This is a genomic window from Nonomuraea polychroma (assembly GCF_004011505.1).
GTDB classification, from domain to species: Bacteria; Actinomycetota; Actinomycetes; order Streptosporangiales; family Streptosporangiaceae; genus Nonomuraea; species Nonomuraea polychroma.
The window spans coordinates 286,228-400,232 of sequence record NZ_SAUN01000001.1 but is presented as its reverse complement, the minus strand read 5'-3'; the positions used below and the strand labels follow the sequence as shown (position 1 = coordinate 400,232).

The following is a 114,005-nucleotide window of genomic DNA, read 5'->3' as shown; positions in this document are numbered from 1 at the left end:
CCCTTCGGGGCCGATGGGGAGCTGGCCGAACCGGTGCTCGCCCGGCACGTCGCCGACGGGGTCGCGGCCGGAGCCGGAGGAGTGTTCACCGCGTGCGGCACCGGTGAGTTCAACGCCCTCGATCTCGGTGAATACAGCCGGGCGGTGGCGACGGCCGTCGCCGCCACCGAGGGCCGCGTCCCCGTCTTCGCCGGGGCCGGCGGCGCGTTGCCCACCGCCAAGGCGATCGCCCGCGCCGCTGCCGCTCAGGGCGCCGACGGGCTCTTGCTGATGCCTCCCTACCTGGTCACCGGTCCTGCCTCCGGGCTGGTGCGGTACGTGCGGGAGGTGGCCGAGTCCGTCGGGCTGCCGATCATCATCTATCAGCGGGGCACCGCGCGCTTCACGCCCGAGGCGGTGGTGTCGCTGGCCCAGCTGCCCAACGTCGTGGGCTTCAAGGACGGGCTCGGGGACTTCGACCTGCTGCAGCGCATCATCCTGACCGTACGGCAGTCCACCGGCAAGGAGTTCACCTTCTTCAACGGGCTGCCGACCGCCGAGTTCACCGTGCCCGCGTACCGGGGGATCGGCGTGAGCCTGTATTCGAGCGCGGTGTTCGCGTTCGCGCCCGAGATCGCGCTCACCTTCCACAAGGCCGTGACCGGCGGGGACGAGGTGCTGGTGCAGCGGCTGCTGACCGGGTTCTACCTGCCGCTGGTGGAGCTGCGGGACCTCGTGCCCGGTTATGCGGTCTCGCTGGTGAAGGCGGGGGTGCGGCTGCGCGGGCTGGACGTCGGGGGTGTGCGGGCGCCGCTGGTCGATCCGGCGCCCGAGCACCTCGCGGCACTGGAGCAGATCATCGCCACGGGAATGGAGATCGCCGGGGCGTGACACATGCCCACGGGGGCGGCCCTGCGGCCGCCTCCGGCTCAGCTCCCCTGGACGAGTCGCCCGTCGACGCGTCGCGGAATGGAGAGCGGATTGTCGTCCTTCAGCTCGTCCGGCAGCAGTCCCTCCGGCCAGTCCTGGTACGCGGTCGGCGCCAGCCACCGGTCGATGGCCGTGGTGCCGACGGACGTGGCCGTCGTGGTGGCGGCAGGCCAGGGGCCGCCGTGCTGCATCGCCCAGCACACGGCCACACCGGTCGGCCAGCCGTTCCAGATGAGCCGGCCGGCCTTCCTCCTGAGCACGTCCACGAGGTCGCCGGCCTCGTCGAGCTCGGTGCCGTGGATGGTGGCCGTCAGGGAGCCGTCGAGCCGCTCGATCACGGGACCCAGATCGGAAATTTCCCGGTATGTCACCACGATCGAGGCGGGCCCGAAGCACTCCTCGCCGATCTCCGGCAACTTCCCGGCGAACGTGTCCAGATCCGTGGCGAACACCTTCGGCGTGACCGCCCAGCTGCCCTCACCCGGCTTGCCCTCGGCCAGCAGCTGCAGCTCACCGAGCCGCTCCACCCCGCCCAGGTATCCGTCCCTGATCCGCTCGGCCAGCATGGGGCCGCCGCTGGTCCCCTCGACGGCCTGCACCAAGGCCTTGCGCAGCTCGTCGCTCTCGGGCACGAACATGAGCCCGGGGTTCGTGCAGAACTGCCCGACCCCCAACGTCAGCGACCCCGCGAAGCCGGTGGCCACCCCCTCCACCGGCGCCGACGGCAACACGACCACAGGGTTGACGCTGCCCAGCTCGCCGAAGAACGGGATCGGCACCTCGCGCTCGTCGATCAGCTTCTGGATCGCCTTCCCGCCGGCCACGGAACCGGTGAACCCGGCAGCGACCACCGAAGGGTGCTTCACCAGGTCGATGCCCGCCTGCATGCCCTGCACGAGCCCCAGCAGGTCCGGGTACGGCAGCGCGTTCCGCACGATCTTCGCCACCCGCTCGGAGGTGTTCGGATGCCCGGGATGCGCCTTGACGACCACCGGGCAGCCCGCGGCCAGCGCGGAGGCGGTGTCGCCGCCGGCCACGGAGAACGCGAACGGGAAGTTGCTGGCAGAGAACACGGCGACGACGCCGGGCAGCGGGTGCTTCATGCGCCGCACGTCGGGACGGGGCGGGGTGAGCGACGGGTCGGCGTGGTCGATGATGGCCTCGACGTACGCACCGTCCCTGAGGACCTGGGCGAAGAGCCTGAACTGCCCGGCCGTGCGGGCCACCTCGCCGCGCAGGCGTACCTCGCCGAGCGCGGTCTCCTCGTCGGCGAGCTGCCACAGCTCGTCCACGTGCGCGGCCAGGGCGTCGGCGACCGCCTCGAGCGCGAGCGCGCGCTCGGCCGCGGGCGTCGACCGCCAGGCCTGGCCCGCCGCGGCCGCGGCGGAAACGATCATGTCGACCCCGGCGCTGTCGGTCTCTTGCAGGGCGGCGCCCACGGTCTCGCCGGTCCTGGGGTCGTGTCCGTAGATCATCGAATGGCCCTTCGGAGTCTTGACACTTCTTCAGCCTGATTCTTACAGTTTTGGCAACTTGTCCACAAATCTGGCTCTTGTTCACATATATGGACGGCGGTCGTATGATCATCAGGGAGATCCGCGTCACACCCGTTGCCTTCCGGGATCCACCCCTTCTGAACGCCGCCGGGGTCCACGAGCCGTGGGCCCTCCGTACCATTGTCGAGGTCGTCACGGACGAGGGCCTGACCGGCCTCGGTGAGACGTACGGCGATCTCGAGCACCTCGGCAAGGTACGCGAGTGCGCGCAGGCCTTGGTCGGGCTCGACGTGCACGCCGTGAACACGATGTACGCCAGGATCGGGGCGATCGTCGGCGACGTGGTGACCGACCTGCACGGCCTGACCGGCGCCGCCACCAAGGAGAAGAGCGTGGACCGGGTCTTCGCCGCCTTCGAGGTGGCCTGCCTGGACATTCGCGGCAAGGCGGCCGGCGTGCCGGTCGTCGACCTGCTCGGCGGCCGGGTCAGGGACGCGGTGCCGTACAGCGCGTACCTCTTCTACAAGTGGGCCGGCCACCCGGGCGAGGAGCCGGACAGGTTCGGCGCGGCGCTGGACGAGGCGGGCGTTGTCGAGCAGGCCGCGCTCCTGGTCAAGGAGTACGGCTTCAAGTCGATCAAGCTCAAGGGCGGTGTCTTCCCGCCCGATCAGGAGATCGCCGCGATCAAGGCCCTGCACGAGGCGTTCCCCGGCGTGCCGCTCCGCCTGGACCCCAACGCCGCCTGGTCCGTCGAGACCTCGATCCGCGTCGGCCGCGAACTCGAAGGAACCCTCCAGTACCTGGAGGACCCCACCCCCGGCATTCCCGGCATGTCCGAGGTCGCCGCCGCCGTCCCCATGCCCCTCGCCACGAACATGTGCGTGGTCACGCCCGAGCACCTGCCGCCGGCCATCGCCTCCCGCGCGATCGGCGTCCTCCTCCTGGACCACCACTACTGGGGCGGCCTCGTACGTTCCTCCCACGTCGCCGCTCTCTGCGACACGTTCGGGCTGTCGCTGTCCATGCACTCCAACTCCCACCTCGGGATCAGCCTGGCCGCCATGACCCACCTGGCCGCCGCCACCCCGAACCTCACCTTCGCCTGCGACACCCACACCCCGTGGCAGGACGGGCAAGACGTGGTCGTGCCGGGCAGCCTCCGCTTCACCGACGGCGCCGTCCCCGTCCCCGCCGGTCCCGGCCTGGGCGTCGAGCTCGACCGGGACGCGCTGGCCCGCATGCACGAGCAGTACCAGACGTGCGGGGTCGTGGCGCGCGACGACACGACGTACATGCAGCGCTTCGAACCCGGCTTCACGGCGAAGAGGGCGCGCTGGTGACCATGCGTGACCGCGTCCCACATCCCCATTCGAGGACGTCCACGCGCTGGGCCGCCCGGCCACGTCCACCCACCAAGCCGGCCCGCCAACGTCCACGGACCTGGCCGCCGCTCATCCCCACATTCGCCAACGTCCACGGACCCGGCCGCCGCTCATCCCCACATTCGCCAACGTCCACGGACCCGGCCGCCGCTCATCCCCACATTCGCCAACGTCCACGGACCCGGCCGCCGCTCATCCCCAATGGCGGACGTCCACACGCCCGGCCGGCCTTCGGCGTCATCCCTCCGCTGAACACCGCCGAACCCTGATCCTTCCCCCTGAGCCCTTTCCGACGACCGCCACGCCTCGCCCATCCACCAGCAGGAGACCGCTCCAATGAACATCGCCTACGTCTACCCCTGGGACGTCGTCGGCGACCCTTCCGCCCCCGAGCGGCTGGCCGCGCTGGGTGTGGACGCGGTCGCCCTGGCCGCTAGTTACCACTCCACCCGTGCCGCCACCCCGTACCATCCGGCCCATCGCGTCCTGGACGTGCCCTATCCGGCCTTCTACCTCCCGGTACGCCCGTCCGCCTGGGGCCGCCTCGTCCCGGCCACCCCCGCGTGGACCCCCGCCGACGCCTACCTCCAGGCCAGGGACGCTCTGAAGGCCGTTGGCCTCCAAGTCCACGCCTGGACCGTCCTCACCCACAACTCCCACCTGGGCACCGCCAACCCGGACCTGGTCGTACGCAACGCCTTCGGCGACCCGTACCCGTACGCACTGTGCCCGGCCCACGAGGACGTCATCGAGTACTGCGACCGTCTCGTCCAGGAGATCCTGACCGTCGGCGAGCCGGACGGCCTGATCCTGGAAGCCTGTGGACCGCTGGGGTTCGGCCACCAAAGCGTCCATGAGAAGACCTCCGGAGCCGACTGGACCTCCGTGGACGCGGACCTCCTGTCTCTGTGCTTCTGCGCAGCCTGCGCCCCCCGCTACCCCGAACCCACGATGGCCCGCGTCCGCGCGGCGATAGACCACACCCCAGCGCCCCACACGGGGACCGGGACCCGGACCGGGACCGGGACCACCACCGACACAGGCACGGGCACCGGCTCGGGCACCGGCCCGGGAAGCGCATCAGCCCTCCACCCCACCACCGTCGAGGAGGCCCTCGGCCCGTTGGCGGACGAGGTCCGCACCATCCGCGTCGGCCTGTCCACCTCCCTCCGGGAACGTCTGATCGCCGTATCCAGGAGGACCGCCCCGAACGTCCCGATCACTCTGCACGCCAACCCGGACCCGTGGGCAGCCGGCGCCTTCGCCGCACTCCCCGCAGGCGAGCAGGGAGCAGACGTGCTGGTGGCCAATTGCTGGGGCGACCCGGCCACGGATGCCGCCCGTCTCACCCGTCTGACTGAGCTGTCCCAGGCGGGCCAGCGAGTAGGCGCCTACGTCCTGGCCCTCCCTCCCCGCCCCGCCGACCCCGCGGTCCTGGCCGACCACCTCAGGACGTACGCGAAGGCGGGCGCGACGGAATTCCACCTGTACCACGCGGGTCTCGCCTCCCGAGAACGCCTGACCGCCCTCAAGGAGGCCCTCCGCCAGGCCACGTAGCGCGGGCGTACTGGGAACCGCCCCGCCTTGAGCCCCGCCACGAACGCGGGGCTCAACAACTCCTACACGCGCTCTGCCCCCAGCAAGCGATCGAGAGCGATCGCCGTGGAGCCGCCGGTCGTGCAGTTAGCGCAGCATGGGCCCGACCCGCCGATCCTGAAGATCGCGCGCCGCATGGCCTCGACCCGCCGATCCTGAAGATCGCGCGCCGCATGGCCTCGACCCGCCGGTCCTGCAGATCGCGCGCCGCATGGCCTCGATTGCGTCACGCGGAGCCGCCGAGTTGACGCGCTCGTTCGTCCAGCGCCGCACGCCCGCAATGCCGTCGCCGAGCACCAGCGGCACCACCAACGGGGCCGGGTGTGATTTTCTCCTCCGCCCCACGCATATCACCGACTAGGACAAGACCACATGCCCCGGTCCGGACCATCTTGTCCGGGAGAGGAAAACCACCCCCAGTGGGGATATGGTTCCACTCACTCATCGAGCCCGCGCGGCCTAGGTCACCATCGCGAGCCACTCCAGATGCACTCCCCCGAACGGCTCCTTCCGCTCCCCCACCGCATCAAGCAACCACCGCGCACTCCCCTCCGCCTGCGTGATCAACTCAGGCGGATACCCGAGCAACATCTGATGCTCGGCGAACTCGTCCTCGTCATCGACAAATAGCCGCCCATCCGGCGTCCGAATGACATCGAGGTCGAGATCGAGCATGGTCACTTCGCCGTCGCTCCACTCGGGAACGGTAGTGACATCGACGTAAATGTCCATCCAATGCGGCTGCAAGTAGAACGCCGCCGTCCACCAGGCATCTCGGGGAAACAACATGACCGCAGTCGCCTCCCAAGTGATAGGCGGGGCCTCCCCCTTCCGAGCCAAGGTCCCCCTGGGCACAACCGCCCAAACCCCATGCTCGTCCTCACCAAGAAGCCGAGCTGGATGATTCCAATGCAACGCCCCGCCGTACTTGCGATACACGATCCGTACGTCACTCACAGAAGGAATTTATCCACCGCGACACCCGGCAAGCCCTCGAGTGATCAACGGCGGCAGCACTGGGAAGCCCGCTCCCACCGCCTTACCTGGCAGCGGAAACCAACCCGCTCTCATATGCGGCAATGACGAGTTGCGCCCGATCCCGCGCCTCCAGCTTGGCCAGCAACCGGGTGATATGCGTCTTCACTGTGGCCATGCCGACCTGAAGATGATCGGCGATCTCATGATTGGACAACCCCCGCGCGATCAACGTCAACACCTCCCGCTCCCGCTCGGTCACCCCATCCAGCCCTTTGACCCGCGGCACAGCAGGAGTACGCGCGAACTGCTCGATCAGCCTGCGCGTCACCGTAGGCGCCAGCAACGCCTCCCCGCCCGCGACCACCCGAATGGCCGCCAGCAGATCAGCCGGCGGCGTGTCCTTCAGCAAGAAGCCACTGGCCCCGGCCCGCAACGCATCGTAGACATACGCGTCCAGGTCGAACATGGTCACTACGAGAACCCGGGAGACGTCCTTGATGCGCCGAGTCGCCTCGATCCCATCCATCTCCGGCATGCGCACGTCCATGAGCACCACATCAGGACGCTGCTCCATCGCAACGGACACCGCCTCCACGCCAGTGGCGGCCTCGCCCACCACGGTCAGACCGGGCTCGGAGTCCACCAGCACCCTGAAACTCCCTCGGAGCAACGCCTGATCGTCGGCGATGACCACCCGGATCACGCACCCTCCCCGTAGGGCAACGTGGCCAAGACCCGGAACCCACGTCCAGGGAGCCGTCCGGCCTCGAACGTCCCGCCGTACACCGTGACCCGCTCCCGCATCCCGATCAGCCCATGCCCATCCCCTTCCTCCGCCGGCAACGTACGCCGCCCCGGCCCGTCATCGATCACTTCGATCCGCACGTCCCTCCCATCAGCGACAACGGACACCCGGCAGCGAGCAGGCGAGGCGTGCTTGACGACATTGGTCAGCGCCTCCTGGACAATCCGATAAACCGCCAGCTCCACCCCCTCAGGCAACCGGACCCGTCTTACCTCGGACCCCGGCGCCCCGCCTCCGTCGTAGACATGACCCGCGCGGGCGTGGGCATCTCCCGCGCCTTGTCCATCTCCAGCCCGACCGCCGCCACGCCCCTCCACTCCCACGCCATCCGCGATCCGGCCACCGTCACGCACTCCCACCCCCACGCCATCCCCAGCCCGACCGCCGCCACGCCCCTCCACTCCCCTTCCACCCGCGACCCGGCCACCGTCGCGCTCTTCCATCCGGAGCTCGAACTGCACCTCCACCCCTGCCAAGCGGGTCCGCTGCACCAAGCCCTCCAACCCCCCAAGTCCCGGCGCCGGCCCCAGATCAGGCACCTCAGCAGACCTCAGCACGCCCAGCAGATGCCGCATTTCGACCAACGCGCTCCTGCTGGCGGTCTCGATCACCCGCAGTGCATCGTGCGCCTCCTCCGGCCTGGTCGCCATCACGTGGTTGGCCACGCCCGCCTTGACCGCGATCAAACCGACGCTGTGGGTGACGACGTCGTGAAGCTCCCGTGCGATGCGTAACCGCTCATCCGTCACCGCCTGGGCCGCCAGCCGCTCGGCGTCACGCGCAGCAAACCCCCTCCGTTCGTGCACAGCCCGCCCGATTGTCCAAGCGCTGCCCATCGCCGCGATGCCCATGAGCGGCTGATCGAGGTTCAGGAGCCACTCCGGTGCGTGCTGCCGCGGCGCGCCTGCCACGGCGAGCCCCACGATGGTGAGCAGGCTCAACGTCCCTATGGCGGATACAGGAAGCAAGGTGCCGGCACGGTTGGTCAGAGCAACCACGTAGAGGGCATACGCAGGTGCGAAGTACGGGAACCCGACGGCACCGATCAGCCCGGCGAAGATCGCGAGCACCAACGTGAGGAAGAAGACCGACAGCGGCCACAGCCTCCGCGCAGCCAGCGGTAACCCCAGGGCGAAGGGAAGGGCAATCCTCATCCAGGGCGGCAGCGCCGTCGCGTTGGCCGTCGATGTGAAGAACACGAAGGCGGTCACCAGTCCCGCCACCAGATCGAGCAGGATCAGCTGGCCGCGGCTCAGGCGCCTGGCGAAGAAGGGGTGGGTCTCGTCCACGCGTTGAACCGTAGCCGCTGGCATGGCCTCCGCTCGTCAACCCACGGTCTGACCTTGAAGTTCGAACCCTGGTCCGACGCGCCCTCGGCCCGCCGCACCGCATGCTTGACGCCGTGATCGAACTCCATCACCTCACCAAGCGCTACCGCGACACGCTCGCCGTGGACGACCTGTCCTTCACGGTCGAGCCCGGCCACGTCACCGGCTTCCTCGGCCCCAACGGCGCAGGCAAGTCCACCACGATGCGCCTGATCCTGGGCCTCGACGCCCCGACCTCCGGCCAGGCACTGGTCAACGGCCGCCGCTACACATCGCTCAGCAGACCGATGCACGAGGTCGGCGCGCTGCTGGACGCCGGCGCCGTCCACGGTGGCCGCAGCGCCTACAACCACCTGCTCTGCCTGGCCCGCACCAACGACATCAGCGCCACGCGCGTGGCCGCGGTGCTGGAGCAAGTCGGCCTCTCAGGCGTGGCACGCAAACGCGTTGGCGGCTTTTCGCTTGGCATGAAGCAACGGCTCGGCATCGCCGCCACGTTACTCGGCGACCCTGGCGTGCTCATGTTCGACGAGCCCGTCAACGGGCTGGACCCCGACGGCGTGCGGTGGATCCGCGACCTCATGCGTTCCCTCGCCGCCGAGGGCCGCACGATCCTCCTCTCCAGCCACTTGATGAGCGAGATGGCACTCACCGCCGAGCGCATCGTCATCATCGGCCGCGGCAAGCTCATCGCCGAGGCCACCGTCGCCGAGTTGACCGCGCGCTTTTCATCACTCGAAGACGCCTACATCGCACTGACCGCCCAGAGCGTCGAATACGGAGCGGCGTCACGATGAAAGCAGTCTTTTCTTCGGAGTGGCTGAAACTCCGCTCGGTGACCTCGACCTACCACGCAATCGGCGCGGCGACCCTCATGGCGGTCCTTGGCGTCGCGTGGACCCTATACGTGAGCGGCCTCGCCGATGAGCGGGGATCGATTCGGGCAGCGGCGCCGGAGGAGGGTTTTCTCCCGCTGGTCCAGATCAGCCTGGCGGTTCTCGGAGTGCTCGCGATCACGAACGAATACGCCACCGGCATGATCCGCACCAGCCTCATCAGCGTCCCGAAGCGCGGCACATTACTCCTGGCCAAGGCCGGCGTCATAGGCCTGACCACGTTCGCGGCCGCGAACGCCATCCTTCTGGTCACCTACTCGGCGAGCCGCCTGATCGCGAATGGCCGCCACCTGGGCTTCAACGACACCTCGTTTGCCGACGACCTGCCCAAGCTGCTCGCGTCGGGCTTGTCGGTGACCGCTCTGGCGCTGGTGGGCCTCGGCCTCGGCGCCGCCATCCGGTCAACGGCGGCGGCGATCGTGTCGGTCGTGGCGCTGCTGTTCGTCCTGCCCGGCGTCGTCAACTACCTCCCGCCGCCGTGGAACACCCGCGTGGCGACGCTGCTCCTGCCCAACCTCGTGCCGCAGATGGCGGACGAACGCCTGTCCACCCGCCTCGGCGACGGATTCCTGCCTCCAGGGGCCGCATTCACCGTCCTGATCGCTTACCCGATCGTCACCCTCGCCACCGGCTACTACCTGCTCAATCGGAGAGACGCTTGACCATGCCCGTCAACGACAGCCCCCGCTCCCTTCGCCGTCGCAAGCCCCACAACGCAGCCCGCGCCCATGCGATCGACCGGGCCGCCGCCGGCCCACCTGCTGCAGGACACACGACCTTTCCTACCGCGGAACGGACACCCGCATGAGCGTCCTCACTGCGGAATGGCTGAAGGTCCGCTCAGTCCGCTCAACCTACTTGATCATCGGCCTCAGCCTCGGCGCCATTCTCCTGGGCCTTGCACTCGCGGTAATGGCCGCCGGCATGTATGACAGCGCTCCCCCGGACAAGCGGCCCAGCGCCCGGATCGCCGACCTGGAAGAGGTCGTGGTGATCGTGCCCCAGTTGTGCATGGGCATCCTCGGCACGCTTGCCATAACGTCCGAATACGTCACCGGATTGATCAGAACGAGCCTGACCGTCGTCCCCCGACGCCGGCCCCTGCTCACCGCGAAAGCTACCGTTATCGGCGCCTTGGGGCTGATCGTCGGTCCGGCGACAGTCTTCGGGACGTACGCCGTCTCGCGATGGATCCTGGGCGACCGTTTTTCGGGCGCGTACGCCACAGCGTTCCTGGACCGACTCCCAGCGCTGACCGCCATCAGCCTCACAGTCCCGGTGTTCGCGCTGCTCGGCCTCGGTCTGGGCGCCCTGCTCCGCTCCACGGCCGCCGCCATCGCGATCATGACGGGGCTCGTCTATGTGATCCCCATCATCATCGGCAACATCCCGGAGCCCTGGAGCGAGCGTCTCGGCTCGATCATGATCGGAGCGCTCCCCCGCCAGATCACCGGCGACGGCAACGCCTCCTCGGTGTACGGCTCGCTCCTGTCGCCGGCCGCCGCCGCCGCGGTCCTGATCGCCTACGCGGCGCTTCCCCTGTTGACCGCGACCTGGCTACTACGCCGGAGAGATGCCTGAAATGCGGCCACTAGACCCGGTAACCGAAAATTCCCCCCGCTGCCCGCCAAAGAGCCAGTCCCCACCGCAGCTAGAAAAGCCGGACATCCATCACCAGAACATCCATTCCGTTGGTGGAGGGCTTCCCACTGGCGCGGCAGACGGAAACGCCTGCCGCACCATCAGGAAGTCAGGGTCCTCAGACCTCGAGCACCACAGGGATGATCATCGGCCGGCGGCGATACGTGTCGCTCACCCAGCGCCCGACCGTGCGCCGCACCACCCGGCGGATCTCCTGCATGTCGATCACACCGTCCGCGGCCTTCTCCTCGAGGGCCCGCTGGATCTGCGGAATGAACTGCTCGAACTGCAGAGGGTCGATGCCGGACCCACGCGCGTGTATCTCGGGCCCCGCGGTCAGCTTGCCCGTGTTGGAGTCGACCACGACCACGACGGAGATGAACCCCTCGTCGCCGAGGATCCTGCGATCCTTCAGCGAGGTGTCGGTGATCTCTCCCACGGAGGTGCCGTCCACGTAGACGTACCCCGCGTGCACCGCACCGACGATCTTCGCCCGGCCGTCGACCAGATCCACCACGACCCCGTCCTCGGCGATCACGATGTGATCGTCCGGGACGCCGGTGAGGGCGGCCAGCTTGGCGTGGGCGCGCAGGTGCCGCCACTCGCCGTGCACGGGCATGAAGTTGGACGGGCGGGTCAGGTTGAGGACGTAAAGGAGCTCGCCCGCAGCCGCGTGACCGGAAACGTGCACCTTTGCGTTGCCCTTGTGGACCACGCGGGCGCCCCACCTGGTCAGCCCGTTGATCACCTTGTTGACTGCGGTCTCGTTGCCGGGCACCAGCGACGAGGCCATCAGCACGGTGTCACCCTGGGCGATGCGGATCGGGTGATCGCGGTTGGCCATCCTCGACAGCGCCGCCATCGGCTCGCCCTGAGAGCCGGTGCAGATCAGCACCACGTCCTGCGGCGGCCACTCCTCGATGTCGCGCGAGTCGACGATCAGACCCGGCGGCACCTTGAGGTAGCCGAGGTCGCGGGCCACGCCCATGTTGCGCACCATGGACCGGCCGACGAGCGCGACCTTGCGGCTGTGCTTGGCGGCGGCGTCCATGACCTGCTGGATGCGGTGTACGTGCGAGGCGAAGCTGGCCACGATGACCCGCTGCTCGGAGGTGCGGATCACCTCGTCGATGACCGGCGCGATCTCCCGCTCGCTGGTGACGAACCCCGGCACCTCGGCGTTGGTGGAGTCGGACATCAGCAGGTCGACGCCCTCGGTGCCGAGCCTGGCGAAGCCGCCGAGGTCGGTGAGGCGCCCGTCGCTCGGCAACTGGTCCATGCGGAAGTCGCCGGTGTGCAGGACGATGCCCGCCGGCGTTCTGATCGCCACGGCCAGCGCGTCGGGGATGGAGTGGTTGACCGCGAGGAACTCGCAGTCGAAAGGTCCGAAGGCGTGCCGTTCGCCCTCGACGACCTCGCGTTTGGTCGGCTGGATCCGGTGCTCGGTCAGCTTGGCCTCGATCAGGGCCAGCGTGAGCCTGGATCCCACGAGCGGGATGTCGCGCCGCAAGCGCAGCAGATACGGCACCGCCCCGATGTGGTCCTCGTGGGCGTGCGTCAGCACCACGGCCTCGACGTCGTCGAGCCGGTCCCTGATGTACTCGAAGTCGGGCAGGATGAGATCGACGCCCGGCTGTTCGGGGTCGGGGAACAACACCCCGCAGTCGACGATCAGCAAGCGGCCGTCGTATTCGAAGACGGCCATGTTTCTGCCGATCTCCCCCAATCCGCCGAGCGCGACGATGCGCAGGCCGCCATCAGGCAGCGGCGGCGGAGGGCCAAGCTCAGGATGCGGGTGGCTCATGCTTGGCCCCCATGGTCAAATCGTGTGCTCAAAACTCCCGGTTCCTCCCCGTTCCTATGCGTCTGTCAACTTCACCCCGCCGGCTACCAGGCAAGCACGCAGCTCGGCGATTTGCTTCTCTGTGGCGTCCACGAGCGGCAGCCGTACCGGACCGACCGGCACGCCGACCATGCTCAGCGCCGCCTTCGCCATGATCGCGCCTCCGGCGCGCAGCATGATCCCGTCTACCACCGGGGACACCTGGCTGTGGATCGCGAGGGCCTGAGCGACGTCGCCGTTCTTGTGCAGGCGAATCATGCGTGCCAGCTCAGCCCCCACCACGTGCCCGACGACGCTGACGAACCCGGCCGCGCCGAGCGAGAGCCAGGCGAGATTGAGCAGGTCGTCGCCGGAGTAGAAGGCGAGATCCGTGGCCGACATCACCTGGCCGCCGGCGAACAGATCGCCCTTGGCGTCCTTCACTGCCACAATACGCTCGTGTTGCGCGAGCCTGATCAGGGTCTCCGTCTTGATCGGTACGCCACTGCGCCCCGGAATGTCATACAGCATCACGGGAAGATCGGTCGCGTCAGCAACGGCGGAGAAGTGCCGGTACAACCCCTCCTGCGGAGGCTTGTTGTAGTACGGCGTCACCACGAGCAATCCGTGAGCCCCGGCACGCGCCGCCTGCTTCGCGAGCTCGACGCTGTGGCGAGTGTCATTTGTGCCAGCGCCGGCCACCACGGTCGCGCGATCGCCGACCACCTCGAGGACGGCGCTGACGATGCGCTGCTTCTCCTCGTCGGAGGTGGTGGGCGACTCACCGGTCGTCCCGTTCACGATCAAGCCGTCGTTGTGCTGCTCATCCACCAGGTAGGTGGCCAGCCGGCGCACAGCGACGTAATCGACCTCACCATCAGCGGTGAACGGCGTGACCATGGCGGTCAGCATGCGGCCGAAGGGTGCGTCCGTGGTTCCAGTTGGCGATGCCATAGTGCGAACGCTACCTGGATTCGGAAATCCATTGGACGCCGCCACCCCGCTTTGCCTGCCTGGAGCCGCCTTTTGCCGCCCTTAGCCGGCTGTTCGAAGGGCGCTCCGCCGACGACTACCCCTCAAACCGCCCGCATGCGACGGCCATCGGCACACCACGCCGCCACGCACCCTTCCGTGCGCGAACGACCCTACAGAGGCAGTTCGATCTGATATCTGATGAAGCCCCGGTTCTCGGCCACCTTGTCGTACAGGCGGCGGGCCGTGCTGTTCGACTCATGCGTGTTCCAGTACACGCGCGAGCAGCCGCCCTCCCGCGCCCACCCGGTCACGGCTTCGATCAACGCACGTGCCACGCCCCTCCCGCGCACGTCCGGCACGGTGAACAGATCCTGCAGGTAGCAGACGTCAATGTCGGGCGCCGACGTGTTGCCATGGGTCAGGAAATGCGTGATCCCGACGAGCCTGCCGTCCATCCTCGCCCCGAAGGCATGCAGTCGCGTGTCCGCCTGGAACTCCGCCCATGCCCGCTCATACATCTCATCGGGCTCGCTCCGCTCATAGAAGTCGATGTACGCGCGGAACAGGCTTTCCCACGCGTTCCGATCGGACGGAAGGAGCTTGCCGATGCTGATCACTAGGTCTCCTCAGAAGGGCCTCAAACTGGGATAAGACGCCACAATCTAGGAGAAACCGCCGCCCGGCACCACGACCACTCCGCGGCGATCCGAGCTGACCACTTGCCCACACACCTCAAGAACTGCCCGCCATCGTGGACAGACCACCGCAAGCCTTGAGCCGATCAACGAGAGCCGCGGACCGCCAGCTCAGGAGGCGGGCATTGGAAGAGGTCGCCGATATGTGCTCGGGGGTACACACATCGACGACCTCTACCGGAGAATCGGCACCCCTTACATCCGCGTTACAGGGTTTCTCCGATAATTTTCGTCATCGCAAAGTTGGGACTCCAACTGTCATCGATGACGGTCGGTTACCTGCCGAATACGGCAACATGGGGCAACGCCTCACACGAACCCCCAGGGATGCACTAGTGGCCACCTCAGATCCGGTCTACCTGCGTGTCGTCGAAGACATCCGGCGACAGATAACCGACGGCAGCCTTCCCCCCGGCGCGCCCATTCCCTCACGCGCGCAGCTGACCCGCAAGTATCAGGTCGGCGAGACTGCCGCCCGTCACGCACTACGCGTGCTGGCGGGTGAAGGCCTCATCATCGGTCGCGTCGGCTCAGGCCATTACGTCAGAGAACGCCCCGACCTGACCACGCTGCACCGATGGCGTTACCTCGACCACCCCGCCCCGTTCGCGGCCGACCTGCAGTCACAGGGCAGGCGCGTGACCTGGGACTGGCACAGTGAGCCGGCCGAAGCAGGACCCGACATCGCCAGACGGCTCCGTCTCAAAGAGACGACCCCGCTCACGAAAACGCGTTACGTCTACCGCGCCGACGGCAGACCCCTCCAACTCGCCACCTCCTACGAGCCGCTCGAATTCGCCGCCCACTCGGACGAGGAACGGCGGAGCCTGGTCGCCAGGATGTACGCGCACGGCATAAAGATCACCGAGGTCGTCGAGAGCGTGCACACCCGCGTTCCCCGCCCCACCGAGAGCGACGCGCTGGACTTGGCGGCAGGCGTTCATGTGCTGCATGTCGAACGCACACACTGGGCGGGCGACCGTCCCGTGGAGACGAGCGACATCGTCATCCCGGGCGACCGTTTCCGGGTGACGTACAGCATGCCCATCTAAAACGGAAGGCTCCGGGCAGGCCCGCCTCCCGCCCGGAGCCTCCGCCCCGCCCCTGCCGGAAACCACCTCCCGCGCTGGTCAACTCCAGGAAGAGACGCCCGGCGGCATCTCCGCACGTTGCGCCGACGACAGCACAACGATCACACTCTTCCCGCAGGCATGCCCGGTCTCGACCCCATGCCGGAGCCTCACCAACCTCCTGATCCGCTGACGCTGGAGCCGTGCACCGCACGAGCTGTGCGCTCCCCCGCCATCGAAACGACGGCCTTGCCGCGGCTGTGCCCATTCGCGAAATCCCGGTACGCCTCCTCCGCGTCCGAGAGCCGATACCGGCCACTGACCAGCCGGGCTCGTACGGTCGATCGCCCGGGCAGCAAAGCGCCGGCAAAGCAGCGCCTGTGAGGTTCCCCATCACCACGCTCACCGTGAGAGCGTCCCAGCCGAGCGAGGCCGACAAGTCGCCCCCTGACCGCAGCCGCCCCTATCCAGGGACGCCCCGGGGGAGGTCGCCGCCCAACCGCAACGCCCCGCCCGGGGACGAGGACGGCCACTCCTGACCGGAACGCGACCCGACAAGGACGACCACCCTCGACCAGGAACGCGATCCGACGAGAACGACCACCCTCGACGCCACTGCCCGCAGGCGCGGCCCGCAGGCGCGGCGCCGCCTGACCGCCCACCATTCCAGCAGGCAACCACCCAGAAACTGACGACGAACGCGCAGGTCAGAGATTGTCGGTCCGCGTTGATACAACGGTCGCGGAGGTTGCCGATGCGACTCAAAGACCTGTCAAAACACGACCGGCCACGCGAACGGCTCATGTCCAGGGGCGCGAATGCCCTGGCCGACCGTGAGCTGCTGGCCGTGCTGCTCGGCTCGGGATTCCGCGGCTCGAGCGCCCTCGACCTGGCCACCCACGTGATCGACCACTGCGGAGACCTGGCCGGGCTCGGCCGCTCCGACCCGCATCGGCTGCTCACCGTGCCGGGCGTCGGCCCGGCCAAGGCCGCGAGGGTCGCCGCGGCCTTCCATCTCGCGCAGCGCGCGAGGGCCTGGCCCGAGCGGGAGCGCATCACCAGCACGTCGGACCTGGCCAACCAATGCGCTCCACTCCTGCATGGCCATACCCAGGAGCGCCTCGTCATGGTGGTGTGCGACACCGGCGGCCGCGTGCTGAAACGCTCGATCGTGACCGAGGGCGGCGCCGACCACACGGCGATGCCGATTCGCGAGATGATCACAGAGGTGCTCACCACAGGCGGCGCGATCTTCGGCCTCGCCCACAACCACCCGAGCGGCTCCCTCGACCCGAGCGCCGCCGATGTGGAGGCGACGTCACGTCTCATCGAGGCAGCGGAAACAGTCGGCCTGCGACTCCTCGACCACCTGATCATCACAGACGCCGCCTGGAGACGTATCCCCATCGAAACCCATTCCACCCACCCACCGAACGTCAAAGGGAATGATCCCGTGTATAGCGCCGAACAGCAGTTTTCCAAGCGCAGGCCATGAGAGCCTAATGGCGCGGGTAGGCCGATTCGGACGTCAGCCGGCCATTACTCGTCGTGGCCTGGTCCTGCGCCCCTGGCGGGCACGGGACCATGTCCACGGTTCCGCGCCAACCCCAGGCGGGGCGTATTTCGGTCGCGTCGGCGGTTCCCATTGGCCGGGGCGCGTCGCCTGGGGTTGCGCGAAGGCACACAGCGCGTGAAGAACAGCGGCTTCACGCGCTTTGGCAGGGGTGCCCGCATACGGCAAATCTGTGCAGTTGCCCCAATGCGGGCACCCCTGCCACACCCTCATTCCGTTATCGATCATACTGCATCTGTCTATGCCCATAATTCGGACGCAACTCTACGGATTAGCAGCAAATAGCTCAGGCCATCAGTCAGGTTTTTCCGCGCTGAACGCTCGGAGAGCCCAAGCGGGGCGGACACATTCGGTCATAGCAATAACGCGAGAGGCGCGGCACTCTTGGACGACACCTGCCAGGAACATGATCATTGTAGCCTGTCTGATCAGACTTTCAGGTGTCTCGCCAGGTTGGGGCGGATTCGCTGGCGAGGCGTCGGGTCATGAGATCCATCATCGCAATGTGGATCACGCGTCCGAGCGGGCGGGCAGGGCGTCGTAGTCGCGAACCAGGCGGAGGTCGAGCATCAGGCAGCCCGTAGTTCGCTCGACCGCCCAACGCCGCAGAAGGCGGTGAATCCGCAGGTAGCGGGATCGCGGCGGACGACCTCAGCGTCGACGTCGAGGGCGACGCGGTCTTGGATGGCCTTGGTGCGGCAGGCACTGCCGGCCCGGTCTTGGCGATGGTTGGGTTCTCTGCGGCGACCGGACCGACAGAGGAGTCCGGCGGCACCGTCCGGCAGGGTGGTGGCGGTGAGTAGCACGGCGATCAACAGGCTGAGGGGGTCGGTGACGATGCTGCGGTTGCGGCCGGCGATCTTCTTGCCCTCGTCGTAGCTCTGATTGCAGGCCGATACGTTGGCGGAGGTCTTGACACGCCGGGCGACGATGACGCGGCCGTCGAGTTCGGGATCGCGGCCCTCGGCGGTGCGGACTAAGCACCGGAGCAGGCCGCTGAGCCGGGCGAAGGATTCCGTCGCGTTGCCAGGCGACGGAATAGCCGTAGACCGTCTGCCAGGGTGGGTACTCGTGCGGCTGCTAGCGCCTAGGGACGCCTGCGCGGTCGACATAAACGATGGCGCTCAGAATCGCACAGCTCGCCTTGATCACCAAGCCATACGTCCCGGCTCGGCGGCGGCAGGAGAGCCGGGACGTACGTCACCAGGCCAAGCCCTCCATCAGCTTCGTCCACATGATCAACGCTTTGGCGTACCGGAACGGCTCGCTTTCGTCCACAAGCACCCTTGCGCCCAGCCGTTGCGTCCTACGGATGAAGAGCTGACCCCCGGCCTGGCACAGTTCGTAGAACGTGGGCTGACAGTCGCACGTGTACGCCCGAACACGCACGCGGCCGGCAGTCGGTTGAACGGGGGCCCACCTCAGCACCGTGCGGTTGGGGCGCGGCTCCGGCACGTGAATGCCGAGACAGGAGTCGTTACTTGGAGGCGGAAGAAGTTCGGCCATGCAAAGAGAATACGTCTGGTTGTCTCCTCCTGTCTACAAGTAAGGAGCGCTCTGCCTATATAGGCCGAACGATATGAGGCGTGTTGTACCTCTTGGCCTATGTTGCCTATGTGCTCGACTACGACGGTGACACTCACATCTACCTTCAGATCGCCGAAATCCTTCGGCGCCGAGTCTCCGGGCTGTCGTCCGGGCACCCCGTGCCTAGCGAGGCGGACATCCAGCAGGAGTTCGGGGTCGCCAGGACCACCGCCAGACGCGCGATTCACGTGCTGCGCGAGGAAGGGCTCGTCTACACCGTTCAGGGAGAAGGCGCCTTCGTCGGCACACCCGACGAAGCCCCTCGCAAGCAGCGAAAAGTACCGCTCTACCAGCAAATCGCGACAGACCTCGCCGAGCAGATCAAGGCAGGAGAGTACCTACCGAGACGGCCTATACCAGGAGAGTCCGCACTAGTGCAGCAGTACGGCGTTGCCCGGGAGACGGTGCGGCGCGCCATGGCGCTCTTGCGCGAGCAAGGGTGGATCTACACCGTTGCTCAGCGCGGCAGCTACGTCTCTCCCAAGGAGTCGTGGCCCCAGGCGTGATGTCTCCTCGCCTGCTTGTATCGAGACGTCTATGGTATGAGCATGCTCGACCGTTACGGGCCTGTCCCGCTCTACATGCAGGTCGCCGAGATCATCGAGGAACAGATCGCCAGTGGGATGCTGCCCGCAGGAGAGGCCGTCCCGAGCGAGGCGGCTTTGGAGGCCGAGTACGGCATAGCAAGGACCACCGCGCGAAGAGTGGCACGCGAGCTCCGCCAGCGTCAGCTCGTCCATACCGTTCAAGGCGAGGGCACGTTCGTCGGTCTTCTCGGCGTGCCCCGCGTAAAGGAGACGCGAGCCGTATACGTGGTCATCGCAAACGACATCGTTGCTCGGATCAAACGCGGTGAGCTCCGACCGAATCGGGCAATACCCAGCGAGAAGACGCTGATGCGGCGGCACGGGGTGGCCAAGGTCACGGCACGGAAGGCCGTCGCGCACCTGCGGGAGCAGGGATGGGTCTTCACAGTGCCTTACCGTGGCACCTACGTGTCGGATCCAGGGGCCTGGCCCAAGGAATAGCCGATCCCTCCCACGTGAGCGCTGCGTACGCCGTCAACTCGACTCGCGTGATCTCTACTTCCGCCGCCCGTCACCAGTGTCGTCTCCGTCCCTACGCCTCGAGCTCGAGGGCGAGGAGCCCGGCGGTGGCGGTCTTCTCCCCCCGCCAGGACCAGGTCGGTCAGGCGGGTACGAAGCGCGCCGGGCGTGCCGAATTCGAGGACCTCTATGTCCGTCCCATGCGGGGCCGATGGCGGCCGGTATCAGAAGACCGGGATGATCTCCTCGGGGTCGATGAACTCAACGGGTACGCCTTCCAGGTCCAGTTCGGGAATGGCGGGGAAGGCTATGCCCCAGCGTTCGACGATGGCGCGGATCCTGGCCATGGCGACGCGCCAGTTCTCCGCCTGTTCCTCATACGACAACACACCCAGTCCGGCGTCCCTGGCGTGGTTCATGAGGACGCGGTGGTTGGAGAGGAAGTAGGGCGGGAGCTCCCAGAAGCCTTCCGGAGGCTCCCAGAGGATCATGCTGAGGAAGACGAAGCCGGCTCTGAGCTGGCGGGTGATGAGGCTGCGGGTGTCGTCCGTGAGGCCCGGCCATTCGTTTTCCAGGATGGTCATGCAGATCTGGAGGTGGCGGGACTCGTCGCGGCCGATGCGCTGGAACATCTCGCTGAAGACTGGGTGCTGAGTCCCCGACGCCATGCCTCTGAACAGCGTGGAAGCCGCCATCTCGCCCATCATGAAACTGGTGAAGAGGACGGGGAGCGAGTATTTGCCCACGGCGGCGGTGTAGCCGTTCCAGTAGCGGCCGCCGTTGTGATAGAGCCAGCCGATGTTGTTGTGGGCGGCCGATTCGAGGTCGTCCGACGGGGTCCAGTTGAGCGGGCCACCCGGCCAGAGTTTGGCTATGGTGCGCTGGCAGCACTCCTCGTGGTTCATCTCGTCGCGGGTGATGGAGAAGAAGCACTTCCTGACCGGGTCCTCTTCGTGTTTCTCGAAGGCCTGGATGGTGGCGCGGGCGAAGACGGCCGGTCCGGAGGCGTCGAAGTTGGCGAGGACCGCGAACCAGTACATGATCCCGAGGCGCTGCTCCCGGGTGAAGTCCTCCGCCTTCAGGCCGTCCCACGGAAGATCGGCCGGATTCCACACCATGCGCTTGGACTTCTCGTAGATGGCGGCGAGTTTCTCCGTCTCGACACGCCATTCCATGGGATAGATGTTGGGTTGCGGGATCTCCGGCGCAGGCCAGAAGCCACCCTCTGGGATTGTGAGGTCCGCCATTGTTGTGACACCTCCTCCCCCAATCCTGCGGTGAGGCGTCACGGCTTTCAAGTACGGGCGCGCTGAGTGATGGCCACACAGACGAGTACGGCCAGTGCTGCGGCCACGGTGACCAGGCCGAATCTCTCCCCCATGAGGAACCACGCCCAGAGCAGAGTCAGGAGGGGTTGGGTGAGCTGGGTTTGGCCGGCTCTGGCTATGCCGCCCTTGGCCAGGCCCGCGTACCAGGGGAAGAAGCCCAGGAACATGGAGATGGCGGATACGTAGACGAAGCCGGCGATGGCCTGGGGCGTGAAGGTGATGGGGGTGGTCAGGGCCAGGAGGGCCGTTATCGGGGCCGTCAGAGGAAGGGAGAGGACAAGGGCGTAGGAGATCACCTGCCAGCCCGCGTGGTCGCGGGACAGCCGGCCGCCTTCCGTGTAGCCGATCGCGGCTGAGATCAGGGCGGCGAGGAGCAGCAGGTCGGGCCAGGATGCGCTGCCCTGGTGCTGGGTGAAGGTGAACGTGGTGATGGCGATGGCGCCGGCTCCGCAGGCCGCCCAGAACAGGGGCCGAGGGCGTTCGCCCGCTCTCACCACGGCGCAGACGGCCGTGACTGCGGGGAGGAGTGCTATGACCACGGCGGCGTGGGATGTGCTCGCTCCCAGAGCCAGGGCCAGGCCGCTGAAGACCGGGAAGCCGAACACCACGCCGACGGAGATCAGGCCGTAGGGGCGCCAGAGGGGTCTCGGGGGGAGGAGGGGGTTGCCGGTGGCTTTCAGGCAGACCAGGGCCAGCACGCCGGCGATGGCGGCCCGGCCGATCGCGACCAGCCAGGGATCGAATCCCTCCATGGCGTAGACGGTCGCCGGGAAGGAGCCGGAGAAAGCCAAGACGCCCAGGAAGGCCAGGGCCGTGCCCTGGCGACGGGGGTGGTGGTGGGGACGCTCGTGCTGGTGCGGTCCGCTGGCGGAGTGCGGTCCGCCGCGCTGGTGCACGATGTCGTGGCGCTGCGTGTCGTCGCGGGGGTTGCGGGGCTGCGCGTCCTGGAGTGGCCGGGTCGTGCGATGGCGTGCATGGACGTCCGGTCGTTGGCGTCCGTCGCGCGGCGAAGCGGCTTGAACGAGGGCCGCGGTCGGAGCGGAGGCCAAATCCGAGGCAGCGGCCGAACCCGGAGCAGGGGGCGGAGTGGGTGGCGGGGCCGGATCAGGGACCGGAGCGGGGGTGGTGACCGGACTATGGGGCGGGACCGCTACTCCGTCGGATGCAGTAGCGCTATTCTTATCTTTCATGAACAACGATAGCAGTATCGCCCAGATCGCCGCGATACTGCGCGAAGAGGCCGCTCGCCTCGGCCCCGGCTCGCGGCTGCCGTCCAGCCGGGAGATCATGCGCAGGCACAACGTCAGCCCCGTCACCGTGTCGCGCGCCATCGGCCAGTTGGCGGCCGAGGGCAGGGTCGTCACGAAACCGGGCAGCGGCGCCTTCGTAGCGCAGCAGCACCAGGTCACGACAGGGCAGGACAGTGCCGACCTGTCCTGGCAGACGGTCGCGCTCGGGGACCGGGTGGTCGACGACGGTCCCGTGGCGGCGTTGCTGGCGTCGGCCCCCGAGGGGGTGGTGCCGCTGACCGGCGGCTACTTGCCTCCGGGGCTACGGCCGGACAAGCAACTGGGTGCCGCGGCGGCGCGGGCCGTACGACGGCCGGACGCCTGGGACAAGCCGCCTCTGACGGGGCTCCCCGAGCTGAGGCGGTGGTTCGCGGCCCAGGCGGGCGGCGACGTGACCGCGGCCGACGCCTTGATCGTCAGCGGCGGCCAGGCGGCGCTCACGCACGCGTTCAGGGCGCTGGCGGCCCCCGGCACGCCGGTGCTGGTCGAGACCCCCACGTACCCCGGCGCTCTGGCGGCGGCCAAGGCAGCCGGGCTGCGCGCGACGGCCGTACCCATGGACAGAGACGGTGTACGTCCGGAGCTGCTTGCCGAGGCGTTCGCCGTCACCGGGGCCCGCGTGTTCTTCTGCCAGCCCACGTTGCACAACCCGACCGGGGCCACCCTGCCCGTCGAGCGCAGGGAGCAGGTGCTGCAGGTGGCCCGGGCGGCGGGGGCGTTCGTGATCGAGGATGACTTCGCCCGTTATCTGACCGAGCACGCGCCGCCATCGCTCGCCTCCATGGATCAGCACGGGACGGTCGTCAATGTGGGCTCGCTGACGAAGATCCTTTCGCCGAGCATGCGGGTGGCCGCGGTGATCGCCCGTGGCCCGGCCGCGCACCGGCTGCGGGCCAGCCAGCTCGTGGAGTCGTTCTTCGTGGCACGGCCGCTGCAGGAGACGGCGCTGGAGTTCGTCGGGTCGCCGGCCTGGCGGCGGCACCTGGCGGCCGTGCACGCCGAGCTCAGAACGCGGCGCGACGCGCTCGCAACCGCACTCGCCGCACGCATGCCCGAGGCGGAGCTCCATCTGCTGCCGATCGGCGGGATGCATCTGTGGGTACGCCTGCCGGCGGACGCCGACGAGCACGCCCTGGCCGAGGCCGCCCGGCGGAACGGCGTGCTGGTGAGCCCGGGCCGGATGTATTACCCGTCGGAACCGCCCGGACCCCGGATCAGGGTGACGCACATCGCGGCCACCCATCTGGCGGAGTTGCACGAGGGGGTACGCCGCCTCGCGGAGGCCCTGGCGCAGGTCCGGCACCCGCCCACGCCGATGACGCCGCTGACTGACGACGACACAGCTCGATCCGTCCGAGCCTGACCACCGACCCGACGACCGCCCGGCGACGAGCCACTGGCGTGACAGCGGCCGCTGGTGGCCCGCAACGAGCAAGGGCGGCCAGACGGCGGGGGCCTACGAAGCGCGAACGGCGGTCGGTGGTTACGGACGGCGATCGCGCGCGCCACAGGCGGCGGGCGGGGCAGGCGGGTGCGGCGACACAGTGGCTGCGGCAGGCCAGCGAGCGGGCGGCGGCCCGCGAACAGCCAGCGCGCGATGGTGGTAGACGGTGGGCGCGCGATGGGCGGTCGCGTGCGGCGCGGTGGCGATCGGCGCGGTGGCGATCGGCGCGGTGGCGGTCGCGGTCGGGGCCGTCACGGGCAGCGCGGTGGCGATCGGCGGTGAGAGTGGGCGGTTGGTGGCAAGCCGGGAGGCGGTCAGTGGCAAGCCGGCAGGCGGCGCACGGTGGCGGTGGGTGGTGGATGGCAGACGGGGGCGGGCGGTGGGATGTCGGCGGACGTGGGCCGCGGACGGGGGGCCGACGGTCGGCGGACGCGAGCGACGGACGGGCGCCGGACGCGAGCGACGGACGGGCGCCGGGCGCGAGCGACGGTAGCCGGGCTGTCAGGGGTTAGCGGCCGGGTTGTGATCACAATGCCAGTAGAGTGGCGGGCATGTCGTTCTTCGCGGAGCTCATCCGAGACTTCGTGAACACCTACGACGTCGAATCCGACACCGACGAGCTCTCCTCCCCCGCCGACCTGGCCCTCTGGTTGCGCGAGCGCGACCTCATAGCCCCCCGCGACCGCGCCACCGACGACGACCTCCACAGCGCCCACGCCCTCCGCGAAGGCCTCAGGGCGGCTCTCAGACGCGAGCAGGCCGACCTCCCCGCCCTCCCGCTGCAGGTGCGCATCCGGACCGATGGCGTCCCGGAGCTGGTGCCTGCGCGCGGCGGTGTGCCTGGCGGCCTGGCCAGGATCGCGGCCGCGATGGTCGGGCCGGGGTGGGACCGGCTCAAGGTGTGCGCCGAAGGAACCTGTCAGTGGGCGTTCATCGACTCTTCGAAGAACCGTTCCCGCTCGTGGTGTTCTATGCGCGTATGCGGCAACCGCACCAAGACACGGGCTTACCGGGCGAGGAAGCGGGGTTCGCGTCGTCTCTCAGTGTCAAACACCGATACGGTGTAACTCGTGCCTTGTGGCACGAACGGCAGGCGAAGGAGCGGGCCGAGATGGCAGACGTAGGCGTCCGGGCGGCCCGGCGCGAGGATGTGCTCCAGGTTGCGAATTGTCAGATCCGCGCCTGGCGCTACGGCTATCGGGACTTCCTCCCTGAAGGGCCGCTGGAGCAGATGACCGGCCCGGCAGCGGAGAAGATGTGGCTGCGGCAGTGGGACGAGGCGATCGTCGCCCCGCCCACCCCCATGCATCGGGTGCTGGTGGCGGTGGAGACCATCCTCGACACCGAGGGCTTTCCGGCGCTCGGCGCGGGCGGCAGCGCCGCCCTGGTCACCCCTCGCGGCGGCGAGCGCGTGGTGGGCCTGGCCTCGCACGCTCCGGCCGAGGATCCGGACCTCGACCCCAGCGTGGTGGCCGAGATGCTGACGCTGCTGGTCGACCCCGACTTCGTCCGCAGGGGCCACGGGAGCCGCCTGCTCAACGCCACGGTCGACTACCTGCGTGACGACGGCTTCCGGCAGATCGTCACCTGGGTGTTCGCCGACAACCACGCGGTGCTCGGCTTCCTGGAGTCGGCCGGTTGGGGCGAGGACATGGCCGAACGCGTCCTGGACATGGGCCGCCCGATCAGGATGGTCCGGCTCACGACGGATATCAGCTGATGGCCACTCCCGCACAGTGGATCGCGGGCGCACGCCCGCGCACCCTCCCCAACGCCATCGTGCCCGTCATGGTCGGCACCGGCGTGGCGATCGGCGAGGGCGGCTTCGTGTGGTGGCGGGCGATCCTGGCGCTGTTAGTGGCGCTTTCGCTGCAGATCGGCGTCAACTACGCCAATGACTACAGCGACGGCATCCGCGGCACCGACGACCAGCGAGTCGGCCCGATGCGGCTGGTGGGCTCGCGGGCGGCCACGCCGCGGGAAGTGCTGATCGCCGCACTGGGCAGTTTCGCGCTCGCGGCGGTGCTGGGCCTGGTCCTGGTGCTGGTCACGCAGGCATGGTGGGTGCTGCTGGTGGGCGCGGCGGCGATCGCGGCCGCCTGGTTCTACACCGGCGGCAAGCGCCCGTACGGCTACCGCGGGCTCGGCGAGCTGGCCGTGTTCGTGTTCTTCGGTATCGTCCCCGTAGTCGGGACGGCGTACGTGCAGACGGAGGCGCTGAGCTGGGCCGCGTTCCTGGCCTCGATCCCGGTGGGGCTGCTGTCGTGCTCCATGCTCGTGGTGAACAACCTGCGTGACGTGGGGACCGACAAGCAGGCCGGAAAGCGTACGCTGGCGGTCGTGCTGGGGGCGGAGCGCACCCGGACGCTGTATGTGGTGTGCCAGGTGGTGCCGTTCGTGGTGGCACTGGCGATGGTGCCGATCACGCCGTGGGCGGCGCTCGTGCTGCTGGCCGCGCCACTAGCGATCAGCCCGATCAGGACCGTGCTGAGCAAGGCCGTGGGTCCTGCGCTGATCGCGGTGCTGCAGCAGACGGGCAAGCTGCAGATGGCGTACGGCTTGCTGTTGTCCGTGGGTCTCGCGATCGCCTTCTGACGAGCGTCCGTCTTTCTGACGAGCGTCCATCTTCTGACGAACGCCAATATGCTGCCGAGCATCGCGGGACGGCGGCATGACACGCTAGCCTAAGAATCCCTTACTGGGGCAGTGTTTTTAGTCAAGTGGTCCGGAGAAGTGGCCCGCCGCAGCACCTAGCGCGAGGGATCTAGTTGAACCGGCCTAGTGCGCCCACCGACATCGAGGAGTTCGAAAGGGCACTCGCTGAGTGCGTCACCATCGCCTCTCACGCGATGCCCGACTCCCCAATGGTCAGCATCGCACTGCCCGCCGAGCAGGGCCTGCGTACCGTCGCCTGCTCACACGCCCGGGCCGAGCTGCTCGACGAGCTGCAGTCGGCCACCGGGCAGGGGCCTGGACTCGACGCGCTGGACACCGGAGAGCCGGTGACGGCCACCAACCTCGGGGCGGACTCCCGTTGGCGCCGGTTCGCGGCCGAGTCGGGCCTGCTCAGCCTGCACTCGGAGCCCCTGAAGTCCGAAGGCAGGATGCTGGGCGTGCTCACGCTCTACTCGGGCCGGAGCGGCGGCTTCAGCGAGGAGACGCGGGTCGCCGTCCGCGTGACCGCCGGCCACATCGGCGTGCTGTTCCGTACGGCCGCCGACGCCGCGCGCATGCGGGAGGTCGCCGCGCAGCTCAAGGACGCGCTGACCACGCGCGCGATCATCGACCAGGCGCTCGGCATCCTCATGGCACAGCGCCGGTGCACGTCCCACCAGGCGTTCGAGGTGCTCCGGCACGTCTCCCAGGACAGGAACGTCAAGCTGCACCAGGTCGCGGCCACGATCGTGGAGAAGGTGACCGGCGAGCCCCCGCAGCGCTCCCGTTTCGAGGACCCGCCCCCGCGCAAGGTGGGCCGGACCTAGCCGGTCCGGCACGTGTTATCACAGTTCGATAACCACAGGCATTCAGGGGCCTTGACGATGCATCCTCTTCCCAAGGGGGGACGATGCCCGATATCGCAATGCTCTCTGACGCGCCGGTCAATTGGCACGGTGACCTTCTCCAGTTTCGCCGGTACGTCGATCCGCTCGTTTCGGTCATTACCAATCCCCGTACGCAGACGCCGTTTACCATCGGCGTTTACGGCGCCTGGGGATCCGGAAAGTCCACCCTGCTGAAAATGGTGGACGATCGGCTTTTGGACCGGCACGGCGACGAGTTCGTCCGCGTGCATTTCAACCCCTGGGTGCACCGCCGCGAGCCGCAGATGCTGCTCCCCCTCCTGAACGCCCTGCACACCGAGCTCAACGAGGACCCCAAGCAACGCTTCGCCGACACCGCCAAGCGGCTTGGCGCGATCATGCTCAATCTGGCCGCCGACGAGATGCTCAAGAAGATCAACCTGGGCTCGGCGAGCGTGGAGAAGATCGGCAAGCTCGCCCAGCAGTACGCCGAGATGCGCGGCCAGGTCGACAGCCAGACCGGCCGCCTGCGCACGCTGCTGCAGAAGGAAGCCGACCGCTTGGCCGAAAAAGGCCGAAAAATCATCTTCTTCATCGATGACCTCGACCGGTGCGAGCCCGACCAGATCATCGACGTATTGGAGTCGATCAAGCTGTTCCTGGACATCGAACACGTCTTCGTGCTGATCGCGCTGGCCAAGGACGTGGTGGACCGGGGCGTGTCGATCAAATACCAGCCGTTCGGCTTCACCGCCACGGACCGCCTGGGCGATGAGTACCTGGACAAGATGATCCAGCTCCCGCTGCACCTCTATCCGCTCGGCCCCGCCGAGGTGGGCCGCTTCATCCTGGAATCCGGCCCCGGAGAGCTGGCCGGTGCGCACGTGAAAACGCTGGAGAAGATCGTCTCCGCCAATCCACGCAAGATCAAACGCGTGCTCAACCTGTTGCGCGTGACCGAGGCGATCATCGCGGGCACCCCCGGCCTGGCCGGCCTGGACAAGGGGCTGGTCATCCGCCTGGTGGTGCTCCGCGTGCAGAGCCCGGAGCTGTTCACGGACGTGGTCCGCACCCCTTCCCTCCTCGTGGCGCTCGAGCTGGTCTACCAGGGCAAACTCAATGGCACGTCACCGGAAGTGGACAAGCGCTTCAAATCGCATGCCTCGCTCATACGAAGAGCGTTGGACAGGCACCACTACTCCCACGACTTCCTGGCGCCGCTCTTCGCCGATTCCCGCTTCGAGGCGTTCGAGGACGAGCTGCCCGTCTACCTGACCATGATCGGGGGGTGAGCGATGCACGTCACCGACGCCCGCTACGAGCTGTACGGGCTACGCTCGGGCAACCCCTACGCCGGCCGCCCCCTGGACCCCCTCACCTCCGAGGACGACCGCCTGCTGGAGCTCGAGGGCTTCATCCGGCTCGCCACGATCGAGGCGACCGTGAAAGGCGCGGCGGACGCGAACAAGCCGGCCTTCTTCCTCATCACCGGCATGGGCAACAGCGGCCGGACCTCCCTGGCGAACCACATCATGTACCGCTACCAGCACGCCAGGGCCGCCCGCCTGCCCTGTTTCAGCCTGGTCACGCACTGCGCGGAGCGCGGCGAGATGACGCACGACGCCTATCGCACGCTGCGCTCCACGCTGCTCTCGTTACGCGCCAAGATGCGTGCCAACCAGATCGACGTGCCGCTCCCGCTGGCCGAGATGTTCACGGACCTGAGCAAGAGGCCGCGTTCGCAGGCCATGGACGACTACGAGCTGCAGGAGATCGCCGACTACGCCGCGTCCATCTTCGCGGCGCACGACATGGGCTTCGGCATCCGGTACGAGGGCGTGGCGACCAAGGAGCTGATCATCCAGGCCACCAGGGTGTTCGAGAACGCGAGCACGGTCGTGGTGTTCACCGTCGACAACTACCGGCACGCGACCGCCGTACAGCTCACGAGGGCGGACCGGCAGGAGTTCGCCAGGCGCGGGCACATCACCGACCTGAGTCCGCTGTCCGCCGCTCAGATCGCGGCGCTGGCCGACCACCGGTGGACCGGTCGCCGGCCCTCCCCCTTCGACTCCGAGGGCGTCTGCAAGGCCTTCCACGAGCATCCCTGCACCATCGGCCTGGCCCTGCGCCACCTGCACAGGCTGCTCGACACCCGGCTGCGCCAGTACGACGGCGACGAGCCGTGGCCGACCGACGGCCTGCGGATGGATGAGGACTGGCTGCTGCTCAACATGCGCAGGGACGAGACATGGTACGGACCGGGACCGGGAGGCTTCCGTGGCTGAACATCTCACCCGCAACCCGTTCCCGGCCCGTGGCACGGCCAGCGCCGAGGAGACGATCCTGCCGGAGACGTTGCGCGCGTGGGCGGAGCGTACGCCGACCGCGCCGCTGCCCGGCGTGCGTGACGCCGAGCGCCTGGCCGAGGCGTACGCCCAGGATTTCCCGGACGAGGCGACCCGACACGGCGGTCTCGGCTGCCTGTACGGCGCCCACGGCGCGGGCAAGACGCACGCGGCCCGCCACCTGATGGCCACGGTCCACGTACGGGAGCCCGAGGCGGTCCAGCTGTACGTACGCTTCCAGGACGACGATCTGGTCGCCGCCTACCGCCGTCTGGTGCCCCAGCTGTCCCAGGGCCTGCTCACCGATCTGATCGTGCGCTACCTCGGCACACTCGCCGGCGACCAGGCAGCGAACGCGGGCATGGCCGGCGATCGGCGCTCGCTCATGTCCGCACTCGACACCGAGCCGACACGGGTGTTCGACCTGTTCGACGCCCACCTGATCGAGGCGGGCCGGGTGCTGGAGGCGCAGGCCAGGGAGATCGCCGCGGTGACGGGCGACGGGGAGCGCTTCCAGCGGGCACTGTCGTTCCTGATCCGGCCCGAGTTCTCCGACGCCGCCTATGACTGGTTGTGCGGGCGGCCGATCGGCCTGGACGCCGCCCGGGCGCTCGGCGTGAGCCGGCAGATCGACGATCCCCAGACCTGCCGCTACGGCCTGCAATTGCTGGCCACGCTGGTGACCCGCAGCGGCCGGCCCTTCGTGATGGTCTTCGACCAGTGCGAGAAGTTCCTGCTGGAGGACGGGGTCCCGGTGCCGCCGAACCTGGGGCTGCTGCAGAGCCTGGTCGAGGTGGTCCCGCGGGCCGGCGGGCTGCTGCTCCTCGTGGCGAGCGCGGCCGGCTGGCAGGCCATGCCGCCGGACCTGCACCAGCGCATCGGCCCTGGCGCCATCCACATGATGCCGCTCGTGCCCGACGACGCCCGGCTCGTGCTGCGGGTCTACCTCGACGCCGTGCGCCCGACAGCCCGTGAGGACATCAGGCCGATCACCGAGGCGGGCCTGCGGGAGCTGCTGCGCCACAGCGGCGGCAATGTCCGGCTGCTGCTCCAGCTGGCCTGGGCGAGCTACGAGGCCGCTCGGGGCGCGGACATCGACCCGGAGGTCGTCGGGACCGCCGCGCTCCGCTACCGTCGCGCCCCCGCGCTGGCCGAGCTGTCCATGCTGGTCGAGTCGAAGCTGCTGGCAGCGGGGCTCGACGCCGAGCGCATCCCCGGCGAGGACAGGTCGGCGACGTTCCGGTTGCCCGGTTCGCTCAGGCCGCTGGTCGTCATCAAGTTGACCGAGGCGGTCTTCTTCGACGACGAGGTGTCCAACGCCGCCGACATGGTGGCGCCGGGCGGGGACATCACGGCCGTCTACACGGCCCTCCTGGTCACCGGGTACGTCAGCCCTCCGGTCCTGACCGCCCTGCGCCGCGTGGTGCACACGGTGCTGGTCGCCGACGGCTCCCCGGCGTTCTCCCGCGAGCTGGACGAGCTCGTGGCCCGGGCCGCGTCCGTGCTGGCGGTCAAGGACCGGCCCGCGTCGGATCCGGCGCTGCTGAGCGAGACATTGCGGGAGCTCAGGGCGTACCTGGAGGAGCTGGGGTCGCAGCGGCGAGGCGAGTCCGTGGCGCTCGGCCGCAAACTCGCAGAGGTCGGCCGGCCGCCGCAACCTGCGGCCTCGGGGTGGCCGGCCAGGCGACGGGACCTGGCCGACCGCATCGCCGAAGCGCGGGCGGCGCGGGCCGCCGCGGACTGGGACGGCTTCCGCAAGGCCCGCCAGCACGTCATCCACGAGTGGCGGACACAGCTCACGCTGGCGATCGTCGCCCTCGTCGCGGCCGTGCTGCTGCTGGCGACGGGCCTCGCGCTCGGCGGGACCACCCAACCTGCCCTGGCCCTGGTCGCGGTGGCCGTCGCCGTGGGGGGCGCCGGGACCGTCCCCGCCGCGAGACTGGCCAAATCGTGGATATTCCGGCGGGGCGCGCCGCTGGACTCCCGGGCCGACCTCGACCAGCTGAGCCGTGAGCTGCGCCGGCACGCCCGCCCCGGCGCCGCCGACCCGGTGATCCGCTACGCCTACGCCTGTAAGGAGGACCCGGACAGGGGATACCCGGCGCTGGTGGACGCCATCCTGGTGGAGCCGCTGGCGCTGGTGCGGCAGGCGATCGGCCGCCGTCTGGCGATGACCGAGCGCTCCCCCGCCGCCTGCGTGGAGGAGGTGCGGCGGGGCCTGCGCGAGCGGACCCCTGAGGTGCTCTCGCTCCTGGCGCGCAAGCAGCACCACACGCATCTGGAGCAGCCGCCGCGCGCGCTCAGGGACCTGCCGCCCGAGCTGCGCGTCCTCGTGGCGCTGGCCAACCCCGACTGGCCGGACCTGGCCGCCGGCGCGACGTCCCAGCATCCCGCCGAGCTGGTGCTGGCCGCGCTCGGCGTGCGCGGGCAGAGCCATCCGCTCGCCCGGGCGTATCGGGGCGGAGTGGGGCAGCTCGCGCCCGGAGAGATCCCGCCGAACGAGCTCAGAGCGGCCGCCCGCCTGCTGTCCCCCCTGGAACAGGACGGGCTGGGCGGCTATCACTGGCTGCCCCTCGTTCCCGAAATCGATGAACTTTACCTATATTTCGAGGAATTGCTATATTACCAAGAGGAAATTCGCTCTTATCGTCACAAATCTTGACTCGTTGGCGAATTCATGAGAAATAGGGACGGGGTGTAGCGCTCCTCCCACGCGATCAACTCAGGTACCGCGATGGGGCGCACGACGCTTAAGGGGTAGCCGTTGTTAGGAAGCCCTGATTCGGGACCGCTGCGCACCACGGAGTTCCCGGATCGCCTCGACGTCGACACGTTACTGGCGGAGGGCTGGAAGCCACTCGCCTTCCAGCAGTTCATCCTGAAGATCCACAGCCGCTGCGACCTCGCCTGCCGGTACTGCTATGTGTACGAGATGGCGGACCAGAGCTGGCGCGCGCGGCCGCGCAGGATGTCCGAGGCCATCGCCGACCGCGCCGTCGAGCGCATCGCCGAGCACGCCTCCCGCCACGACCTGGCGGAGATCGACGTCATCTTGCACGGCGGCGAGCCGCTGCTGGCCGGCCCCGAGCTCATCTCCCGCGTGGTGTGCGGCGTGCGCGGCGCGGTGGACACGGGCACGAGGGTCAACGTCAACGTCCAGACCAACGGCGTCCGGCTGGACGAGGCGTACCTGCGGTTGTTCGAATCCTTGGAGATCCGCGTCGGCGTGAGCATGGACGGCGACGCCGAAGGGCAGGACCGGCACCGCCGCCTCCCCAACGGGCGCGGCAGCCACGCCGTGGTCAGCGAGTCGCTGCGGAGGCTGTCCGCGGGCCCGTACCATCACCTCTTCAGCGGCCTCCTGTGCACGATCGACGTACGCAACGATCCGGTGCGGACCTACCAGGCGCTGCTGGAGTACGACCCGCCGGCGATCGACTTCCTGCTGCCGCACGGCAACTGGGCCACTCCACCGCCGTTCCGCGAACCCGGCTCGCCCGAGACGCCGTACGCCGACTGGCTGATCCCGATCTTCGACTTCTGGTACGACAGCCCCGTCCTGCAGACCGAGATCCGGCTGTTCAGGGAGATCATGCGGCTGCTGATGGGCAGCCCTTCACGTGCGGAGAGTGTGGGGCTGTCACCCGTCCGCATGGTGGTGATCGAGACCGACGGGAGCATCGAGCAGTCCGACATACTCAAGAGCACCTACCACGGCGCTCCCGAGACCCGGCTGCACGTGCTCCGCGACCCCCTGGACAACGCGCTGCTGCACCCGTCGATCGTCGCCCGCCAGATCGGCGAGCTGGCCCTCTCCCCGGTCTGCCGCCGCTGCGACATCGTGTCCACCTGCGGAGGCGGCCTGTACGCTCACCGCTACAGCGCGGCCACCGGGTTCGCCGAGCCGTCCGTCTACTGCGCCGACATGTACCGGCTGATCACGTACATCGCGACGCGATGCGCACGGGACATGGCGCGGCTGCGGGGAGCCGGATGAGCCTCACCCCGCACCAGGTCTCCGGCGCCGCCTTCTCCGGGCTGGCCGCGGGCGCCGGGGGCGCTCAGGCCGTGGCTGAGCTGTGCGCGGCTCAGGCGAGCAAGCACCGTCTGCTGGTGCGCCTGCTCGTGGACCAGGCCCGCGACGACCTGGTGTCCCGCGCTTACGAAGCGCTGTCGAAGATGGAAGCCGACGCCCCGGAGGAGCTCGGCCGTTGCCTGCGCTACCCGGCGGTGGGGGCATGGGCGCTGCGAGCCTGCCGCGGCCAGGCCGACCCCGGGCGGCTGGCGGCGGTCGCGCTGGCCGCCGCGGTGCGCACCCGCACCGCCTGCCGCCTGGCCGTGCCGGTGCGCGGCGGCACGCTGATGCTGCCCTCGCTGGGCCTGCTGGCTCTGCCCGGCGACGTGCCGGACGTGGCCGTGGCCTCCGTCGAGCCGTCGGAGGACGGGGCCGAGCTGCGGGTCGGCGGCCACGTACGCCGTTTGGACCTGACCCGTGACCGGCCCGGCTGGCAGGTCCTCCGTCGTGTGCCGTTCGGGCCCGACGTGCTCATGACCATCGACGACCTCGACCCGTACCGCTGGCCCGGGGACGACGTCGACGAGCGTCTGACGGAGGAGCGGCGGCGGCGCTGGGTCTCCTGCCTGCGCGAGGCCTGGGAGGTCCTGCGGGCCCGTCACTGGACGGTGGGCGGGGAGATCGCCATGGCGGTCTCGGTGCTCACGCCCGTCGTCACGCGCTCGCTCGAACAGCACAGCGCGTCCGCGCGGGACACGTTCGGCACGATCGCGTTGTCCGACCCGATCGACGGGATCGGCATGGCGGCGACCCTGGCGCACGAGTTGCAGCACGCCAAGCTGTACGCGCTGAGCGACGTGGTGGAGCTGACCGGGCCGGACGACGGCCGCCGCTTCTACGCGCCGTGGCGTCCGGACCCGCGGCCGGTGTCCGGCCTGCTGCACGGCGCGTACGCGCACGCGGGCGTCGCCGGCTTCTGGCGGCGGCACACGGACGACGCCGACCACGGGATGCGTGCGCAGGTGGAGTTCGCCCGCTGGCGCGAGGCCGCGTACCAGGTCGCCGGGACGCTCCTGGACAGCGGCGCGCTGACGGAAGCCGGGACACACTTCGTCAGCACGCTGCGTGACACACTCGGCCGGTGGCGGTCCGAGCCGGTCACGGCGGCCGCCGCCGCCCAGGCCCGCCTGCAGTCGGAACGCCACAGGGAAGCCTGGGCCGTCAGGAACGGCTAAATGACCGGCGGATCGAAGTCGGCGCTGAGCCGCTCGCCGGCCAGCAGCGCCAGCGCGTCAGGGTGCTCGCGCCCCATGACCGTCTCAAAGCGCTGCGCCGTCTCCGCCAGCAGCCGCTTGGCCTCGTTCTCAGCTCCTGTCGCCAGCAGGTCCAGGCACAGGTTGGCCGCGCAGACGAGGCTGAGGTAGTGGTCGGGGGTGAAGAACGTCTGGATCCGCCGGTAGTTCTCCTCGCCCAGCACGCGGGCCTCGTCGTGCCTGCCGAGCGCCGCCAGGTCGTTCTGCAGGTTGATCGCACACGTGACGGTGTAATCGTGGTCGGGGCCGAGCCGATCGCTGAGAGCGGCCAAGGTCTTCTCGTTGAGCTCCCGCGCCGCCGCGACCTCACCCGTGAGCCGCAGGAGCAGCGCCACGTCGATCCCGGCCGCATGCGTGAACGGGTGGTCGGCTCCGAACACCTTGGGGTACCGGCCGGCCGTCTGCCGCGCCAGCTCGAGCGCCTCTTCGTACTCGGCGTTCGCACGCAGCACGTTGGACAGGCCGAGCGCGGCCGCCATGGTGTCGGCGTGCTCGTCTCCGAACAACCGCTGAAGGCGGGCGTGAGTGTCCCTCATGCGCTGCAGCGCATCGGCGATCCGGCCGCTTCTGCGTAACGCGATCGCGTAGTCCTTGGCCGCCTGAAGGGTGATGGGGTGATCGTCGCCGAGCTGCGCGACGCCATAGCCGTAGGCCTCCTCGGCCATGTCCGCCGCCACTTGGGACTGGCCGCCCAAGCGCACGACGCTGTTGAGGTTGTTCCACGTCGAGAGCAGGACGCGGCGGCCGACGCCTTCCACGCCGCTCCGGTAGAGGTAGATCTGCCGGAGGAGCTTCTGGGCCTCGTCGTATCTGCTGGTCAGCGCATAGTCCACGGCCAGGTTGTTACGGGCCTGCAGGGTCAGGTTGTGGTCGTCGCCGTGCTGGTGCTGGTAGACGTCGGCCCTCTCGGCGTCGATCTCCTGTGCCCTGGCGAACTCACCGCGCCCACGCAGGGCCGCACCGTAGGCGCCCTTCGCCCACAACGTTTCCGAGTGCTCGGCACCGAGAGTGGCGACCATCATGTCGAGGGCTTCGGACACGATCTTCTCGGCCTCGGCGTACCTGGCCAGCGCCTGGTGGATCAGGCCCAGGTGGATGCGGGCGACGAGCACGTCTTTGTGACGGGCGCCGCTCACCTCCGTCCATTTCTCGATGTACTCGTTGAGCAGCGTCTCGGCCTGGTTGTAGCTGCCGCGTACGTACAGGTAACGCACGAGGTCGAGGGCGAACTTGCGCACGGCCGGCACGGTGCAGTCGATGACTCCCGACGGCTCCAGGTGGGCGGCGAGCTCCTCGAACCGAGCCCAGTTCGCCGTATCGTCGGGATCGCTCGGGGCCGTACCCGACATGAGCAGGTGGACTTCGTGGCGGAGCTCCGAGCGGTCCTTCTCGGGGGTCTCATCCCGCAGCAGCGCCTGGTTCAGCCGGTGGACCTGGAGGGTGCGGGTGGACGGCTCGACCTTGACCAGGGCCAGGCGTTCCAGATGGCTCAGCGCGTTGGTCAGCTCGATCGGGTCCGACAGGATGGGCGACAGCCGCTCTCCCACCGCGCGGTTGCCGCGGCGGAAGACGTCGCGGGGGATCGGCTCCGGGCCGAAGAACGCACAGCAGCGCAGCACCTCGACCGCCGCGGGGATGCGGTCCTGGAGCTGGGAGACCGACAGCTGCCAGGCGGCGGTCATCGACAGCGGATAGGTCGGCGCCTTCTCCAGGCTGAGCAGCCGGCTCGTCTGCTCCTCCAGCAACCCGAGATATTCCTCCACTGACATCAGGGTCCTGCCCAGCAGGGCGGCGGCCTGTTCCAGCGCGAGAGGCAGGTCCCCCAGCTTCTCGGCCAAGCGGTCGGCCTCGCTCTCGCTGATCGCATTCCTCAGCCGCCTGCTGAGGAACGCCCTGCTCTCCTCACGCCTGAACACGTCCACTTCGATGGTGGGCTCATGGTCGCTCCAGCGGGAGTTGCGCGACGTGATGAGGACGTGGCCGGGACCCCGGGGAAGGAAGTCCATGATGTATTCCGGTTCCTCGGCGTTGTCGAAGATCACCAGCCAGCTGCGGAAGGGCGATCCGCTCTCGAGCGCACGCAGGACCGACTGGGTGGCCTGCTCCACGCCGGTGCTGGTCGCCGGCGGCAGGCCGAGAGCCGGCGCCATTGACGCCAGGACCGAGGGAACGAGGAGCGGCTGGTCGGCAGAGACCCACCACACCAGCTCGTAGTGGGAACGATATTGCCAGGCGTACTCGATCGCCAACTGCGTCTTGCCGACGCCTCCGAGGCCCTGCAGCGCCTGAGGCTGAGCCACAACGGCGGTCACCGTGTGCATGCTCTTCCTGAGCGCCGTTAGAAGATCTTTGCGGCCGGTGAAGTCCGGATTGCGCTTCGGAACGCGTTCCCAGACCTTCGGTCCTGGTGAGGGCACGGAATTGTCAGCCACGTCGGTCCTCCGCTTCACGCCCGAAGAGCTATGGGCCCCTATCTTAGAGCTTGATTAGTCGTCCCGTTTATCACAGAATCATAATCAGCGACGTTCACGAGAAAGCGCCTGCATATCGTCCGAGATTTTGGGTGACCGAAAAGGATGGAGCGCACATGCGTGACGGGCACTACGGCTCGAGCATGATCGATGTGAGTTCTGTTTCGCTGCGCGAGATGGCCATGCTGGACAGCGCCGCACTCCGGGAAGCGGTGGCTTCCTGCTTGACCGACGTCAACGACCAGATGGCGGCCTTCCAAAACTCCATCTGATCACCGCGCCCGCCGGCGGACATGTCTTTAATATCCGCGGGCGGGTGTGCTGACCATCTCGCGCATGCGAAGATGTCGCGCATCCTGACTGTCGTGGAGTAAATGTGCGATGGAATGCGGCTGCGAATGAGATCAGCATGGTGACTCCCAGCACGAAGAGACAGCAAACGACACCGACGCCGTACCAGGGCCTGCGGGCATTTCAGCTCGACGACCGTCACAGATTTTTCGGACGTGACGAGGAATCTCGAGAACTACGCAGGTTATGGCAGTCACAGCGGTTGACCGTTCTCTACGGCGCCTCCGGTGTCGGGAAGACCTCGCTGCTCCAGGCCGGCGTCATGCCGCTGCTCGGCACGCACGCGGCGGACGTGCTTCCGATCGGCCGGGTCTCCTACGGAACGGCCTTCCCACGAGCCGCGCTCCCGCCACACAATCCTTTCGTTCTCGCCCTGCTGATGTCATGGGCGCCGTCGGCGCCGCCCAACCGGCTCGCGGGCATGACGATTCCCGCGTTCCTCGAGGCCCGGCCGGTCAAGCGCGACGCCTTCGGCGACCGCCTTCCCATGCTGGTGGCCATTGACCAGGCCGAGGAGCTCTTCGCCGGCGGCCGGCGGAACCGGCTGTACCGGGACTGGTTCTTCGCCCAGCTCGCTGAGGCGCTGCGGGCGCACCGGGGTCTCCGCCTGCTGGTGTCGATCCGCATCGACCGGCTGATGGAGCTCCTCCCCTACGAATGTGAACTGGCCGAGCCCGAGCGGAAGAGCTCTCCGGATGGTCCGGAGCTCGATTGGGAACGCTTCCCGCTGGAGGTGCTGAGCTTCGGCGGCGCTCTGGAGGCTGTGCGGGAGCCCATCCGCGGCACCGGGCGCACGTTCGCCACGGGCGCCGCCGAACAGGTCGTGCGCGACCTCATCACGGTCAGAACGCGTACGAACGGCACGTACGAACCAGAGGGGGTTGAGCCTGTCCAGCTCCAGGTCGTCTGCGAGGCCCTGTGGAAATCCCTGCCGCCGGAGACAGCCGAGATCACCACGAGGGACGTGCACCACTACACCGAGAGAGCTCTGTCCGAATACTACGAAGGGGAGATGAGGCGGATCGCCGCCGAGCGCCTTGACGGCGACGACCGCAGGTTGAGGGCATGGTTGCGGCTGACCTTCGGCGATCAGCCCGGCGGCCGGCAACCGGTCCGGCGTAGTGCGGTGAGGAACGCGGGGCTCGGCGCGGCCGTGATCGCCCAGTTGGTGAAACGCCATCTTCTGAGGGCCGACCAGCGCCGGGGCGAGGGGTCGTTGGAGCTGGCGTACGACCGGCTGGTCCAGCCCGCCGAGCAGGGCGACCGTCCGGCCGACCTGTCCCTGCCCCGGTTGGGGCCCGAGGACTTCCTGCGTGGGGCGGAGGACGCCTTGCGGGAAGACGATCTCCGCCGGGCGGCCAAGCTCGGCGAAGAGGCGCTGGCCCGGTCGAAGGAGGACGACCTGCGGCTGCGCGCGCGGATCGAATCGATGCTCGGCAATGTGGCCCATGAGCGCGGCGATCTGGAGGCCACGATCGCGCACTACAGCGAGGCGGCCAAAGCCTTCGAGACCGCCGGGGCGGTGGGCGCCGTGGGGCCTCTGCTGACGGCCATCGGACGGCTACGGCTGGCCCAGGGCTTCCCCGCCGAGGCCGTACGCGAGCTGCACGCCGCGATGGTGCGCGTGCCCGCGGATCTGTCCATCCAGACGGAGCTGGCATGGGCCCTGTGGCACGGTGGCCACCTGGAAGCGGCCGTGGGGGTGCTCGACAGCGTGCTGGACAGGGAGGGCAACAACACCGACGCCCTGCTCAGCCGTGGGCAGATGCTGGCCGGCATGGGCAAAGCGAAGGCCGCGCTACGCGATCTCGACAGGGCGAAACCCCTGCGGTGGCCGTTCGCCAAGGTCGCGCACGCCCTCGCGCTCGCCCAAACCGACAGCATCCCGCAGGCCCAGGAGGAGATGATCGAGGCGCTGAAGGAGGCCTCAGATCGCGATCCGGAGGTGGCGCACGGCCCGTTGCTGCTGTACGCGGCCAAAGTCGAGCACCTGGCGGGCCAGACCACGTCGGCGGTCGGCCTGGCCAAGCGGGCGATCTCGGCGCGCGCACCGGCCCTGCCCGACCACCTGGCGAACGACGCGAGACAACTGGTCGTCGGCGGCTGATTCGCGGCGCCTACACGTTCGCCGGGCATGGCCGCGACGAGCTGAGGGACGACTCGCGCGATGACTCTCTGACTGATGGCTCATGCTGGAACTCCTGAGTGCGGGACACCTCAGGCGGAGGCTCCACACACAGAGCCGGCACGGGGGCATGCGTCGGCACGGGCACCCGGCGGTTCTGGCTTAACGGGCCGGGCAGGCGCGGGACCAGCGCTTCGCGTGCCTTCGGAGAGCACGAGATCAACACAATGGCCGACATCATCACGACGAACAACGCGGACGCGCCGCCTGTCACGCCGTACCAGGTGACGAGGAGACCGCCCAGGGGGGCGGCGAGGCAGATCGCCGCGTGGGCGGACAACCGCGAGACGCCGACGACGCGAGCCAGCGTGCGAGGATCGATGCGATTGACCTCCACCTCACGGATCGCCACGTTGCTCCACGCGCCCCCCATGCCGGTGATGAAGAACGCCGCGGCGAAGAACGGCAGCCACGCGCCCACCCAGGTGCCCAGTGCCGCCAGGAAGAGCGCGACGCCCCAGATGCACATGTGCACCAGCAGCACGGAACGCGGTGGACTCCTGAAGAAGGCCAGACCGGCTCCCACCGCCCCCCCGACGCCACCCGCGGCGAGCACCACGCCGATCGACAGCGAGGACAGCCCGTGGGACCCCGCGACGAAGACCATCATGAGAGTGTTGATCATCAGATTGGTGATCGTGATCAACAGGATGGAGCTGCGGAGAAACGGCTGCCGCATGAGCTCGCGGAAGCCTCCGGACAGATCCCGCAGCTGCGAGGGACCCGCGGGCGTGCGCTCGGACGGGCGTCGCACGCTGAGGAACAACCCCCAGGAGACGACGAAGAGCGCGGTGTTGAGCGCAAAAGGGAAGGCACTGCCGAGGCCGAACAGATATCCGCCCACCGGCCGGCCGAGAAGCGAGCCGACATGGGTCGCACCTTCGCTCTTGGCCAGCACGCGCCGCATCGTGCCCGGATGCGCCAGCGAGGGCAGCAGCGACGACTCGGCCAGTGTGTAGAGGGCCCACATCGCGCCCTCGACGGCGGCGGCGATCATGATGTGGATCAGCGACAGATGCCCGAAGATCATCGTCAGGAGGACGGTGCCCACCGTTAGTCCCCGCACGAACTCGGCGACGAGCATGACGCGCCGGGGGGATATTCGGTCAACCAGAAGCCCGCCCGGTATGTAGAGGATCAGGATCGGGACGGTAAAGGCGAATCCCGCCCAGCCCGCGGCGATCGGCGAGTTGCCCTCGGCCAGGGCCAGGAGCGGATAGGCCACGCTGAGGGTGCGGGTGCCGAACGTGGAAACAGCCGATCCCGTCCAGAGCAGATTCAGCTCGACGTTCCTTCGCAGGCGCCGGATCCGCCGCCAGCCTCCGCCTGATCCCTCCGGACTCCCCTCCCCAGTGGTTTCCTCTGGGGTCATGACCATACGGTCATCGAAAGGGGTGGCCACAGTGACAGCCCGATCCTGGAGTATTTCGGACGGCAGTATTTCCGGCTGGAGCTGCTGCCGAGGACCCGTCAGAGTATAACCAGGAATTCTGTGCGCTGACATAGCGAGCAGCTCTGTGGCCCGCCATCCGAAAGGAAACACCTGTTAAAAGAGCTCGTTACGATGGCCGTTTCAACGGCATTGTAGACCGTTGCGCAAAATGCTCCACCAATAGCCCTTGTCGCCACGATATACTAAAATCGCCCCAAAGCGGGATAGGTGTCGATATGTTGGACGTTGACCGGTTAGCACGGGACTTCGCCGCATTGGGTGTGGGATTCGGGCAGGTCGTGTTGCTGCATTCCTCGCTCAAGAGCCTCGGCCGCTCTGAGTGCGGGGCGGGCACGGTCGTCGCGGCGCTACGGAAAGTGCTCGGTGGCGACGGCACACTCGTGGTTCCCGCCGGCACGTCGGGCAATTCCGACACCTCTCCCCTCTACCGTGCCGCCGTGGCCGGGATGACCCCGGACGAGGCCGCCGCCTACCGCTCCCGCATGCCGGCCTTCGATCCGGCCACGACCCCCTCCCATCAGATGGGACAGATCGCCGAGCACGTGCGTACGCTGCCCGGGGCTCTGCGCAGCGCGCATCCGCACACGTCCTTCGCCGCCATGGGCTCGCGGGCGGCCGAGATCATCGAGGGGCACGACCGCGACTGCCTGCTCGGCGAGCGGTCCCCGCTCGCCCGCCTGTACGACGCGGGCGCCCTGGTCCTGCTGCTGGGCGTGGGCTACGACAAGTGCACGGCCTTTCACCTGGCCGAATATCGCTACACCGCCAGCCCGCCGCGGCGCCGCTACCGTGCGGTGGTGGACGACGGGAACGGGCGGACGTGGTGCGAATTCGAGGACGTGGCCGTGGACGCGAGCGACTTCGCCGCCCTGGGCGCGGACTTCGACGAGACCGGTGTCGTGCGGCGGGGCCGGGTCGGTGCGGCCGAGGCCCGGCTGTTCTCCCTGCCCGCGGCCGTTGCCTACGCCGTCGACTGGCTAGCCTCCCACCGCGACGCCCCCGCCGGGGGCTAGCTCTACGCGGCGAGGCACCGCTCCGGCCGGCACCACGCGGCAGGGCGCGGCTCGGAGCCGGGTCCAAGTGGCAGGGCGCTACCGAGCCCGGTCCAAGTGACAGGGCGCTACCGAGCCCGGCTAGCAGGCGCGGCTCATCACCACGCGCGGGGCGACCTCGATGCCCAGCTCCCGCTCATGCACCACCAGCGCCCGCAGCTGCGGCCCCCACTCCTCCTCGGGCAGCACGGTGAAGCCGTGGCGCGCGTACCAGGGCGCGTTCCACGGCACGTCCCGGTACGTCGTCAACGTCACGTGCGGTGCGCCGGCCGCCCCCGCATGGTCGATCACCGCGGCCATCAGCCGCCCGCCGATGCCCTGGCGCATGTTGTCCGGATGGACGGCCAGCTGCTCGAGATGCAGGTTGCCGTCCACCCATCCGATCAGCGCGAACCCGACCGGCGGCTCGCCCTCGACCAGCACGGTGCCCGGATCGTCCACTTCCTCGATCATGGTGGTGCCGGGCGGGAAGGTGATGCCCACCTGCTCGAACAGCCGATCCGCGGCCAACTCGATCGCCACCAGCCCGGCCAGCTCACCGGCCTCCGCCCATCGCACCATGCCGACACGATCTCATGTTTCGGGCGGATCGCGCCGCTCGTATTAATGTTGATGATCGTAGGCCCGGCTGTGCGGAGCCGGGACCCTCTCCTCACGACGTGCCCACCCATGGGTGGGCACGTCGTGCGGCCACGCCGAGACCGCACCGCGGCCGGCGCTCAGAGGTCGAGCAGCGGCTCCAGGCCCACGGTGAGTCCGGGCAGCTCACGCACCCGGCGCACGCCCAGCAGCACACCCGGCGCGAACGCCGACCTGCTCATCGTGTCGTGCCTGATCGTGAGGATCTCCCCGTCGCCACCCAGCAGCACCTCCTGGTGGGCGATGAGCCCGGACAGGCGTACCGAGTGCACGCGCACCCCGCTGACGTCGGCGCCGCGGGCGCCTTCCAGCGCGGTGCTCGTCGCGTCGGGCATCGGGGCGGAGCCGCTCTTGGCCCGTGCCTCGGCCACCAGCTGCGCGGTGCGGGCCGCGGTGCCGGACGGGGCGTCGGCCTTGTTGGGGTGGTGCAGCTCGACGATCTCGACGGACTCGAAGTGACGCGCCGCCTGCTGGGCGAAGTGCATCATGAGCACGGCCGCGATGCCGAAGTTGGGGGCGATCAGGCAGTTGGTGCCCGGGGAGTCCGCCAGCCACCCGCGTACGGTCGTCAGCCGGCCCTCGTCGAACCCGGTCGTGCCCACCACCGGATGCACGCCGTGCGCGATGGCCCATTCGAGGTTGCCCATGACCACGTCGGGGTGGGTGAAGTCGACCACCACCTCCGCGCCCTCGAGCCCTTCGATGGAGTCGTCCTTGTCGAGCGCGGCCACCAGCTCCATGTCGCCGGCCGCCTCGACCGCCTTGCACACCTCGGAGCCCACGCGGCCGCGGGCGCCGAGCACACCTACCTTGATCACACGCCCAACCCTATCCCAACGCCGAACCCGCCCATTGGAGTGCCGCCCTGTAGTGAGCCGCCCACTCACGCCAGCCACCGGGCACTGCCCGTTCGGCCGACCCCTCCGCCCGGCCGTCGCTCCCGCACCCGGCCGGACGCGTGACTCGCCGGCCACGCCGCGTCAGGCGCAAACGCAACATGGGCACACCCCCGTCGGGGAGGGATTGGACGGACGCGCATGCGCGCCGCTCAGGGGCGACGGATCGGGACCGTTGGACAGCCCCCGTCCGAGACGTAACAGGGCGGGCCGCTGGACACGGCCCGCCCGAGGCGTAACGATGCGGGTCGCTGCCCGCGAGCCACTGCGATGACAGTCGTCAGCGGATGGCGTCGGTGAAGTCCTTGTCGCCGTACGGCCCGATCACGGCGAGCGTGAGCGGCCGGTTGAGCACGTCCCTGGCGATCTCGGAGATCTCGTCGGGGGTGACGCCCTCGATCCGGGACAACACCTCGTCCACCGACATGAGCTCCTCGTAGACCAGCTCGTTCTTCCCGATGCGGGACATGCGCGAGCCGGTGTCCTCCAGCCCGAGCACGAGCCCGCCGCGCATCTGACCCTTGCCACGCATGATCTCGTCGGCGGTCAGCCCCTGGTCCACCACCCGCGTCAGCTCGTCCCGGCAGATCTTCAGCACGTCGTCGATCTTCGACGGCAGGCAGCCGACGTAGATGCCGAACTGGCCGGTGTCCGCGTAGGCCGAGGTGTAGCTGTAGGCGGAGTACGCCAGGCCGCGCTTCTCCCTGATCTCTTGGAAGAGCCTGGACGACATGCCGCCGCCCAGCGCGGAGTTGAGCACGCCCAGCGCGAACCTGCGGTCGTCGGTGCGGGCCAGGCCGGTCGTGCCGAGCACCAGGTTGGCCTGCTCGGTCGGCCGGTCGAGCACCCTGACTCCCGAGCGCGCGTCGGCGCCGGGGCCGCTGGTGCGCGGCGTGGCGAACTCGGCGGGGCCGCTCAGCGCGCCCGCCCGCTCGTACGCCCTGGTGACCAGCTCGACGACCTCTTCGTGCCGGATGTTGCCCGCGACGGACACCACCGTGCGACGAGGCCGGTAGTAGCGGTGGTAGTACTCCGCGATCCGGTCGCGCCCGAGCGCGTTGATCGAGTCCACCGTGCCCAGGATGGGCCGGCCGATCGGCGAATCGCCGTAGAGCTCGGCGGCGAACTGCTCGTGCACCACGTCCGAGGGGTCGTCGTCGTGCATGGCGATCTCCTCGAGGATCACGCCACGCTCCGACTCGACGTCCTCGTCGGTCACCAGCGAGCTGGTCACCACGTCGGCGAGCACGTCGACCGCTATCCGCAGGTCCTCGTCCAGCACCCGGGCGTAGTAGCAGGTGTATTCCTTGGCGGTGAAGGCGTTGATCTCACCGCCGATGCCCTCGATGGAGGCGGAGATCTCCATGGCGTCGCGTGTCGGAGTGCCCTTGAACAGCAGGTGTTCAAGGAAATGGGTGGCCCCCATGTGCTCGGGGGCCTCGTCACGCGAGCCGATGCCGACCCACATGCCGACCGCGACGCTGCGCACGGTCGGCATGGTCTCGGTCACCACGCGCAGGCCACCCGGAAGGACGGTGCGCCTTACCACCCCGGCTCCGTCCTTGCCGGGGTGCAGCGTGGTCGTTGTCACGAGTTCCGGTCGTCCCCCTCGCCGCCGCCGCTGCTAGTGCGGGTGCGGACGCGCGTACGGGTGCGGCGGGGCCGGTCGGACTTCTCCTCGCCCGGTGCGGCGGCCTCCTCCGTCTCCGGAGCCTCGCTGTCGCCTTCGGGAGCCTTCGCCTCCTTCTCGGCGGCCTCCTTCTCGATGACCTCGACCGGCACCAGCGAGAGCTTGCCGCGGCCGTCGATCTCGGCGATCTCCACCTGGATCTTCTCGCCGACGCTCATGACGTCCTCGACGTTCTCGATGCGCTTGCCGCCGTGCAGCTTGCGGATCTGGGAGACGTGCAGGAGGCCGTCCTTGCCGGGCATGAGCGAGATGAACGCGCCGAAGGCGGCGATCTTGACGACCGTGCCCAGGTAGCGCTCGCCGACCTCCGGCATGTGCGGGTTGGCGATGGCGTTGATCGCCGACCGCGCGGCCTCGGCGGCCGGGCCGTCGGTGGCGCCGATGTAGATCGTGCCGTCGTCCTCGATGGTGATCTCGGCGCCCGTGTCGTCCTGGATCTGGTTGATCATCTTGCCCTTCGGGCCGATGACCTCGCCGATCTTGTCGACCGGGACCTTGATGGTGATGATGCGCGGCGCGGTCGGGTTCATCTCCGCCGGGGAGTCGATCGCTTCCTGCATCACGTCGAGGATCGCCAGCCGGGCGCCCTTGGCCTGCTTCAGAGCGCCCGCGAGCACGTGGGCCGGGATGCCGTCGAGCTTGGTGTCGAGCTGCAGGGCGGTGATGACGTCCTTGGTGCCGGCGACCTTGAAGTCCATGTCGCCCATGGCGTCCTCGGCGCCGAGGATGTCGGTCAGCGTGACGTACGTGTCACCCTCGCCGATCAGGCCCATCGCGATGCCCGCGACCATCTCCTTGAGCGGCACACCGGCGTCGAGCAGCGCCATCGTGGACGCGCACACCGAGCCCATCGAGGTCGAGCCGTTCGAGCCGAGCGCCTCGGAGACCTGGCGGATCGCGTACGGGAACTCCTCGCGCGAGGGCAGCACCGGGATCAGCGCCCGCTCGGCCAGCGCGCCGTGACCGATCTCGCGCCGCTTGGGCGAGCCCACCCGGCCGGTCTCACCGGTGGAGTAAGGCGGGAAGTTGTAGTTGTGCATGTAGCGCTTGGTGCGGTCCGGGTTGAGCGTGTCGATGACCTGCTCCATGCGCAGCATGTTGAGCGTCGTGATGCCCATGATCTGGGTCTCGCCGCGCTCGAACAACGCCGAGCCGTGCACCCGCGGCACCACGTGGACCTCGGCCGACAAGGCGCGGATGTCCTTGGTGCCACGGCCGTCGATGCGGATGCCCTCCTTGATGACCCGCTCACGCATGAGCTTCTTCATCACCGAGCGGAACGCGGCGGAGATCTCCTTCTCGCGCCCCTCGAAGTCGGGCAGGACCTTCTCGGCGGCCAGCGCCTTGACCTTCTCCAGCTCGTTCTCGCGCTCCTGCTTGCCGGCGATGGTCAGCGCGGCGGCAAGCTCGTTCTTGATCGCCGCTTCGACCGCGGCGTAGGCGTCCTCCTGGTAGTCCAGGAAGACCGGGTATTCGGCCGTCTCCTTGGCCGCGACCTGCGCGATGCGCGACTGCGCCTCGCACAGCACCTTGATGAAGGGCTTGGCGGCATCCAGGCCCTGTGCGACGGTCTCCTCGGTGGGCGCGACGGCGCCCTCGGCGACCAGCTTCAGCGTGTCCTTGGTGGACTCGGCCTCGACCATCATGATCGCGACATCGCCGTCGTCGAGCACCCGGCCCGCCACGACCATGTCGAACGTGGCCGACTCGAGCTCATGGTGCGTCGGGAACGCCACCCACTGGCCCTCGATCAGCGCCACCCGCACGCCACCGATCGGGCCCGAGAACGGCAGGCCCGCCAGCTGCGTCGACAGGGACGCGGCGTTGATGGCGACCACGTCGTAGAGGTGGTCGGGGTTGAGCGCCATGATGGTGGCCACGACCTGCACCTCGTTGCGCAGGCCCTTGACGAACGACGGGCGCAGCGGCCGGTCGATCAGGCGACAGGTGAGGATGGCGTCCTCGGAGGGACGGCCCTCACGACGGAAGAACGAGCCGGGGATGCGCCCCGCGGCGTACATTCGCTCCTCGACGTCCACCGTCAGCGGGAAGAAGTCGAACTGTTCCTTCGGAGTCTTCGACGCGGTGGTCGCTGAGAGCACCATCGTGTCGTTGTCGAGATATGCGACGGCGGACCCCGCCGCCTGACGCGCGAGCCGTCCGGTCTCGAACCGGATCGTGCGCGTGCCGAATGAGCCGTTGTCTATGACGGCTTCAGCAGTGTGGACACCCTCCACGGGGGACCTCCTTGTGGTCGGTCTCCCGCGCCCTTTTCTCACCGGCACCCTCGTTAGGTGCAGCGCCGGTCTTCGATCGAAGCGCCCGGTCAGACGTCACGTCTACCGGAAGCCACTACCGAGGACCGGCCCGCAGGCGTCGCGGGTCGCATGGTGCTGAGCGGACGCGGGGGCTGTGTGTCTCGGATCTTCAGTTGTACGTCAGGCGGGGTGACGGTTTCACGCCGCCACGCGCCTTTCGTCCCTATGGGTGCTACTACCCATATGGGAAAGGGAGCGGCGCGACGCCGCTCCCTTTCATGTTATCGGCGCAGGCCGAGCCGCTCGATGAGCGAACGGTAGCGCTGGATGTCGACCTTCTGCAGGTACTTCAGCAGGCGGCGCCGGCGACCGACGAGCAGAAGCAGGCCACGACGGCTGTGGTGGTCGTGCTTGTGCGTCTTCAGGTGCTCGGTGAGCTCGCTGATGCGCTTGCTCAGCAGTGCGATCTGCACCTCGGGCGACCCGGTGTCACCCTCGGTCGTCGCGTATTCGCCGATGATGGACTTCTTGGCAGCGGTGTCGAGGGACACGGCTCTCCTTCAATCTACGGGCACGCGCTAATGTAACCAATGAGCGAACAACCGTGCGTGCCTACAGTCGCCGCGTGAAGGCCGTCATGGGCAGCGCGCAGCGCCGCCGTCACAGAGCCGACATGCAAGACTACCACCTAGGGCCGGATGCTCGGGTGTTCCTGCCCGCCGGACACGTACTGCCCGGCGAACTCGGCCGACGGCGCGATCGGCGTGATGACGTCGACGAGCACGCCGCTGGGATCCGACACGATGAAGTGGCGCTGGCCGAACTCCTCGTCGCGCAACGCCAGCTCGGGCTCCAGCCCTTCACGGACGACGAGCCGTTCCCACTCGGCGTCGACGTCGGCCACCTCGAAATTGAGCAAGAGCCCCGCGACCGGCCTCCGGTAGGCCAGAGGGATCGTCGGATGCCGGTGATCGAGCAGGGCCAGCTCGTACGGCCCACGGCGCAGGCTCACGTACCACTCGGCCTCGAACGTCACCTCGAACCCGAACAGCCGCACGTAGAAGTCCTTCGACGCGGCGACGTCGGCCGTGCACACCACCGGATAGAAGCTGCTCAGCTCCACGCCCATCTCCTTCGTTCACATACCATCGGTATGCCGGGGTACGCTACTTCACGTACCATCGGTATGTCAAAGGAGTGTTGGATTGACCAGGGCCGAGCAGAAGGAACACACCAGGCGAACGCTGCTCGCCGCGAGCAGACGGCTGTTCGCGGCCAAGGGCTACGGCGCCGTCGGGCTGGCGGAGATCGTGCGCGAGTCCGGGGTGACCAAGGGAGCCCTCTACCACCATTTCGCGGGCAAGGCCGAGCTCTTCCGCGCCGTGCTGGAAGAGGTGCAGCAGGAGGTGGCGGCCCGGGTGGTCGCGGCGGCGGAGGCCGCGGCCGATCCGTGGGATCAGCTCAAGAACGGCTGCGCGGCCTTCGTGGCGGCCGGCGCCGACCCGGAGGTCCAGCGCATCATGCTGGTCGACGGCCCCGCGGTGCTGGGCTGGACCGAATGGCGCGCCATTGACGAGGCGACCTCCGCCAAACACCTGACCGAGGCGCTGACCACCCTCATCGAGAACGGAACGCTCCCGGCGCAGCCGGTCGCACCGCTGACCCGCCTGCTTTCGGGCGCGATGAACGAGGCCGCCTTGTGGCTGGCCCAGTCCACCGGCCCCGACGACCTCGCGGACACACAGACGGCGCTGTCCCGCCTACTGGACTCCCTCCGGGCCCACCACTGAAACCACGGAAGCCGGGCACACCACTGAAACCACGGAAGCCGGGCACACGATTGAAACCACGGAAGCCGGTGCCCGTGCGCGCCGTAACGGCGGCGCGCCACTGACCGGTCAGAGGCCGTTCCCCTGGACAGACGCAAGCCAGCGACGGCGTTTGGCAAACCACGGCAACGCGTAAAAAAAGAAAAAAGGTTTAGGTTTAGGTTTAGGTTTAGGTTGTGAGGCGCCGGGTGGCGGCGACGTCGGCGTGAATCTGCTCGATCAAAGCGTCGATCGACTCGAACCGGGTGTTGCCGCGCAGGCGCGCCGCGAAGTCCACTCCCACGTGCACCCCGTAGAGCTCCAGGTCGTCCCGGTCCAGCGCGTACGCCTCCACCGTCCGCGGCACCCCTTCGAACGTCGGATTCGTGCCGACCGAAATCGCCGCCGGCCACCGCTCCCCCGCGTACAGGGCGGGCAGGTTGGCCACGGGCACGCACTCCAGCCAGCCCGCGTAGACCCCGTCTGCGGGGATCGCCGTGTGCTGCGGCGTCTCGACGTTCGCGGTCGGGAAGCCGAGCTGGCGCCCCCGCTGGTAACCGCGGACGACCACCCCCTCCACCCGGTGCGGCCGCCCGAGCGCCGCCGCCGCGCCCTCCACGTCGCCGGCCACGATGCGCTCGCGGATGGCGGTGGACGAGACGCCGTTGAGCATGGGCACGACGTCCACCTCGAAATCGTATTTGTCGCCCAGCGTCTGCAAAGTCTCGACGTCCCCGCTCGCACCCTGCCCGAACACGAAATCCTCGCCCACCACCACGACTGCGGCCCGCGCTCTTTCGCCCAGCACCGATTGGGCGAAGTCGGCCGGACTGGTCCGCGACAGCTCGAGCGTGAACTCCACCACGTCGATCTCGTCCACCCCCAGCCCGGTCAGCAACTCGGCTCTGCGCCTGGGGCTCGTGAGCCGTTGCGGATGAGACCCGGGCCGGACGACCTCGTCGGGATGCGGCTCAAAGGTGACGGCGACCGAGCGCAGCCCGCGCTCTCCGGCGACGGCGACGGCCCGCTCGACCACCCGTTGGTGCCCGCGGTGCACCCCGTCGTACACGCCGATGGTGACGACAGACCTTCCCGAACCCTGCACGCTAGGCCCCGTTCGCTCGTGGCGGCTCAATACCCCACAAGCCTGCCACGCGCGTCTCGGTTTCCCCCAATCGAGGGCGATAGGATCGGGCATCATGCCTCGATACGCGCTTCTGATCCTGCCTGCGTTCAACCGGGTCTATGGCGAGAGCTCCGTCCGGCTGACGAGGAGCGAGCTGGCGGTCTTCGGCGCGCAGGCCCTCCGAGGTGAGGTGCTGGGCAGCGAGGAGACCACGATCGGCGGCGTGCCGTACGTGACGTTCGAGACGGCTGAGCCGCTCACCCAGCCAGACATCGCGCTTTTGTCAAACCTTTCCTCGGTTTACGCAATTTTTGGGATCGAGGGCGAGCTCCTCAGGCCGCTGCACATGCAGTCGCTCGACCGGCTGAGCAGTGACCTGATCACCATTCAGAAGTACGCGGGCAAGACCAACGAGCACTTCACCAAGCTGCTGCTCAACGTCACCATCCTGGCCGGGGACAAGGGGCTGGACGAGCGGCTGTCGGTGTTCGACCCGCTGTGCGGGCGGGGCACGACGCTCAACCAGGCCCTCATGTACGGCTACGACGCTTACGGGATCGACGTCGACGGCAAGGACTTCGAGGCGTACACGGGCTTCATCAAGGCCTGGCTACGCAACAAGCGGCTCAAGCACACCGCCGAGACCGTGCCGGTGCGCCGCGAGCGGGCCCTGGTCGGGCGGCGGCTCAACATCACGTTCGGGCTGTCGAAGGAGGCGATCAAGGCAGGGGACGTGCAGCACCTGACCATGGTCAACGCCGACACGCTGAAGAGCCGCGAGTTCTTCAAGCCGCGCTCGTTCGACGTGCTGGTGGCCGATGCCCCCTACGGCGTCCAGCACGGCAGCAAGGGCGGCTCGGGCCTGTCCCGCAGCCCTCTGGAGCTGCTGCGCCAGGCCGTGCCCGTCTGGGCCGGACTGCTGCGTCCTGGCGGCGCGATGGGCATCGCCTGGAACACCTATGGCGGCAAGAGCTCCGACCTGGCGGAGATCCTCACCGCGGCCGGCCTCCAGGTGATGGACTACCCCGACTTCGAGCACTGGGTGGACCAGGCGATCGTCCGCGACATCATCGTCGCCCACAAGCCCGCCTGAACCAGGGACCGCCGCCGAAGTGCGGGGCGACGGAGAGGAGCGCGGGCCGGTCACGGTGATGTGCGGGAAACCGGGGCCGACCGGCCGAAGGCGATCAGCCGGCGAAGACGGCGATGGGCTTGGCGGTTCTGCCCTGCTCCTCGACCAGCGCGAGCAACTCACCCTCCGGCCCGAACACGCCGATCGGCCCTTTCCCGAAGCCGATCGCAGGCAGCCGCCCACCGTGCGCGACGACGCGCGCTTCCTCAGCCGTCACGTCCCTGCGCGCGAACGCCGCCGCCACGGCCTCCCCGATCGGCAGGATCACGCACTCCTCGGCGAGCTGCTCGATGGTCCTGGCCAGTGCCAGGTCATAGGGCCCCACCCGGGTACGCCGCAGCCGCGTCAGATGCCCTCCGACCCCGAGCGCCGCGCCCAGGTCGCGGGCCAGCGCGCGGATGTAGGTCCCGCTGGAGCAGGTCACGACCGCGTCCACGTCCACCACGTCCTCATGGACCCTGATGTCCAGCACGTCGAACGCCCGAACCGTGACGGGCCTGGCCGCCAGCTCGACCTCGCCGCCTGCCCGCGCGGTCTTGTAAGCCCGCTGCCCGTTCACCTTGATGGCGCTGACCTGCGGCGGGACCTGCATGATCTCCCCGGTCAGCGCGGCGACGCCCTTGTGGATCTCGGCCGTGGTCACACCGGCCGCCGAGGCCGTGGCGGTCACCTCGCCCTCGGCGTCGTCGGTGTTCGTGCTGGCGCCGAGCCTGATCGTGGCCTCGTAGACCTTCTCGGTCAGCGCCAGGTGGCCGAGCAGCCTGGTCGCCTTCTCCACGCCGATCACCAGCACGCCCGTCGCCATCGGGTCCAGCGTGCCGGCGTGCCCCACGCGGCGGGTGCCCGCGATGCGCCGCATCTTGGCCACCACGTCGTGGGATGTCCAATCGGCCGGCTTGTCGACGATGATCAGACCGCTCTCGGCCATCAAGCCATCCCCTGCCCTCGTCCGAACGCCATTCCGCCTGGCTCGGTGGCCGTCACGCCATCCCCAGCTCGCGCTTGAAGGCGGCCATGGTCTCCTCCACGGTGGCGTGCGAGGTGTAACCGGCCGCGTTGTGGTGCCCGCCGCCGCCCAGCGCCGCACACGCGGCGGCCACGTCGACGGTGCCCTTGGACCTGGTGGACACCTGCCAGGCGCCCTGGTCGTCCTCCTTGAGCACGACCGCCACCTCGGCCTCGTCGGTGCGCCGCACGATGTCGATGATGCCTTCGAGCTCGGCGTACGGCAGCCCGTACGCGGCACGGTCGACCCGCGTCACGTACGTCCACACCAGCCCGCCCTCCAGCTTCACCCGGTCCAGGGCGGCGGCCAGCACCTTGAGGTAGCTGAACGGCGAACGGTCCCACAGCTCGCGGGCGATCTCGTCGGTACGCAGCCCCGTCGCCACGAGCCTGGCCGCCATCTGGTGCACGGCAGGCGTGGTCGAGGAGTGGCGGAACGAGCCGGTGTCGGTCACGAGGCCCGCGTACAGGCACGTGGCGATGTCCCGGTCGAGCCGCCCGCCCAGCCGGTAGATGAGCTGCTCGGCCAGCATCGCCGTGGCCGCGGCCTTGGCGTCGATGATCCCGAGCGTGCCGAACCCGGCGTTGGACGGATGGTGGTCGACCACGATGACCTCGCGCGCCCTGGCGGTGTTGTCGCCGAGCATCCCCAGCCGCTCGAACGTCGAGGAGTCGAACGAGATCACCAGCTCCGGCGCGACGGGGAACTCCGCCGGCGGCACCAACATCTCCTGCCCCGGCAGGAACCGCAGCAGTCGCGGCACCGCGAACGGCTGGTCGCCGAACGACGCCACGACCCGCTTGCCCATCGACCGCAGCACGAAGGCCACGGCCAGCATCGAGCCGAGCGCGTCGCCGTCGGGCGTCACGTGGCAGACCAGGGCCACCTCGTCAGCCTGTTTGATCAGGTGCAGCGCCCGGTTCCAGTCGCTCTCCGGTATCGCGCCGCCGCCGACGCCGTTGTGAGACTCGACACGCGCCGGCCGGTCGGCCCGGTCCCTCACGTCGGGCGTCACGCCGGCTCTTCCTCGTCCTCGCCCTCATCGGGCTTCTTGTAGGGATCCGCGTCGCCCGCGTACGCCGCGCTCTGGGCCTGGCGCGCCACCTCGGCGTCCCGCGCCCGGGCGGCGTTGATGAGGTCGTCGAGGTGGCGTGCGCTGTCGGGCAGCGGGTCGTGCTTGAACGTCAGCGTCGGAGCGAAGCGTACGCCGGTCTGCCGGCCGACTTCGGAGCGGAGGATGCCCTTGGCGCTTTCCAGGGCGGCCGCGCTGTCGGCCCGCTCGGCCTCGGAGCCGAACACCGTGTAGAAGACCGTCGCCTCACGCAGGTCAGCGGTGACGCGCGTGTCAGTCACGGTGATGAAGCCCAGGCGCGGATCCTTGATCCGGCGCTCCAGCATCTCGGCGACGATCTGCTGGATGCGGTCGGCGAGCTTGCGCGCTCGTGCGGCATCCACCATGTTCGCTCCCCCTCACGCACGACCTGGCCGTGCTGTCGTTCAATCTTCGTCGGTGTAGAGCCGCTGCCTGGCCGACAGCAGCTCGATCTCGGGGCGGAAGGCCACCATCCGCTCGCAGGCGTCCATCACCTCTTTGCAGTTACCCGCGGAGGCGGAGATCACCGCGACGCCGATCTCAGCCCTGCGATGCAGGTCGAGATGACCGGTCTCGGCCACCGCGATGCTGGGATAACGTCGCTGCAGCTCGGCGATCAGAGGCCGGACGGCAGAGCGCTTCTGCTTCAGCGACCGTACGTCGCCGAGCAGGATGTCCAGGGTCAGAGCACCCACATACATCGTTGGCTACCACCGCTTGGCCTGGTGTGGTGGACGCACGGCCGGCCTGCTGCGGTGGAGACCAGGCCAGGACGTGCGAGAGGCGCCCGGCGGATGTCCCGCCGGGCGCCATGCCGCGTGTCAGTCTCGCGGCTTCTCCCGCATCTCGAAGGTTTCGATGGTGTCGCCTTCCTTGATGTCGTTGTAGCCGACGCCGATGCCGCACTCGAAGCCCTCGCGGACCTCGGTGACATCGTCCTTCTCCCGCCGCAGCGAGGAGACGGTGAGGTTGTCGGCCACGACGACACCGTCGCGGATGAGGCGCGCCTTGCTGTTGCGCACGATCCTGCCCGAGCGGACCACCGAACCGGCGATGTTGCCGATCTTCGGCACCTTGAAGATCGCGCGGATCTCGGCGGTGCCCAGCTGGACCTCTTCGTATTCGGGCTTGAGCATGCCCTTGAGCGCCGCTTCGATTTCCTCGATCGCCTGGTAGATGACCGAGTAGTAGCGGATGTCGACGCCCTCGCGCTCGGCCAGGTCGCGCGCCCGAGGCTCGGGGCGGACGTTGAAGCCGATGATGACCGCGTTGTCGTCGGCGACGGCCAGGTTGACGTCGTACTCGGTGATCGCGCCGACCGCGCGGTGCAGGACACGGAGCCTGACCTCGTCGCCGACGTCGATCTTGAGCAGGGCGTCTTCCAGGGCCTCCACCGAACCGGACACGTCACCCTTGATGATGAGCTTGAGCTCGTCGACGCGGCCCTTCTCGAGGTCGCTGAACAGCTCCTCGAGGGTGCGGCGGCGGCTCGACTTCGCCATGTCCGCGCTGCGCTTGCGCGCCGCGCGCTGCTGGGCGATCTGCCGGGCCATCCGGTCGTCGGTGACCACGATGAAGTTGTCACCGGCGCTCGGCACGGCCGTCAGACCCATCACCAGGACCGGACGCGACGGCGTGGCCTCTTCGACCGCGTCGCCGTTGTCGTCGAGCATCGCCCGGACGCGGCCGAAGGCCTCGCCACACACGATCGAGTCGCCGACCCGCAGCGTGCCGCGCTGGACCAGGACGGTCGCCACAGGGCCACGGCCCTTGTCGAGGTGCGCCTCGATGGCGATGCCCTGGGCGTCCATCGTCGGGTTGGCCCGCAGGTCGAGCTCGGCGTCGGCGGTCAGCAGGATGGCCTCGAGCAGGTCCTCGATGCCGGTCGCGTTCTTCGCCGAGATGTCGACGAACAACGTGGAACCGCCGTATTCCTCGGCCACCAGACCGTATTCGGTGAGCTGGGCCCGCACCTTGTTCGGGTCCGCGCCCTCCTTGTCGATCTTGTTGACCGCGACCACGACCGGCACCTCTGCCGCCTGGGCGTGGTTGAGCGCCTCGATCGTCTGCGGCTTCACACCGTCGTCGGCCGCGACCACCAGCACCGCGATGTCGGTGGACTTGGCGCCTCGGGCACGCATGGCGGTGAACGCCTCGTGACCCGGGGTGTCGATGAAGGTGATCTTCCGGTCTTCGCCCTCGTGCTCTGCGGAGACCTGGTAAGCGCCGATGTGCTGGGTGATGCCACCCGCCTCGCGCGCCACCACATTGGTCTTGCGGATGGCGTCGAGCAGCTTGGTCTTACCGTGGTCGACGTGACCCATGACGGTCACGACCGGCGGACGCGCGGCCAGGTCGGCCTCGTCGCCCTCGTCCTCGCCGAACTCGATGTCGAAGGCCTCGAGAAGCTCGCGGTCCTCCTCCTCCGGGCTGACGACCTGGATGTTGTAGTCCAGCTCGGCGCCGAGCAGCTGCAGCGTCTCCTCGTTGACCGACTGAGTCGCGGTCACCATCTCGCCGAGGTGCAGCATGATCTGCACGAGCGCGGCGGGGTTAGCGCCGATGCGGTCGGCGAAGTCGGACAGCGACGCGCCGCGCGGCAGGCGAATCGTCGCGCCGTTGCCGCGAGCGACCTGCACGCCGCCGATCGCCGGCGCCGACATGTTGTCGAACTCCTGGCGCCTCTGGCGCTTGGACTTGCGACCACGCGCGGGCCGGCCGCCGGGACGCCCGAAGGCTCCCGCGGTGCCGCCGCCACGGCCACGGCCACCGGCGCCCGGACGACCGCCGAAGCCGCCGCCACCACCGGGACCACCAGGACCACCGGTGCCGGTGCGCTGACCGGTGCCGCCGCCACCCGGACGGCCGGCGAAGCCGCCGCCGCCACCGGGACGGCCGCCACCCGGACGGCCACCGCCGCCGCCACCACCACCGGGACGGCCACCGCCGCCACCGCCGGCACCGCCGCCACCGCCCGGACGGCCACCGCCGCCCGGACCGCTGGGACGGCCTTGGGGCATCATCATCGGGTTGGGACGCGGGCCACCAGGACGGGGACCACCCGCACCGGGACCAGGACGCGGACCGCCAGCGGGCGGACCAGGACGCGGACCGGCAGCCGGCCTGCCCTCGCCGCCGCCACGGCCCTGCGGCGGACGCGGCATCGCGCCGTCACGCGGCGGTCCGTCGCGGCGTTCACGCTGGCCGGGGCCACCGCCGTCGCGCTGACCACCGGGCCGCGGCGGCCGGGCCTGACCCATGCCGCTGGCCGTCGACGAGAACGGGTTGTTGCCGGGACGCGGGCCACGCGGACCGGGCTTCGGTCCTTGACCAGGACGCGGACCGCCGCCGCCACCGGCGGGCGCGCCGGGACGCGGAGCACCGCCGGAAGGCGCGCCAGGACGCGGAGCCTGCGCCGAGCCGCCGCCACCGGGACCCGGACGAGGACTGGGGCCGGGCTTGGGACCCGGACGAGCCGCCGGGCCCGGACGCGGACCAGGGGTCGGCCGAGCGGGCGCACCGGAGCTCCCGCTCTCGAAGCGCGCCTGCGGAGCCTGCGGAGTCTCACCACGCGCGGCCTCGGGCTGCTGCTGCGGCTGGTGCGGCATGGGAACCGGCGGACGCGGCTGAGTGCCGCCCGCGGGACCCGGACGCGGACCAGGACCTGGCTTAGCGGGGCCCGGACGCGGAGGAGATGGAACCGGCGCCTGCGCGGCGCCGTTGCCGGCCTGGCTGTCTGCCGGCCGGGGAACAGCCTTCGGCGGCTGCTGTCTGTTGGACGGCTGCCCGCCGCCCTTGGAGGGCCCACCCTTCGATGCGCCCAGAGCTTCGGTGAGCCTGCGGACCACCGGCGCTTCGATGGTCGAGGACGCCGATCGGACGAACTCTCCCATCTCTTGGAGCTTGGCCATGACGACCTTGCTCTCTACGCCGAACTCCTTAGCGAGCTCGTATACCCGGACCTTCGCCACTGCACTCCCTTACTCGGCCCGGGAGGCTGGCTGTGCCGTCCGGACCGTCGCTACCTTGACGTCTTCATCGCCGCGTGCTCATCAGGCGCTCATAGCAATCTGACTCCGCCCATCAACTCGGCGTCCTACATGACATTTCGTGGTTCTCCTTCTAGGTGTGCCCGTACGCGCGAAACGTCGAGCGGCCCCCGCACGCGAAATGCGCGCGGAAACGCCCGGCGCCGCTCGGCGAGCTCCAGACAGCCCAAGGACGGATGCAGCGATGCACCGCGGCCAGGAAGCCGTCCTCGCAGGTCAGGGACCACATGATCCTCGACCCTCACCAGGCGGAGCAGCTCGGACTTAGCCGTGCGAACCCTGCAGCCCACACAGGTGCGCTGTGGGGCCGCTTGGCCACCATATTCCAGCTTACCGTGTTGACGCATCTACGGAACCGGCGGCATCTTCCGCTTGTGTATCGGGCCGGATGTCGATCCGCCATCCCGTGAGCCGTGCGGCCAGCCGGGCGTTCTGCCCCTCTTTCCCGATGGCCAGCGAGAGCTGGTAGTCGGGCACGGTCACCCGCGCGACGCGCCCCTCCAAGTCGAGAACCTCGACATGTGAAACACGCGCGGGAGAGAGCGCATTCCCGACGAACTCCGCCGGGTCCTCCGACCAGTCGATGATGTCGATCTTCTCGCCGTGGAGCTCGGTCATCACGTTGCGCACGCGCGAGCCCATCGGGCCGATGCACGCGCCCTTGGCGTTGACGCCGGGCTTGCGCGACCTGACCGCGATCTTCGTACGGTGCCCGGCCTCGCGCGCCACCGCGGCGATCTCCACGGTGCCGTCGGCGATCTCCGGGACCTCCAGGGCGAACAGTTTCTTCACCAGCCCGGGATGCGTGCGCGACAAGGTGACCGAGGGGCCCTTGTGGCCCTTCTTCACCTGCACCACGTAGGCGCGGATGCGCTCCCCGTGCCCGTATTCCTCGCCGGGCACCTGCTCGGCGTGCGGCAGCACGGCCTCGATCTTGCCCAGGTCGACCAGCACCACGCGGGGATCCTTGCCCTGCTGGATGACGCCGGAGACCAGCTCGCCCTCGCGGCTGGCGTACTCGCCGAAGTTGATCTCGTCTTCGGCGTCGCGCAGCTGCTGCAGGATGACCTGCTTGGCGGTGGTGGCGGCGATCCTGCTGAAGTTGTTGGGCGTGTCGTCGTATTCCCTGACGACGTCGCCCTCCTCGTCGAGCTCGGCCGCCCAGATGGTCACGTGACCGCTGCTCCTGTCGAGCTCGGCGCGCGCCTTGGAGGCCGCGCCCTCGGTCCGGAAGTACGCGATCAGCAGCGCGTCCTCGATCGCCTTGACCACCAGGTCGAAGGAGATGTCCTTTTCACGTTCCAGGCTGCGCAGGACGCTCATGTCGATGTCCACGGCGGCTCCCCCTTAGCCTTCGTCGCCGTCGACGTCGTCGAGACGGCGGAACTCCACCTGCACCCGTCCCCGGGTCAGGTCCACGTAATCAAGCCGGCGCGCGGTGCCCGCGACGTCCATGTCGACGCCGCTCTCGTCCGCCGCCAGGATCCGGCCCTCCACCACGGTGCCGTCTTTCATCTCGGCCTTCACCAGGCGTTTGGCCGCACGCCGCCAGTGACGCGGCTCGGTGAGAGGGCGGTCGACGCCCGGCGAGGAGACCTCAAGCGTGTAAGCCGCCTGGCCCATCGCGTCGTCGTCGTCCAGCGCCGTCGAGACGGCCAGGCTCACGTCGGCCACGTCGTCGAGGCTCACGCCGCCGTCCCGATCCACGATCACACGCAGCAAGCGTCGCTTGCCTGCCTGGGTGACCGTGATGTCCTCCAGATCGAGGCCCTCCGCGCTGACCACAGGCTCCAGGAGCTTCATCAGGTGGTCGCGGGGTGATGCGCTGCCCATATCGACCTCCCCTATTGTCATGTCTCAGCCGGGCGGACCTCGCCTCGGGCTCTCCGCCGCCTGGCCGCGCAGCCAGCGACGACAGTTGACACCCTATCCGTATGAGGGCACGGAAAGAGCGCCACTCATCATGGTCGAATGGCGAGCGTCGCCGACAGCGATCGCGGGCAGGAGCCCGTACGATGCTAGTCGGTTCCGCAATACTGGAGGTTCCTGTCCGTGCGCCCGCGTCACCTCTCCCGGCGAGTCTTGCTGGCGGGCGGAGCGGCCGCTCTCACCGCCTGCAGCGCTTCCGGCCCGCCGCCGCAGCCGCCCTCCCAGGCTCCGGACTCCCCCGAGACGCTCCTGCTGAAAGAGCTGATCGCGGAGAAGGAACGGACGATCGCGCTCTATTCATCGCTGATCGCGGGCGGGGCGCAGAAGCTGGTCCCCTTCAGGGACCGTCACCAGGCCCATCTCAACGAGCTGCGCAAGCACGTCAAGGCCACCGCCCCCACGAGGTTGTCCGCCTCGGGCTCCGCGACGCCGTCCGCCACCGCCATGCCGAAGACGTCGCTGTCGCGATTGCGCGACCTCGAGCGCAAGGCAGCTGCGCTGCGGGCGCGCCAGCTCGCGAGCGTCTCGCCAGGGATGGCCCAGCTCATCGCCAGCATCGGCGCCTGCGAGGCCGCCCATGCCGTCGCCCTGCCGAGGTCCCTGTGACCGCCGGCGACGTCGAGAAGTTGCGCAAGGCGCTGGCGGCCGAGCACGCGGTGCTGTTCGCGTACGGGCTGCTGGGCGCGCGGACGTCCGGGTCGCTGCGGGAGAGGATGAGCGCGGCCTTCGACGCCCACCGGGCGCGCCGCGACCAGTTGCGGGGGTTCATCACGACGCGCGGCGGCCGGCCGGCCGAGCCCGACGCGTCCTACGCGCTGCCGTTCTTCCCCTCCAACGCCACCCAGGCGGCCAAGCTGGCCGTGCACCTGGAGACCGGTGTCACGGCCGCCTACCTGGAGCTGGCGGCCGCGCAGGACGAGTCGCTGCGCCGCTATGCCGCGCTGGCCATGCAGGAGGCGGTCACCCGCGCCTACTCCTTCCGGCCCGCCCAGCCGTCCGCGTTCCCCGGCATGCCGGTCGCCGCGGCGGCCTCGCCCTCGCCCTCCCCCTCAGCGGTACAGGACGGAGAGTAGGTCGGGCCCGAGGCGTTCGACGGCGGCGGTGTCCAACTGGTAGTAGACGACCGAGCCGCGCCGGTGAGTGTGGACGAGCCCGGCCTCCCTGAGCCTGCGCAGGTGCCGGGAGACCTGGGGCGCGCTCATGCCGAGCTGCGTGGCCAGCTCCGCGGTGGCGACCGGAGTGCGCACGATGGCGTAGCAGAGGCGCAGCCTGGTGGGGTCCTGGAGCGCGGCGAGCCGGCGCCTGGCCGTCTCCAGCGTCGGCATGTCGGCCGCGTCCGGGCTGTACTGGATGACGACCGGGTAGCCGGGAAAGTGCTTGATCACGAAGTGCGGCCGCCCGTGGACCGTGGGGACGAGCAGGCAGGGACGCCCGGCGTGCACGCGGGCGGTGGCGTTGTAGAGCTTGTCGAACACGATCCGCAGCGGCCCTGACGAGGGGCCGGTGGCAGAGGTGGCGAGCGTGGTCGGATAGTCGGCGAGGACCAGTGCGCCCTTGTTGCGCAGGTCGCGTTCGCGCAGCGCGCCGTCCCGGTCGAGGGCGGGGCGCAGGACGCGCCACTCGGCGTCGAAGGCCGCGGCCGCGAACGCGGCCAGGAAGCCGAGTAACGCGGCGCGGAACGTCTCCGGGTCGGCGCGCAGCCTGGCTGCGATCTCCATACGGCTGGTGGAGATCAGCCGCAGCCGTTGCAGCAGGTCGTCGCCGAGGACGGGCGCCGGCTCGGTCTCGTTCTTGCCGATGAGCGCCTGCACGGTCATCCCCACGAAGTCGCCGATGGGCAACTCGGCGATGTCCTGCAGCTCGGCGAAGAGCGTACGCCGTGGACCGGCCGACAGGGGCAGGAGGTAGCGGGCGCGGAAGCCGCCCCAGAGCGGCGCCCAGGCGGCGGCCGTGTCCAGCAGGTCGCCGTCCACGTCGCGCTGTGCCCTGGCCACCCAGCCCGCGCTGGCGGGGTGGTGTCCTGGCTCGTCGAGGGCGTGCAGGCAGGCGCACAGCTCCGCCAGCGGCGACTGCTGCACGGCGATGGATCCGGCGCCGGTCGAGTCGAGGTAGAGCGTGACGGCCACCCTGCAGATTACCGCGTTCGCGTCAATCTCCTTGTGAGCGAACCGGTGTTTGCACAGGCTGTGGGCTCATGGTGAAGGCACTGCATGTGGTCAGGCATCCGACGGGCTTCTATTCGGCGGGCGCCACGACCCTTTTCGCGTCGAAATTCGATCAGAGGTTCTCCTACTGCCTGTACGTACCCTCGGCGCACGACCAGGACGGCCCAGCGCTGCCCCTGGTCGTCCTGCAGCATGGAACAGCCCGGCGCGGCCCGCAGTACCGTGACAACTTCGCCGAATGGGCCGAGCGGCACGGCTGCCTCGTCCTCGCCCCGCTCTTCCCCGCCGGCATCGGCGACCCCGACGACCTGCACAACTTCAAGTTCCTCCGGTACGGCGACATCCGCTTCGACGAGGTGCTGCTGGCCATGGCGGACGAGGTCGGCGAGCGCTTCAACGTGGACACCCGGCGGTTCCTGCTGCACGGGTTCTCCGGTGGCGGCCAGTTCGTGCACCGGTTCGCGTACCTGCATCCCGACCGGCTCGCCGGGTTGTCCATCGGCGCGCCGGGACGGATCACCTCCATCGACTACGACAGCCCGTGGTGGATCGGGCTGAAGGGATTCGAGGAGGAGTTCGGCTGCGCGCCACGGGTGAGTGAGCTGCGGGACGTGCCCGTGCACATGGTCGTGGGCAGCGCGGACGTGGAGACCTGGGAGATCAACAACCAGGGTGACGCCAACTGGATGGACGGCGCCGACGCCTACGGGGTCACGCGCGTCGAGCGGCTCAGGGCGCTGCGTGACAATTTCGAGGCCCACGGGATCAGCGTGCGGCTCGACGTCGTGCCGGGCGTGGGCCACGAGCCGATGCGGGTGCTCGAGCCGGTCAAGGACTTCTTCGCCTCGATCCTGTCGCGCCGGGAGTCGCCGGCGACCACCTCCGGCTGAAGCCCCGGACGGCGCATGCCTGGCCGCCGCGACTGGCGCGCGGCTCAGCACGCCTTGTCAGCGCGGGCCCGTGCCCGGCAAGGGCAGCGGGCCCGCTCAGGGCAGAGGTGTCAGGCGATGGCGGCGGCGACGCGGTCGGCGGCCTCGGTCAGCGGGATCTCAGACTTCTCGCCCGAGACGCGGTCCCGCAGCTCGACCACGCCCTGCGACAGCCCGCGCCCGACCACCACGATGGTCGGCACCCCCAGCAGTTCGGCGTCCTTGAACTTGACGCCCGGCGACACCTGCGGCCGGTCGTCCACCAGGACGCGCACGCCGCGCGAGGCCAGCTCGCCGGCCAGCTCCAGCGCCGCCTCCACCTGGTTTTCCTTGCCGGTGCCGACGATGTGCACGTCGGCGGGCGCGACCTCGCGAGGCCACACGAGGCCGAGCGCGTCGTAGGCCTGCTCGGCGATGACCGCCACGGCGCGCGAGACGCCGATGCCGTACGAGCCCATGGTGATGCGGATCGGCTTGCCGTCGGGGCCCAGGGCGTCGAGGCCGGCGGCGTCGGCGTATTTGCGGCCGAGCTGGAAGATGTGGCCGATCTCGATGCCGCGGTCGATGGACAACCCCGAGCCGCAACGGGGGCAGGGGTCGCCGGCGCGCACCTCGGCGGCCTCGATCGTGCCGTCAGGGGTGAAGTCGCGGCCGGCGACCACGTTGGCGGCGTGCTTGCCCGGCTCGTTGGCGCCGGTCACCCAGGAGGTGCCGGTGACCACACGCGGGTCGACGAGATAGCGGATGCCGAGCTCGCGCAGGACCTGCGGCCCGATGTAGCCGCGCACGAGCCCGGGGTGCCTGGCGAAGTCGGCGGCCTCGAAGATGGCGGGCTCGCCGGGGGCCAGCGCCGCCTCCAGGCGCTTGAAGTCCACCTCGCGGTCGCCGGGCACGCCGATGATCAGCGTCTCGATCTTGTCGGAGCCCGGCGTCGTGACCTTGACGACGACGTTCTTCAACGTTTCCGCGGCGGTGATGGACAGCCCGTGGTGCTCGTTGACGTGCGCGACCAGCGTCTCGATGGTCGGGGTGTCGGGGGTGTCCATGACCCGCAGGGGCGGCACGTCCTCGTAGGAGCGGGCGGCCGGCGCGGGCGTGGTGACGGCCTCCGCGTTGGCCGCGTAGCCGCAGGAGTGGCAGGCGACGAACGTGTCCTCGCCGGTCGGCGTGGGCGCGAGGAACTCCTCCGACGCCGACCCGCCCATGGCGCCCGACTGCGCGAACACGATCTTGTAGCGGATGCCGAGCCGGTCGAAGGTCCGGATGTAGGCCTCGCGGTGCTGCTCGTAGGAGCGCTTGAGCCCGTCGTCGTCGAGGTCGAACGAGTAGGAGTCCTTCATGAGGAACTCGCGGCCCCGCAGGATGCCCGCCCTGGGCCTGGCCTCGTCGCGGTATTTGGTCTGAATCTGGTAAAGGGTGACCGGATAGTCCTTGTAGGAGGAGTATTCGCCCTTGACCATGTCGGTGAAGAGCTCCTCGTGGGTGGGCCCGAGGAGGTAGTCGGCGCCCTTGCGGTCCTGGAGCCTGAACAGCGTGTCGCCGTATTCGGTCCAGCGTCCGGTGGCCTCGTAGTATTCGCGGGGCAGCAGGGCGGGGAAGAGCACCTCCTGGGCGCCCATCCGGTTCATCTCCTCGCGGACGATCCTGGTGACGTTTTCCAGGACGAGCTTGCCGAGGGGCAGCCAGGAGTAGATGCCGGGGGCGACGCGGCGGACGTAGCCGGCGCGGACCAGGAGCTTGTGGCTCGGCACTTCCGCGTCTGCCGGGTCGTCCCGCAGGGTGCGAAGAAACAACGACGACATGCGCAGCAACACGGCTACTCCTTGCTCGAACCTGGATGTGAAGGATTACAGGCTATCGAGTCGGGGGAGCCGCTCGCTCGGCCTTAAATCCGCCGCCCGAACCGAGCCGCCGGCTGAACCACCGGCCGAATCACCAGCTAGTCAGACCGCAAAGGGTATCCAGCCGGCGACGAAGGCGGCCAGGCCGGTGGCGAACAAGCCCGCGAAGACCGCCGCGAGGGCGAGCGCACGGAGCCGGGCACGGGCGTTCCTGCGCAGCACGAGCACCACCACGACCGACAGCAGCCCGATGAGCAGCGCGGGAAGGGGCCAGAACGACTGCTCGCTGTCGATGAAGCCGGGGGTCGCCCGGTCCACGACGTCCGCGATCAGCGCCGCGCCGACCGCGCCCGCTGCCAGGTCGCCCCAGGCGTCGTCCCTGTGGGTGACGTACGCCAGCAGGCCCAGGCCGACGAGCAGGGCGAGCATCCAGTTGAGCCCGGCGGCGCTGCCGCCGATGACGTCGAAGGCCAGGTCGCCGCGGAACGCGCTCGCGCCCATGGCCGCGACCAGCGTGGACACGGCCGCCAGGAACGTGGTCAGCAACGCCCACCCGAACCCCGACGCGGTGACCCCGACGGCCAGTGCCAGAGCCAGGTAGGCGTAGGGCTCGTAGACCTGGCCGACCCAAGCGGGACCGCGGCCCGAGATGAGCATGCCGACGAGGCCGACGAGCAATCCCCCAAGGAAGGCCGCGACCAGGTGACGTTCGATGCGGCTCAGCCGCCGGTCGTACTCGGCGAAGTCGGCGTAGTCGATGGTGGTGTTGTTCATCTCCATTCCCTGGTCAAACCCTCCCCCGAGGACTTATAGGGCAGACCGCCATCAGATTATGTGACCGTACAGAAAAGGCAAATTTCGGTCATTCCTTTACCAAGACAAGCAATCGCTTGGTTAGCATATCTGCCGTGTCGCTTCCCGATGAGCTCCGCGCCGTTGTCCGCGACTACCTCGGCGGCCGTCCCGGCGCGTCCTGGCAGGAGTTCGCCCGGGACGTGGGCGTCGCGGGGTTGCTCGTTCCCGAGGAGCACGGCGGCGCGGGATGCGGGCCGGCCGAGATGGCGGCCGTGGCGGAGGAACTGGGCCGGGTCCTGTCGCCGCATCCCTTCGTGCAGTCGGCGGTGATGGCGGTGACGGCGGCCGCTTCCTGCGGGGCGTCCGACCTGCTGGCGGCACTGGGCGACGGGGCGGTGACGGCGACCGTGGTGTTGCCGGGTGACGGCGAGTTGCGGCTGGAGGGCGACCTGCTCACCGGAGCGGTGCCGTACGCGCTGGACGGCGAGCTGGTGCTGCTCTACGTCGACGGGCTGCTGGTCGAAGCCGTGCCCACGTGGCGGGAGACGTACCCGACGATGGACGAGAGCAGGCCGCTGGCGCGGCTGACCTTCGACGGCGTCCCGGTACGGCGGCTCGGCGACGATCGGGCGTGGACCCGGGTGCGGGACCTCGGCGTCGCGGCGCTCGCCGCCGAGCAGGTGGGCGGGGCTCAGCGGTGTCTGGACATGGCGGTCGAGCACGCCCAGCGGCGGCACCAGTTCGGGCGGCCGATCGGGTCCTTTCAGGCGATCAAGCACAAACTGGCCGACGTGTTGCTCCTGGTGGAGTCAGCCCGATCGGCGGCCGCCGCGGCGGCGCGGGACGGGGTGTTCGCGGCGATCGCGGGGTCGTACTGCACGGAGGCGTATCTGGTGGCGGCAGGCGAGAACATCCAGGTCCACGGCGGGATCGGGATCACGTGGGAGCACCCGGCGCACCGCTACCTCAAGCGGGCCACGTCCGACGCCCAGCTCTTCTGCCCACCCCAGGCGCACCGTGCCCGGCTCGCGGCACACGTCTTCGGGCCACCCGCCTGATCCCGTTCCCGGGCCTCCGAGGCCGGCGCGAGCTTCAGGTGGAGGTGCTTTGCGGGAGAACGGGCACCCCGCCGTTCGAAGGGCAGACGCCTGTGGGGTTGATCGGCCGAGGAGGAAGGGCGGGGTCAGCCGCCCAGGAGCTCTTCCCAGGGGTGGCGGGTGTTGGTGCGGCGGGTGGTGTCGAGGGCCTCGGCCAGGCGCCAGAAGCCGGCCCGGGAGCGAACGGTGGCCCGGCCCATCGGATCGATCGCCCGCAGCTCGAACCGCACGCCCATCACGTCGAGCACGGCCGAGCCGCCGCCGCCCGGACCCGCCTCGGTGACGAGCGAGCCGTCATAGTCGGGGTCGCGCACCTGCTCGGCCAGCAGGGAGGCCACTTCGGAGGCATACGGCCCGTCGCGCCACTCGATGTGCCAGCTGTGGTCGGATCCCCGCCACCAGGTCAGGTCGCGGCACGACTCGATGAAGTCCGCCTCGGTCGCCAGAGCGGCCATCACCCGGCCGAACGCTTCGTAGCGGCGGGCACTCGTGAGCGAGAGGCCGTCGTCGCCATGATCGGGGACCGTGGTGTCCTTCGGCCGCCTCGGCGCGTGCTTTCGCTTCACAGGCATCCACTCTGATCGTGCGCGCGCCCTTCCCGCAAGTGTTCGCTGCTGATACGCTCTACCAAGCGAGCGCTTGGTTTCCTATTGTGCCGGAGGCGCGATGACGTCCCTACGGATCAGCCTGGGGTATGAACTGGAGGTCCGCGGCCGCACCCGCGAAGTCGAGCAACAGGCGTTCCACAACGTGGTCGACCAGGTCGTGCTGGGCGACCGGCTGGGCTTCGACACCGCCTGGTTCGTCGAGCACCACTTCACCAGGGGCTTCTCCCACTCCTCCGCACCCGACCTGGTCCTGGCCGCCATATCGCAGCGGACCGAGCGCATCCACCTCGGGCTCGGGGTGGTGCTGCTGCCGTTCCAGTCCCCGATCCGCACGGCCGAGCGCGTCGCCACGCTGGACGTGCTGAGCGGCGGCCGGGTGGAGTTCGGGACCGGGCGCGGGGCCTCACCGCTGGAGTATCAGGCGTTCCAGCGGCCGTTCGAGAAGTCCCGGCAGATCTGGGAGGACTCGCTGGAGGCCACGCTGGCCATCTGGCGGGCCGACGGCGAGCCGATCAGCCGGTCGAACGAGTTCTTCGAGATCCCCGACGTGGCGGTCTACCCGCGGCCGGTCCAGGAGCCCCATCCCCCGGTGTGGGTGGCGTCCACCTCGCTGGAGGGCTACCTGGCGGCGGCCAAACACGGATACAACCTGCTCGGCATGACGATGCTCAAGGGCATCGACGACGTCGCCGCCGACATCGCGCGCTATCGGGAGTGCCTGAGCGAGCACGGCTTCGACCCGTCGAGCCGCCGCGTCGCCCTCATGATCCCCTGGTTCGTCGCCCTCACGCGGGACGAGGCCAACGCCACGGCCGCCGACGCCGTCCTGTGGTACATCCGCCGCCAGGTCAACCTGGTCACCCCGCCCGACTACTACGACGCCCGCCACGCCACGCACCGCGTGCTCGGCCAGCTCGCGGCCGGGATGCCGCCGGATGAGGCCATGGCCACGCTGCGGGAGCACCTGATGGTGGTGGTGGACGACGTGGAGGGCTCGCGCAAGGCCCTGGCCAGGATCGCCGAGGCGGGCGCCACGGATCTCATCATCCAGGCCCAGGTCGGCGGGCTGGCGCACGAGCGGGTGTGCGAGTCGATGACGTTGTTCATGAGCGAGGTGGTGCGCTGATGGGTCGCTGGCTGACCCGCGACGATCTCGGGGCCGCCGCGCACACCGCCGGAGGGCTCCTGCTCGTCTCCCCCGACGTGTCGAGCGTTTTCCCGCTGAGCCGGGACGACCGCACGGCCGCCGTGGGGCTGACCGCGGCAGCGCTGCGGGCGGCCGGGGTGGGCGAGCGGGACCGGGTCGCGGTGGCGCTCGCCGAGCCCGCGGGCGCGTTGTGGACCGCCGCCGCGGCCGACGTGGCACAGGCCGCCGCGGGTCTGGGGCCGCGTGGCCGGATGCGCCTGCACCACGCGCTGTCCACGCTGCGTGCCACCACGCTCGTGGCCACCCCGACGGGCGCCATGGACTTCCTGGCCCGCCTGCACCTGGAGTTCCTCCTGGACCCGCTGGACCTCGGGCTCAGGAACATCGTGCTGACCGGCGAGATCGCCTCGAAACGAACGCTCGGTCATCTGGCGGGCGAATTCGCGGCGCGGGTCACAGAGGTGTACGCGAGCCCGTTCGGCGGCACGGCCCTGGCCTGGCGGGCGGCAGAGGACGACCCGCTCACCCCGCTCGCCGACGGCATGCTGGGGCTGGCGGCGCTCGCCAAGGACGCCGAGCCCGACGCGGGCGCGGAGCTGGCCGAGCTGGTCGTCACCCCGCACGGGCACGCGACGCTCGGCGACGCCGTGCTGAGGACCGGGCAGGTGGCCGGAGCCGGTGACGGCATCCCGGCGCCCGTACACACCGTGGGCGAGCACGTGCTGGTCAGAGGCGTGTGGCTGGCCCTGCCCCGGGTCGAGAAGGCGCTGTCGAAGATCGACGGGGTGGCGGGCTGGGACCTTCAGATCAGCAGGCAGGGCACGCTGGACGCGGCCGTGCTCACCGTGACGTTCAACCGGCAGAGCCTGGTCGGCAACCCCATGTGGCGCTCGCGGATCCAGCAGGCTGTGGGGGCGCTGACCCCCGTCTCGATCAGCGTGGAGATCGCCCAGGACGTCGCAGAAACGCCGCGCCCCGGCACGGTGACCGACCTGCGCGGCCACCATCTGGGCAGGGACCGGGCTCTCATCTCGTAGGGGGATCCGATGGACTGGGGAACGCTCCCCCGCATGCTGCGCGAGCAGGCCGACGACCACGCCGCCGCCACGATCGTCGCCGAGGGCGGCGTCCGGATGACGATGGCCGGGCTGCGGGTGGCGGCCGCCGACGTCGCCCGCGGCCTCATCGCCCTGGGCGTCGCCCCGGGCGACAGGGTGGCGATGTGGGGGGTGAATTCCGCGTACTGGGTGGCGCACGCGTTCGGCATCTGGGACGCGGGCGGGGTGATCGTGCCGCTCTCGTCCAGGTACAAGGGCATCGAGGCGGCCCAGCTGATCGAGAAGACCGGCGCGAAGGTGCTGATCACCGGGGATGGCCCCACGGCCGTCCCGCTCGCCGGGCTGCTGCCGGAGCTGCCCGGCCTGCGTCACACGATCGTCCCCCCGGCGTCGGAGCTGCGTGCGCTCGGGGCGCGGGTCTCCGCGCGGGAGGCCGAGGAGCGGGCACTCGCCGTACGGCCGGAGGACCTGTGCGAGATCATGTCCACGTCGGGCACCACCGGCACGCCCAAGGGCGTCATGCTGGACCACGCCCAGGTCGTGCGCGGCTACTGGGACTGGTCCGAGATCGTCACGCTGAACGAGCACGACCGGTATCCGATCATCGCCCCGTTCAGCCACGGCTTCGGGCTGAACGCCGGGCTTGTCGCCTGCGTCATGCGCCGGGCCACGATGGTGCCGATCCCGATCTTCACCCCGGACGCTCTCATGTCGCTCATCTCGGCCGAACGCGTCACCATCCTGGCCGGGCCGCCCACGTTGTTCCACCGGATCCTGGACGAGCTGGACCGCGGCTCCTGGGACGTGTCGTCGTTACGCGTGGCCATCTGCGGCGCCGCCGCCGTGCCGGCGACGCTGATCAGGCGGCTGGCCGAGCGGGTCGGCCTGGAGCGGATGATCAACGCGTACGGGCTGACGGAGGGCACGGTCGTCTCCATGACCAGGGCCGGCGACCCCATCGAGGTCGTCGCCAACACCACCGGCAGGCCGGTGCCGGGCATCGAGGTCAAGATCGTCGATGACGACGGCAAGGAGGTCGCGCCCGGCGAGCGCGGCGAGATCCTGCAGCGCGGGTACGGCGTGATGCGCGGCTACTGGAACGCGCCCGAGCACACGGCCGAGGCCGTCGACGCCGGCGGCTGGCTGCACACCGGCGACGTCGGCGTGCTGGACGAGCAGGGCAACCTCGCGATCGTGGACCGCAAGAAGGAGCTCTACATCGTCAACGGCTTCAACGTCTCGCCTGCCGAGGTCGAGTCGCTGCTCCTGCGCGAGGGATCGCTGGCCCAGGCCGCGGTCGTCGGCGTCCCCGACTCCGCCACGGGCGAGGCGGGGGTGGCGTACGTGGTCCCGAGGCCCGGCGCGGCCGTCGACCCCGACACGCTGGTCGGGTGGGCGCGGGCCAACATGTCCAACTACAAGATCCCCAAGCGGGTCGTCGTGGTGGACGCCCTGCCGGTCAACGTCAACGGCAAGATCGACAAACAGGTCCTCCGCGATCGGGCGAGGCAGGCGCCGGGCGAGTAGGTTGGAAGTGCGCCCACTGCCCCAGGAGCTGCCATGTTGCGCCTGCTGGCCGGTGCGGCCGCACGTACATTCGGGGCGCGCGCGGCCGTCGTCACCGGCGCCACTTCGCTGACCTTCGCCGACCTCGACCGGCTTTCCGACCAGGTGGCCGCCGGGCTCGCCCATCGGGGGATCCGCGTCGGCGACGTCGTGGTCCTCGCGCTGCCCGACGGGCCCGAGTTCGTGATCTGCTACGTCGCCGCCGCGAAGATCGGCGCGGTGACCGCGGGCATCGGGACGGACCGCGTGGAGCTGCTGACCATGCTGGAGCCGGCCCTTGTCATCACCGTCCCACGGGTGTTGCCGCCGCTGGCCGGGCTCGACGTGGTGACGCTGCCCGTCGAGGGCGGCGGGCAGCCACGGGACTCCTACGACCCGGCGCGGCTCGGCGGGCTGTGCCGGGCCGAGCCGCCACCGCCGCCGTTCCCACCCGACCCCGGGCGTCAGGTGGTGATCACTTTCACTTCGGGACGGACCGGGCCGCCCAAGGGCGTGTTGTTCGGCAACCGCCAGCTCGAGGCCATCCGCGCCCACGGGGCCGGCGACCGCTGGGCCACTGGTGACGCCCGGCTGGTGCCGCATCCGCTCGGGCGGCTCGGCTTCGTCACCCGGCTGCCGATCTTCCTGCAGACCGGGCGGACCTGCCACGTGCTGCCCGCATGGAGCGAGGACGCCGCCCTGCGGGTGTTGCGCGAGCACCGGATCAGCGTGTTGCAGGGCACCCCGGACCAGCTCGCGCGCATCCTCGCCGGCGGCGGTGACCTGCCCGACCTGACCCTCATCCTGTCCAGCGGCGCGCCCGCCCCGCCCGAGCTGATCAGGGCGCTGCGGGCCAAGTACGGCGTGCCGGTCTGCAACCGGTACATCTGCACCGAGGCCGGGCTCGGGCTCGGCACGCGGCCCGACGACCCGCCCGAGGACGCCGAGGTGAGCGTCGGCAGGCCGCGCGGCGGGGTGGACGTGTCGATCAGGGACGCGGACGGCCGCCTCCTGCCTGATGACGAGGAAGGGGAGGTCCTTCTTCGCTCGGACGCGGTCATGAGCGGCTACGTTGGCAACAACACCGATCAAGCGGTTTTCGCCAGGGACGGGTTCGTCCACACTGGCGACCGGGGATACATCGATGGCACTGGCCGGTTGCATCTGGTAGGACGCGTGTCTTAGGAGGCGGCGTGGCGTTGCGTGTGGCGGTCATCGGGTCGGGTCCCGCCGGGATCTACACGGCCGAGGCACTGGTCAAGCAGTCGGCGGAGCCCGTGCAGGTCGATGTGCTCGAACGCCTCCCGACCCCGTACGGGCTGGTCAGGTACGGCGTCGCGCCCGACCACACCTCGATCAAGTCGATCGCCAACTACCTGCGGAGGGTGCTGGAGCTGCCTGAGGTCCGCTTCCTCGGCGGCGTCACGCTCGGCACGCACCTGTCCGTCGATGACCTGCTCGGACTCTACGACGCGGTGGTCTACTGCACCGGGGCCATGGTCGACAGGAAGCTCGGCATCCCCGGTGAGGACCTGCCGGGCAGCGTGGCGGCGACCGACTTCGTCAACTGGTACTGCGGGCACCCCGACGTCGATCCCGACAGGTTCACGCTCGACAGCTCCGAGATCGCCGTCATCGGGGTCGGAAACGTCGCCGTGGACGTCGTACGCGTCCTGGCCAAGACCGCCGACGAGCTACGCGCCACCGACGTGCCGCACGACGTGCTCCAGCGCCTGTCGGAGAGCCAGGTGAAGGCCATCCACATGGTGGGCCGCCGGGGTCCCGAGCACGCCAAGTTCACCCTGAAGGAGCTGCGGGAGCTGGGCGATCTGGCCAACGCGGACGTCTGCGTACGGCCGGACGAGGCCGTCGTGCTCGGCGGCGACTTCCCGCGCCAGGTCCAGGGCAACATCAAGGTCCTGCAGTCGTGGGCCGCCCGCGAGCCCGTCGGCCGCCCGCGCCGCCTCGACGTGCGGTTCTGGCTGCGGCCCGTGGAGATCCTCGGCACCGAGCGGGTCGAAGGGCTCAAGCTCGAACGCACCCGCCTGTCGGAGGAGGGCCGCGTCGTGGGCACGGGCGAGTTCGAGACCCTGAACGTCGGCATGGTGCTGCGCTCGGTCGGTTACCAGAGCGTGCCGCTGCCCGGGGTGCCGTTCTCCGAGCAGACCATGACCGTGCCGAACGTGGCCGGGCGCGTGCGCGAGCGCGAATATGTGGCAGGCTGGCTCAAACGCGGCCCCACCGGGGTCATCGGCACCAACAAGTCCGACGCCGCCGAGACGGTCCGGACGCTGCTGTCGGATCTGGTGCCGGACCCGGGCACGTCGAACCGGGCGGGGCGCGAACGCGTCCATGGCGGGCCCGTCGAGGCGCTGCTGGCCGAGCGGGGGGTGCATCCGGTGACGTACGAGGAGTGGCTGGCGATCGAGGCGGCGGAGGCCGAGCTGGCCAAGACGCTGGGTCGCGGCGAACGTGTCAAAATCGTCGGTCTGGAGGCCATGCTCCGTGCCTGTCGTCCCTGAGCCCCCGGGCGGGTTCGCCGAGGCCTACCGCGCCCAGCAGGCCCGTTACCCGCAGCTGAGCGCCGCTCCCGGGTGGCAGCCGGTCCACACCGTCTATGTGCCGGCCGACCGGTTCTCCGCGCGCACCGTCGATGAGTGGCGCGATCACGCGTTGTCCCTGGTAAAGGCCCATCTCGGCGGCCCCGGCGAGCTGGTCGAGGTCTTCGGCGTGCCTCGCGGACCGGCCGCGGCCGTACACGAGAAGGTGCTGGCCAAGCTCACCCACGAGCCGATCGAGGACCTGCGCGTCGACTTCGAGGACGGCTACGGCGTGCGACCGGACGAGGTCGAGGACGGCCACGTGGAGCAGGCCGCCGAGGCGGTGGCCGCGCTGCACGCCGCCGGGGCGCTGCCGCGGCGGTGGGGGCCGCGGGTGAAGTCGTTCGCGGACGGGGACCCCGGGCGGTCGGTGCGGACGCTCGGCGGGTTCGTCACCGGGGTGGTCGAGCGGGTCGGCGAGCTGCCGGCCGGGTTCACGGTGACGTTCCCGAAGGTGCTCATGGAGGACTATCTGCCGCAGTTCGCGGGCGTGCTGGAGCGGCTGGAGGCCGGCCTGGACGTCCGGCTGCGGTTCGAGATGCAGGTGGAGGCGCCGCAGACGCTGCCCTTCCTGCGTGCCGAGCTGGCCGAGTCGCTCGGCGGGCGGCTGGCGGCGGCGCACTTCGGGGTGTTCGACTACACGGCCGCGCTCGGGCTGCCGCCGCACGAGCAGCGGCTGGACCATCCTGCCTGCGACCACGCCCGGCACGTCATGCAGACGGCGTTCGCCGGCACCGGCGTGGAGCTCTCGGACGGCTCGCTCGCCGCCTCACCTGCCTCCGACCGCGCCGTCGACGTGCACGCCTTGTGGCTGCGGCACGCCGAGCTGGTGCGCCACTCGTTGCGGCACGGCTTCTACCAAGGATGGGACATGCACCCGTCGCACCTGGTGAGCCGCTTCGCCACTGTTTACGCCTTCCACCTGGCCCACTACGACTCCTACCGGGAGCGGGTGAGCGCGTGGGAGGAGCAGCGAGAGGCCGGGGGCGGCGTCATGGACGAGCCGGCCACGATTCGCACGCTCGCCGCCGCCCTCCGCCGCGCCGACGCCGCCCTCCCGTAGTCGGAGGCGGCCCTGGCCTACTCAGACGCGCCCTCCCGTAGTCGGAGGCGGCCCTGGCCTACTCAGACGCGCCCTCCCGTAGTCGGAGGCCGCCCTGGCCTACTCAGACGCGCCCTGCCGTAGTCAGTCGCGTTCGACCAGGGCCCGCCATTGGCGTACCAGGCGCCACTCGACCGGGTCCGACCAGCTCGCGCGGACCGCGGACCCCACGTGGAAGGCCCTGATGCCGTAGTCGAGCAGCACGGGCACGTGTGCCGGCCGCAGGCCGCCGCCGGCCAGGATGATCGAGCCGTCACCCGCCTCCGCGCGGGTTTTCAACACCGGCAGGCCGTCGCCCACGCCGACTGGGGATCCGGACGTGAGCACGGTCGCGAGGTTGGGCAGCAGGCGCACGGCGCGCCACGACGCCTGGATGTCGGCCGCGTGGTCGACGGCCCGGTGGAAGGTCCACGGCAAGGGGGAGACGGCGTGGATGAGCGCCTCGGTGGCCGCGAGGTCGACGGCTCCGGCGCCGTCGAGGAACCCGAACACGAAACCGGCCGCCCCCGCCTGTGCCAGCGCCTTGGCGTCGCGGCTCAGCCGCACTAAGACGTCGGGGTCGGCGACGAAGTTGGCGTCGCAGCGGAGCATCACCATCTGGGGCAGGGGACATTCCGCGGCGATCGCGGCCACCGTCTCCGGGGAGGGGGTCAGCCCGTCGGCCGCCATGTCGGCGACGACCTCCAGCCGGTCGGCTCCGCCCTGTTCGGCGGCCACGGCGTCGCGCACATTGAGCGCAATCACCTCGAGCAGGGATCCGGTCATGCAGGAGAGGTTATATGGGGATCTGCCCCTTTGTGCTGGCAAGTGCTTTCCGCACCGCCACGCTGATGCGGTCCACGTCGAAGCGCTCGGCCGGTGGGAGCGGGACGCCTGCCCGCTCGCGAAGCTCCCGCGCCGCCTCCAGGAGCCGGGCGGCGCCGACGGGATCCCCGGCGAGCACCCGCGCGCCCGCCAGCCCCTCCAGCGCGTGAGCCTCGCCCCTGGCATCGTCCTCCGCGCGGGCCACGTCCAGGCTCCGTGAATGGAGATCGGACGCGGCCCGGGCATCCCCCCGCTGCTCGGCGAGGAAGCCGAGCTCGGCCAGGAGCAGCGCCTCCGGCCCGCCTCCGCCGATCCGGCGCATCCACTCCAGGCCGGTGCGGAAGTAGTCCTCCGCCTCGTCCAGGCTTCCCCTCCTGCGGGCGGACAGCCCGAGGCCGATCCTGGCGAACTCCTCCATGGACTTGTCGGACTGCTCGACCGCGCGCCGCCGAGCGCGTTCGTGGAGTTCGTCGGCGCGCTCGTGGTCGCCGGTGAGGAGGGCGATCCTGCCCAGCCGCGAGGACATCAGGGACACCTCCGACCACAACCCGAGGCGTTCGGCGATCCGGAGTCCCGTCGTGAAGTGGCGGGTCGCCGCTGGGTATTCGCCCGTGGCCTCGGCCAGCACGCCCAAGGGCTCGGTGGCCTGCAGCACTCCCCACTGGTCCCCCACCTCGGCGAAGAGCGCGGCGGCCCGCTCGCCGTCGCGTCCGGCGGTCGCGAGGTCGCCGCCGATCGCGGCGTATCGGGCCAGCCCGGCCAGGGCTGCGGCCATCCCCCACCGATCCCCGACGGCGTCGAACTCGCGCCGCGCCTCGGCCAGGTGGCGGATCCCCACCGCCTGCTCTCCCACGCCGATCCGGGCGAACCCAAGAAACCACCGCATCCGGGCCCGCGTGGCGGGGTCGTCCAGGTCCTCCAGCGCGCGGTCGGCGTTCCCGGCCTCACCGGTGCGCAGGCCGATGCCGGCCTGCCAGGCCAGCGCCTCCGCCCGCGCCGCTCCTGCCGCATCCGGCGGCTCCACCGCCAGGGCCCTGGCGATCGACCGGCGTGCCTCACCCAGCCGTCCGGTCACGAACCAATACCAGGCCTGGGCGTTGACCAAGGTCAAGGCACATTCTGCCGCGCCGTGCTCGATCGCCTCGTCCAGCGCCGCACGGAGGTTGGCCTGTTCCGCCTCCAGCCGGGCCATCCACGCCTGCTGGCCGGGACCGCGGAGGTGGGTCTCGGCTCGTACGGCGAGCGCGGCGTGGTAGTCGCGGTGCCGCCGCCGCGCCGCCTCCAGTTCCCCGGCGTCCCTGAGCCGTTCACGGCAGTACTCGGCGATCGGCTCCAGCAGCCGGTAACGCCCGTCCCCCTGAACGACCATGGACCGGGAGACGAGCCGGGCGAGGACGTCCATGACCTCCGAGACGCCGACACCGCCTCCGGCGCAGGTGCGCTCCGCCGCGTCGAGCGTGCAGCCGCCGACGTGCACGGCGAGCCGGGCGAGCACCGTCCGCTCCGGCCCGCTCAGCAGGTCCCAGCTCCACTCGATCACGGAGGCAAGCGTGCGCTGGCGGGCCGGCGCGTCCCTGGGGCCGTCGCCGAGCAACCGCAGGTGCAGCCGCTCGGCAAGCTCGCGCACGCCCAGCCCGGGCACCCGGGACGCGGCCAGCTCCAGTGCGAGCGGGATGCCGTCCAGCCTGCGGCAGATCGTGGCCACCGCGTCGGCGTCGTCGGCGGCCTGTCCGGCTGCCGCGGCCCGCTCGGTGAACAGGCGCGCGGCATCGGCGGGGAGCAGCGGCGGCACCACGACCACCGCCTCCCCTGACACCCGCAGCGGCTCCCGGCTCGTGGCCAGCACGCGCAGGCCGGGCACCTGACGCAGCAGCGGGCCCACGACCGCGGCGGCCTGCTCGACCACGTGCTCACAGTTGTCCAGGACCAGCAGCAGCCGCCTGCCGTACAGCACCTCACCGAGCGGGCGGGACGAGCCGTCGTCCCGGACGCCCAGCGCGGTTCGTACGGTTTCCTCGTCGAACCGGCGCAGCTCGGCGAGTTCGACGAGGTGGACGCCGTCCTCCTCCGCCCAGGTGGCCGCGACCTCCAGTGCCAGCCGGGTCTTGCCGACACCACCGGGTCCGGTCAGGGTGACCAGCCGTGAGCGCTCCAGGGATTCGCGGATCCGGCGGGTCTCCTCCTCACGGCCGATGATCTCCGTGACGGGCGCGGGCACGGCACGGCGTGCCGGTTGTTCCGTACGGGGCATCAGCGCGGGATCCTGCCGCAACATCGCCGCGTGCAGGGCGGCCAGCTGCGGGCCGGGATCGGCGCCGAGTTCGTCGGCGAGGCGGCGGCGGACCTCCTCGTACGCCTCCAGGGCCTCGGCTTGCCGGCCCGCGCCGTACAACGCCCGGAGGTACGCGGCCTGCACCCGCTCGCGCAGCGGGTGCCGGGCGGCGAGGTCGCCCAGCTCCCCGGCGACCGTGTGGTGCTCACCGAGGTCGAGGCGCGCCTCCGCCCGATCCTCCAGCGCGGCCAGGCGGGCCTCCTCCAGCCGCGTGATCGCCGGCCCGGCGAAAGGGGCGTCGGCGAAGTCCGCCAGCGCCGGCCCTCGCCACAGAGCGAGGGCGTCGGCGAGCAGGGCGGACCTCGTACGGGGATCTCGCGTGCGGCCCGCGCGGGAGACCAGGACCGCGAACTGCCCGGCGTCGACCGCGTCGGCCTCGATCGTGAGCCGGTAGCCCGCGGGCCCGTGGCCGACGAGGTCACGCGTGCCCGGCTCCGCCTCGTTCAGGACCCGCCGCAGCTGGGAGACCTTTTGCTGGAGCGCGTTGGCCGGATGGCGCGGCAGGTCGTCGCCCCACAGGTCGTCGACGAGCCGGTCGGCGGAGACCGGGCCGCCCTCCCGGACCAGCAGATCGGCCAGGAGGGCGCGGACCTTCGTCTCCGGAATGCGGACCGGCTCACCGTCTTCCGTCCAGACCGTCAGCGGCCCCAGCACCCCGAAACGCACCCGTCAAAGCTAGGCGAACTCCTTCCCGAAATCGAACGTACGCCACCGTTCAGGGCGAATCCGGATCGTCACCCAATCGCCGAGCCCATCCTGGATGGAGGCGAAGAACCGCTCTCCTTGCTCCGGACCGAGGTACCTGATCGACCACTCGCGGTATTCGCCGGGGTCGGTGGGCTCGTATCCGGCGACCACGCCGTCGATGGAGACGTATTTGTAGGGCATCGCCTCCTGCTGGGCGGCGAAGCCGACATGACCCGCGTCGCGGATCAGCTCGAGCTTGCGGGTGCCGGACGGCGTGCTGATCCGGATGTCGCCGCCGGGCGCGTAGCCGTACCAGATCGGGACCAGCAGCGGGGCCCGGCCGTCGGCCACGCTGAGCACCCCGATGTGCGTGCCCGCCAGGAACTCCTCGCGCTCACTGACGCTCATGCGCGTGGACATGCGCATCCCCCTTCAGTTCAGCCGGACCAGCATCTTGCCGGTGTTGGCGCCGCTCAACACGCCGAGGAAGGCGTCCGGGGCGCGGTCGATTCCGTCGAAGACAGTCTGCTCGTAGTGGAGGGAGCCGTCGGCGATCCACGCCGCGCCGCGCTCGATCCACTCGGGGAAGAGGCCGAGGTAGGAGGTGACCAGCATCCCGCGGAGCGTGGCGTTCTTGGCGGCGAGCTTGAACAGGTTGTCCGGGCCGGGCACCGGTTCGGTGGAGTTGTAGGAGGAGATCGCGCCGACCATGCCGATCCGGCCGTGGTCGCGCAGCGCCTCGATGGCGGCCCGCAGGTGGTCGCCGCCGACGTTGTCGACGTAGACGTCGATGCCGTCGGGGGCGGCCTCGGCCAGTTGCGCGCCGATCGGTGCGGCCCGGTGGTCGAGCCCGGCGTCGAAGCCGAAGTCGGCGACGAGCTTCTTGGCCTTGACCGGCCCGCCGGCCGAGCCGATCACCTGGGCGGCCCCGAGCTTGCGGGCGATCTGCCCGGCCACACTGCCCACGGCCCCGGCGGCCGCCGACACGTAGACCACGTCGCCGGGCTCGACCGGGGCGACCCGGGTCAGCGTGGCGTAAGCGGTCAGCCCGGTCGTGCCCAGCGGCCCCAGGTACGCCTCCGCGGGCGCGGCCGTGGTGTCGATGACGGTCGCGTCCGCGGCGTCCAGCAGCGCGTACTCACGCCAGCCCAGGAAGTGCGTCACCATGCTGCCCACCGGGACGGAGTCCGCCCGTGAGGCGACCACCTCGCCGACGGCCGAGCCGAGCAGCGGGGCGCCGATCCGGTACGGCTGGGCGTAGGACACCTCCTCCCTCATCCACTCCCGCATGTACGGGTCCACCGACATCCAGGTGTTGCGGACGACGATCTGGCCCTCGCCAGGCCTGGGGACACGGGTGGAGGCGAGCTCGAAGGTCTCCGGGCCCGGCACGCCCACCGGACGGGCGGCCAGCCGGATCTCACGGCTGATGAAGTCGTTGTTCATGGGAACCACGGTGTGGCTCGCCGCTTTGGGTCTGCTTTGGGTCGCCTGTCGTGCCGGCAGGGCCCGGCCTCCAGGCGAGGAGGCCGGGCCCCGGTTCCGGGTTCTACGCGGAGATGAGCTCCGCGATCGTCAGGTCGCGGAAGGCGGTCGTGGACAGGTCCTCCGAAGGGCGCTGGAAGAGGGCCCCCGAGGAGCGGTGGGGCAGGTCCACGGTGCGGACGTGGTGGAAACCGCGGCTGCGGTAGTACGACTGCAGGCGCGGGTTCGCCTTGGCGCAGTCGAGCCGCAGCCACGGCAGCCCCGCCGCGAACGCCGAGGCGGCGGCCCAGTCGAGGAGGGCGTCCCCGAGCCCGCTGCCGGACCACGGCCGGGCCACGGCCAGCTTGTGGATGTAGAGGGCGGCACCCGGGTCGTCGCCGGGAGTCCAGAATTCGGGATCGGCGTGGTCGTCGAGGGCAATGGTGGCCACCGGCGGCGCCGACTCGTCGGGGTCCAGGTATCGAAGCTCGTCGTCGAGCAGGAACAGCACCCGCTCCTCAATGAGCGGCTCGATCCGCTCGGGGCCGAACCCGTTGCGGGGCCACTGCCGCACCCCTTGCGCATAGAGCCACTCGGCGGTGTCCGCGAGCAGCGTCAGGACGCCGGGAAGGTCGTGAGGTTCCGCCCTGCGGAGCGCGAGCGGATGAAGCAGGGTGTTTGTGTGCATAATACAACTCCCGTTGCGATGGGTTCCTACGCGAGCGCAGAGCGTAATGACGCGATGTCGCGTAGGGGCGAAATGGGGCCTCAACCCGGTATATACGGATAAATGGCGATTTGAGGGAGTATGCACGACTCCCTCAGGCCAGCGAGGCGGCTATTTCTCGCTGCACCCGGCCGGCGAAATCACCCCTTCATCCGAGCCCTCTAGCGGCGATCGAGCTCGTATCTGATCAAATGTTTGTCGGCGGGCAGTACCGACACCGCGACACGCACGGGCATGTCGGCCCCGTCGAAACCAACTCGGACATACACCATGACTGGTGTGCCGAGCTCGAGTTGGAGGCGCTCCGCCTCCTCTTGGTTGGGCATGCGGGCCCAGATGTCGTCGACGACGCGCACCTGCGCATGACCCAGTTCCTCCAGCACCCGGTTCGCCCCTCGCGCGATGTCTCCGGGCCTGGCGATCTCGGAATCGGCAACCAGATCACGGGGGAAGTAGGAATCGTTGGTGTTGTACGGCTGGCCGTCCACGAACCGCAGACGACGTCTCACCACCGCCAATTCCCCGTCCGCCAACTCCAGCCTGCTGGCGATCTCCTCGACCGGAGACACGGTCAGCACCTCGATGTACTGGCTTGGCGCGCGGCCTTCCTGTGCCACGGCGTAGGCGAACGCCTCCCGCAGTTCCCCACGAGGTTGTGGCTCCAGCTCACGTTGGGGATAGATGAGCAGCGGCCGCCGGTCTCTGACCACGGTTCCGCGCCGCGGCGTGCGCGTAACGAGCCCTTCGTTGACGAGCTCTCCGAGGGCCAGCCGTACGGTGTTTCTGCTCACCCCATGGTCTTCCATGAGCTGCGCCTCGGTCGGCAGCTGCGCCCCGGGGCCGAGGACACCCGAGTAGATGGCGCGACGCAATTCCGCAGCCACCTGCTGATACAGCACCGACCTTGCCACTTTCACCCCTTTTGTTCCAACAATTTAGACGATCTGGTTCTAGCAGGCCACAACCCCTTGACCGAACCCCCTTGAGCGGCCCATCATCCATTCGTTGGTACAAATCCATCTAAAGGCCGGTGAGGGGGTGAAGGCCAGTGTTGCCGGTCCGCACGGGTACGCCGTACCTGCCCTGGCAAGACCCTGGTGAAGCAACACGTTTACTGCGTTACGTGTTGCCGCGCCAGCGGTTCACCCACACCTGCCAGAGCAATCGGCATGGCGAGTCCGTGCAATCGGTGTCGACTGAGCTGACCGCGTGGTGCGACGACGGATCCTTTGTCTGGAACGAGGAGGGTGGCGCCCCCGTCACGCACCCCATTGATGACCCGGTTGGTGCAGCTCAACGCATCGCCGCACGTTACCGGCGGCAGGAGCTTTCACACTCCCCCATCGACTCCGTGTGCGATCACACGGCCTAGGACTCCATCCCTCGCCGGAGTCCTGGCGCCGCCGCTCACGGGGCAGGAAGCGCGTCCTGGCGGGTCCCCCACGCCCGCCAGGGCGCGCTTTCCTCTGAGGACCGGCCGATCGATCACTTCCTTTCTTCCGCCCGCCCGGCGGCCCGCGCGGCCGCGCCTCTGCGGGCACGAACGTCCGGACCGCAGGCATGATCGTCAGCCGTGGCCGCGCGGCCACGCCGGTCGCCGAGTCCGTTCCGCTCACGTCCGCCGCCAAGATCAAGCCGTCCGCGTTGACGTCTACTGCCTCATCATCAACCCTCGGAGCCCGAACTGGGGGCAGCTTCGCCATGGTGGGACTGATGGGGTTCGTGGGTACGAAACCAATGCCGGGATCCACGTTCCCGGCGTCCTCGTCACCCGGCGGCCGGAGCCCAGTTCACCAGTGTCAGCGTGTCGTCGATCCGGTTGTAGGACGCCCGCACCCGCTCACCCGCCTCCGGGGGTCGCTCGCCGTCCCAGTTGCCGTACACGAGACAGCCGGGCACCGCCGCCAGCCGCACCATGACGACCACGTACGGCTCCCGGGCGCCCGGCATGAACGCCTGGTGGTTGACGATCCAGCTCTCGACCCGCCCCTCGGGCTCCACCTCCTGCCAGTGCCACGCCTCAGTCCGGCACGCCGGACAGAACGCCCTGGCCGGGAAACGGGTCGTGCCGCACGTGTCGCACCGCTGCACGACGAACTCGCGCGTCGCGATCCGCTGCCACCACTCCCGGGAGTCCCGGTCGGGCTCGGGCCGGTAGGGCATCAGGACCTCCTGAGGATCAGGGCGGAGGTGGCGGGCAGGATGTAGCCGGGCTGGGCCGTGGACAACGCCACCTCCGCGCCGGGCACCTGGCGGTCCCCCGCGTCGCCCCTGAGCTGGGACACCGCCTCCGCAATGTGGTTGACGCCGTGGACGTAGCCCTCCGACAGGAAACCGCCGTGGGTGTTGACCGGCAGCGGGCCGTCCAGCGCCGTGGCGCCCGAGGCCACGTACGGGCCGCCCTCTCCTTTGGCGCAGAACCCGTAGTCCTCCAGTTGCACGATCACCGAGTACGTGAAGCAGTCGTAGAGCTCGGCCACGTCGATCTCCGCGGGCCCGAGCCCGGCCTGGGCGTACAGGCGCGGGGCGAGCGCGGCGGCCGCGGTCACCGTGGGGTCGGCGGCGGGGCCCGACAGGTGCGACGTGCCGCCACCCCAGGCCGCGGCCGAGATCAGGACCGGCGGGCGGCGCAACGAGCGGGCACGTTCCGCGGTGGTGACGACCACGGCGCAGGCCCCGTCGGTCTCCAGGCAGCAGTCCAGGAGGCGGAAGGGCTCGGCGATCCACCGGCTGGCCAGGTAGTCGTCCATCGTGATGGGGGTACGCATGAGCGCCCGCGGGTTCTTGGCGGCATTGGCGCGCTGCGTGACGGCCAACTGCCCGAAGTGCTCGGCTTTGGTGCCATATTTCAGCATGTGGGCGCGGGCATACATGGCGTACTGCTGCGGCGGTGCGACATATCCGTACGGCGCCTGGTACTGCACCTCCGGGCTCGCCGGCACACCCCGCCCGGTGCCGCCCATGCGGAACTCGGAGCGGGCGTTGATGGCCCGGTAGCAGACGACCGTCTCGGCCATCCCGGCCGCCACCGCCAGCGCGGCCTGGCCGACCACGGCGTGGGAGACGCTGCCGCCGCCGAACTGGTCCAGATGCCAGGCCAGGTCCGTCAGCCCCAGCGCCGGTCCGACCAAGGCGGGCGGCGCCGAGTCGCCGACGCGGTGCGTGGCCAGGCCGTCCACGTCGTCCGCCGTCAGCCCGGCGTCCTCCAGGGCGGCCAGCACGGCGCGGCAGGCCAGCGTCAGAGTGCTGGCCCCGGAGTCCTTGGTGAAGGGGGTGTATCCGACGCCGGCGATCGCGGTCACGTCCCGAAAATCAAGCAAGCGCTTGGGCACATCTCTCACGCTATGCCGGACATTTCCCCCATGTCAACGCACGTATGGGGCCACCCAGCGCGCGACCCGTGCGGCATACGACTTGACACGTTTCCGCGATTGCCCCTAGCGTCCAAGCAAGCGCTTGGTAAGATGAGAGCGCAGCCGGTGGACTAGGAGGCGGACCCATGAGCACACACGCTGCCCGGCTCATCGCGCCGGATGGTTGCCGCAGCCTTCCGACGCCGCATCAGCGCAGGATTCGCAACGGAGCCGCCATGCCGACGGGCCCGAACTCACAGAGCGCGAACGGCCACCTGGACAGCCGGCGCTTCCGGCAGGTGCTCGGCAGGTTCGCCACGGGCGTGGTGGCGATCACGGCGCTCGACCCCCAAGACGGCCGGCCCTGCGGACTGGCCGCGAACTCCTTCACCTCGGTCTCACTGGACCCGCCCCTGGTGGCGTTCTGCGTGGCGCACACCAGCACGAGCTGGCCCAGGGTACGCGGCGCGAAAGTCGTCACCGTGAACGTGCTGGCCGAAGACCAGCAATCGGTGTGCGCCCAGATGGCGACCAAGGGCGGGGACAAGTTCGCGGGGCTGGAGTGGACCGGCTCCCCCGGCGGCAACCCCGTGCTCGAAGGCGCGCTGGCCTGGATGGACTGCGCGGTCGAGGCCGAGCACCCGGCAGGCGACCACGTGATCGTGGTGGCGCGGGTGCTGCAGCTCGACACGCACGCCGACGGCGGCCCGCTGGTGTTCTTCCGCGGCGGCTACGGGGGGTTCGTTGACGCTTCCTGAGCTGGGCGAGACGCCGGGCTTCCGCGAGGAGGCGCGGGCCTGGCTGGAGGAGGCCCTGCGCGGCGAGTTCGCCGCCGCGCGCGGCTTGGGCGGGCCCGGGCGTGAGCACGAGGGTCACGAGCTGCGGCTGGCCTGGGAGCGCCACCTCGGCAAGAACGGCTGGACGTGCCTCGGCTGGCCGGAGCGGTACGGCGGCCGCACTGCCTCCCTGGAGGACCAGGTCGCCTTCCACGAGGAGTACGCCCGAGCCGACGCCCCCGCCCGGGTCGGCCACATCGGCGAAGGGCTGATCGGCCCCACCATCCTCGAATTCGGCACCGACGAGCAGAAGGCCCGGTTCCTGCCGCCGATCCAGCGGGGCGAGGAACTGTGGTGCCAGGGATACTCCGAGCCCGAGGCCGGCTCCGACCTGGCCGGCGTCCAGACCAAGGCGCGCCTGGAAGACGGCCAGTGGGTGGTCACCGGCCAGAAGGTGTGGACCTCGCTGGCCCACGTGGCCGACTGGTGCTTCGTGTTGTGCCGTACCGAGCCGGGCTCGCAGCGGCACCGCGGGCTGTCGTACCTGCTGGTCCCCATGCGTCAGCCTGGCGTCACCGTGCGGCCGATCGTGCAGCTGACCGGGACGTCGGAGTTCAACGAGGTGTTCTTCGACGGCGCTCGCACGGCGGCGGGCAACGTGCTGGGGGCGCCCGGCGACGGCTGGCGGGTCGCGATGGCCACGCTCGGCTACGAGCGTGGCGCCTCCACGCTCGGGCAGCAGATCGGCTTCCGGCGCGAGCTGGCCAAGGTGATCGAGACGGCCAAAACGACCGGTGCCGCCGATGATCCGGTGCTGCGCGACCGCCTCGTGCAGTCGTGGCTGGAGCTGGAGATCATGCGGCTCAACGCGCTCAGGATGGTACGCCCCGATCCGGGGCCGGAGGTGTCGATCGCCAAGCTCTACTGGTCGGAGTGGCATCGCCGGCTCGGCGAGCTGGCGCAGGCCGTCCAGGGCAAGAGCGGGCTGGTGGGCGAGCTGAACGACCTGCAGCGGCTCTACCTGTTCAGCCGGGCCGACACGATCTATGCCGGTTCCAGCGAGATCCAGCGGAACATCATCGCCGAGCGCACCCTGGGACTGCCACGGTGATGGGAGAGGCGATGACACCGGCGTACCCGAAGGCGCACGGCCTGCTCGACGGCAAGGTGACGCTGGTGACGGCGGCCGCCGGCGCCGGCATCGGCTACGCGACCGCCCGCCGGTGCGCCGAGGAAGGCGCCACGATCGTGGTCTCGGACAGGCACGAGCGCCGCCTGGCCGCCGCCGCCGAGGCACTGACCGAGCTCACCGGCGTCAAGCCGCTCGCCGTCCCGTGCGACGTGACGTCGGAGGCGCAGGTGCTGGCGCTCTTCGACGCGGTGGTCGAGGCGCACGGCCGGCTCGACGTGGTGGTCAACAACGCCGGACTCGGCGGTACGGCGCCGTTGGCCGAGATGTCCGACGACCAGTGGCACGCGGTCATCGACGTCACCCTGAACGGCACCATGCGCTGCACCCGGGCCGCGCTGCGCCAGATGATCGCCCAGGGCTCCGGCGTCATCGTGAACAACGCCTCGGTGATCGGGTGGCGGGCGCAGCGCGGGCAGGCGCACTACGCCGCCGCCAAGGCCGGGGTGATGGCGCTGACCAGGTGCGTGGCACTGGAGGCGGCCGAGCACGGCGTGCGGGTCAACGCGGTGGCGCCGTCGCTGGCCGTGCATCCGTTCCTGGCGAAGGTGACGAGCGAGGATCTGCTGGCGGAGCTGGCGGCCAAGGAGGCGTTCGGGCGGTCGGCGGAGCCGTGGGAGGTGGCGAACGTGATCGTCTTTCTGGCCAGCGACTACTCCTCGTACATGACGGGCGAGGTGGTCTCGGTCTCCTCCCAGCACCCTTGACAGGATATCCTGAGCAACAGGATATAGTGAAGGTGTGCATATCACGGAACCCATGTTCCTGGCGCTGACGGCGCTGGTGGACGAGCCACGTCACGGCTACGGGATCGTCCAGGAGGTGGACCGGCTCTCCGAGGGCCGGGTGCAGCTCAAGATCGGGACGCTGTACGGGGTGCTCGACCGGCTCGCAGCCGAGGGTCTGGTCGCGCCCGACCGCGAGGAAGTGCAGCAGGGGCGGCTGCGCCGCTACTACCGGCTGACCGACGACGGCGCCCGCGCGCTGCAGGAGGAGGCCGTCAGAATGGCCGCCAACGCCAGCACCGCCACCACCCGCCTGCGCGCCAGAGCCGCCCGAGGAACCCCGGCCACTGGTGGCGCCCTGTTCAGCGGAGGCGCCGGCCGGGGCATGCTCGCCGGAGGTGCCGCATGAGCCTGCTCGAACGGCGTTACCGCGGCGTCCTGCGCCTCCTTCCCGCCTCCTACCGCGCCGAGCGCGAGGAAGAGATGGTGGCGGCCTTCATGGAGGCCGCCGGCGACGTGCCCGACGAGGTGAACCCGCGCCCCGGCTGGGGCGAGATCGCGAGCGTGCTCGGGCTGGCCCTGCGAGTGCGCATCGGCGGCACCCTGGCCGCCCCTCGTGCCTACGCCTGGGGCGAGGCCGTCCGTCTCGTCGCGCTGCTCGGGCTGGCCTACCAGACGGTGTACGCGGTCTTCGTGGCCGCGGACCTCTACCGAGCGCTCACCTTCGAGGCCGATCCGAACTTCGCCGGCGCGCCGGGATCGATCGAGCGGTTGCTGTCCATTGCCGAGTCCGTGGCGACCCTGTGCTCGGCCATCGCCTTCGTCGCGATCACGCGAGGCCACCCGCGCCTGGCGAAAGTCACCGCTCTGATCGGCGCCATGCCCGCACTGGGCTACGCCGCGACCGGAGCGGGGCCCTTGGCGGCGGGACCGAATCCTGGCGGACAGGTGGCCAGTGCGGTGTTCGTGCTCTTCCCGGTCGCCGCGTTGATGCTGGGCTTTCACCGCGACGTCGCACCGCGCCGCCGGTCATGGGGACTCGCACTGTCGCCGATCATCGCCGGACTGGTGACCATGGGCGGGGTGCAGGTGATGCTTTCACTGCGCCTGCACGAGCACGATTGGCTCTACCTGTGGCTGGATCTCATCGGGATGTCGGTCCTGGCGCTGGCCGCGGAATCGCTGTTCGTGCTGGTCCGCGGGCGCTCACCGGCCTGGGCGCTCGCGCTGTCCGCCGCCGCCTCGCTCCTGCTGCTGGTGCGCCTGCCCATGATGATCGACAACTACGGGAACGCGCCGAACGCCATCCCGTGGCTGACGATGCTCGAGCAGTGCGTGCTGCTCATCGTGCTGATCGGGGTGCTGGCGGGGACGGGGCTGAAGGCGCTGCCCCGGTCCTGACCGGTCGCTGTCAGCAAAAGATCAGGGTAGGCGGCAGGAGGTTTCGGATCTAACGTCCGGAACATGGGCACACGCTCCTCCTTCCTGCTCGATGTCCTCATGACGGAGTTCGGCGAGTCGATCAAGCAAGACCCCGCGGCTTTTACGCGGAAATTTCGGAAAATGGCGGCCTCTCCCTTCGCCTTCTATCGAGGCAGCGCGTGCCTCTTCTACGCCGACATGACCGGCACGTACGCCGACGACGCCTACCTCGACGCCCTCACCAGCCGCGTCTGGATCCACGGCGACCTGCATGCCGAGAACTTCGGCACGTACATGAACGCCTCCGGCGTGCTCGTCTTCAACGTCAACGACTTCGACGAGGCGTACGTGGGCCCGTACATCTGGGACCTCAAACGCTTCGCCGCCAGCGTGGCGCTGCTCGGGTACGCCAAGGCGTTGTCCGACGACACCATCGGCACGCTGGTGACCGACTTCGCCGGGGCGTACCTCGCGGAGCTGGACGCCATCGCGGCCGGTGGGGACGACGCGATCGGCGCGCTCACCCTCGACACCACCACGGGCGTGCTGCACCGGGTGCTGCAGACGGCGCGGCTCAGCACGCGGGTGGCGCTGCTGGACGTGGAGACCGTGATCGACGACTACGACCGGCGCTTCGCGCTCATGGAGGGGCGGGTGGCGGTGGACGCGGCGACCAGACAGGCCGTGCTGGCCGCGTTCGAGGACTACCTGGCCACGCTGCCCACGCAGGCGAACCCGGTCGAGCACGTGATCAAGGACGTGGCCCTGCGCAAGGGCGTGGGCATCGGGTCGGCGGGGCTGCCGTCGTACAACCTGCTGCTCGAAGGGCGCTCGCAGGCGCTGGAGAACGACGTCATCCTCTACATGAAGCAGGCGGCGGTGCCGGCCGTGGCGCGGCACGTGACCGACGAGAAGGTGGTCTCCTACTTCATGCACCAGGGGCATCGCACGGCGGAGTCGCAGCGGGCGCTGCAGGCGTACGCCGATCCCTGGCTGGGGTACACGACGCTCGGCGGGGTCGGGCAGCTCGTGGCGGAGGTGTCGCCGTACTCCGCCGACCTGGACTGGGACGACGTGAACGAGCCGGGAGAGCTGCGCTCGATCATGCGGGACCTCGGGCGGGCGGTGGCGCGCATGCACTCGGTGGCCGACGACGAGTCCAGCCACGACCTCGTCGACTTCTCCACGGAGGAGGCGATCGTGGGAGTGATCGACGGCGACAAGCCTGGATTTATCGGGGTTCTGGTGGATTTTGCCCACCGCTATGGGGCACAGGCCCGGGAAGACCATCAACGGTTCGTCGATCTGTTCCGCAACGGCCGCCTTCCTGGCGTCTGACCCGCGGGCGGGAGCGGAGGAACCCCGTGCGACATCGGATCGGGCTGCTGCTGGGGACCGAGGAGGACTGGCCGTCGGCGTTCGAGACCGTGTTGCGACGGCTCGGGCCGATCAAGGGCATGGGCGAGTTCGACGTGGAACGTGTCACGATCGAGCCGTTCGATCTGCGGGCCCGGCCGCGGCACTCGCTGGTGATCGACCGGCTGGCGTACTGGTACTACCACCCGCGCGAGTGGCTCAAGAAGATCTCCATGATGGACGACGTCTATCTGCTCAACAGCCCGTTCACGTTCCAGTCGATGGAGAAGCACGCCGCCTACTGCGCGATGATGCGGCTCGGGCTGAAGGTGCCGGAGACGGTGCTGGTGCCGTACAAGAACCCGCCGGACAACGCCAGATACGCCTACACCGCGGCCCGCTACAACCGGCCCTTCGACCTGGACGAGGTGGCCGAGCGGATCGGGTACCCGCTGTTCATGAAGCCGTACGACGGCGGGGCCTGGCGCGGCGTGTCCCTGGTGCGCGACCGCGACGAGCTGCACCGGGCCTACGACGCCAGCGGCGAGATGCTCATGCACCTCCAGCAGGCCGTCCAGGGGTACGACGCGTTCGCCAGGTCGCTGTCGATCGGGGCCGAGACGATGGTGATGCGGTTCAGGCCCGAGGAGCCGATGCACGCCCGCTACACCGTCGACCACGGGTTCCTGTCGCCGGCCGCGGGCGAGGAGGTCGTGACGATCGGGAAGCTGGTGAACGCGTTCTTCCGGTGGGAGTTCAACTCCTGCGAGACCCTGGTCAAGGGACCGGACGTGCATCCCATCGACTACGCCAACGCCTGCCCGGACGTGGCGCTCACGAGCCTGCACTACTACTTCCCCTGGGCGATCAAGACGCTGGTGAAGTGGTGCGTGTTCTGCGTGGCCACCCGGCGCAGGCCGCGGATCGACCTGGAGACGCACGACTACTTCGCGGTCACCGGGACGTACGAGGAGCGGCTGGCCGAGTACCGGAGGCTGGCAGACCGGTACTTCGAGACCGAGCGCTATCAGGAGTTCTGTGACACCCATCTGGGGCACATCGACGAGGTGGTGCTGGAGTGGGTGGCCGGGCCGGAGTTCGACCGGCTGCTGGTGGACACGGTGACCGCCACGTATCCGGCGCACGAGCACGACCGTTTCGTCGAGCACTTCAGTGGGCTGCTGCGGCTCTGGGTGAAGGACCAGGGCTAGCGCGGAGGGCGCGAGCCAGGCCGGCCGCCCGGCCTGGCTCGCTGGAGGGGGGCTCGCGGACTAGTCGACGATGTCGTCGATGCTCGCGCGGCCGGCGCCGCTCGCCGTGACGGCGTTGCCGTTGACGTTGTTGACGCTGCTCGCGCCGTGGCCGCTCACGTTGACGTTGACGACGTTGCCGAAGTTGTTGCCGGACTGGGAGGAGCTTCTGTTGGAGCTGGAGTTGCCGGCATTGACGTCCGCGTACGCGGTGGCGGGCAGCAGCGCCGCGCCCGCGATGAGACCGGTCACGCAGAGCTTCTTCACCATGTCGATGTCCTCTCGGTCAGCCGAAGATGTAGGTCACCGTGATGCCGCCGTGCGTGGCGGTCGAGGCGATGCCGTTGGTGTTGTTGACGTTGGTCGAGGCGTCTTCCCCGCGGTTGGCGGCCGAGACGTCGCCGAAGTTGTTTCCCGACTGGGACGCGCCGCTGTTGCCGCTCCAGTTGTAGGACCAGGCACGGTCACCACAACTGCCGGACCAGCCGTCAGCGTGCGCGGGGACAGCAGGGAGCACGCCACTCGCGACCGCTGCCACCGTGGCCGCGGCGGCGCACACTCTTCGGATCACTTCTACTCCTTCGCCTCAGGGCCTTTGAGCTTCCTTGGCCCTCGGAGATCAAGGTCGATGCGAGCTTATAACTCTGCGTTGTCGATTGATAGCATTGCGTAATCAGAATATTGTTCGGTGCATACACTGACACGGGATGTCAGCGACCCGGGCTTAACGTCCCCGCATGATCTATGAGCTACGGCAGTACACGATGCGGCCCGGACGGCGCGACACGCTCATCGAGCTGTTCGAGCGGGAGTTCGTCGAGACGCAGGAGGCGGCCGGCATGCGGATCGCCGGGTCGTTCCGCAACCCGGACGCGCCCGACACGTTCCCCTGGCTGCGGGCCTTTCCCGACATGCCGGCGCGGAAGGCGGCGCTGGAGGCCTTCTACGGCGGGCCCGTGTGGCGGTCCCATCGCGACGCCGCCAACGCCACGCTGATCGACTCCGACGACGTGCTGCTCCTGCGCGCGCTGGTGGAGCCGCCCGCGTGGGAGCGTCCGCCGGCCGGCGCGGCCGAGCTCCCGCCGTCCCTGTACGTGGCCACGATCTGTCACGTCGAGGAGGGCTTCACCGCCTTCTTCGCGGCCGAGGTCGCTCCGGTGCTGGCCGAGGCCGGGACGCCGGTGGTGGCGGCGTTCGAGACCGAGCACGCGGAGAACACCTATCCGCGGCTGCCGGTCCGCACCGGGGAGAATGTCTTCGTGTGGTTCACCCGGTTCGACACACCCGGCGACGAGCGTGAGGTGGACCTGCCGATGCTGAAGTCACGCCTGACCGCCGCCCCGCAGCGCATCCGCCTGCGCCCCACGGCGCGCTCGGCCATGCGCTAGGGACCCCCTGACCAAGACCAGGGCGAAAGCTCGGGTTTCCCTAGGATCTTCCACGCCTGGTCGCTCAGCCCGTGAGGGTGCGCGGCGGCGCCGGCGCCCCGCCCTTCTGGAGCGCGCTCTCCGGCCTGGAGGGCGCGCTTTCGGCGGCGAGGTCTCCGGCCAGGTGCCGCCAGTACGGGATCTCGCCGCCACCGTCCACCCGTACCTCCGCGCCCGTCACGTAGCCCGGCACGGACAGCCACAGGCAGGCCCTGGCCACGTCCTCGGGCGTCGCCAGGCGGCCGGCCGGGATCGCCGCGCCGAGCCGCCCGTCGCCGTGCTCGCCGTAGTGACCCGCCGCGCTCTCCGTGGCGGCGAGGCCGACGATGACCGTGTTGACCCGCACGTGGGGTGCCCACTCGGCGGCCAGGCAGCGGGCCAGGTGGTGCAGGCCGGCCTTGGCTGCGCCGTACGCGGAGGTGCCCGGCGAGGGCCGGGTGCCGCTGGAGCTGCCGATCATGACGATGGCCCCGCGGGCGGCGGCGAGCAGCGGGTAGGCGTACTGGGCGACCAGGAGCGGGGCCGTCAGGTTGAGCTCGATGACGCGGGCGTGCAGGCGTGGCGAGGTGCCCTCCAGCGGCGCGTACGGCGAGCCGCCCGCGTTGTTGACCACCACGTCGAGCCGGTCGAACCCGGCCACGAGCCGCTCGACGTCCTCAGGGACCCGCACATCCGCCTGGACGAAGCGGAACTCGTCGCTCGCGGGCGGCGTGCGGGCGCAGACGGTCACCTCGGCGCCCGCCTCCTGGAAAGCCCGCGCGATTCCCGCGCCGATGCCCTTGGTCCCACCCGTCACCAGGACGGACTTGCCCGTGTAGTCGTAAGTCGCGGTCACGGATGTTACCGTACCAAGCAAGCGTTAGGTGAACCATGATGTCGCGGACAGGAGAGGCGGGTGGGGATGGGAATCACGCTGCGGGCCGGGCCGGTCGCCGAAATCGTCGTCGACGTGCCGCCGGTGAACGCGTTGACCGTGCGGGGCTGGGAGGAACTGGCCGAGGCCGTGCGGGCCGCCGGGGACGACCCAGGGACCAGGGTGGTCGTCTTACGGGCCGAGGGGCGCGGGTTCAACGCCGGGGTCGACATCAAGGAGCTGCGGGACGCCGGCGGACACGAGGCCCTGGTCGGGGTCAACCGGGCCTGTTACGCGGCGTTCGCGGCCGTCTACGAGTGCGCGGTGCCGGTCGTGGCGGCGGTGCACGGGCACTGCCTGGGCGGCGGCGTCGGGCTGGCCGGGAACGCCGATGTCGTGGTGGCCGCCGACGACGCCTATTTCGGGCTGCCGGAGGTGGATCGGGGCGCGCTGGGCGCGGCCACGCACCTGGCGAGGCTGGTGCCGCAGCACCTGATGCGGGCCATGGTCTACACCTGCAGGAATGTCACCGCCGCCGAGTTGCACGCGTTCGGGTCGGTGCTGGAGGTCGTGCCCCACGACAAGCTGCGGGACGTGGCGATGGAGGTGGCCGGGCAGATCGCCGCCAAGGACCCGTACGTCATCCGCCGCGCGAAGGAGTCGCTCAACGGCATCGACCCCGTGGACGTCAAGCGCAGCTACCGCTTCGAGCAGGGCTTCACCTTCGAGCTGAACCTCATGGGAGCGGGCGACCGGCACAGGGAGCGGTTCACGTGACCAAGGTGATGTCCGCCGAGCAGGTCGCGGGCGCGCTGGAGAGCGGGATGACCGTCGGGATCGGCGGCTGGGGCTCGCGGCGCAAACCCATGGCCCTGGTGTCGGCCATCCTCCGCTCCCCCGTCCGGGATCTCACGATCGTCTCCTACGGCGGCCCGGACGTCGGCATGTTGTGCGCGGCCGGGAAGGTGCGCAAGGTCGTGGCCCCGTTCGTCACGCTCGACACCATCCCCCTCGAGCCCCATTTCCGGCGGGCCAGGCAGGCGGGGGAGATCGAGTTCGCCGAGTACGACGAGGGCATGTTCATGTTCGGGCTGCTGGCCGCGGCGCACCGGCTGCCGTTCCTGCCGACGCGGGCGGGGATGGGGTCGGACGTGATGCGGGTCAACCCGGGGCTGCGGACGGTGCGGTCGCCGTACGAGGACGGGGAGGAGCTGGTCGCGGTCCCGGCGCTGACCATGGACGTGGCCCTGGTGCACATGAACCGGGCCGACGCCCGCGGCAACGCCCAATACCTGGGGCCGGATCCGTACTTCGACGATCTCTACGCGAAGGCGGCGGCGCGCTGCTACGTCTCGTGCGAGCGCGTCGTGGACACCGCCGACCTGCTGAAGGAAGGGCCGGTGCAGTCCCTGTTGATCAGCAGGTCGATGGTGACGGGCGTGGTGGAGGCGCCCGGCGGGGCCGGGTTCACCTCGTGCGAGCCGGACTACGGGCGCGATGAGGAGCGGCAGCGGCGTTACGTGGAGACGGGTGTCGATGAGCAGCAGGGCTGATGTCTGCGTGGTGGCGTGCGCGGAGGCGTTCAGGGGCGACGGGGAGATCCTGGCGGCGGGGATCGGCGGGGCGGTCACGGTGCTGGGGGCACGGCTGGCACGGCTGACGTTCGAGCCGGACCTGCTCACGCACGACGGCGTCTGCCTGCTCACCGGGGACGTGCCGGGACTGGGGCAGGCGCCCGAGGTGGTCGAGGGATGGCTGCCGTTCAGGGACCACCTGTGGCTGGTGCTGAACGGACGGCGGCACGTCATGCTCGGCGCGAGCCAGATCGACCGGTACGGCAACACGAACATCTCCTGCATCGGCGACTGGGCACGGCCCAAGACACAGTTGCTCGGAGTGCGGGGCGCGCCGGGCAACACCCGATGCGACCCGACGAGCTACTGGATCCCCCGGCACAGCCCGCGCGTCTTCGTGCCTCGCGTCGACATGGTCAGCGGGCTCGGGACCGATCGGGGCGCGTTCGATCTGCGGCGCGTGGTGACGAACCTGGCCGTGCTGGACTTCCGCACCGCTGACGGGTCGATGCGGCTGGCGTCCGTGCATCCGGGGGTGACTGTCGACGACGTGGTGGCGGCGACCGGTTTCGACCTCGTGATCGACGCAGATGTCCCGGTGACGCGGGAGCCGGACCCCGAGGAGCTGCGCGTCCTGGACCGGCTCGACCCCGCAAGGACCCGCGACCGCGAGGTGGCGGCGTGAGGACCGCGCTGACGTCCCTGGTCGGCTGCCGGTATCCGATCGTGCAGACCGGGATGGGGTACGTCGCGGGCGCGCGCCTGGCGGCGGCCGTCTCCCAGGCGGGCGGGCTGGGCGTGATCGGCGCCGCCACCATGTCGGTCGCCGAGATGACCGAGGCCGTCCGGCGGGTGAAGGAGCGCACGGACGCGCCGTTCGGGGTGAACATCCGCTCGGACGCCGACGACGCGGCCGAGCGGGTGGAGGTGATGGTGCGCGAGGGCGTGCGGGTGGCGTCGTTCGCCCAGGCGCCCAGGCGGGACCTGATCGCCCGGCTCAAGGACGCCGGAGTGGTGACGATCCCCTCCGTGGGGGCCCGCAGGCATGCGGAGAAGGTGGCGGCCTGGGGGGTGGACGCGGTCATCGTCCAGGGCGGCGAGGGCGGCGGCCACACCGGGCCGGTCGCCACGACCCTGCTGCTGCCGCAGGTCGTGGACGCGGTGGACATCCCGGTGATCGCGGCCGGCGGCTTCTTCGACGGGCGGGGGCTGGTGGCGGCGCTGGCGTACGGGGCGTGCGGGATCGCCATGGGCACCCGGTTCCTGCTGACGAGCGACTCGCCGGTGCCGGACGAGGTGAAGAAGGTCTACCTGGCGGCGCGGGAGACCGTGGTGACGACCAAGGTGGACGGGGTGCCGCACCGGGTGCTGAACACCCCGTTCGTGGCCTCGCTCGAACGTTCCCGTCTGGCCAGGGCCGTCGTGAACGGGGCCAGGTTCAAACGGCTGTCAGGGCTGTCGTGGGCGGCGATGATCCGCGAGGGCCGCCGGATGAGGCGCGGCCGCGAGCTGACCTGGGCCCAGGTGCTGCAGGCGGCGAACACACCCGTGCTGTTGCGGGCGGCGATGGTGGACGGGCGGGCGGACCTGGGCGTGATGGCGTCGGGCCAGGTCGTGGGCGTGATCGACGACCTGCCGTCGTGCCGTGAGCTGATCGAGCGCATCATGGCGGAGGCCACCGCCACGCTGACGCGCCTCTCCGAGCCGGGGTGACGGCTTGCCCACGGCGGACGTGGGGTCAGAGGACGGTGATGCCGCGGGCGGCGAGGATGGCGTTGGCCTGGGTCTGGTTGATGACGGCGCCCGCGAAGGCCCGCAGCTTGGCGTCGTCCGGCTCCCCCAGGTCGGCGCCGCGCAGGTCCGCCTTGGCGAACTTCGTGTTGAGCAGGCGCGTGCCGATGAAGCGGCAGTCGCTGAACGTGGCCTCCGTGAAGTCGCACCCCGACAGGTCGGCGTCGTCGAAGCGCACGCCCTCGACGACCTCGCCGCGCAGCGAGCACCCGCCCAGGTTGGCCAGGGTCAGGTTGGAGCGGGCGATCTTGAAGCCGGTGCCCCGGGACGCGGTCAGGGAGGCGCCGATCATGCGGCAACCGGTGAACGAGGCGTCCGTCAGCAGCGCCCCGCCGAACTGGGCCGACGACAGGTCCACGTCCGTGAAGGTCACGTCGATGAGATCGGCGTCGTTGAACCGGGTCCGCATCCCGCCACCGCCCGTGAACACCGCTCCGTCCAGGTCGGCCTTGCGGAAGTCGGTCTGCTCCAGGACGCAGGACTCGAACCGGGCCCCGGCCAGCGAGGCGCCCCACAAGTCGGCCTCGGTGAGATCGCAGTCGCGGAAGACGTGCGGCTCGTCGGGCGGGAGACGGTCGGCCAGCGCTTTGTGTGAGAGGTCCTCGCCGTCGAAGTTCACGGTGTCACACACTACCGGTCAGCACCTCGGCCGCGGCCTGCCCGCAGACCCGCGCGGAGCCGTACGTGGCGACGTGGACGGCGCCCAGGTCCGAGCGAGCGGGCAGGCCCATCTCGACCACGACGGCGTCCGGGCGGGCGCTGAGGAGGTGCCGCAGGGCCTCGGCCTGCCAGGCGTGGCGGTGCGCGTCGCGGACCACGATCACCAGAGGGCGGAAGACGGCCGCGCCGATCAGGCGTTCCAGCGCGGCGCCCGTCGCCTCGCCTGCCGCGAGGCGGATGACCGTGGTGCCGGGCAGCAGGCGGCTGAGGGGCTCGCCGACGCCCCAGGGGGTGCCCTTGTCGATGGCCAGGTTCATCTCAGGGGTCAGTTCGACCACGTACGGGGACGAGGTCAGGGGCAGGATCGGGGCCGTGGAGCGGCGGGTGATGCGGACGGCCCTGCGGGCGGCCGTGAGGCCGAGGTAGCCGTTCTCGTGGCCCGGTAGATGGCTGCCCGAGGAAGTGGCCCAGGCGGCCAGCTCGCGGACCCGGCGAGCGGCGTCGGCCAACCGCTCCTCGGGCAGCAGTCCTTCGGTCACCGCGGCGGCGATGGCGTCGCGGACCTCGACGGAGGTGGCCTCGTCGGCCCGCTCGCCGCCGATGCAGATCGCGTCGGCTCCGGCGGCGATGGCGCGGGCGGAGGCGCCCCCGATCCCGTACGCCCCCGACACCGCGGCCATCTCGATGCCGTCCGTGATGATCATCCCGTCGTAGCCCAGCTCCTCACGGAGCAGACCCGTGAGGACCTTGGGGCTGAGTGTGGCGGGCAGTTCGGCGTCGTACGAGGGCACCAGGAGGTGGCCGGTCATCACGGCCTTGACCCCCTCCTTGATCGCCTCGCGGAAAGGGACCAGCGCGGCCTCGATCCCGTCGCCGGCCACCACGGGCACGCCGTGGTGCGAGTCGATGGAGGTGTCCCCGTGCCCGGGGAAGTGCTTGGCACAGGCGGCGACGCCGGCCGACTGCAGGCCGCGGACGAACGCCCTGGTGTGCCGGGCGACCAGGGCCGGGTCCGCGCCGAACGCCCGAAGGCCGATGACCGGGTTGTCCGGATTGGAGTTCACGTCGGCGGAGGGGGCGAAGTCGATCGTGATGCCGGCCTTGGCCAGGTCGCCGCCGAGGTCCCTGGCGACGGCCTCGGTCAGGACCACGTCGTCCACGACGCCGAGCGCGTACCCGCCGGGGCGGCTGCTGCCGGTGGCCACCTCCAGTCTGGTGACCTCGCCGGACTCCTCGTCGGTGCCGACGAGCACCGAGGGGTTCTCGGCGCGTAGCGCGGCGGTCAGCCGGGCCAGCTGGTCGGGGCCGGCGATGTTGCGGGAGAACAACACCACGCCCGCCAGCCCGTCGCCGAGTCTGCGACGGAGCCAGTCAGGGGGCGTCTGTCCCGCGAAACCGGGGAAGAGGACGGCGTCGGCAAGGCGAAGCAGGTCACCGCTCTGGGGCATGCCCGCAATCTAATAGGAAAGTTTCCTATTTGCTAGAGGTATTTTCTGACGTCAGCCCGTCTCCCTTCGTGAGGAACTCCGCCACCGTCCGTACCTGTGCTCCTTTCCTGTCCACGAAGTCCAGCGCACGCACCGCCACGCGCAGCTCCTCAGGGCCGGCCACGCAGGACAGATAGCCCCGGCGGTCGTCGAAGAACTTCAGGTGGGGGTTCGCGGCGAGCACGGCGGGGCCGTCGGTCTGCGGCGGCCTGCTGGTGATCGAGCTGCCCACGAACTCCACCCCCACCGTGGCCGACGCCGGGTCGAGGAAGTCCGCCTTGAGCTCGCCCGCCCAGAAGTTGTGCACGTCCCCGCTGAACACGACCAGGCCTGACGCGTTCGCGCCCAGGATGCGGGCGCGCTCGGCCTGGTGACCGTCCCAGGAGTCCGGGCGCAGGTTGGGCGGCGGTCCTGGGACGAAGCGCCGGGCGAAGAACAGCGGCTGCACCAGCACCCGCCACCTGACCGGGCTGGTGCCCAAACGGGACAACAGCCACTGCTCCTGCGCGGCGCCCAGCATGGTGGACCCGTCGCGGTGCTGGCGCACGTCCAGCACCATGAAGTCGGCGACGAGCCCGTACGTCCGCCGCCGGTACATCTGCAGGTTGCCGCCCTCCGGCCGCACCCGGAGCGGCTGGTGCTCGTAATACGCCTGGTACGCAGCCGCCCGCCGCCTCAGGAACGCCGCCGACCCGTCGCCCTTGCCCCGGTAGTTGTCGGCCACCTCGTGATCGTCCCAGGTCGTCACCCAGGGCGCGGCGGCATGCGCGGCCTGCAGGTCGGGATCGGTCTTGTAGCGGGCGTAACGCAGGCGGTACTCATGCAGCCTGCTGACCTCACCGGGCACCGGCCCCAGCGGCCGCACCACGGAGGCGGCCTGGCGCGACTCGTAGATGTAGTCGCCGACGTGGAAGACGACGTCGGGCCGCTCCGCGGCCAGATGCCGGTAGGCGGTGTAGAAACCGTGCTCGAACCGCTGGCAGTTGGCGACCGCGAACCGCACGGGCCGCGCCGCGGCCGGGTTGTCCGCGGTCCTGGTGCGCCCCACCGGACTGAGCTCGCCGCCCGCCCTGAAGCGGTAGAAGTAGTCGGCGCCCGGCTTGAGCCCGGCCACCCTGACGTGCACGCTGTGCGCCCAGGACGGCTGCGCCTGGACCGTGCCCTGCCGCAGGCCCCGGGTGAAACGTTCGTCCTCGGCGAGCTGCCAGCGCACCTCGACGGCCCGCCGGGCCATGCCGCCCGGGCGCGCCGGGTCGGCGTTGAGGGGATCGACCGCTAATCGGGTCCAGAGGACCACGCCGTCGGGCATCGGCTCCCCGGAGGCGACGCCCAGTGTGAACGGATTCGCCATACCCTCATGGTGACAGCCGCTCGATGACGGTGACGTTCGCCTGCCCGCCGCCCTCGCACATGGTCTGCAGGCCGTACCTGCCGCCGGTCCGCTCCAGCTCGTGCAGCAGCCTGACGGCCAGAACGGCGCCGGTCGCGCCGAGCGGGTGGCCCAGCGCGATCGCGCCGCCGTTCGGGTTGACCCTGGCCGGGTCGGCGCCGGTCTCCTTGAGCCAGGCCAGCACGACGGAGGCGAAGGCTTCGTTGATCTCGATGGCGTCGAAGTCGTCGATGGACATGCCGGTCATGCCCAGCGCGTGGACGGTGGCCGGGATCGGGGCGGTGAGCATCGTGATCGGATCCGCGCCGCGGGCCGACAGGTGATGCACGCGGGCACGCGGGGTCAGGCCGTGCTCGCGTACGGCCCGGGGTGAGGCGATGAGCAGGGCGGCGGCGGCGTCGGAGATCTGCGAGGCCAGCGCGGCGGTCAACCGTCCGCCTTCGACCAGGGGTTTGAGCGCGGCCATCTTGTCGAGCGTGGTGTCCCTGCGCGGGCCCTCGTCCACGGCGACGCCTTCGCAGGGGACGATCTCCCGCCCGAAATATCCGGCGTCGATGGCGTGCAGGGCACGCCGGTGCGACTCGTACGCGTACCGCTCCATCTCCTCCCGCGAGATGTCCCATTCCGCGGCGATCCGCTCGGCGCCGGTGAACTGGGAGACCTCCTGCGTGCCGTACCGCTCGACCCAGCCCTTGGAGCCCCGGAAGGGGTCGTCGTGCCCGAGCGCGCGCCCTGCCAGCATCGCGGACGAAATCGGGATCATGCTCATGTTCTGCACGCCGCCCGCCACCACGAGATCGCTGGTGCCCGACATCACGGCCTGGGCGGCGAAGTGCAGGGCCTGCTGGGAGGAGCCGCACTGGCGGTCGACCGTGACGCCGGGCACCTCCTCGGGCAGCCCGGCGGCCAGCCAGCACGTCCGGGCGACGTCGCCGGCCTGCGGCCCGATGGTGTCGACGCAACCGAAGATCACGTCCTCCACGGCCGAGGGGTCGGCGCCCGAGCCGTCCATCAACTCCCTGAGCACGTGCGCCCCGAGATCGGCCGGATGGATCCGGGCCAGGCCGCCGTTCCTGCGCCCGACGGGGGTGCGGACGGCGCCGACAATGTACGCCTCGCTCATTCCCTCATCGTAGCAAGCGCTTGGTCTAACGTGGAATGCCCGATGAGCTGGGCCGGTTAGGTGAACAAGCGATTGTCCGTGGGCTCATAATGGTGACGTGACCACGCGAAAGAACTCCGGCACCGCCGCACCGGCGAAGCGCCAGCGCGCGACCTCCACCGGTCCGGCGTCCGAGCGCCGCGACCACCTCGTCAAGCTCGCCGCGGAGCTCTTCGCGCGCAAGGGCTTCCAGGCCACGACAGTACGCGAGATCGCCGACGAGGCGGGCATCCTCTCCGGAAGTCTCTACCACCACTTCGACTCCAAGGAGACGATCGTCGACGAGGTGCTGTCCACCTTCCTCGACGACCTCATCGCCCGCTACCGCGCCGCGGTCGAGACCAGCGCCGACCCGCGCACGGTGTTGTCGGAGATGGTCCGCATCGGCTTCGGCACGCTGGAGCCGCACCGGGCCGCGATCACCGTCATGCAGAACGACTGGAACTACCTGCGGCAGTTCGAGCGCTTCAACTACCTCGTCAAGGCCGAGGACGAGGTCGAGCAGATCTGGGTGACGCAGATCAAGGCGGGCCAGGCGGCCGGGCAGTTCCGTGCTGACGTCGACCCCAAGCTGACCTACCGCATGATCCGCGACACGATCTGGGTGGCGGTCCGCTGGTTCCGCCCCGGCGGCAGGCTCAACACCGGCGGCCTGGCCGAGCACTACATCACCGTGCTCTTCGACGGACTCGCCACGGGCGAGCGCACCACCCAGCGCAAGGGATGAGCCTGGGCAAGGCGGTCCGGCTGGCGCTGCAGGAGGTGGCCGAGCCGGACAAGGCGGAGACGATGCGGGCCTACATGAAGTCCGCCATGCCGTTCCTGGGCGTCCAGGCGGTGCCCCGGCGGACCGCGCTCAAGCGGGTGTTCGCCGAGCACCGCCTCGAGAGTGCGCCGGATTGGCGGCGGGCCGTGTTGTCGCTGTGGCGCGAGGCCGAATACCGCGAGGAGCGCTACGCCGCGATCGAACTGTCCGGATACCACCTCTACCGGAGCTTCCAGACCCTCTACACGGTGCCGATGTACGAGGAGATGATCGTCACCGGCGCCTGGTGGGACCTGGTCGACGAGCTGGCCACACACCGGATGGGCGCGCTCCTGGCCGCGTACCCGGACTCGATGCGGCCGCTCATGCTGGAGTGGGCGCACGACGCGGACCTGTGGAAACGACGTACCGCGATCCTGTGCCAAAACCGATTCAAGGGGCGCACGGACACGGCCCTGCTGTACGCGTGCATCGAGCCGAGCCTGTCGGACAACGACTTCTTCGCCCGCAAGGCGATCGGGTGGGCGTTACGCGAATACGCCAAGACCAATCCGGGCGCGGTCATCCGCTATGTGAAGGCCAAGGGCATCTCGGGCCTGAGCCGCCGCGAGGCGCTCCGGAACCTGCCGGTCACCTAGTCCACAGCGCGTCCTGCACCGCCTGGACCAGGGCCATCAGCTCCGGCGTGACCCGGTCCTTCGACCAGGCCAGCGCGTACGTGATGCGCAGGTCGCCCGCGTCCAGCGGCACGAAACGTACGTCGTCCCGCCTGATGGCCCGCACCAGCAGCTGCGGGATCGGCAGCAGGCCCGCGCCGGCGGCCACCAGGTCGAGTGCCGCGGCGAAGTCGTCGTCGGCCACCATGCGGGAGCGCCCCGGCAGGCCCGTCCACGGGCGGGTGCCCGGTGTGAGGAGCACCTGGCCGGTCAGGTCGGCCGCGGCCGCCTTCTGGGCGGACGCCAGCCGGTGACCGGCGGGGACGGCGAGGTGGTCGACGGTCACGTGGAATCTGGCCGCCGTGACGAACTGGGCGGGCGCCGGGGTGGCCAGGATGGCGGCCGAGACCTGGCCGTCCGTGAGCGCCTGGGCCGCCGCTCCCCGGCCCGCCACCGTGAGCTCCACACCGATCGGCGGGTTGCGTCCGGCGAGGCGCCGGACGATCCGCGCCGCCAGCGTGCCCACAAGTGGTGGATAAGCAAGGTGAATGCTCGGGCGGGAGAGCCTGGCCGCCTCGGCGGTGAACGCCCTGGCCGATTCGAGCATCTGCTCCGCATACGGCAGCAGCGCCTTGCCCTCGGCGGTGAGCCGTACCTCTCGGGCGGTGCGGTCGAAGAGCTTGACGCCGGTGGCGCGTTCGAGGCGGGTGATGGCCTGGCTCATGGCCGGCTGCGACATGCCCAGGTCGGCGGCGGCGGCAGAGAAGCTGAGCCGGTCCGCCACCCGCGTGAAGCAGTGGATCTCCCTGAGCATAAGCAGCATCAATACATGGTGCACGACTCCGCGGGTACTCGGCACCATCGCAACGATCTGTCGTCCACGTCACAGGGAGTTGAGAAGATGTCACCGTTCCCCAAGTCCACCGTGCTCGGATACCCGAGGATCGGGCCGCGGAGGGAGCTGAAGCGGGCGCTGGAGTCGCACTGGGACGGGCGTTCGAGCCGGGCCGAGCTCGACCGGGTGGGCGCCGAGATCCGGGAGCGGACCTGGCGCAGGCTGGCCGAGCTGGGGCTGGAGGGGCTGCCGTCGAACACGTTCTCGCTGTACGACCAGGTGCTCGACACGGCCGTGCTGCTCGGCGCGGTGCCCGAGCGGTATCGCGCGGCCGACGACCCCTACTTCGCGATGGCCAGGGGCACCGAGGGGCTCGCGCCACTGCGGATGACGAAGTGGTTCGACACCAACTACCACTACATCGTGCCGGAGATCGATCCCGGCACCGTGTTCAAGCTGGACGCGGGCAAGCCGCTGGGCGAGGTGCGGGAGGCGCGGGCGCTCGGCTACGAGACGCGGCCGGTGCTCATCGGGCCGGTGACGTTCCTGCTGCTGGCCGGTGCGCTGGAGCGGCTGGACGACGTGCTGGGCTGCTACGAGGAATTGCTCGGCGCGCTGGCCGCCGAGGGCGTCGCCTGGGTGCAGCTGGACGAGCCTGCGCTGGTGGCGGACCGCACGCCGGAGGAGCTGGCCGCGGTGCGGACCGCCTATGAGCGGCTGGGGGCGGTGCGCGGGCGTCCGGGGTTGTTCGTGGCGTCCTACTTCGGGGATCTCGGGGAGGCGCTGCCGGTGCTGGCCGGCACGCCTGTGGAGGCCATCGGGATCGACCTGGTGCGGGGCGGGGTCCCCGTCGTCGATCTGACCGGGAAGACCGTGGTCGCGGGTGTGGTGTCCGGGCGGGACGTGTGGCGGACCTCGCCCGAGCGGGCGCTGGCCGCGCTCGGCTCCGTACGGGCCTCGCAGGTGACGGTGAGCACTTCGTGCTCGCTCCTGCACGTGCCCTACGACGTGGAGGCCGAGCCGGAGCTGGATGCGGCGCTGCGGTCGCGGCTGGCGTTCGCGGAGCAGAAGGTGGCCGAGGTCGTCGCGCTCGCGGCCGCCGAGTTCCACGGTCCCGCGCCGGCCGAGCCCTCGGCGCCGCTGGCCGGGCCGGTGGTCGCGGAGGGGCGCAGCCCGTACGCGGTGCGCGCGGCGGCGCAGGCCGAGCACCTGCGGTTGCCGCCGCTGCCGATCACCACGATCGGCTCGTTCCCGCAGACCGGCGAGCTGCGCGCGGCCCGGGCGGCGGTGACGGCGGGCACGCTGACGCAGGAGGAGTACGAGCGGCGGGTCGAGGCCGAGATCGAACACGTCATCCGGGTGCAGGAGCGGCTCGGCCTCGACGTCCTCGTGCACGGCGAGCCGGAGCGCAACGACATGGTGCAGTACTTCGCCGAGCACCTCGACGGCTTCGCGGTCACCAGGAACGGCTGGGTCCAGTCGTACGGCTCGCGCTGCACCCGGCCGCCGATCCTGCACGGGGACGTCAGCCGGCCCGAGCCGATCACGGTGCGGTGGGCCACGTATGCGCAGGCGCTCACGGACAAGCCGGTCAAGGGCATGCTCACCGGGCCGGTCACGATCGTGGCCTGGTCGTTCGTCCGCGACGACCTGCCGTTGCGCGACGTGGTGTTCCAGGTGGCGGACGCGGTGCGGGAGGAGGTCCGCGACCTGGAGGCGGCCGGGGTGTCGATCGTCCAGGTGGACGAGCCGGCGCTGCGTGAGCTGCTGCCGCTGCGCCGGGCCGCGCAGGACGAATACCTGGAGTGGGCCGTGGCGGCGTACCGGCGGGCCACCTCGGGGGCCGGCGATCGTACGCAGATCCACACCCACCTGTGCTACTCCGACGCCGACCAGATCCTGGCCGCCATCGACGGGCTGGACGCGGACGTGACCACGATCGAGTCCGCCCGGTCGGGGGCTCGGATCCTGGGGGCGGTGGAGTCGTTCGGGCGCGGGCTCGGGCCGGGCGTGTACGACATCCACTCCCCGCGGGTCCCGGGGGCCGAGGAGGTCGAGGATCTGCTGCGCCGGACGTTGCGGGCGCTGCCGGTCGAGCGGGTCTGGGTCAATCCGGACTGCGGACTGAAGACGCGGACGTACGAGCAGGTGGAGGCGGCCCTGGCGAACGTGGTCGCCGCCACCCGCAGGCTGCGTGCCGAGCTTCAGGCGTAACGCTCGGTGAACTCCTCGATCGTCATGCCGAACAGCACCTCGTCGTCATAGCGACCGGCGTGGTAGTGGCTCCTGCGCCGGCGGCCTTCCTCGACGAAGCCCAGCCGCCGGTGCAGGCCCAGCGACGCGTCGTTGGAGGCGTAGACCCACGCCTCGGCCTTCTGGAAGCGGCGCTCGAAGAACATGTAGCGCAGCAGGATCACGATGGCGTCGCCGGCGTAGCCCTTGCGCTGGTGCGGGGTGCCGACGCTGATCCCGTAGGCGAAGGTGCCGTGCTCGCGGGCGATCCCGTGCGTGTTGACCGACCCGACCGGGGCGTTGCCGTCCCTGGTGGCGATCACCAGCCGGAATTCGTCGAGATCCTTTTCCCGCTCGGCCTCCGCCGCGGCCCACTTCTTGGCGTAGGCGGTCGAGCTGGGCGGATGGAGGCGCCAGCCGTTCCTGACCGCGTCGGAGTCTTCCTCAAAGGCGTGGAACGCCTCCCAGTCCTCTGGCTCCACGGCGCGCAGGCGCACGCGCTCTCCCACCCATGCCGATCTCATGGGAGGCAGGAAAGCAGATCACCACCAGGAGTCGCGAGCCGTTTTCGCGCCCGGCCGCTCCTCGTGCCGATGTCGTGCGGCCAGCTCGCTCCACACTTTGGCGGCCTGGGCGTAGCGCCCTCTCGCGGTCTCCTGGTGGAGCCCGTGATCGGTACGGCGCCGGACGAAGAATTCGGCGCCTTCGGAGCACAGGATGAATTCCTCGCAGCAGGACGCCTCGATCACCGCGGGGACCCCGTTCGTCGCGTCATGCGGCTGCCAGTCGCACACGTCGGCCAGATCGGCCGGAAACCAGGAGAAGCTGTCCGGATGCCTGAGCACGGTCAACGGCCCACCTCCCGAAATGAGTCCGGAGACCTATTCCGGCAGATGTGAGGTTGCCTCAAGGTAGCAATCTGACTACGCACCGTGTCATTTCAGTGCGCCTGATGTCAGTCCGGACTGGATCTGTCGCTGGAAGACTGTGTAGACGACCAGCATAGGGAGAATGGCCAGGGTCAGGGCGGCGAACAGGGCAGACCAGTCCTGGTCATATCCGGCAGCGGTGGAGATGTCGGCGATGCCCTGGGTCAGCACCCACTTGTCCCGCTCCTGGAGCAGCACCAGCGGGAGCTGGTACTGGTTCCACTGGCCCAGGACGTTGAAGATCGTGATGCTGATGATGCCGGGCTTGGCCATCGGCAGCATGATCTGGAAGAACACCCGCGTGTGCGACGCGCCGTCCACCATCGCCGCCTCCCCCACCGCGGTCGGCAGCGTCCGGAAGAAGGCCGACAGGAAGAAGACGGTGAACGGCATCGAGTACGCGATGTAGACCAGGACCAGCCCCGCGTGCGTGTTCAGTCCGATGAACGGGCCGACCAGCGGCACGTTGCCCATGTTCTGCACGACGAAGAACAGCGGGGTCAGCGCCAGATACACCGGGAACGCCAGGCCCGAGACGAACAGCAGGTAGAACGCGCGGTTACCGCGAAAGGGGTAGCGGGCCAGCACGTACGCGGCCATCGAGCCGATGAGCATCGTGCCGAACGTGCTGAACGACACCACGATGACGCTGTTGAGCATGTACTGGCCGATGTGCGCCTGCTCCCACGCCCTGGCGAAGTTGTCCCAGCGCAGCGCCGCGGGCAGCGACCATGCGTCACCGAAGATCTCGTCCTCGCTCTTGACCGAGGCCAGGAACGTCCACAGGATCGGCACCACGGTCAGCAGCGTCCACACCAGCAGCGCGAGGTGTGTGAGCATCCCGAGCGGGCCGAGGCGGCGCCTGCGCTCCTGGCGGGCGAGCTTGCGCGAGTTCGCCACCGTCCACGAGGTCATCGTTGTCATCAGTACTCGATTCGTTCGCGTCGGGACAGGCGCAGCGAGAGGATCGCGAAGCCGACGGTGAAGAGGAACATCACGACGCCCAGTGCCGAGGCGTAGCCGAATCGGAAGTACTGGAACGCGTTGCGGTAGATCTCGGCCGCCATGACGGTGGTCGAGAAATCGGGGCCGCCGTGCTGGTCGGTCATCACCCAGACGATCGCGAACACGTCCAGGGCCAGGATGCCCAGGTAGACCCAGGCCACCTGGACCGTGTCCCAGAGCAGGGGAAGCGTGATGCGGAAGAAGAGGCTGAGCCGACCGGCTCCGTCGATCTGCGCGGCCTCGAACATGTCCCTGGGAATGGAGGCCAGCCCGGCGGAGAAGAGCACGACGTAGAAGCCGACCGCCTGCCACACCATGACGCCCAGCACCGACCAGAACGCCACATCCGGGTCGGACAGGAAGCCGATCGGCCGGATGCCCAGCGCCATCAGCGGGCCGTTCAGCATGCCGCTGCCGTCGGGCCGGAACACCTGCTGGAACAGCACCGCCACCACCGCGACGGCCAGGACCTGCGGGAAGAAGAACACCACACGGTAGAACTTCGACCCGCGGATCCCCGTCAGGCCCTGCGGGCCGCCCACGTTGAGCAGGAAGGCGAAGAACAGGGCGATGACGATCGTGATCAGCGGCAACAGGAGGAGCAGGGCGCCGTTGTGGCTGACGGCCTTCCAGAACGTCCCGTCGCCGAGCAGTCGCTCGAAGTTGTCCAGGCCGATGAAGCGCGGCGTGGCCGTCACGCCGCGCCAGTCGGTCATCGCGATGTAGAAGGCCTGGATGTACGGCGAGATCACGTAGACCAGGTAGAGAATCACCGGGGCTGCCAGGAACGAGGTGATGAACAGCCCGCGGCGATACCTGTTGAAGATCATTAGCGCTTGTACTTCTTGATCGAGGAGTCGTTCTTGATCTCGTCGGCCTTCTTCTGGATGCGCTCCAGGTACTTGTCAGGCGTCAGGCCGCCGGACATGAGCTGGCCGGTGGCGGCGATGGCCTCGTCCTTGAGCGGGCCGTACCAGTTGAACCAGCGGTAGTAGACGGTGTTGGCGCCCGCGTCGGTGACGGCCTTGGAGGCGCTGGTGACGCCCGGGGAGATCTCCCGGCCCTCAGTGGCGCCCTTGACCACGGTCAGGGTGCGCACCAGCTCGCTGAAGTCGCCGGCCGCCTTCTTCGACAGCATGCCCCGCAGGTACTCCATGCCCGCCTGCGGGTGCGGGCTCTTCGCGGAGACGATGAAGTTCTCGCCCGGCTGGGTGTGCAGGGTGCCATAGGGCATCTTGTCGGACCCGGTGACGTCGGGAATCGGGAACATGCCGTACTCGAAGTCGGGCGGTGTGGTGGTCTTCTGCTCGTTCTCCAGCCAGGAGCCGGAGGGCAGCATGGCGACCTTGTACTTGTTCTGCGCGGTCTGCGTCTGGACGTGGTCGAGGCCAGTGGTGCCCTCCATGAGGTACTTGGCGCCGACCTCGGCCCAGGCGGTGGCCGCGGACTTCATGGCCTCGGTGGTCCAGGCGCCGTCCTCGAGGTTGTCGATGTTGACCAGCACCTCGTTGCCGCCGATCTTGGCGGCCATGGTGAGCAGCGGCTCGTACAGGTATTGCGGGAACTTGCCGGCGTAGGTGAAGGGCGCCATCTTGCCGGACTTCTTGATCGTCTCGCAGAGCGCGATGAACTCGTCCCAGGTCTTCGGGATCTCCCAGCCGTTGTCCCTGAACACCTTCTGCGAGTACCAGATGCCGTGGATGTAGTTGACGTAGCCCAGCACGCTGAACTTGCCGGCGTAGGTGCCGATCTCGATGACCGACGGGTCGATGGTGTCCCTGACCTTGGTGTTCGGGTCGTCCCACGAGGGCGCGTCGAGCAGCGGGGTCAGGTCCTGGAGCTGGCCGTCCTGGGAGAGGGCGCCGAAGTCGATGAAGTTGGCGCCCGAGTTGTCGATCACCTCGGGCGGGTTGCCGCCGGCGAAGCGCGGCTGCAGGACCTTGGTGATCTCCTTGGTCGCGTTGTGCTTGATCTCGACGTTCGGGTATTTGGTCTTGAACAGCGGCTGGTGGATGTTCTTGGCGTAGTCCTGGCCGAAGCCGCCGTCGAAGATCCACACCTCCAACGGCTTGTCGGCGGCCACGCCGAACGGGTTGGCCGCGCTGGTCGCGGCGGGTGCCGACGAGGTCGTGGCGGTGGGCTGGGACGCGGGGGTGGCACACGCGGCCAGCGCCCCTGCCACGGGCACGAGGGCCGCGCCTCGGAGCAGCTCACGCCTGCTGATATGGGGGGTGTTGGACATTGGTAACTCCTGACTATTCATGATCCGCGTCGGATGCGCCCCGCGTAGCGGCTCTCCAGGGCTCTGTTGTGCTCGTCACCGCCGGTCACGTTCGCCGACAGGTAGACGGGGGGCGTCTCGCCCATCGCCACGAGCTCGTCCACCGCCTCGGTGACCACCATCTGCGCCAGCAACGCTGACGTGATCGTGGACACCGCACCGTAACTGCCGCCGCCCGGCAGGTCGAGGATGGCGTCCCCGTACGGCGCGCCGTTGTCCAGCACGACGTCGGCCAGGTCGAGCAGCTTGCCGCCCGACGGATGGCGCGAGGTCATCCGGGTGCTGTGCTGGACCGAGGTCAGGGCGATGAGGGGGTGGCCGCGGTCCTTGACGATCGTGGCCAGCTCGACGACCGCGCCGTTCACACCGGAGCTGGAGATCAGCACGAACACGTCCTGCGGCGCGACCGGCGCCAGGGCGTAGATCTCGTGCGCGATGGCCGGGTCCCGCTCCAGCTCCGGTGTCAGCACGCTCGGCGGCCGGCCGCCGTACAGGACGAGGTCCCTGGGTGTGAGGCGGTTGCTGGGTACGAGGCCGCCGGCCCGTCCGGCGATCTCCATGGCGATGGCCTCGGAATGCCCCGAGCCGAAAGCGTTTACCACGCCTCCCTCCCGGATCGAGGCCACGATCAGCGCGGCCGCCTGCTTGACCGGCTCGGCCTGGCTCTTCGCGACCTGGCCGGCCAGGTCGAGGACCTTGGATGCGTACGTCATTCAACCTCTCTCCACGCGATGGCTCTCCACGGCGCTGATCGTGCGCTCGAACGCCTCGTTGGTGCGCTCGTAGGTGCGTTGCGCGACCGCCACATAGACGGCGTCCAACACGAACAGCTGCGAATGGACGGCGGCCAGCCCGCCGAGCCGGAACGTGGTCTCCCTGCTGGCGGTGGTCAGCACCAGGTCGGCCAGGTCGGCCAGCGGGGAGCGGGCGAAGGACGTGACCGCGACCGTCAGCGCGCCGTGGCTGCCCGCCTCGGCCAGTGACTCCATGACCTCGCGGGTACGGCCCCGGTGGCTGATGCCGATGGCCACGTCGCCCTGCTTGAGCAGCGCCGCCTCCGACAGGGCCACGTGCGCGTCGCCCGCGCTCCAGCCGGGAATGCCGATGCGGCGTAACCTGCCTTCGAACATGGTGGCCACGTTCCCGCTCGTGGAGACGCCTACCAGGAGCACGCGCGGGGCCGCCACGATGGCGTCGGCCACCCGGGCGACCAGGTCGAGGTCGAGCTGCGCGGCGGTGTCCTGGATGAGCCTGGCGTCGGCGGCGGCCATGACCTCCACGGCCTTGTCGAGCGGGTCCTCCGGACCGATCTCGTGGCCGACGCCCGCGCCCCAGCCCGCCTGGGCGGCCCGGCCGGTCTCGGTGGCGAGCGCGACACGCAACTCGGCGTAGCCGGAGAAGCCGAACGCGCGGCAGAACCTGGTCACGGTGGCGGGCGAGCTGCCCGCCCGCTCGGCCAGCGCGATGATGGTCGACCGCGCGGCCTCGGCCGGGTCATCGAGTATCACCTCGCCGACCCTGCGCAATGCTTCCGGCAAACCGGGTAGTTCTGTTTCGACGCGCCCAAGCGCTCCTGAAGTCACGAATATTCCTTCCGAATACCCGGTCTTCTGGCGAAAATTATTCTTGCTTCTCGGTCACGTCAACCCCCAGACTCAGACCGTGACGCAATCGCTAGTGGTCGGTGTCGATGCCGGGGCCACCTCCACGCGGGTCGCCGTCCACGCGCTCGACGGCACCCGGGTGGCCTACACCCGGGCCGGCGCGGGCAATCCCACTGCTCACGGGCTGGCCAAGGCGGTGGCGGCCATCGAGGAGGCGCTGGCGGCGGCGCTCAGGCCGCACGACGGCGGCCGGGTGGTGGGCTCCGTGGCCGGGATCGCGGGGCGGGTGACCGAAATGGTGCCCGCGCTGGCGAAGGTCTGGGCAGATCACGGGATCGCCGAGGGGCCGCGGCACATCGGCGACGTGCCGATCGCTTACGTGGCCGGATCCGCCGAGCCCGACGGCTCGCTGCTGCTCTCCGGCACGGGCGCGGTCGCGGCCAGGATCGAGGGCTACGAGCTGGGCGTGATCGCTGACGGGCTGGGGTGGCTGCTGGGCGATGAGGGGTCGGGCTTCTGGATCGGGCGCGCGGCGGCCAAGGCGGTCGTGGACGCCTTCGACCGGGGGCTGCCCGTGACGGCCATCGACGCGCCCTCGGACGCGCCGGGGGCGCGCGGCCCTGTCGGCGGACCGCTGGTGACCCTGGTCGCCGGGCACTTCCTCGGCGACGAGCGGCCGGCCACGCCGCGCGGCGTCGCGGACCGCATCGTGCGGCTGGCGCAGGCCGACCACATGCGCCTGGCCGCTTTGTCCTCACTCGTCAGCCAGGCCGCGGCGGCAGGCGACTCGATGGCGGCCGGGATCGTGCGCGAGGCCGCCGACCGCCTGGTCGCCACGCTCCGGCGCGTCCACGTCTCCGGCCCGGTGGTGCTCGCCGGGAGCGTGCTGACCAGCGAAGGGCCGATCCGGCAGGCCGTGATGGAACTGCTCGACGGCGAGACCGTCACGACGGCACGCGACGCGGCGGGCGCCGCCGCCTGGCTGGCGGCCCGCGCCTTGCTGCCCGAGGCCGACGCGAAGGCCCGGCACGCCGCCTTCACCGCCCCGCCGGTGGCCACTTAGTCGTCCATGTCCGCGGGCATGGGGCCGCCGTAGATCGGGTTCTTCGGCAGACGTTCTCCCCAGCCGATTTCAGCCCTTGACGGCACCCGCCGTCATCCCGGTGCCCACGCGGCGCTGCAGGAACAGGAAGAGCAGCAGCGCGGGCAGGGCGAACAGGCTGGCCGCGGCCATCGTGGCGCCCCAGTCCGTGCCGAACACGTCGCTGAACGACGACAGCCACACCGGCAGCGTCCGCTTGTCCTGATCCTTGATGATCAGCACGTTCACGAACGCGAACTCGTTCCACGCCGTGATGAACCCGAACAGCGACGTCGCCATCAGCCCGGGCGCCAGCAGCGGGAAGACCACCCGGCGGAAAGCCACCATCCGGCTACACCCGTCCACCTGCGCCGCCTCCTCCAGCTCCAGCGGGATGGCGGCCAGGAATCCGCGCAACGTCACGATCGTGAACGGCAGCGTGATCATGAAGTAGACCCCGGTCAGCATGGCCAGCGAGTCCAGCAGCTCGGTGTCCCTGGCGATGATGAACACCGGCACCAGCAGCGCCTCCCACGGCGCCATCTGCGCCGCGAACACCGCGACCACGAACGCCCCTCTCCCCCGCCACCGCATCCTGGCCGCCGCGAACGCCGCCAGCAGCGCCACCACCAGCGCGATCAGCACCGCGGCCACGGTGACGACGAGACTGTTGCGCCAGTAGGTCCAGAACCCCGGCGCGTTCACGGCCGTCGCGAAGTGCTCCAGCGTCGGGTCCGCCGGCCAGAACGTCGGCGTGGCCGCCTGGATGTCCCTGGTCGGCTTGAACGCGGTCAGGAACATCCAGTAGACCGGGAAGATCGTCATGATCAGCACGGCCATCGCGGCCGCGTTGAGTGTCAGCCTCTTCACTGGCGGACCATCCTTCGCAGGTTGCTGACCAGGGCGACGGCGAGGACGACGACCGTGAGCATGGCGACCGCCGAGCCCAGGTCGTACCGGTGCAGCACGCGGGCGATCTTGAATGCGTACACCGGGAGGGTGGTGGTCGCCCCGTCCGGGCCGCCCTGGCTGAGCACCCAGATCTGCGGGAAACATTTGGCCACCCAGATCACCTCCAGCGAGGTGATCAGGGCGAACAGCTGCC

108 protein-coding genes and 1 pseudogene (2 of these 109 only partly in view) are annotated in these 114,005 nt (G+C 69.8%); 53 read left to right on the top strand and 56 right to left on the bottom strand.

What is annotated here, in order from left to right; all coding sequences use genetic code 11:
• A protein-coding gene (locus EDD27_RS01805) for a 5-dehydro-4-deoxyglucarate dehydratase (RefSeq protein WP_127930757.1) crosses the window boundary here: on the top strand, positions 1–870 show its 3' portion. The gene continues 36 nt to the left of window position 1, outside the view; 870 of the gene's 906 nt are visible here — the last part of the coding sequence; its start codon lies beyond the left edge, outside the window; it ends in the stop codon at positions 868–870.
• A gap of 38 nt (positions 871–908) precedes the next feature.
• Here EDD27_RS01805 and EDD27_RS01800 read toward each other — a convergent pair whose 3' ends face one another.
• Positions 909–2,384, bottom strand: coding sequence for an aldehyde dehydrogenase (NADP(+)) (locus EDD27_RS01800; protein ID WP_127930756.1), 1,476 nt, complete (start codon positions 2,382–2,384; stop codon positions 909–911).
• 104 nt (positions 2,385–2,488) lie between these two features.
• On the opposite strand from EDD27_RS01800, the gene EDD27_RS01795 reads away from it, so the two are divergent.
• Both EDD27_RS01795 and EDD27_RS53850 read left to right on the top strand, forming a co-directional pair.
• The gene (locus EDD27_RS01795) at positions 2,489–3,745 is read left to right on the top strand and encodes a glucarate dehydratase family protein (RefSeq protein ID WP_127930755.1); all 1,257 of its coding nucleotides are present in this window, start codon (positions 2,489–2,491) and stop codon (positions 3,743–3,745) included.
• 378 nt (positions 3,746–4,123) lie between these two features.
• A complete protein-coding gene (locus EDD27_RS53850) occupies positions 4,124–5,344 on the top strand; it encodes a hypothetical protein (protein ID WP_164903432.1) in 1,221 nt (406 codons plus the stop codon).
• Positions 5,345–5,842: 498 nt separating this feature from the next.
• On the opposite strand, the gene EDD27_RS01775 is transcribed toward EDD27_RS53850, so the two are convergent.
• The 3 genes from EDD27_RS01775 to EDD27_RS57600 all read right to left on the bottom strand — a co-directional run bounded on the left by EDD27_RS01775 (position 5,843) and on the right by EDD27_RS57600 (position 8,455).
• Entirely contained in the window at positions 5,843–6,322 is a 480-nt protein-coding gene (locus EDD27_RS01775; RefSeq protein ID WP_479680939.1) for a DUF402 domain-containing protein, read from the bottom strand.
• 100 nt (positions 6,323–6,422) lie between these two features.
• Complete coding sequence (locus EDD27_RS01770) at positions 6,423–7,064, bottom strand: response regulator (protein WP_127930751.1); 642 nt, start codon at positions 7,062–7,064, stop codon at positions 6,423–6,425.
• The gene (locus tag EDD27_RS57600; protein ID WP_206641195.1) at positions 7,061–8,455 is read right to left on the bottom strand and encodes a sensor histidine kinase; all 1,395 of its coding nucleotides are present in this window, start codon (positions 8,453–8,455) and stop codon (positions 7,061–7,063) included. Before EDD27_RS57600 ends, EDD27_RS01770 begins: the two co-directional genes overlap by 4 nt.
• 113 nt (positions 8,456–8,568) lie before the next feature.
• Here EDD27_RS57600 and EDD27_RS01755 point away from each other — a divergent pair.
• The 3 genes and pseudogenes from EDD27_RS01755 to EDD27_RS01745 all read left to right on the top strand — a co-directional run.
• Positions 8,569–9,210 (top strand): annotated as a pseudogene (locus tag EDD27_RS01755) (ABC transporter ATP-binding protein); the annotation flags it as partial.
• A 77-nt stretch (positions 9,211–9,287) separates the two neighbouring features.
• The gene (locus EDD27_RS01750; RefSeq protein ID WP_127930749.1) at positions 9,288–10,052 is read left to right on the top strand and encodes an ABC transporter permease; all 765 of its coding nucleotides are present in this window, start codon (positions 9,288–9,290) and stop codon (positions 10,050–10,052) included.
• A gap of 142 nt (positions 10,053–10,194) precedes the next feature.
• The gene (locus EDD27_RS01745; RefSeq protein WP_127930748.1) at positions 10,195–10,971 is read left to right on the top strand and encodes an ABC transporter permease subunit; all 777 of its coding nucleotides are present in this window, start codon (positions 10,195–10,197) and stop codon (positions 10,969–10,971) included.
• A 178-nt stretch (positions 10,972–11,149) separates the two neighbouring features.
• Here the strand turns inward: EDD27_RS01745 and EDD27_RS01740 are convergent, their stop codons facing one another.
• From EDD27_RS01740 to EDD27_RS01730, 3 genes are all read right to left on the bottom strand, one after another.
• Positions 11,150–12,835, bottom strand: a complete 1,686-nt coding sequence (locus EDD27_RS01740) for a ribonuclease J (protein WP_127930747.1) — start codon at positions 12,833–12,835, stop codon at positions 11,150–11,152.
• Between the two features lie 54 nt (positions 12,836–12,889).
• Positions 12,890–13,807 (bottom strand): 4-hydroxy-tetrahydrodipicolinate synthase, encoded by a 918-nt coding sequence (gene dapA / locus EDD27_RS01735; protein ID WP_127930746.1) that lies wholly within the window; start codon positions 13,805–13,807, stop codon positions 12,890–12,892.
• A gap of 191 nt (positions 13,808–13,998) precedes the next feature.
• Positions 13,999–14,445, bottom strand: a complete 447-nt coding sequence (locus EDD27_RS01730) for a GNAT family N-acetyltransferase (RefSeq protein ID WP_127930745.1) — start codon at positions 14,443–14,445, stop codon at positions 13,999–14,001.
• A 413-nt stretch (positions 14,446–14,858) separates the two neighbouring features.
• Between EDD27_RS01730 and EDD27_RS01725 the strand changes: the two genes are divergently transcribed.
• The 3 genes from EDD27_RS01725 to EDD27_RS01720 all read left to right on the top strand — a co-directional run bounded on the left by EDD27_RS01725 (position 14,859) and on the right by EDD27_RS01720 (position 17,088).
• On the top strand, positions 14,859–15,575 hold the full coding sequence (locus EDD27_RS01725) for a GntR family transcriptional regulator (protein WP_127930744.1): 717 nt from the start codon (positions 14,859–14,861) through the stop codon (positions 15,573–15,575).
• Between the two features lie 398 nt (positions 15,576–15,973).
• Positions 15,974–16,132, top strand: coding sequence for a hypothetical protein (locus EDD27_RS53845; RefSeq protein WP_164903431.1), 159 nt, complete (start codon positions 15,974–15,976; stop codon positions 16,130–16,132).
• A gap of 215 nt (positions 16,133–16,347) precedes the next feature.
• Positions 16,348–17,088 (top strand): JAB domain-containing protein, encoded by a 741-nt coding sequence (locus EDD27_RS01720; protein WP_127930743.1) that lies wholly within the window; start codon positions 16,348–16,350, stop codon positions 17,086–17,088.
• A gap of 647 nt (positions 17,089–17,735) precedes the next feature.
• Here EDD27_RS01720 and EDD27_RS01715 read toward each other — a convergent pair.
• Positions 17,736–18,278, bottom strand: a complete 543-nt coding sequence (locus tag EDD27_RS01715; RefSeq protein WP_127930742.1) for a hypothetical protein — start codon at positions 18,276–18,278, stop codon at positions 17,736–17,738.
• A gap of 474 nt (positions 18,279–18,752) precedes the next feature.
• On the opposite strand from EDD27_RS01715, the gene EDD27_RS01705 reads away from it, so the two are divergent.
• Both EDD27_RS01705 and EDD27_RS01700 read left to right on the top strand, forming a co-directional pair.
• Complete coding sequence (locus EDD27_RS01705; RefSeq protein WP_241563810.1) at positions 18,753–19,259, top strand: GntR family transcriptional regulator; 507 nt, start codon at positions 18,753–18,755, stop codon at positions 19,257–19,259.
• Between the two features lie 42 nt (positions 19,260–19,301).
• Positions 19,302–19,781, top strand: a complete 480-nt coding sequence (locus EDD27_RS01700; protein WP_127930740.1) for a GntR family transcriptional regulator — start codon at positions 19,302–19,304, stop codon at positions 19,779–19,781.
• Between the two features lie 242 nt (positions 19,782–20,023).
• On the opposite strand, the gene EDD27_RS01695 is transcribed toward EDD27_RS01700, so the two are convergent.
• Complete coding sequence (locus EDD27_RS01695; protein ID WP_241563809.1) at positions 20,024–20,974, bottom strand: hypothetical protein; 951 nt, start codon at positions 20,972–20,974, stop codon at positions 20,024–20,026.
• A gap of 119 nt (positions 20,975–21,093) precedes the next feature.
• The gene (locus tag EDD27_RS01690) at positions 21,094–22,023 is read right to left on the bottom strand and encodes a DMT family transporter (RefSeq protein WP_164903430.1); all 930 of its coding nucleotides are present in this window, start codon (positions 22,021–22,023) and stop codon (positions 21,094–21,096) included.
• 292 nt (positions 22,024–22,315) lie between these two features.
• Between EDD27_RS01690 and EDD27_RS01685 the strand changes: the two genes are divergently transcribed.
• The 11 genes from EDD27_RS01685 (at position 22,316) to EDD27_RS01635 (ending at position 34,979) form a co-directional block, all read left to right on the top strand.
• Positions 22,316–23,779: an aminotransferase-like domain-containing protein gene (locus EDD27_RS01685; protein ID WP_127930738.1), complete on the top strand. Its 1,464-nt coding sequence runs from the start codon at positions 22,316–22,318 to the stop codon at positions 23,777–23,779.
• A 247-nt stretch (positions 23,780–24,026) separates the two neighbouring features.
• A complete protein-coding gene (locus EDD27_RS53840; protein ID WP_164903429.1) occupies positions 24,027–24,353 on the top strand; it encodes a hypothetical protein in 327 nt (108 codons plus the stop codon).
• Positions 24,354–24,411: 58 nt separating this feature from the next.
• Positions 24,412–24,927 carry a CGNR zinc finger domain-containing protein gene (locus tag EDD27_RS01675; protein ID WP_127930737.1) on the top strand — a complete coding sequence of 172 codons (516 nt, stop codon included), beginning with the start codon at positions 24,412–24,414 and terminating at the stop codon, positions 24,925–24,927.
• A 44-nt stretch (positions 24,928–24,971) separates the two neighbouring features.
• Positions 24,972–25,580 (top strand): GNAT family N-acetyltransferase, encoded by a 609-nt coding sequence (locus EDD27_RS01670; protein ID WP_164903428.1) that lies wholly within the window; start codon positions 24,972–24,974, stop codon positions 25,578–25,580.
• Positions 25,580–26,455 carry a 1,4-dihydroxy-2-naphthoate polyprenyltransferase gene (locus EDD27_RS01665; protein WP_127930736.1) on the top strand — a complete coding sequence of 292 codons (876 nt, stop codon included), beginning with the start codon at positions 25,580–25,582 and terminating at the stop codon, positions 26,453–26,455. Before EDD27_RS01670 ends, EDD27_RS01665 begins: the two co-directional genes overlap by 1 nt.
• A gap of 173 nt (positions 26,456–26,628) precedes the next feature.
• Positions 26,629–27,342, top strand: coding sequence for a GAF and ANTAR domain-containing protein (locus tag EDD27_RS01660; protein WP_127930735.1), 714 nt, complete (start codon positions 26,629–26,631; stop codon positions 27,340–27,342).
• An 83-nt stretch (positions 27,343–27,425) separates the two neighbouring features.
• The gene (locus EDD27_RS01655; protein ID WP_127930734.1) at positions 27,426–28,673 is read left to right on the top strand and encodes a KAP family P-loop NTPase fold protein; all 1,248 of its coding nucleotides are present in this window, start codon (positions 27,426–27,428) and stop codon (positions 28,671–28,673) included.
• A 3-nt stretch (positions 28,674–28,676) separates the two neighbouring features.
• Positions 28,677–29,669 carry a hypothetical protein gene (locus EDD27_RS01650; RefSeq protein WP_127930733.1) on the top strand — a complete coding sequence of 331 codons (993 nt, stop codon included), beginning with the start codon at positions 28,677–28,679 and terminating at the stop codon, positions 29,667–29,669.
• Entirely contained in the window at positions 29,662–32,391 is a 2,730-nt protein-coding gene (locus EDD27_RS53835) for a P-loop NTPase family protein (protein WP_164903427.1), read from the top strand. Before EDD27_RS01650 ends, EDD27_RS53835 begins: the two co-directional genes overlap by 8 nt.
• 102 nt (positions 32,392–32,493) lie before the next feature.
• Positions 32,494–33,726, top strand: a complete 1,233-nt coding sequence (locus tag EDD27_RS01640; RefSeq protein ID WP_241563808.1) for an FxsB family cyclophane-forming radical SAM/SPASM peptide maturase — start codon at positions 32,494–32,496, stop codon at positions 33,724–33,726.
• Entirely contained in the window at positions 33,723–34,979 is a 1,257-nt protein-coding gene (locus EDD27_RS01635) for an HEXXH motif domain-containing protein (RefSeq protein WP_164903426.1), read from the top strand. The genes EDD27_RS01640 and EDD27_RS01635 overlap by 4 nt, the downstream gene beginning before the upstream one ends.
• On the opposite strand, the gene fxsT is transcribed toward EDD27_RS01635, so the two are convergent.
• Positions 34,976–37,489, bottom strand: coding sequence for an FxSxx-COOH system tetratricopeptide repeat protein (gene fxsT / locus EDD27_RS01630; protein ID WP_241563807.1), 2,514 nt, complete (start codon positions 37,487–37,489; stop codon positions 34,976–34,978). The genes EDD27_RS01635 and fxsT overlap by 4 nt on opposite strands.
• 155 nt (positions 37,490–37,644) lie before the next feature.
• On the opposite strand from fxsT, the gene EDD27_RS53830 reads away from it, so the two are divergent.
• On the top strand, positions 37,645–37,800 hold the full coding sequence (locus EDD27_RS53830; RefSeq protein ID WP_164903425.1) for a hypothetical protein: 156 nt from the start codon (positions 37,645–37,647) through the stop codon (positions 37,798–37,800).
• 137 nt (positions 37,801–37,937) lie between these two features.
• A complete protein-coding gene (locus tag EDD27_RS01625) occupies positions 37,938–39,986 on the top strand; it encodes an ATP-binding protein (RefSeq protein ID WP_338324629.1) in 2,049 nt (682 codons plus the stop codon).
• A 10-nt stretch (positions 39,987–39,996) separates the two neighbouring features.
• Here the strand turns inward: EDD27_RS01625 and EDD27_RS01620 are convergent, their stop codons facing one another.
• Positions 39,997–41,436, bottom strand: a complete 1,440-nt coding sequence (locus EDD27_RS01620; RefSeq protein WP_164903424.1) for an MFS transporter — start codon at positions 41,434–41,436, stop codon at positions 39,997–39,999.
• Between the two features lie 296 nt (positions 41,437–41,732).
• Between EDD27_RS01620 and EDD27_RS01615 the strand changes: the two genes are divergently transcribed.
• Complete coding sequence (locus tag EDD27_RS01615) at positions 41,733–42,530, top strand: AAC(3) family N-acetyltransferase (protein ID WP_164903423.1); 798 nt, start codon at positions 41,733–41,735, stop codon at positions 42,528–42,530.
• A gap of 120 nt (positions 42,531–42,650) precedes the next feature.
• On the opposite strand, the gene EDD27_RS01610 is transcribed toward EDD27_RS01615, so the two are convergent.
• The 6 genes from EDD27_RS01610 to EDD27_RS01585 form a co-directional block, all read right to left on the bottom strand.
• On the bottom strand, positions 42,651–43,130 hold the full coding sequence (locus EDD27_RS01610; protein ID WP_127930729.1) for a GNAT family N-acetyltransferase: 480 nt from the start codon (positions 43,128–43,130) through the stop codon (positions 42,651–42,653).
• Positions 43,131–43,288: 158 nt separating this feature from the next.
• Positions 43,289–44,026: a 4-hydroxy-tetrahydrodipicolinate reductase gene (dapB, locus tag EDD27_RS01605; RefSeq protein ID WP_127930728.1), complete on the bottom strand. Its 738-nt coding sequence runs from the start codon at positions 44,024–44,026 to the stop codon at positions 43,289–43,291.
• Between the two features lie 358 nt (positions 44,027–44,384).
• Positions 44,385–45,695: a M16 family metallopeptidase gene (locus EDD27_RS01600; RefSeq protein ID WP_127930727.1), complete on the bottom strand. Its 1,311-nt coding sequence runs from the start codon at positions 45,693–45,695 to the stop codon at positions 44,385–44,387.
• Positions 45,692–48,031, bottom strand: coding sequence for a polyribonucleotide nucleotidyltransferase (locus EDD27_RS01595; RefSeq protein WP_127930726.1), 2,340 nt, complete (start codon positions 48,029–48,031; stop codon positions 45,692–45,694). Before EDD27_RS01595 ends, EDD27_RS01600 begins: the two co-directional genes overlap by 4 nt.
• A 302-nt stretch (positions 48,032–48,333) precedes the next feature.
• Positions 48,334–48,603, bottom strand: coding sequence for a 30S ribosomal protein S15 (gene rpsO / locus EDD27_RS01590; protein WP_127930725.1), 270 nt, complete (start codon positions 48,601–48,603; stop codon positions 48,334–48,336).
• Positions 48,604–48,740: 137 nt separating this feature from the next.
• Positions 48,741–49,175, bottom strand: coding sequence for a VOC family protein (locus EDD27_RS01585; protein ID WP_127930724.1), 435 nt, complete (start codon positions 49,173–49,175; stop codon positions 48,741–48,743).
• Between the two features lie 82 nt (positions 49,176–49,257).
• On the opposite strand from EDD27_RS01585, the gene EDD27_RS01580 reads away from it, so the two are divergent.
• Positions 49,258–49,842: a TetR/AcrR family transcriptional regulator gene (locus tag EDD27_RS01580; protein WP_127930723.1), complete on the top strand. Its 585-nt coding sequence runs from the start codon at positions 49,258–49,260 to the stop codon at positions 49,840–49,842.
• 208 nt (positions 49,843–50,050) lie between these two features.
• Here the strand turns inward: EDD27_RS01580 and EDD27_RS01575 are convergent, their stop codons facing one another.
• On the bottom strand, positions 50,051–50,965 hold the full coding sequence (locus EDD27_RS01575) for a bifunctional riboflavin kinase/FAD synthetase (protein WP_241563806.1): 915 nt from the start codon (positions 50,963–50,965) through the stop codon (positions 50,051–50,053).
• Between the two features lie 94 nt (positions 50,966–51,059).
• Between EDD27_RS01575 and EDD27_RS01570 the strand changes: the two genes are divergently transcribed.
• Complete coding sequence (locus EDD27_RS01570; protein ID WP_127930722.1) at positions 51,060–52,079, top strand: TRM11 family SAM-dependent methyltransferase; 1,020 nt, start codon at positions 51,060–51,062, stop codon at positions 52,077–52,079.
• A gap of 94 nt (positions 52,080–52,173) precedes the next feature.
• On the opposite strand, the gene truB is transcribed toward EDD27_RS01570, so the two are convergent.
• The 8 genes from truB to rimP all read right to left on the bottom strand — a co-directional run bounded on the left by truB (position 52,174) and on the right by rimP (position 60,099).
• Entirely contained in the window at positions 52,174–53,046 is an 873-nt protein-coding gene (truB, locus tag EDD27_RS01565; RefSeq protein WP_127930721.1) for a tRNA pseudouridine(55) synthase TruB, read from the bottom strand.
• A gap of 52 nt (positions 53,047–53,098) precedes the next feature.
• A complete protein-coding gene (locus tag EDD27_RS01560; RefSeq protein WP_127930720.1) occupies positions 53,099–54,139 on the bottom strand; it encodes a DHH family phosphoesterase in 1,041 nt (346 codons plus the stop codon).
• Entirely contained in the window at positions 54,136–54,582 is a 447-nt protein-coding gene (rbfA, locus tag EDD27_RS01555; RefSeq protein ID WP_127930719.1) for a 30S ribosome-binding factor RbfA, read from the bottom strand. The genes EDD27_RS01560 and rbfA overlap by 4 nt, the downstream gene beginning before the upstream one ends.
• Before the next feature lie 39 nt (positions 54,583–54,621).
• The gene (locus tag EDD27_RS01550; protein WP_127930718.1) at positions 54,622–54,918 is read right to left on the bottom strand and encodes a DUF503 domain-containing protein; all 297 of its coding nucleotides are present in this window, start codon (positions 54,916–54,918) and stop codon (positions 54,622–54,624) included.
• 120 nt (positions 54,919–55,038) lie between these two features.
• Positions 55,039–58,188 (bottom strand): translation initiation factor IF-2, encoded by a 3,150-nt coding sequence (gene infB, locus EDD27_RS01545; protein WP_127930717.1) that lies wholly within the window; start codon positions 58,186–58,188, stop codon positions 55,039–55,041.
• A 125-nt stretch (positions 58,189–58,313) separates the two neighbouring features.
• Complete coding sequence (locus EDD27_RS01540) at positions 58,314–58,613, bottom strand: YlxR family protein (RefSeq protein WP_127930716.1); 300 nt, start codon at positions 58,611–58,613, stop codon at positions 58,314–58,316.
• Entirely contained in the window at positions 58,597–59,589 is a 993-nt protein-coding gene (gene nusA / locus EDD27_RS01535; protein WP_127940415.1) for a transcription termination factor NusA, read from the bottom strand. Before nusA ends, EDD27_RS01540 begins: the two co-directional genes overlap by 17 nt.
• Positions 59,590–59,613: 24 nt before the next feature.
• Positions 59,614–60,099, bottom strand: coding sequence for a ribosome maturation factor RimP (gene rimP, locus EDD27_RS01530; RefSeq protein WP_127930715.1), 486 nt, complete (start codon positions 60,097–60,099; stop codon positions 59,614–59,616).
• 219 nt (positions 60,100–60,318) lie between these two features.
• Here rimP and EDD27_RS56190 point away from each other — a divergent pair, with 219 nt between their 5' ends.
• Positions 60,319–60,801 carry a hypothetical protein gene (locus tag EDD27_RS56190; protein ID WP_241563805.1) on the top strand — a complete coding sequence of 161 codons (483 nt, stop codon included), beginning with the start codon at positions 60,319–60,321 and terminating at the stop codon, positions 60,799–60,801.
• A complete protein-coding gene (locus EDD27_RS56185; RefSeq protein ID WP_241563804.1) occupies positions 60,798–61,268 on the top strand; it encodes a ferritin-like domain-containing protein in 471 nt (156 codons plus the stop codon). Before EDD27_RS56190 ends, EDD27_RS56185 begins: the two co-directional genes overlap by 4 nt.
• On the opposite strand, the gene EDD27_RS01520 is transcribed toward EDD27_RS56185, so the two are convergent.
• Positions 61,245–62,321, bottom strand: a complete 1,077-nt coding sequence (locus tag EDD27_RS01520) for an ArsR/SmtB family transcription factor (protein WP_127930713.1) — start codon at positions 62,319–62,321, stop codon at positions 61,245–61,247. The two genes, EDD27_RS56185 and EDD27_RS01520, sit on opposite strands and share 24 nt — an antisense overlap.
• Before the next feature lie 68 nt (positions 62,322–62,389).
• Between EDD27_RS01520 and EDD27_RS01515 the strand changes: the two genes are divergently transcribed.
• On the top strand, positions 62,390–63,250 hold the full coding sequence (locus EDD27_RS01515) for an alpha/beta hydrolase family protein (RefSeq protein ID WP_127930712.1): 861 nt from the start codon (positions 62,390–62,392) through the stop codon (positions 63,248–63,250).
• A gap of 110 nt (positions 63,251–63,360) precedes the next feature.
• On the opposite strand, the gene EDD27_RS01510 is transcribed toward EDD27_RS01515, so the two are convergent.
• Complete coding sequence (locus EDD27_RS01510) at positions 63,361–65,103, bottom strand: proline--tRNA ligase (protein ID WP_127930711.1); 1,743 nt, start codon at positions 65,101–65,103, stop codon at positions 63,361–63,363.
• A 129-nt stretch (positions 65,104–65,232) separates the two neighbouring features.
• Positions 65,233–65,904 (bottom strand): hypothetical protein, encoded by a 672-nt coding sequence (locus EDD27_RS01505; protein WP_127930710.1) that lies wholly within the window; start codon positions 65,902–65,904, stop codon positions 65,233–65,235.
• Positions 65,905–66,038: 134 nt separating this feature from the next.
• On the opposite strand from EDD27_RS01505, the gene EDD27_RS01500 reads away from it, so the two are divergent.
• On the top strand, positions 66,039–66,983 hold the full coding sequence (locus tag EDD27_RS01500; protein WP_127930709.1) for an acyl-CoA dehydrogenase family protein: 945 nt from the start codon (positions 66,039–66,041) through the stop codon (positions 66,981–66,983).
• Between the two features lie 125 nt (positions 66,984–67,108).
• Here the strand turns inward: EDD27_RS01500 and EDD27_RS01495 are convergent, their stop codons facing one another.
• Positions 67,109–67,594, bottom strand: coding sequence for a hypothetical protein (locus tag EDD27_RS01495; RefSeq protein ID WP_127930708.1), 486 nt, complete (start codon positions 67,592–67,594; stop codon positions 67,109–67,111).
• A gap of 94 nt (positions 67,595–67,688) precedes the next feature.
• Between EDD27_RS01495 and EDD27_RS01490 the strand changes: the two genes are divergently transcribed.
• The 6 genes from EDD27_RS01490 to EDD27_RS01465 are packed head-to-tail and all read left to right on the top strand — an operon-like array spanning position 67,689 to position 75,043.
• A complete protein-coding gene (locus EDD27_RS01490) occupies positions 67,689–68,756 on the top strand; it encodes an LLM class flavin-dependent oxidoreductase (RefSeq protein ID WP_127930707.1) in 1,068 nt (355 codons plus the stop codon).
• Positions 68,756–69,814: a phenylacetate--CoA ligase family protein gene (locus EDD27_RS01485; RefSeq protein ID WP_127930706.1), complete on the top strand. Its 1,059-nt coding sequence runs from the start codon at positions 68,756–68,758 to the stop codon at positions 69,812–69,814. Before EDD27_RS01490 ends, EDD27_RS01485 begins: the two co-directional genes overlap by 1 nt.
• Positions 69,815–69,823: 9 nt before the next feature.
• Positions 69,824–71,362 (top strand): AMP-binding protein, encoded by a 1,539-nt coding sequence (locus EDD27_RS01480; RefSeq protein ID WP_241563803.1) that lies wholly within the window; start codon positions 69,824–69,826, stop codon positions 71,360–71,362.
• Positions 71,363–71,395: 33 nt separating this feature from the next.
• Positions 71,396–72,565, top strand: coding sequence for a class I adenylate-forming enzyme family protein (locus EDD27_RS01475; protein WP_127930705.1), 1,170 nt, complete (start codon positions 71,396–71,398; stop codon positions 72,563–72,565).
• 8 nt (positions 72,566–72,573) lie between these two features.
• Positions 72,574–73,902, top strand: a complete 1,329-nt coding sequence (locus EDD27_RS01470; protein WP_241563802.1) for an FAD-dependent oxidoreductase — start codon at positions 72,574–72,576, stop codon at positions 73,900–73,902.
• Complete coding sequence (locus EDD27_RS01465; protein ID WP_127930704.1) at positions 73,886–75,043, top strand: DUF6986 family protein; 1,158 nt, start codon at positions 73,886–73,888, stop codon at positions 75,041–75,043. The genes EDD27_RS01470 and EDD27_RS01465 overlap by 17 nt, the downstream gene beginning before the upstream one ends.
• A 123-nt stretch (positions 75,044–75,166) precedes the next feature.
• Here the strand turns inward: EDD27_RS01465 and EDD27_RS01460 are convergent, their stop codons facing one another.
• The 8 genes from EDD27_RS01460 to EDD27_RS01425 all read right to left on the bottom strand — a co-directional run bounded on the left by EDD27_RS01460 (position 75,167) and on the right by EDD27_RS01425 (position 84,416).
• On the bottom strand, positions 75,167–75,847 hold the full coding sequence (locus EDD27_RS01460) for a copper homeostasis protein CutC (protein WP_127930703.1): 681 nt from the start codon (positions 75,845–75,847) through the stop codon (positions 75,167–75,169).
• Positions 75,848–75,857: 10 nt separating this feature from the next.
• Positions 75,858–78,884 carry an AfsR/SARP family transcriptional regulator gene (locus EDD27_RS01455; protein WP_127930702.1) on the bottom strand — a complete coding sequence of 1,009 codons (3,027 nt, stop codon included), beginning with the start codon at positions 78,882–78,884 and terminating at the stop codon, positions 75,858–75,860.
• A gap of 9 nt (positions 78,885–78,893) precedes the next feature.
• Positions 78,894–79,325: a pyridoxamine 5'-phosphate oxidase family protein gene (locus tag EDD27_RS01450; RefSeq protein WP_127930701.1), complete on the bottom strand. Its 432-nt coding sequence runs from the start codon at positions 79,323–79,325 to the stop codon at positions 78,894–78,896.
• Positions 79,326–79,337: 12 nt separating this feature from the next.
• Positions 79,338–80,351: an NADP-dependent oxidoreductase gene (locus EDD27_RS01445; protein WP_127930700.1), complete on the bottom strand. Its 1,014-nt coding sequence runs from the start codon at positions 80,349–80,351 to the stop codon at positions 79,338–79,340.
• A 103-nt stretch (positions 80,352–80,454) separates the two neighbouring features.
• Positions 80,455–81,057, bottom strand: coding sequence for a GNAT family N-acetyltransferase (locus tag EDD27_RS01440; protein WP_127930699.1), 603 nt, complete (start codon positions 81,055–81,057; stop codon positions 80,455–80,457).
• 200 nt (positions 81,058–81,257) lie between these two features.
• The gene (locus tag EDD27_RS01435) at positions 81,258–82,007 is read right to left on the bottom strand and encodes a GntR family transcriptional regulator (protein ID WP_164903422.1); all 750 of its coding nucleotides are present in this window, start codon (positions 82,005–82,007) and stop codon (positions 81,258–81,260) included.
• 856 nt (positions 82,008–82,863) lie between these two features.
• Complete coding sequence (locus EDD27_RS01430; protein ID WP_241563801.1) at positions 82,864–83,259, bottom strand: Zn-ribbon domain-containing OB-fold protein; 396 nt, start codon at positions 83,257–83,259, stop codon at positions 82,864–82,866.
• The gene (locus tag EDD27_RS01425; protein ID WP_127940410.1) at positions 83,259–84,416 is read right to left on the bottom strand and encodes a thiolase C-terminal domain-containing protein; all 1,158 of its coding nucleotides are present in this window, start codon (positions 84,414–84,416) and stop codon (positions 83,259–83,261) included. The genes EDD27_RS01430 and EDD27_RS01425 overlap by 1 nt, the downstream gene beginning before the upstream one ends.
• A 179-nt stretch (positions 84,417–84,595) precedes the next feature.
• Between EDD27_RS01425 and EDD27_RS01420 the strand changes: the two genes are divergently transcribed.
• The 7 genes from EDD27_RS01420 to EDD27_RS01390 all read left to right on the top strand — a co-directional run bounded on the left by EDD27_RS01420 (position 84,596) and on the right by EDD27_RS01390 (position 91,128).
• Positions 84,596–85,207 carry a flavin reductase family protein gene (locus tag EDD27_RS01420; protein ID WP_432994871.1) on the top strand — a complete coding sequence of 204 codons (612 nt, stop codon included), beginning with the start codon at positions 84,596–84,598 and terminating at the stop codon, positions 85,205–85,207.
• Positions 85,194–86,336 (top strand): acyl-CoA dehydrogenase family protein, encoded by a 1,143-nt coding sequence (locus EDD27_RS01415; RefSeq protein WP_127930698.1) that lies wholly within the window; start codon positions 85,194–85,196, stop codon positions 86,334–86,336. The genes EDD27_RS01420 and EDD27_RS01415 overlap by 14 nt, the downstream gene beginning before the upstream one ends.
• Before the next feature lie 11 nt (positions 86,337–86,347).
• Positions 86,348–87,121 (top strand): SDR family oxidoreductase, encoded by a 774-nt coding sequence (locus EDD27_RS01410; protein ID WP_127930697.1) that lies wholly within the window; start codon positions 86,348–86,350, stop codon positions 87,119–87,121.
• 34 nt (positions 87,122–87,155) lie between these two features.
• Positions 87,156–87,548 (top strand): PadR family transcriptional regulator, encoded by a 393-nt coding sequence (locus tag EDD27_RS01405; RefSeq protein WP_241563800.1) that lies wholly within the window; start codon positions 87,156–87,158, stop codon positions 87,546–87,548.
• On the top strand, positions 87,545–88,540 hold the full coding sequence (locus tag EDD27_RS01400) for a hypothetical protein (protein ID WP_127930696.1): 996 nt from the start codon (positions 87,545–87,547) through the stop codon (positions 88,538–88,540). Before EDD27_RS01405 ends, EDD27_RS01400 begins: the two co-directional genes overlap by 4 nt.
• Before the next feature lie 63 nt (positions 88,541–88,603).
• Positions 88,604–89,899 carry a DUF2252 domain-containing protein gene (locus EDD27_RS01395; protein WP_127930695.1) on the top strand — a complete coding sequence of 432 codons (1,296 nt, stop codon included), beginning with the start codon at positions 88,604–88,606 and terminating at the stop codon, positions 89,897–89,899.
• 26 nt (positions 89,900–89,925) lie between these two features.
• Positions 89,926–91,128 (top strand): ATP-grasp domain-containing protein, encoded by a 1,203-nt coding sequence (locus EDD27_RS01390; protein ID WP_127930694.1) that lies wholly within the window; start codon positions 89,926–89,928, stop codon positions 91,126–91,128.
• A 60-nt stretch (positions 91,129–91,188) separates the two neighbouring features.
• Here EDD27_RS01390 and EDD27_RS01385 read toward each other — a convergent pair whose 3' ends face one another.
• Both EDD27_RS01385 and EDD27_RS01380 read right to left on the bottom strand, forming a co-directional pair.
• The gene (locus EDD27_RS01385; protein ID WP_127930693.1) at positions 91,189–91,437 is read right to left on the bottom strand and encodes a hypothetical protein; all 249 of its coding nucleotides are present in this window, start codon (positions 91,435–91,437) and stop codon (positions 91,189–91,191) included.
• A 16-nt stretch (positions 91,438–91,453) separates the two neighbouring features.
• Positions 91,454–91,738 carry a hypothetical protein gene (locus tag EDD27_RS01380; RefSeq protein WP_127930692.1) on the bottom strand — a complete coding sequence of 95 codons (285 nt, stop codon included), beginning with the start codon at positions 91,736–91,738 and terminating at the stop codon, positions 91,454–91,456.
• Between the two features lie 166 nt (positions 91,739–91,904).
• On the opposite strand from EDD27_RS01380, the gene EDD27_RS01375 reads away from it, so the two are divergent.
• Positions 91,905–92,555 (top strand): NIPSNAP family protein, encoded by a 651-nt coding sequence (locus EDD27_RS01375; protein WP_127930691.1) that lies wholly within the window; start codon positions 91,905–91,907, stop codon positions 92,553–92,555.
• 64 nt (positions 92,556–92,619) lie between these two features.
• Here EDD27_RS01375 and EDD27_RS01370 read toward each other — a convergent pair whose 3' ends face one another.
• Positions 92,620–93,429: an SDR family oxidoreductase gene (locus EDD27_RS01370; protein ID WP_127930690.1), complete on the bottom strand. Its 810-nt coding sequence runs from the start codon at positions 93,427–93,429 to the stop codon at positions 92,620–92,622.
• Between the two features lie 66 nt (positions 93,430–93,495).
• Between EDD27_RS01370 and EDD27_RS01365 the strand changes: the two genes are divergently transcribed.
• The 4 genes from EDD27_RS01365 to EDD27_RS01350 are packed head-to-tail and all read left to right on the top strand — an operon-like array spanning position 93,496 to position 96,734.
• Positions 93,496–94,224 (top strand): enoyl-CoA hydratase family protein, encoded by a 729-nt coding sequence (locus tag EDD27_RS01365; protein WP_127940407.1) that lies wholly within the window; start codon positions 93,496–93,498, stop codon positions 94,222–94,224.
• Between the two features lie 8 nt (positions 94,225–94,232).
• Complete coding sequence (locus tag EDD27_RS01360; protein ID WP_127940406.1) at positions 94,233–95,000, top strand: CoA transferase subunit A; 768 nt, start codon at positions 94,233–94,235, stop codon at positions 94,998–95,000.
• Positions 94,984–95,706, top strand: coding sequence for a CoA-transferase subunit beta (locus tag EDD27_RS01355; RefSeq protein ID WP_127930689.1), 723 nt, complete (start codon positions 94,984–94,986; stop codon positions 95,704–95,706). The genes EDD27_RS01360 and EDD27_RS01355 overlap by 17 nt, the downstream gene beginning before the upstream one ends.
• On the top strand, positions 95,703–96,734 hold the full coding sequence (locus tag EDD27_RS01350; protein ID WP_127930688.1) for an NAD(P)H-dependent flavin oxidoreductase: 1,032 nt from the start codon (positions 95,703–95,705) through the stop codon (positions 96,732–96,734). The genes EDD27_RS01355 and EDD27_RS01350 overlap by 4 nt, the downstream gene beginning before the upstream one ends.
• Before the next feature lie 25 nt (positions 96,735–96,759).
• Here the strand turns inward: EDD27_RS01350 and EDD27_RS01345 are convergent, their stop codons facing one another.
• The 4 genes from EDD27_RS01345 to EDD27_RS01330 are packed head-to-tail and all read right to left on the bottom strand — an operon-like array spanning position 96,760 to position 101,472.
• The gene (locus EDD27_RS01345; protein ID WP_164903421.1) at positions 96,760–97,431 is read right to left on the bottom strand and encodes a pentapeptide repeat-containing protein; all 672 of its coding nucleotides are present in this window, start codon (positions 97,429–97,431) and stop codon (positions 96,760–96,762) included.
• Positions 97,432–97,435: 4 nt separating this feature from the next.
• A complete protein-coding gene (locus tag EDD27_RS01340; RefSeq protein WP_127930686.1) occupies positions 97,436–98,920 on the bottom strand; it encodes a glycoside hydrolase family 3 protein in 1,485 nt (494 codons plus the stop codon).
• A gap of 25 nt (positions 98,921–98,945) precedes the next feature.
• The gene (locus EDD27_RS01335) at positions 98,946–100,310 is read right to left on the bottom strand and encodes an alkaline phosphatase D family protein (protein WP_241563799.1); all 1,365 of its coding nucleotides are present in this window, start codon (positions 100,308–100,310) and stop codon (positions 98,946–98,948) included.
• A gap of 4 nt (positions 100,311–100,314) precedes the next feature.
• The gene (locus EDD27_RS01330; protein ID WP_127930685.1) at positions 100,315–101,472 is read right to left on the bottom strand and encodes an acetyl-CoA C-acetyltransferase; all 1,158 of its coding nucleotides are present in this window, start codon (positions 101,470–101,472) and stop codon (positions 100,315–100,317) included.
• A gap of 97 nt (positions 101,473–101,569) precedes the next feature.
• Between EDD27_RS01330 and EDD27_RS01325 the strand changes: the two genes are divergently transcribed.
• A complete protein-coding gene (locus EDD27_RS01325) occupies positions 101,570–102,238 on the top strand; it encodes a TetR/AcrR family transcriptional regulator (protein ID WP_127930684.1) in 669 nt (222 codons plus the stop codon).
• The gene (locus EDD27_RS01320) at positions 102,235–102,915 is read left to right on the top strand and encodes a DNA alkylation repair protein (RefSeq protein ID WP_127930683.1); all 681 of its coding nucleotides are present in this window, start codon (positions 102,235–102,237) and stop codon (positions 102,913–102,915) included. The genes EDD27_RS01325 and EDD27_RS01320 overlap by 4 nt, the downstream gene beginning before the upstream one ends.
• Here EDD27_RS01320 and EDD27_RS01315 read toward each other — a convergent pair.
• A complete protein-coding gene (locus EDD27_RS01315) occupies positions 102,908–103,756 on the bottom strand; it encodes a LysR family transcriptional regulator (protein ID WP_164903420.1) in 849 nt (282 codons plus the stop codon). The two genes, EDD27_RS01320 and EDD27_RS01315, sit on opposite strands and share 8 nt — an antisense overlap.
• Before the next feature lie 78 nt (positions 103,757–103,834).
• Here EDD27_RS01315 and metE point away from each other — a divergent pair, with 78 nt between their 5' ends.
• Positions 103,835–105,982: a 5-methyltetrahydropteroyltriglutamate--homocysteine S-methyltransferase gene (gene metE, locus EDD27_RS01310; protein WP_127930681.1), complete on the top strand. Its 2,148-nt coding sequence runs from the start codon at positions 103,835–103,837 to the stop codon at positions 105,980–105,982.
• Here metE and EDD27_RS01305 read toward each other — a convergent pair.
• The 7 genes from EDD27_RS01305 to EDD27_RS01275 form a co-directional block, all read right to left on the bottom strand.
• Positions 105,973–106,524: a GNAT family N-acetyltransferase gene (locus EDD27_RS01305; RefSeq protein ID WP_206641193.1), complete on the bottom strand. Its 552-nt coding sequence runs from the start codon at positions 106,522–106,524 to the stop codon at positions 105,973–105,975. The two genes, metE and EDD27_RS01305, sit on opposite strands and share 10 nt — an antisense overlap.
• An 18-nt stretch (positions 106,525–106,542) precedes the next feature.
• Positions 106,543–106,851: a hypothetical protein gene (locus EDD27_RS01300; RefSeq protein WP_127930679.1), complete on the bottom strand. Its 309-nt coding sequence runs from the start codon at positions 106,849–106,851 to the stop codon at positions 106,543–106,545.
• A gap of 84 nt (positions 106,852–106,935) precedes the next feature.
• Positions 106,936–107,853 (bottom strand): carbohydrate ABC transporter permease, encoded by a 918-nt coding sequence (locus EDD27_RS01295; protein WP_164903419.1) that lies wholly within the window; start codon positions 107,851–107,853, stop codon positions 106,936–106,938.
• Entirely contained in the window at positions 107,853–108,764 is a 912-nt protein-coding gene (locus tag EDD27_RS01290) for a carbohydrate ABC transporter permease (RefSeq protein WP_127930678.1), read from the bottom strand. Before EDD27_RS01290 ends, EDD27_RS01295 begins: the two co-directional genes overlap by 1 nt.
• Positions 108,764–110,176 (bottom strand): N-acetylglucosamine/diacetylchitobiose ABC transporter substrate-binding protein, encoded by a 1,413-nt coding sequence (gene ngcE, locus EDD27_RS01285; protein ID WP_127930677.1) that lies wholly within the window; start codon positions 110,174–110,176, stop codon positions 108,764–108,766. Before ngcE ends, EDD27_RS01290 begins: the two co-directional genes overlap by 1 nt.
• Before the next feature lie 17 nt (positions 110,177–110,193).
• Entirely contained in the window at positions 110,194–110,928 is a 735-nt protein-coding gene (locus EDD27_RS01280; RefSeq protein WP_127930676.1) for a sugar isomerase domain-containing protein, read from the bottom strand.
• On the bottom strand, positions 110,929–111,798 hold the full coding sequence (locus tag EDD27_RS01275; RefSeq protein ID WP_127930675.1) for a MurR/RpiR family transcriptional regulator: 870 nt from the start codon (positions 111,796–111,798) through the stop codon (positions 110,929–110,931). It lies immediately after the preceding gene.
• 79 nt (positions 111,799–111,877) lie between these two features.
• Here EDD27_RS01275 and EDD27_RS01270 point away from each other — a divergent pair, with 79 nt between their 5' ends.
• A complete protein-coding gene (locus tag EDD27_RS01270) occupies positions 111,878–112,882 on the top strand; it encodes an N-acetylglucosamine kinase (protein WP_164903418.1) in 1,005 nt (334 codons plus the stop codon).
• Positions 112,883–112,951: 69 nt separating this feature from the next.
• On the opposite strand, the gene EDD27_RS01265 is transcribed toward EDD27_RS01270, so the two are convergent.
• Positions 112,952–113,770 carry a carbohydrate ABC transporter permease gene (locus EDD27_RS01265; RefSeq protein ID WP_241563797.1) on the bottom strand — a complete coding sequence of 273 codons (819 nt, stop codon included), beginning with the start codon at positions 113,768–113,770 and terminating at the stop codon, positions 112,952–112,954.
• Positions 113,767–114,005: the end of a carbohydrate ABC transporter permease gene (locus EDD27_RS01260; protein ID WP_206641192.1), read on the bottom strand. The gene runs 640 nt beyond the window's last position; only the last 239 of its 879 coding nucleotides appear in the window; its start codon lies off the right edge, out of view; its stop codon occupies positions 113,767–113,769. The genes EDD27_RS01265 and EDD27_RS01260 overlap by 4 nt, the downstream gene beginning before the upstream one ends.

Excerpts from the sequence above, each read along its gene's own strand:
- EDD27_RS01800 (WP_127930756.1), bottom strand. The coding sequence starts at position 2,384 with ATGATCTACGGACACGACCCCAGGACCGGCGAGACCGTGGGCGCCGCC.
- EDD27_RS01795 (WP_127930755.1), top strand. The coding sequence starts at position 2,489 with ATGATCATCAGGGAGATCCGCGTCACACCCGTTGCCTTCCGGGATCCA.
- EDD27_RS53850 (WP_164903432.1), top strand. The coding sequence starts at position 4,124 with ATGAACATCGCCTACGTCTACCCCTGGGACGTCGTCGGCGACCCTTCC.
- EDD27_RS01750 (WP_127930749.1), top strand. The coding sequence starts at position 9,288 with ATGAAAGCAGTCTTTTCTTCGGAGTGGCTGAAACTCCGCTCGGTGACC.
- EDD27_RS01745 (WP_127930748.1), top strand. The coding sequence starts at position 10,195 with ATGAGCGTCCTCACTGCGGAATGGCTGAAGGTCCGCTCAGTCCGCTCA.
- EDD27_RS01740 (WP_127930747.1), bottom strand. The coding sequence starts at position 12,835 with ATGAGCCACCCGCATCCTGAGCTTGGCCCTCCGCCGCCGCTGCCTGAT.
- dapA (WP_127930746.1), bottom strand. The coding sequence starts at position 13,807 with ATGGCATCGCCAACTGGAACCACGGACGCACCCTTCGGCCGCATGCTG.
- EDD27_RS01720 (WP_127930743.1), top strand. The coding sequence starts at position 16,348 with ATGCGACTCAAAGACCTGTCAAAACACGACCGGCCACGCGAACGGCTC.
- EDD27_RS01715 (WP_127930742.1), bottom strand. The coding sequence starts at position 18,278 with ATGTCGACCGCGCAGGCGTCCCTAGGCGCTAGCAGCCGCACGAGTACC.
- EDD27_RS01700 (WP_127930740.1), top strand. The coding sequence starts at position 19,302 with ATGCTCGACCGTTACGGGCCTGTCCCGCTCTACATGCAGGTCGCCGAG.
- EDD27_RS01695 (WP_241563809.1), bottom strand. The coding sequence starts at position 20,974 with ATGGAATGGCGTGTCGAGACGGAGAAACTCGCCGCCATCTACGAGAAG.
- EDD27_RS01685 (WP_127930738.1), top strand. The coding sequence starts at position 22,316 with ATGAACAACGATAGCAGTATCGCCCAGATCGCCGCGATACTGCGCGAA.
- EDD27_RS01675 (WP_127930737.1), top strand. The coding sequence starts at position 24,412 with ATGTCGTTCTTCGCGGAGCTCATCCGAGACTTCGTGAACACCTACGAC.
- EDD27_RS01670 (WP_164903428.1), top strand. The coding sequence starts at position 24,972 with ATGGCAGACGTAGGCGTCCGGGCGGCCCGGCGCGAGGATGTGCTCCAG.
- EDD27_RS01665 (WP_127930736.1), top strand. The coding sequence starts at position 25,580 with ATGGCCACTCCCGCACAGTGGATCGCGGGCGCACGCCCGCGCACCCTC.
- EDD27_RS01655 (WP_127930734.1), top strand. The coding sequence starts at position 27,426 with ATGCCCGATATCGCAATGCTCTCTGACGCGCCGGTCAATTGGCACGGT.
- EDD27_RS01650 (WP_127930733.1), top strand. The coding sequence starts at position 28,677 with ATGCACGTCACCGACGCCCGCTACGAGCTGTACGGGCTACGCTCGGGC.
- EDD27_RS01635 (WP_164903426.1), top strand. The coding sequence starts at position 33,723 with ATGAGCCTCACCCCGCACCAGGTCTCCGGCGCCGCCTTCTCCGGGCTG.
- EDD27_RS53830 (WP_164903425.1), top strand. The coding sequence starts at position 37,645 with ATGCGTGACGGGCACTACGGCTCGAGCATGATCGATGTGAGTTCTGTT.
- EDD27_RS01625 (WP_338324629.1), top strand. The coding sequence starts at position 37,938 with ATGGTGACTCCCAGCACGAAGAGACAGCAAACGACACCGACGCCGTAC.
- EDD27_RS01620 (WP_164903424.1), bottom strand. The coding sequence starts at position 41,436 with ATGACCCCAGAGGAAACCACTGGGGAGGGGAGTCCGGAGGGATCAGGC.
- EDD27_RS01615 (WP_164903423.1), top strand. The coding sequence starts at position 41,733 with ATGTTGGACGTTGACCGGTTAGCACGGGACTTCGCCGCATTGGGTGTG.
- EDD27_RS01610 (WP_127930729.1), bottom strand. The coding sequence starts at position 43,130 with ATGGTGCGATGGGCGGAGGCCGGTGAGCTGGCCGGGCTGGTGGCGATC.
- EDD27_RS01570 (WP_127930722.1), top strand. The coding sequence starts at position 51,060 with ATGCCTCGATACGCGCTTCTGATCCTGCCTGCGTTCAACCGGGTCTAT.
- truB (WP_127930721.1), bottom strand. The coding sequence starts at position 53,046 with ATGGCCGAGAGCGGTCTGATCATCGTCGACAAGCCGGCCGATTGGACA.
- rbfA (WP_127930719.1), bottom strand. The coding sequence starts at position 54,582 with ATGGTGGATGCCGCACGAGCGCGCAAGCTCGCCGACCGCATCCAGCAG.
- EDD27_RS01550 (WP_127930718.1), bottom strand. The coding sequence starts at position 54,918 with ATGTATGTGGGTGCTCTGACCCTGGACATCCTGCTCGGCGACGTACGG.
- EDD27_RS01540 (WP_127930716.1), bottom strand. The coding sequence starts at position 58,613 with ATGCGTCAACACGGTAAGCTGGAATATGGTGGCCAAGCGGCCCCACAG.
- nusA (WP_127940415.1), bottom strand. The coding sequence starts at position 59,589 with ATGAGCGTCCTGCGCAGCCTGGAACGTGAAAAGGACATCTCCTTCGAC.
- rimP (WP_127930715.1), bottom strand. The coding sequence starts at position 60,099 with ATGGGCAGCGCATCACCCCGCGACCACCTGATGAAGCTCCTGGAGCCT.
- EDD27_RS01515 (WP_127930712.1), top strand. The coding sequence starts at position 62,390 with ATGGTGAAGGCACTGCATGTGGTCAGGCATCCGACGGGCTTCTATTCG.
- EDD27_RS01505 (WP_127930710.1), bottom strand. The coding sequence starts at position 65,904 with ATGAACAACACCACCATCGACTACGCCGACTTCGCCGAGTACGACCGG.
- EDD27_RS01495 (WP_127930708.1), bottom strand. The coding sequence starts at position 67,594 with ATGCCTGTGAAGCGAAAGCACGCGCCGAGGCGGCCGAAGGACACCACG.
- EDD27_RS01490 (WP_127930707.1), top strand. The coding sequence starts at position 67,689 with ATGACGTCCCTACGGATCAGCCTGGGGTATGAACTGGAGGTCCGCGGC.
- EDD27_RS01485 (WP_127930706.1), top strand. The coding sequence starts at position 68,756 with ATGGGTCGCTGGCTGACCCGCGACGATCTCGGGGCCGCCGCGCACACC.
- EDD27_RS01480 (WP_241563803.1), top strand. The coding sequence starts at position 69,824 with ATGGACTGGGGAACGCTCCCCCGCATGCTGCGCGAGCAGGCCGACGAC.
- EDD27_RS01475 (WP_127930705.1), top strand. The coding sequence starts at position 71,396 with ATGTTGCGCCTGCTGGCCGGTGCGGCCGCACGTACATTCGGGGCGCGC.
- EDD27_RS01460 (WP_127930703.1), bottom strand. The coding sequence starts at position 75,847 with ATGACCGGATCCCTGCTCGAGGTGATTGCGCTCAATGTGCGCGACGCC.
- EDD27_RS01450 (WP_127930701.1), bottom strand. The coding sequence starts at position 79,325 with ATGTCCACGCGCATGAGCGTCAGTGAGCGCGAGGAGTTCCTGGCGGGC.
- EDD27_RS01445 (WP_127930700.1), bottom strand. The coding sequence starts at position 80,351 with ATGAACAACGACTTCATCAGCCGTGAGATCCGGCTGGCCGCCCGTCCG.
- EDD27_RS01440 (WP_127930699.1), bottom strand. The coding sequence starts at position 81,057 with ATGCACACAAACACCCTGCTTCATCCGCTCGCGCTCCGCAGGGCGGAA.
- EDD27_RS01430 (WP_241563801.1), bottom strand. The coding sequence starts at position 83,259 with ATGCCCTACCGGCCCGAGCCCGACCGGGACTCCCGGGAGTGGTGGCAG.
- EDD27_RS01420 (WP_432994871.1), top strand. The coding sequence starts at position 84,596 with ATGAGCACACACGCTGCCCGGCTCATCGCGCCGGATGGTTGCCGCAGC.
- EDD27_RS01410 (WP_127930697.1), top strand. The coding sequence starts at position 86,348 with ATGACACCGGCGTACCCGAAGGCGCACGGCCTGCTCGACGGCAAGGTG.
- EDD27_RS01400 (WP_127930696.1), top strand. The coding sequence starts at position 87,545 with ATGAGCCTGCTCGAACGGCGTTACCGCGGCGTCCTGCGCCTCCTTCCC.
- EDD27_RS01395 (WP_127930695.1), top strand. The coding sequence starts at position 88,604 with ATGGGCACACGCTCCTCCTTCCTGCTCGATGTCCTCATGACGGAGTTC.
- EDD27_RS01385 (WP_127930693.1), bottom strand. The coding sequence starts at position 91,437 with ATGGTGAAGAAGCTCTGCGTGACCGGTCTCATCGCGGGCGCGGCGCTG.
- EDD27_RS01375 (WP_127930691.1), top strand. The coding sequence starts at position 91,905 with ATGATCTATGAGCTACGGCAGTACACGATGCGGCCCGGACGGCGCGAC.
- EDD27_RS01365 (WP_127940407.1), top strand. The coding sequence starts at position 93,496 with ATGGGAATCACGCTGCGGGCCGGGCCGGTCGCCGAAATCGTCGTCGAC.
- EDD27_RS01360 (WP_127940406.1), top strand. The coding sequence starts at position 94,233 with ATGTCCGCCGAGCAGGTCGCGGGCGCGCTGGAGAGCGGGATGACCGTC.
- EDD27_RS01355 (WP_127930689.1), top strand. The coding sequence starts at position 94,984 with ATGAGCAGCAGGGCTGATGTCTGCGTGGTGGCGTGCGCGGAGGCGTTC.
- EDD27_RS01340 (WP_127930686.1), bottom strand. The coding sequence starts at position 98,920 with ATGCCCCAGAGCGGTGACCTGCTTCGCCTTGCCGACGCCGTCCTCTTC.
- EDD27_RS01335 (WP_241563799.1), bottom strand. The coding sequence starts at position 100,310 with ATGGCGAATCCGTTCACACTGGGCGTCGCCTCCGGGGAGCCGATGCCC.
- EDD27_RS01330 (WP_127930685.1), bottom strand. The coding sequence starts at position 101,472 with ATGAGCGAGGCGTACATTGTCGGCGCCGTCCGCACCCCCGTCGGGCGC.
- EDD27_RS01320 (WP_127930683.1), top strand. The coding sequence starts at position 102,235 with ATGAGCCTGGGCAAGGCGGTCCGGCTGGCGCTGCAGGAGGTGGCCGAG.
- EDD27_RS01315 (WP_164903420.1), bottom strand. The coding sequence starts at position 103,756 with ATGCTGCTTATGCTCAGGGAGATCCACTGCTTCACGCGGGTGGCGGAC.
- metE (WP_127930681.1), top strand. The coding sequence starts at position 103,835 with ATGTCACCGTTCCCCAAGTCCACCGTGCTCGGATACCCGAGGATCGGG.
- EDD27_RS01305 (WP_206641193.1), bottom strand. The coding sequence starts at position 106,524 with ATGAGATCGGCATGGGTGGGAGAGCGCGTGCGCCTGCGCGCCGTGGAG.
- EDD27_RS01295 (WP_164903419.1), bottom strand. The coding sequence starts at position 107,853 with ATGACAACGATGACCTCGTGGACGGTGGCGAACTCGCGCAAGCTCGCC.
- EDD27_RS01290 (WP_127930678.1), bottom strand. The coding sequence starts at position 108,764 with ATGATCTTCAACAGGTATCGCCGCGGGCTGTTCATCACCTCGTTCCTG.
- ngcE (WP_127930677.1), bottom strand. The coding sequence starts at position 110,176 with ATGTCCAACACCCCCCATATCAGCAGGCGTGAGCTGCTCCGAGGCGCG.
- EDD27_RS01280 (WP_127930676.1), bottom strand. The coding sequence starts at position 110,928 with ATGACGTACGCATCCAAGGTCCTCGACCTGGCCGGCCAGGTCGCGAAG.